This window comes from Mycobacteroides chelonae (assembly GCF_016767715.1).
In the GTDB taxonomy this organism is placed as follows: Bacteria; Actinomycetota; Actinomycetes; order Mycobacteriales; family Mycobacteriaceae; genus Mycobacterium; species Mycobacterium gwanakae.
The window spans coordinates 3,999,364-4,107,565 of record NZ_CP050145.1 but is presented as its reverse complement, the minus strand read 5'-3'; the positions used below and the strand labels follow the sequence as shown (position 1 = coordinate 4,107,565).

Here is a 108,202-nt window from a genome sequence, read left to right as displayed (position 1 = left end):
CTGGCCGCCGCCCCCGGCCCGCTGATCCTGCACGCCACCCCGACGCATGTACCGGACGCCGCTAAGGCGCTCATCGAGCACGGTTTGTCCGATCAGACTCTGGTCGCGGTGACGGCGCAGGGCACCACCTGCGCGCAGCGGACTGTGGAGACCACGCTGGCCTCGCTGATCGACGGTGTCCCGGTGGACGCCAATGATCCGCACGGGCCGATGACCGGCGCCCTGGTGTTGACGATCGGCCGTGTGGTTGCTGGTCGCTCCAAGCTGAACTGGTGGGAGAGCCGCGCGCTGTACGGCTGGACTGTGCTGGTGCCGCGCACCAAGGATCAGGCCGGCGAGATGAGCGAGAAGCTTGTCGGATACGGAGCCCTGCCGGTCGAGGTGCCCACCATCGCCGTCGAGCCCCCGCGTAGCCCCGCCCAGATGGAAAGGGCCGTGAAGGGTTTGGTCGACGGCCGCTACCAGTGGGTGGTCTTCACCTCTACCAACGCGGTCCGCGCGGTGTGGGAGAAGTTCGCCGAATTCGGCCTGGACGCTCGCGCCTTCTCGGGTGTGAAGATCGCATGCGTGGGTCAGGCCACCGCTGAGAAGGTGCGTGCCTTCGGTATCAACCCGGAGCTGGTACCCGCGGGTGAGCAGTCCTCGCTCGGTCTGCTCGACGAGTTCCCGCCCTATGACGACGTTTTCGATCCGGTGAACCGGGTGCTGCTGCCCCGCGCCGACATCGCCACCGAGACCCTCGCCGAGGGCCTGCGGGAGCGTGGCTGGGAAATCGACGACGTGACCGCCTACCGCACTGTGCGGGCGGCGCCGCCAGCGGCGCAGACGCGCGAGATGATCAAGACCGGCGGATTTGACGCCGTGTGCTTCACCTCGAGCTCGACGGTCCGCAACCTGGTGGGTATCGCCGGGAAGCCGCACGCACGCACCATCGTGGCCTGCATCGGACCGAAAACCGCTGAGACCGCCATCGAATTCGGGCTGCGCGTGGACGTGCAGCCGGAGACTGCCGCTGTCGGTCCACTGGTGGAGGCTCTTGCCGAGCACGCCGCCCGGTTGCGCACCGAGGGCGCACTGCCGCCGCCCCGTAAGAAGAGCCGACGGCGTTAAGCGGAGATTCAGCGGAAGGCCATTGCCGTGCCATTTCCATACCAGCGTCCGCGTCGGCTGAGAGCCACCCCGGCGATCCGCCGGCTGGTGGCCGAGACCACGCTGGCGCCGCGGCAGTTGGTGTTGCCGATGTTCGTGGCCGATGGTGTGGCCGAATCGCGCCCCATCGCGTCTATGCCGGGTGTGGTGCAACACAGCGTTGAATCCCTGCGTGGGGCCGCCGAGGACGCGGTAAAGGCCGGTGTCGGCGGGCTCATGCTGTTCGGGGTTCCCGAGGAGAAGGACAAGGACGCCTCCGGGAGTGCCGGGCTGGCTCCGGAAGGCATTCTGAACCGTGCGCTGTCGATCCTGTCGGCGGACCTGGGTGACTCCACGGTGCTGATGGCCGACACCTGTCTCGACGAATTCACCGATCACGGCCACTGCGGGGTGCTGGACGCCTCGGGCCGGGTGGATAACGATGCGACGCTGACGCAGTACGTGGACATGGCGGTGGCGCAGGCGAATTCGGGTGCTCGTGTGGTGGGTCCCAGCGGCATGATGGACGGCCAGGTGGCTGCCATTCGCGAGGGCCTGGATGCTGCCGGGCACACCGACGTGATCATCCTGGCGTATGCCGCCAAGTACGCCTCGGCCTTCTATGGGCCCTTCCGCGAGGCGGTGGGATCATCGCTGCGCGGAGATCGGCGCACCTACCAGCAGGACGTGGCGAACGGCCGGGAAGCTTTACGCGAGGCCGAGCTTGACGTTGACGAGGGCGCCGACATCCTGATGGTGAAACCGGCGATGGCCTACCTCGACGTGCTCCGGCAGGTGGCCGATGTCTCTCCGGTGCCGGTCGCGGCATACCAGGTGTCGGGTGAGTATTCGATGATCTGTGCTGCGGCGCAGAACAATTGGATCGATTTGCAGGCCATGGTGCTGGAGACGCTGACCTCGATCCGGCGTGCGGGGGCCGATATCGTGCTGACATATTGGGCCGCGGACGTCGCGGGCTGGCTGGAGTAGGCGGTTTGTCCCCTTCCACTACCGTGGTCGCGTGATGTATCCCGATCCGCACAATCAGAGTGGATTGGCTGGACAACCCTCGGCAGGTCCGGCCAAGCCGCGACCCGACGATATCGACACCGGTTGTTGGCTGTGGCTGGCTGCGCTCCCGCTGATGATCGTGAGCTACATGGCCGCGAACGTTGGTCAATGGCAGCAGGACCCGGAGGTGCGCAAGGCCGCCCCGCTGTGGACGGTGTATGCCTTCAACGGGTTCATCGTCGTCGTGGTGGGGGCCCTCGTCGTCACCGGGATCTTCCTGATGCGCGCGGGATACCGCCTGGCCCGCACCTTCCTGACCGGTGGCGCGGTGGGTTCGGTGGTGTTCACCGCGACGCGGTTGGTCGACCTGGAGGGGGTGCCCGCGATTGTGCAGGCGCTCTCGGGGATCACCGCGTCCGTCTTGATCTGCGGCGGGCTGTTCCTGTTGCATCGCGAGGACTCCACCGCGTACCTGACGAGGCAGCGCTAGTACCCCGATACGCTGCCGGAATGACGATAGGGGCCCGCATGACACCCGAACAACCGCGCCCGCGCATCGTCGACGTGGCCTTCTGGTTCTGGGTGGTCTCATCGGCCGCCCTGTTCCTCAACGGTCTGGCCGGGGTGACCCAGCGCTTCGACGCGGTGCGGGCCGCCGCGAAGCCCGAGCTGACCGACGCGGAGATAAGAAATCTCGTCACCTACTTCCGGGCCTGGGGCGTGTTATGCATCGTGCTGGCGGCCGGTATCGCATTTCTCGCCGGGCGGACGCGGCAGGGGGACAAGCGCTACCGCCGGGCCTTGATCGCTCTCTCGTTGGTCTCGGTGCTCGGGGCGATCGCGATGGCCAGCTCCGGTTCGGTGGGCCCGCTACTGCTCATCGCCGCGCTGTCGTTGATCGTGGCCAATGTGCTGATCATCAGGCCGACCGCGCAAAACTGGTTTGACGGGGGTGAGCATGGCTGACGTCTCGGATACCGAACCGCGTCTGTTCTATGAGCCCGGTGGCCGGTGGCGGTGGCTCCTGCTTGGTCCGCTCGCCGGGCTGATCATGTTAGGCCTGCAGATTTGGGGCCAGGGGGGCTTCAGTCCCGTCATGCCGTTGATCACGGCAGCCATCGTCGCCTTCTTCATCGCGCTGCAGATCTACGCGGCGCGGGTGCACGCCACCGTGGAGCTGACACCCACCGAGCTCCGCCAGGGCGGCGAGACACTGGAGATCAGCCAGATCAAGTGGCTGTACCCCGACGCCGACCGTCACATCTGGGAGGAGTCCCGTCCGCTCGGAGAGCTGAACGGGGTGCCCAAGGGACGTAAATCCGTCGGTCTGCGCCTGACCGGGGGGCGTCGCGCGCAGGCGTGGGCCAGGAGGCATGAGGAGCTGCGGACGGCGCTCACCGCGTTGGTGCCCGCGCCGCCGGCAGGCATGGATCTGGGCGACGACCCGGAGATCGATACCGAAAGTGAGCAGTGGTGAAGTTTGGTAAGCGAGTAGCGGTGGATCTGGCCATCGCAGTGGTGGCGATCGCGCTCGCCGGCTGGGCGGCAGTGGCTGCGCGCATACCCACGGAGGTCGCGCCCATTGCCAAGGGTGAGCCAACGTTGTACTTCACCGCGTTGGATGGCGCATGTGTAGCCCGGGCGCTCGCGCTCACCGCTCTGGCGGGGATATTCCTGGTCATGGCGGTATCGCGCGGTGTTCGTGATCGTCGCGATGCAGGGCGATCAATTCACAGCTAATTATTATGTCAAGATGGCTGACATGAACATACGCTGGGTTGATGACGAACACCGCTGATATCGACGTGATGCCGCGCGCTGGATTCGGTGCCTGCGTGATTGACCGCGCATTGCAGACGGGCCGACTCGAGTATCTGGACCGCGACGATGTTCCCGCAAAGAAACGGGCCGTCGTCGCGTCCCTTGACCTCATGGGCGAGAAGAAGGGTCTGCACAGGTGGAATGCGGAGCAGGCGGCCGGGTTTCTTGCCGGCATTGACAACCCTCGGGTGCTGGAGCTCGGTGCCGCCCACGGCGGTCTGTCTCGTGAACTGCTGAAGCTACGTCCTGATGCTTCGATCATGGTGACGGATATCGAGCCCACCTCTGTCGCGGGTATCGCGGCGTCCGATCTGGGTTCGGATTCCCGGGTCACGGTCCGGGCCATGGATGCCACGGCCATCGACGCAGGAGACGGATCATTCGATCTGGTGGTGTTCGCACTGTCGTTTCATCATCTGAAGCCGTCGCTTGCCGCCAAGGTCTTCGCCGAGGGCACCCGGGTGGGACGCGCGCTCTTGATCATCGACTTGCTGCGCCTGCCGGCACCGCTGCTGGCGCCGTCGTATCTCCTCGCGGCGGCCGCGGGATGGGTGCGCCCGGTCCTGCATGACGGTGCGATCAGCCAGCTGCGCGCCTATGGCCCGAGGGCGTTGCGTAGCCTGGCTGCACATGCGGATCCGTCGATCGTTGTCGAACTCCGTGCCAGAGTTCAGCTGCCGATGCCACTGCAGATCGTGGTGGCGCGGCGCGACTTGTAGTGCAGGTCACCCTATCGTTTGGTACCCCCTAGGGGTATGATTTAGGCATGGAGTTCACTGACACGGGCATGGAGACCACTGATCTGCGCCTTCAGGGCATGACGTGCGCCTCATGTGCGTCCCGTGTGGAGAGGGGACTCAACAAGCTCGAGGGCGTGACGGCGCGCGTAAACCTGGCGCTGGAAAGCGCCCGGGTCGAGCACGATGGTTCGATCTCCGATCAGGACTTGGTCAAGGCCGTCGAGTCGGTGGGCTACAAGGCCCAGGTGGTCGGCGGCTCACGGAACGGTGCTCCGCAGAGCGGCCATGAGCACGACGGTGCCGATCCGCACGACCACATGAATCACGACGTGCCCGACAATCAGCTCAAGACGCGGCTGCTCGGCTCGCTGCTCCTGGCCATCCCGGTGGTGGCCATCTCCATGGTGATGCCCTGGCATTTCTCCGGCTGGGAGATTGTGGTCGCGGCACTGACTACACCGATCCTGCTGTGGGGTGGCTACCCGTTCCACCGTGCCGCGTTCGTCAACGCACGCCACGGTGCCTCGACCATGGACACCCTGGTGTCACTGGGCACCATCGCGGCGTACGTGTGGTCGCTGTGGGTGTTGTTTGCGAGCGCCGGGCACACCCACGGGGATGTCCACGTCTACTTCGAGGTCGTTGCGGCGGTCACCGTGTTCTTGCTCGCGGGCAGGTTCGCCGAGTCGCGCGCCAAGCGCTCGGCAGGCTCGGCGCTACGGGCGCTGCTGTCCCTGGGGGCCAAGGATGTCGCGGTGTTGCGTGGCGGGCACGAGACGCGCATCCCCGTCGGGCAATTGGCGGTGGGCGACGAATTCGTCGTGCGGCCGGGGGAGCGTGTCGCGACAGACGGCGTAGTTGTCGACGGCCACTCGGCATTGGACACCGCCACCATGACGGGTGAGTCCGTACCTGTGGAGGTCGGCGCGGGAGACCTGGTGGTCGGCGGTTACGTCAACACGCACGGGCGGATTGTCGTACGCGCCAACACGGTGGGCGCCGATACACAGCTGGCCCGGATGGCGCGGCTGGTGTCGGAGGCGCAAACCGGTAAGGCGCAGGTGCAGCGGCTCGCCGATCGGGTGTCGTCGGTGTTCGTGCCCGTCGTACTCGGTATCGCCGCGTTGACGTTCGTCGGCTGGGTGGCGCAGGGCTACCCGCTGTCGTCGGCATTCACCGCGGCCGTCGCGGTGCTGATCATCGCGTGCCCATGCGCGCTCGGGTTGGCTACCCCCACAGCGATTCTGGTCGGCACCGGGCGTGGAGCTCAGCTGGGCGTGCTGATCAAGGGCCCGGAGGTGCTGGAGAACGTCAAGAGCATCGACACCGTTGTACTCGACAAGACAGGCACCGTGACCACGGGTGTGATGAGCGTTGTGGCTGTGCGCCGCAACATTGGGTCAGGTGTTTCCGACGCCGATGAGATCCTGCGTATCGCCGCCTCGGTGGAGTCCGCCTCCGAGCATCCGGTGGCCAGGGCCATCGTGGATTCGGCCCGGACGCGTGGGCTGACGCTGTCCCCGGTGACCAGATTCCGTAACGAACCCGGCATCGGTGTCACCGGTGTCGTTGACGGTCAAGAGGTTTCGATCGAGGCCATCGCGGGTCAGAACACCACCGCGGCGATCACCTGGGGTGGCCTGCGCCGGGGTGAGATCGAGGTGGCGGACACGGTAAAGCCGTCGAGCCGGCAGGCCATCGACGAACTGAGGGCCATGGGCATCACCCCGGTGCTGCTGACGGGCGACAACGCTGACGTGGCCGCACGTGTTGCCGAGGAAGTCGGTATCGCCGCGAGCGATGTCATCGCGGGAGTCAAACCCACCGAGAAGGCGGATGTCGTCAAGCGTCTGCAGGCCGAGGGCAAGAAGGTCGCGATGGTGGGCGACGGGGTCAACGACTCCGCCGCACTGGTCACGGCCGATATCGGGATGGCCATGGGCACCGGTACCGATGCCGCGATCGAGGCCAGCGATGTGACCCTAGTGCGCGGTGACCTGACCACGGTGCCGACGGCACTGCGGTTGTCGCGCAAGACTCTCGGCACCATCAAGGCCAACCTGTTCTGGGCCTTCGCCTACAACACCGCTGCCATTCCGCTCGCGGCTCTGGGCTTGCTCAACCCGATGATCGCGGGCGCGGCGATGGCGATGTCATCGGTCTTTGTGGTGCTGAACAGCCTGCGGCTGCGAACCTTCCGCTAGATTCCGCTGGCGCGCCGACACTCAGAAGAGCAGGCGCCACAGGCCGATCAGACCCACCGCCACGATGACCACACGCAAGGCGCCGGGCGACAGCTTGCGCCCCCAGCGTGCACCGGCCAGCCCGCCCACGAACGAGCCCGCCGCGATGATCCCGGCCGCCGTCCAGCTCACCCGGTCGAAGGCGACGATCGTGTATGCAAGAGCGGCAACGATATTGGTGATCATGGCCAGTACGTTCTTGGCCGCGTTCATCCGCTGCATGGACTCGGGCAGCAGTGCGCCCATCACCGCGATCTGCATGATCCCTTGGGCCGCAGTGAAGTACCCGCCATAAATCCCGACGAGGAAGTTGCCTCCGGTGAGCGCCGCCATCCGGCCCGGAGGGACATGATCGGCATCTAGGCCCTGTGCTTCGGAACGCCGGCGCGCCCAGGCCTGAATCTTGGGGCCGACTACCACGAGAACCAGCGCGAGGATGAGCAGCACCGGCACGATGGTGACGAATGTCTTCTCGGGCAAATGCAGCAGCAGGAACGATCCGATGAGCGCACCGACCAGCACCGCGGGTATCTGCCACTTGAGCCGCGGCCACTGTCCGGATAGTTCGCGGCGATAGCCCCATACGCCCGTCATGCTGCCGACGGTCAGTCCGACGGCGTTCGACATCGTCGCCACCACGGGCGGGTAGCCAAAGGCGATGAGGGTGGGGAAGGTGATGAGGGTGCCGGACCCGGCAACCACGTTGATCGCGCCAGCCCCGAACGCCGCAAGCGCGACGAGGATCATCTCCTGCACCGGCACCCGTGCCAGCCTACGACCGTTAGCCAGCCGAACCAATTCCTGCCCTCAGTGAAACCCGCCACAGCGTGAGGCTCGACGTAACGGTTCAGATGGGCAAAATGGTGGGCATGCCTCTGAGTCGATCCGCCGGTATGGCGGCGCTAGTGCTGGCCATGTCCATTTCCGGGTGTACCCGGGACCAGCCCACCGCCCCGGTGGCGTCGAATGTGCCCCTTCCAACGTTCGATAACGCGCAGCTGAGCATGCGTTTCGCCGCGTGCACCGATCTCAATGGGTTTGTGAATGCCAAATGGATTGAGCAGGCCACCATCCCTGCGGACAAGTCCAGCTATGGCAGCTTCGACATGTTGGCCGACCAGTCCCGTGACGTTCAGCACGAGATCGTCGACGGTGCGGTCTCCGGACTCGGAACCGCCGATCATGAGTCGGTCAACTACCAAGTCGGTCTCCTATACCGTGCCGCCACCGACGACGCGAAGCTCGACGCGGCCGGGTATGACCCCATTCGTCCAACGCTCGCCGCGATCGATCAGATCAACTCGCCCCAGGAGCTCGCGGCCTTTCTGGCTGCCGATGCCGCCACCGGGCAGCACCTGGTGTTCGGTTTCGAGGCCGGCGCCGACTACGCCAACGCCACCGAGCAGATCGGCTACGCCAGGGCCGACGCGCTGGGCATGCCGGCCAAGGACTACTACACCGACCCCAAGTACGCGTCGGTCTTCAACGCGTATCGCACCTACATCGCATCGACATTCGGATTGATCGGAGCGAACCAGGAGGTTGCCAAGGCCCGTACCGAACAGGTGGCCGCGCTCGAATCAGCGCTGGCCGCCTCGACGTTGAGTCCTGTGCAGCAACGTGATCCGGCCAACCAGTACAAGCTCGTGACCGTCGCTCAGGCAGACGCGGTGACACCACATTTCGAATGGGGTGCCTACTTGAAGGCGCACGGGGCCCCGCTCGCCAGGTCGTTTTCCCTTGCCGAGACCGAGTTCTTCACGACATTCGATCGGTTGCTCGCCACCACCGATCTGGACACCTGGAAGTCGTATCTGACCTTCCATGCGGTGCACAGGTCTGCCGACGCGTTATCGAAAGCCTTTCGCGACAATGCCTTTACATACGATTCGGCGCTTACCGGAACCACGGCGCAGAAGCAGCGCTGGGAGCAGGGCCTTGAGATCGTCAACACGCTGGTGGGCCCGGCGCTGGGACAGTTGTACGTCGACCGCATGTTCAGCGATCGCGCCAAGCGCTCGGCCACCGAGGTGGTGGGCAATGTCAAGGAGGCTCTCCGTAAGCGCATTGAGGCCGTCGACTGGATGAGCCCACAGACCAAACTCGCCGCAAAGGGCAAGTGGGACAAGCTGATCCTCAAGGTGGGCTTCCCCGACAAGAATCGGGATTTCTCCAAGCTGAAGTTGACCGGCGACAACTTCTACGCGGACAGGGCCGCCGCGTTGAAGTTCAATCACGACTTCGACATGGACAAGATCGGGCACCCCACCGATCGGTCGCTGTGGGGGATGACGCCGCAGACGGTCAACGCTCAGTACGACCCCACCGAGAACAGCATCACCATTCCCGCGGCAATCCTGCAGGCGCCGTTCTATGACCCCAAGGGTGATCCGGCGTTCAACTACGGCGGTATCGGTGCGGTGATCGGTCACGAATTCACCCATGCGTTCGACGATGAGGGCAGCCAGTTCGACGGTGAGGGCAACCGGGTCAATTGGTGGACTCCGAACGATCGCGAGGAGTTCGAGAAGCGCGCCAACCGGCTGGTGCAGCAGTTCAATGCCTATACGCCTATTCCGGGCCACCCCGAGCTACATGTCGACGGCAAGCTCACGTTGGGCGAGAACATCGCGGATCTCGGCGGCGTCAACACCGCCTATGACGCGCTGGTCGCGGAGTTGGCCAAGAAGAAAGATGGCGACAAGATCAGCGGCATTGTCGGGTTCAACGACACGCAGCGGTTCTTCCTGAACTACGCGCGGATCTGGCGAGACAAACAGCGCCCCGAGGCTGCGATTACCCAGCTGGCCAGCGATCCGCATTCGCCGCCGGCGTTGCGCATCAACGGCGTGGTGCCCAATGTTGCGCCGTATGCCGCCGAATTTGGTTGTCTGGCAGGCGATCCCATGGTGAACTCGCCGGAAAAGTTTGTGAAGATCTGGTAGGTGTGCCGCTACCCGCGAATTAATCGCTCAAGTTCGTCGCGTAGCTGCGGCCAGTCGAGACTTCCTGGCTCTTGACCATCGGGTGCGAAGGCGTGGTTGAACGCGTATCCACTGAGCAGGTGATGAACCATCACGATCCGCGGTAACAGGTTGGGGGTTTGGGCCAGGTCATCGTCGATGGCGTGTGCGTAGAGCTCTTGTAGCGATGTATTCAGCGCCCGCGTGCTGGTGGCCAGGTGTGTGCGCAGTTCAGGGTCGTCGGCCGCCGCAACCCACAGCTTCATTCCTGCGATGAAGCTCCGGCCCGTGTAGTCCTGCCACATGAGGTTCAGGAGGTGTCGCAGCCTGCCGTCGGCGCCCGTGGGCATCTGGTCCACGCTGGCGCGTGCGGCCGCCAGCCGATCGGCGCAGAGATAGTCGAGTGCGGCCATCACCATGTCGATCCGGCGCGGAAAGAAATGACTGCGCGCACCCAGGGAGACCCCAGCGCGTTCGGCCACGCCGCGCACGGTGGTGGCGGCGTAGCCGATATCGAGGATGGACTCGATGGTGGCTTCCAGCAGTTTCGCGGTGGTGCTCCGTCGCCGCTCAGCCTGCGACATATGGGTCACGTCACCCGCTTTCATCTGCGACTTCGCCTCCGGCTCTTGCGTGAACGGACTGTCGGGTAGAGCATATGTCAGTAAAACAGATCAACTGATCTGGTTTGTGGGCAATCGGCCCGAAAGGACAGGTCATGTCACACGTCACCGCATTGGAAACACCCGTCGGAAACCGGCGGCGGATGCCGTCCGAGCCGCTTATGGCGCTCTTGGATGCCGTCGGCGCGCGCCCCACGGAAGCTCAGCTGGCAACGTTCCGCAAGTACACCCTGATGGGTGATCCGTTGGCCGACCATCTGGTGGAGGCCATGTCACGCCTACCGAAGGGATTGGGCCGCAAGCAATTTGAAGATGCCCTGGAACACGGGCTCGTCAGTGTTGAGGATCCACTGCCCGAGCTGGTGGCCTTTATCGAGGATGCGGAAGCCACGCCGTATTGGGTGGACTTCCGCAAGATCCGGCGCGCCCAACGAATGCTGCGGAACACCCCGATCCGGCTGGCCTTCCTCGGTGCGCTGGCGGTGACCTTGCCGGCGAGCTTCCTCAACGAGCGTGGCGGTAACGAACTGCTGACCCGAGCGGGCGGCATCGAGGATGCCTCCGCCGGACGGTTGATAGAAGCGGCGAAGTGGATGTATTCGTCCGGGGAGCCCGGCGGAATGAACCGCTATGGCAACGGATTCAAGGCGACGGTGCGGGTGCGGCTCATCCACGCGTACGCCCGGTCCGGGGCACGCGCGATGGGCGGCTGGGACGAGGACAAGTTCGACTGTCCGGCCGGGCAGGCGCAGACCGCCGCGGGCTGGGTCCCCATCTTCGCCGGTTCGATCAGCCTGGTGGCGTTCGGCGCCATCGGCACCCCGGCCGATCTCAGGGCGATTCTGCATCTCTGGCGCTACCAGAGCCATCTCATGGGACTGGCCCCGGAGTTACAGATGGATACCTTGACCGGGCTCGGCAGACTCGCGTACCTAATCATGCTCACCGATGCGGGCAGTGACCAGCACACGCGCGCGCTCACCCAGGCCACCCTCGACGCCGTCACCGGCGTATACGGATTGCCCACCGGTGGACCCGTCGCCGCCGCCGTGCAATGGGCGGTTCGCCGGTTCCATGCCGAGATCGCCGGCATTGCCTATGGGCCGCAACGGAAGAAGTTCGGTCTGCCCGCGCCCAGCCCGCTGCTGTTGATCACGCCCGTCATCACGGTCTGCAATCTGACCTCGCGTGTGGCACGCATGATGAGCCCACGCCTGCGCACCAGGTTCGAGGGCCGCCAGCAGCGGATCCTCGAGGACGCGGTGAAACGGACCAGCCGCACCGTCAGCACGGCCCGCCGCGAGGTATCGCAACGGGCACCGGTACCGGCCGCTCAGGCGTAGGTCAGCAGCACGGCCTGTTCGAACGGCAGACGTCCGAAGGCGCGGCTCTTCACCAGTGCCGCTGCCTCGTCCCGGCTGACCACGCGCGGATTGACGACGTCGTGGGTCTTCCCCCTGCGCACGATCCTCCCGCCACCGGCCGCCTGCAGGTTCTTCAGCCAGTCCCGGTCCGGGCCGTAGGTCAGCAGGATGGCCACGCCGTCGGGTGTCTTGAATGCGGTGACGGGCGTCCGGAACTCCTTGCCCGACTTGCGGCCCTTGTGTTCGATGATGGCGAAGCTCGGGGCCCAGCCTGCCCACAGCCGCTGGACGGGGTTGGTGACGTACTTGTTGAAGCGCGCGACCGATTGCGGTATCTGCATACCACCATCAAACTGTGATCCATGGCATACCTCAAGCCCCCTTGGTTCGTGCGCAAGGTCTTCAACCGGGTAGCGATGGCCGCCAATATCGGCGAGACCCTCACGATCACCAAGCGGGTCAGCGGCGAGCCCCAGCAGATCCCGGTCGCGACCGTGGACGTCGATGGCGTCAAGTACCTGGTGTCCACCCGTGGCGAGAGTCAATGGGTCAAAAACATCAGGGCTAACCCGCAGGTGACACTCACCGTCAAGGGCGCCACCACGGCATACACGGCCACCGAGGTCCCGGTCGCCGATCGCGCGCCCATCATCGCCGCCTACAAGCCCAAGGCCGGGAAGGTCGTGGACGGCTACTTCGCCCAGCTGCCCGACGATGCCGATCACCCCACTTTTGCGTTGAGACCTGCCTGATCCACTACACCCTGTAGTGGACGATTTGGCGCCAGCTGAGACACTGGATGCCGTGCCTGACGAGACAGCCAAATCCGCACGTTTGTTCGCCGATGCCTCGGCCGTCATCCCAGGTGGAGTGAACTCGCCGGTGCGCGCCTTCGCGGCGGTCGGCGGTGTCCCGCGGTTCATCAAATCCGGCGCCGGATGCTGGCTCACCGATGTCGACGACAACCGCTACGTGGACCTGGTCTGCTCCTGGGGTCCGCTGATCCTCGGCCACGCACACCCCGCCGTGGTGGAGGCCGTGCAACGGGCCGCCAAGGATGGGCTGTCCTTCGGCGCGCCCGTCGAGGGGGAGATCGAGCTCGCACGCGAGCTCATCGATCGCGTGCAGCCAGTGGAAAAGGTGCGTCTGGTCAACTCCGGAACCGAAGCCACCATGAGTGCGGTGCGCCTGGCGCGCGGGTTCACCGGGCGGCCCAAGATCGTCAAGTTCGCCGGTTGCTACCACGGGCATGTGGACGCCCTGCTGGCCGATGCCGGTTCCGGCGTGGCCACCCTGGGCCTGCCTTCCTCGCCCGGTGTCACCGGCGCCTCCGCGGCCGACACCATCGTGTTGCCGTACAACGACATCGGTGCCGTGGCCCGCACCTTCGCCGAACAGGGCGATCAGATCGCCGCTGTCATCACCGAGGCCGCCGCAGGCAACATGGGCACCGTCGCGCCCGCACCGGATTTCAACACCGGGCTGCGGCGCATCACGGAAAACCATTGCGCGCTACTCATCATGGATGAGGTCATGACGGGTTTCCGGGTCAGCCGCTCGGGCTGGTTCGGCATTGACCAGGTGGCCGGAGATCTGGTCACGTTCGGCAAGGTGATGAGCGGCGGCATGCCCGCCGCCGCGTTCGGCGGTCGCGCCGACATCATGGAGCGCCTCGCGCCGTTGGGGCCGGTGTATCAGGCAGGCACGTTGTCCGGCAATCCGATCGCTGTTGCCGCAGGATTGGCCTCATTGCGTGCGGCAGATGCGAAAGCCTATGAGACGCTTGATCGTAACGCCGATGCGCTCATCGCACTGATCACCGCGGCTCTGGATGCCGAGGGGGTGGCGCACCAGATCGGCCGGGCCGGCAACATGTTCAGCCTCTTCTTCGGTGCTGAGCCGGTGCATGATTTCGAGAGCGCCAAGGCGACCGACACCTGGCGTTATCCCGCGTTTTTCCACGCGCTGCTGAGCCGCGACGTATACGCGCCGCCGAGCGCGTTCGAGACCTGGTTTGTTTCCACCGCCCTCGATGACGAGGCGTTCGACCGTATTGCCGACGCTTTGCCCGCCGCTGCCCGCGCCGCGGCCTCTGTCGAGGAGAGGTAAGGAATTTCATGACCCGCACCATCGTTCATTTGATGCGCCATGGAGAAGTACACAATCCCGAGGGCATTCTGTACGGCCGACTGCCAAATTTCCGGTTGTCGGACAAGGGGCAGGCGCAGGCGGTCAAGGTGGCAGAGTCGCTGCGGGGCAATGAGATTGCCGCGGTAGTGGCCTCACCGCTGTTGCGCGCCCAGCAGACTGCCACGCCCATCGCCGAGGCTCATGGCCTCACCATTATCTCTGACGATGACCTGATCGAGGCCGACAACTCTTTCGAGGGCATGAAGGTGTCGGTGGGTGACGGGGCCTTGCGCGACCCCCGGAACTGGTGGAAGCTGCGTGACCCGTTCACCCCGTCCTGGGGAGAGTCGTACCACGACATCGCATCCCGGATGACGTCGGCGATCGACCGGGCGCGCGGTCGTGCCGAGGGCTCCGAGGTGGTGTGCGTGAGTCATCAGCTGCCGGTGTGGACGGCGCGCCAGTACCTGCTGGGCAAGCGACTGTGGCACGACCCACGCAAACGCCAGTGCAACGTCGCCTCACTCACCTCGCTGGTATTCGACGGGGACGAGTTCGTCGACGTCGTGTACTCGGAACCGGCAGGGTAGCCAGTGCGACGTGTGGTCGCGGCGATGGCCGCGCTGGCTCTGCTCATCACCGGGTGCTCTACCGGTGATGACGCGGTGGCGCGCGGCGGGCAGTTCCAGTTCGTCTCACCCGGCGGCAAGACCGACATCTTCTACGATCCGCCCGAGGCCCGTCAGACCCCCGGTCTGATCGAGGGGCCCAACCTGCTGGACCCCACAAAAACACTGTCGCTCAACGATTTCACCGAGAAGGTCGTCGTCATCAACGTATGGGGGCAATGGTGCGGGCCCTGCCGCTCGGAGTTCTCGGCGCTGGAAGATGTCTACAAGGCCACCCACGCTCAAGGCGTCGAATTTCTCGGCATCAACGTCCGGGACAACGAGATCACCAAGGCGCAGGACTTTGTGGCCGACCGCAAGGTGCCGTACCCATCCATCTATGACCCGTCGATGCGCACGCTCATCGCGTTCGGCAGGAAATTCCCGACGGGGGCCATTCCCGCGACCCTGGTGCTGGACCGGCAGCATCGGGTGGCGGCGGTATTCCTGCGCGAGTTGTTGACCCAGGATCTGCAACCAGTGGTTGAGCGCGTCGCGCAAGAATCGACGAAAGAGCCTGCGGGAGTAAAGAAGTGATCCTCGCCGATGCCGGCTCCGCGTTCCAGGACGCCGCGACCAGCGGGCCGCTGCTGCTGGCCCTGGGTGCCTGTGCGCTGGCCGGGCTGGTGTCGTTCGCCTCGCCGTGTGTGATCCCACTCGTGCCCGGCTATCTGTCCTACCTCGCCGCCGTGGTGGGGGCCGATGGCCGCGATGATGACGGCGCCGGTGCCCGCGCGGCGCGGTTACGGGTCACCGGATCGGCCTTGCTGTTCGTCGCCGGGTTCACCGCGGTGTTCCTGTTGGGCACCGTGGCTGTGATGGGCATGACGACCACACTGATCACCAATCAGGTGCTGCTGCAACGCATCGGCGGAGTGATCACCATCGCGATGGGGCTGGTGTTCATCGGGCTGGTGCCGGCCCTGCAGCGCGATTTCCGGTTTACGCCACGCCGCGTTTCGACGGTGGCCGGAGCGCCGCTGCTCGGCGCGGTGTTCGCGCTCGGGTGGACGCCTTGTCTGGGGCCGACCCTCACCGGTGTGGTCGCGGTGGCATCGGCCACCGAGGGGGCCGACGTGGCTCGCGGGATCACGCTGGTGATCGCCTACTGCCTTGGGCTGGGAATCCCGTTCCTGCTGCTGGCCTTCGGTTCGGCGCGCGCGGTGCGGGGTATGGACTGGTTGCGACGGCACGGCCGGACCATCCAGGTCATCGGTGGTATCGCGCTATTGGCGGTGGGGGTCGCGCTGGTTACCGGCGTGTGGGCCGATTTTGTTGCCTGGGTTCGCGATTCATTCGTTTCGGACGCGAGGTTACCCATCTAGTGATGATCGCCAAGCGTCTCCTTGCTTACTCGCGCAACACCTGGCGCGGCCTGACGTCCATGGGCACCGCACTGGCGCTGCTGGTGCTGCTCGCGCTCGGCGCGATACCGGGCGCGATGCTGCCGCAGCGCGCGCTCAACCAGGCCAAGGTCGACGAGTACTTGGCCGAACATTCCACCATCGGTCCCTGGCTGGACCGGGTGCAGGCCTTCGACGTGTTCTCCAGCTTCTGGTTCACGGCGATCTACGTTCTGCTCTTCGTCTCGCTAGTGGGGTGCATCATTCCCCGGACCGTCGAGCATGCCAGGGCCCTTCGTGCGCAGCCGGTTCCGGTGCCCCGGAATCTGGCACGGTTGCCCAAACACCAGGAAAAGGTGGTGCGTGGCGATCAGGCCGATATCGCGTCGACCATCGAGGGGCAGCTGAAGGGCTGGCGCAGAACCACCCGCGAAAAGGACGAGATCACTGAGATTTCCGCGGAGAAGGGCTATCTGCGAGAGTTCGGGAACCTGGTCTTCCACCTTTCCCTCGTTGGTCTGTTGGTCGCGTTCGCGGTGGGCAAGCTCTTCGGGTACGAGGGCAATGTGATCGTCATCGCCAACAATGGCCCGGGATTCTGCTCGTCGTCGCCCGCCGCCTTCGACTCGTTCCGGGCCGGCAACACCGTCGATGGCACCAACCTGGACCCGATCTGCGTCAAGGTCCAGGATTTCAAGGCCACCTATCTTGCCTCGGGACAGGCGCATTCGTTCGAATCGAACATTGAGTACCAGGCGGGCGACGACCTCCAGAACAACATTTGGAGACCGGAGCGGCTGGCCATGAACCATCCGCTGCGTGTCAACGGCAACCGCGTGTATCTGCTCGGCTATGGATATGCCCCCACCTTCACGGTGACCTTCCCGGACGGGCGTCAGCGCAGCGAGACCATTCAGTGGCGACCGGACGACCCGACCACCCTGCTGTCTTCAGGGGCCGTGCGTATCGATCCTCCGGCCGGCAGTTATCCGGATCCCAATGTGCGTCGTAAGAATCAGATCGCCATCCAGGGTCTGTTCGCGCCCACCGAACAACTGCACGGCACTCTGCTCTCGTCGAGCTTCCCGGAGATGCGCAAGCCCGCGGTCGCCATCAACATCTACCGCGGAGACACCGGGCTGGACTCGGGTCGTGCCCAGTCGATCTTCGAGCTCGACCCCCGCATGATCGAGCAGAAGCGGCTCAATCAGGTGGCGCGCGCCAACCTGCTGCCCGGACAGTCGGTCAAGCTCAATGACGGCACCATCGTCAGGTTCGACAGCGCCGTCAACTTCGTCAATCTGCAGGTGTCACGCGACCCCGCCCAACTGTGGGTGCTCGTCTTCGCGCTGACCATGATGGCGGGCCTGGTGGTGTCGCTCGTCATCAAGCGCCGTCGAGTCTGGGCGCGGCTGACCCCGGGCGCGGCCGCAGGTACCGTAAACGTCGAGCTGGGAGGGCTGGCACGCACCGACAGCTCCGGCTGGGGCGATGAGTTCGAGCGGTTATGCGACCGATGCCTTGAGAATCTGCCCGTCGTAAGGGCCGGGAACGGCCACAAAGATGAGGATGCCGAATGAATTCGACCAATATCGATGTGAATCTGGCCAGGTTCTCCGACTACGCCTTCACCTCGGCGATTGTGGTGATGGTCGGTGCGCTGGTGCTCTTGGCCATCGAGCTGGCCTACCGGCAGAGCAACAAGACCGCCCAGCGAGAGCTCGTCAGCTCCGGTGGTGAGGTGGTGTCCGCCGGCGAGAATCAGCCGGGGCTGGTGGTGCCGCAAGGTAAGCGCCCCCTCGGCGAGCGGGTAGGTGGCGCCGGGTTGGCGCTTGTGTACCTGGGCATCGGACTGCTGTTGGCGTGCATCGTGCTGCGCGGTGTGGCCACCACCCGGGTGCCCTGGGGCAACATGTACGAGTTCATCAATCTGACGTGTGCCTGTGGTCTGGTCACTGCGGCCGTGGTGCTGCGCCCGCGCGCCAACAGCGCCGAGGGACGCCGGGCGCTCTGGGTCTTCGTGCTCATTCCCGTGTTGATCCTGCTGACGGTCTCCGGCCGGTACCTCTACACCTATGCGGCCCCGGTGATGCCGGCCCTGCAGTCCTACTGGTTGCCCATCCACGTGTCGGTGGTGAGTCTCGGGTCGGGCGTGTTCCTGGTGGCCGGAGTGGCCAGCATCCTGTTCCTGGTCAAGATGTACTTCCCGGACAACACCGTGGTGCAGCGCCTGCCCGATGCCCAGTCATTGGACCGGTTGGCGTACCGGACCACCATTTTCGGTTTCCCCATCTTCGGGTTCGGCGTGATCTTCGGTGCCATCTGGGCCGAGGAGGCATGGGGGCGGTTCTGGGCTTGGGATCCTAAGGAGACCGTTTCCTTTGTTGCCTGGGTTATCTATGCCGCCTACCTGCACGCACGATCCACTGCCGGGTGGCGGGACAAGAAGGCGGCGTGGATCAATGTGGCGGGATTCGTGGCCATGGTGTTCAACCTGTTCTTCGTCAATCTGGTGACGGTCGGTCTTCACTCGTACGCTGGGGTGAGCTAGGCGGGAGGTCTGGGGGAACTGTTCCGCCAGATCGGTTCATCACACCTGCGATAGGGTGCGATGCTGAGTCCTTCTGAACAGTCGTTCCGGGCTCTCCGTGTCCGAACTGCACATCCAACCAATGCATTGGGGGATCGATGTCTGACTATCCCGCGCACCGCGCGCCGGATGGACCGTCGCCGTACGCCGACGAGGCGCAGGGTGGACCAACGGCCCCTCCGTGGGCAGCACAGGAGCCAGCGCAGCCGGTGATGTATGGCCAGAGCGCGCCGCAGCAGCCCCACGAGATGACCCAACAGTTCCAAGCGATCCCGTTCCAGGACCCATTCGCGCCACAGCAGGACATCGCGGGCCTGGGTGGGCACGATCCCTCGGTGCCGTCGCTCAATACGCTCGGCGGCTCGTTCGCGCCGCTCGATTTCACGCCTTCCGGTGGGCAGGAGAGCACCGATCCCACCGCGATCGGTGCGGCCGGGTCATCCGGCAGCCAGGGCGGTCCGGGAGGTTTTAGGGCCGACAACCGATTCAGCGACTCGGCCGAGCGGCCCGCACAGTTGACGCCCTTCACGGCGGATCGCTGGGGCAACGACACCCCCGCCTCGGGCATTCCCCAACAGGCCCAGCAGCCTCCCGTCGGTGCCTCCCGGTACTACACGCCGGTCGGCGGTCAGCAAACCGGTATCGGATCCCAGATTCGACCCGAGCTGCCGCCCTCCTCGCGTGACCTGTCTACGTCGGCGTTGTTGCGCCCGCACAAGCCGGCACCGTCAGCGGGTTGGCGCAAGACCGTCTACCGTGCGTCGTTCGGGACGATCAACCTCGGCGAGGGCACCAAGAAGACGGAGGAAAACGACCTCGTCGCGCAGGTGAATCAGCCGTTGCAGGGTTGCTACAAGATCGCTCTGCTGAGCCTCAAGGGAGGCGTCGGCAAGACCACCGTCACCGCAACCCTCGGTGCGACGTTCGCGTCCATCCGCGGCGACCGGGTCATCGCGGTCGACGCCAACCCGGACCGCGGAACGCTGAGCCAGAAGGTTCCGCTGGAGACGCCGGCAACGGTCCGTCACCTGCTGCGCGACGCCAACTCGATTCAGCGTTATAGCGATGTCCGCAGCTACACCTCACAGGGGCCGAGCCGTCTGGAGGTGCTGGCTTCGGAAAGCGATCCGGCGGTGTCCGAGGCGTTCAGCGCCGAGGACTACTCGCGCACACTGGAGATTCTGGAGCGCTTCTACAGCGTGGTGCTCACGGACTGCGGTACCGGACTCATGCACTCGGCGATGTCGTCGGTGCTGGAGCAGGCCGACACCCTCGTGGTGATCAGCTCCGGTTCGGTGGACGGTGCGCGCAGTGCTTCCGCCACCCTCGACTGGCTCGATGCGCACGGGCATCGCGAGCTGGTGCGCCGCTCGGTTGCGGTCATCAACGCGGTGCGTCCGCGTTCGGGCAAGGTTGACATGCAAAAGGTCGTCGATCACTTTTCGCGCCGGTGCCGTGCGGTGCGTTTGGTGCCGTTCGATCCGCACCTCGAAGAGGGCGCCGAGATCAGCCTGGACCGGCTCCGGCCCGCGACGCGTCGCTCGCTCATCGAGCTGGCCGCCGTCGTGGCGCAGGGGTTCACCGGTACACAGCGTCAGCAGCAGCAGACGTTCCAGGGCTAGCCGTGGGTTGTGCGGCTGCTGGCCGCACAACCTTCAGTGTTCGGACGGATCGTCTCTACTGATGCGCCACAGGAATTCGGGGTCGTCGTCGGGGCCGGTCACGCGGGTCTGCGGACGGGTCGGGACCGACTGACTGATCCGCCATCCGGCGTAGACCAGCGCGCCGAGCACGACCGCGATGAGCACGTAGTACACAAGAGCCTCCTGAACAACTAACTGCAAATATACGCGCGGCCAAGGCTGCTGTTCGGCGCAGCGATAGGGTGGTGACGTGGCTGAACGGTCGCCGGGGAGCCGGCTCGCTATCGACATCGCGTTGTACACGCTGGCGCGGTTGGGTCTCGCGGTCGTCCTGACGCTCGTCATCTTCTGGGTGGCCCGGCTCATCGGGTACGAGGACTTTCCCTTGGCGATCGCGATTCTGTTCGCCTTGATCATCGCGCTGCCCTTGGGCATGGCGGTGTTCGCACCGTTGCGTCGCCGGGTGACCGCCAGCATCGCCGTCGTCGACGAGCGGCGCCGTGCGGAGCGTGCGGATCTGCAGGCGCGGTTGCGCGGCGAAAAGCCACAAGACTCCTAACCCGCTTCCCGCCGGCACGCCGCCTGGTGGCGGGTTCGTATCCCATGTTTTCGCCATAAGTGGGCGTGCCGACGCGCGCCCTCAGCTGTCAACGTTGATTGACAACTCATGGCTGTCAATCTATGTTGACAGTCATGAGCGATGGCCCGACGGCCGATCTGGACGACGCCGTGAGCAGTACCGATCCGGCCGTGGGGTTGCGGGCCGTGCAGGCGCTGCGCCGGCTGTGTGAACGATTGGAAGCGATCCACGTGGCCAACGCCCGCGGCCAGGGCTGGAGCTGGCAGGCCATCGCCGAAGCGCTCGAAGTCAGCCGTCAGGCAGTGCATCAGAAATACAACCGCGCGAGGAAGTGAGCAGCCATGTTCGAGAAGTTCCAGAAGTCGGCCAAGGTCGCTGTGGTGCTGTCGCAGGAAGAAGCCCGCGAGATGGACGAATCGCGGATCGGGGCCGAGCACGTTCTGGTTGGTGTCCTGGATAGTGCGAGCGGATCACTCGCGGAGCTGCTGGCCGGATACGGGCTGACCGCCGACACTGTGCGCGACCGGCTCCGTACCGGAACCCACGAGCCGCCGCTGGACGATGAGGACGCGCAGGCGCTCAAGGCCATTGGCATTGATCTGTCCCAGGTGCGGGACAGCGTGTCGAAAGTCTTTGGGCCACAGGCCTTTGACAAAGCCTTCGAAAAATCGGGGCGCCGTCAGGGCAGGATGCGCGGCTGGCGCCCGTTCGGGATGATCCCCTTCAATTCCTCGGCTAAGAAGTGCCTGGAACTGGCACTGCGTGAGGCCATCGCGCACAAGGACAATTGGATCGGGTGCGAGCACATGGTGTTGGGCATCCTGCGTGGCGGCGATCCGGTGGCGCTGGCCGTGATCACCGAGCGGGTGCCCGCCGAGGAACTGCGCCAGGCCGTGGTTGGTTTGCTCGATCGGGCCGCCTAGCGGCTTCGGCCGTCGGCTGGTGTGACGGCCTGAGGGCGCTCGACTCGCCTTCTATCACTCGGGCGCCACATGGTCAATGGCTCGTTGGCCGCGGTCCGCGCCGGATTCTGCGGATGGCAGCGAGCTTCCCGCGCCGCCGTCTTTTTGCTGCGGCTTTTGCCCAGGTAGTGGACGGTTGTAACCACATCGTGGCTCGCATACCCCCTCCGGGGTAAGGGTTTATCTATTTCTTAACTTCAGATTGAGCAAAAGTGAACGACAGGTGTACTGTTGGTGACATACAAGCGGCGCCTAGCGTTTTCGTTGTCAGTGGTTTCCCGGGGCCGCACCTGAATATGCGGACTTAACGGAGTCACTATGTATGCATTCACGAAGGCAAGAAACGTTCTTTGTTGTACGGCGCTGTTAGCTGTTCCCCTCTTTGGACTAGGGATGCAAGGCGTCGATGTTCTGCGAGAGCCGGCGGTTGGGCGGACATTGGCCGGCCCCATTGAGCCGCCGATACCCGGACCGGGCGTCGGAGATGGTTCGCGTCAGTCGTTCACCAATCAGCAGCCCGGCAGGGACGGCAATAGCGGCTGGGGAACGCTTCCTCAGGGCCAGGGGCACGCCTGCCAGAACAGCTGGATATTTTGCGACGCCACCGGTAACCCGAATCGGTCAGATCTTCCTCCGGGCTACAACCAGGGGGGCGGATGGGTGAGCGCACCGGACCACACCGGTGTTACGTGCCAAAACACGGGTGTCGTCTGTAAGAACTTCTCCTGAGCCCGTCGCGGCCCCGCGGGATTTAGCTCAACCAGGCCAGGGCTGAGGCGGTGAGAATCGCCCAGCCGAGCATGGCCAGTCCGGTATCGCGCAGCGTCGGGATCAACGCTGGCCCTTGCGCTTTGGTGACAACCGGGCGGGCAGCCTTGACCATCAACGGCAACATCACCAGCCCGAGCAGGCGCCACGGGTGCCCGAAGCCCAGTTCGAGACTGATCAGAACCGGAACCGTCAACAGCGCCGGAAACAGGATTCGGGTCCGCGCGTCGCCCAACCGCACGGCCAGTGTGATTTTGCCGGACTCTCGATCGGTGGGGATATCACGCAGATTGTTGGCGACCAGCACCGCGCTGGAGAAGCTGCCGATTGCCACCGCCAGCGCCAGGCCGACGGGACTGACCGTCAAGGTCTGCACATATTCAGTGCCCAGCACGGCCACCAGGCCGAAGAATATGAAGACGGCGATTTCACCAAAACCGCTGTATCCGTAGGGTTTCGACCCGCCGGTATAGAACCAGGCACCGGCGACGCATACCGCGCCGACCGCCACTAGCCACCAGGCGGTGGTGATGGCCAGTGTCAACCCCGCGGCCGCGCCCAGGGCCAGGAATGCGATGGCGACGGCCTTGACCGCCGCGGGTGATGCCAGACGGGAGCCGACCAGCCGCAGCGGTCCCACTCGGTCGTCATCGGTCCCGCGGATCCCGTCCGAATAGTCGTTGGCGAAGTTGACGCCGATGATCATGCTCACCGATACGGCCAGTGCTAGAAGTGCTTTCCACCAGACGGGGCTGCCGGCCGCGGCTGCGGCACCTGTGCCGGCGATCACCGGGGCGAGGGCGTTGGGCCAGGTGCGGGGGCGGGAACCTTCGATCCATTGCGCGATGCTGGCCATGTGGCCGATCCTGCCATGACCACGTCCGAACATTCGCTACGGGAAGATCAAGCCAGGCGTTTTCGATAGTGCCGAGGTAAAACGTGCCTGGACATCGGGCCAATTCACCACGTTCCAGAACGCCTTGACGTAGTCGGCCTTCACGTTCTTGTACTGCAGGTAGTACGCGTGCTCAAAGACGTCCACGCCGAGGAGCGGCACGATCCCGAACGGCACGTTGGACTGCTGGTCGTACATCTGGAAAGTCAGCAGTTTCTTGCCGAGGGTGTCGTACCCGAGCCATGCCCAGCCCGAGCCCTGAACACCGTTGGCTGCCGCGGAAAACTGCCCGCGGAATTTGTCGAAGCTCCCGAACTGCTCGTCGAGCGCGGCAGCCAGGTCGCCCTGGGGTTTGTCACCGCCATGGGGGGAGAGGTTCTTCCACCAGATCGAGTGGTTCACGTGGCCGCCCAGATTGAACGCGAGGTTCTTTTCCAGCAGCACGATCGTTGCGTTGTCACCCTTCGCCCGAGCTTCGGCGAGCTGCTCCACGGCGTCGTTGGCGCCTTTGACGTATGCGGCATGATGCTTGTCGTGGTGCAGCTGGTTGATCTCGCCGGAAATATGTGGCTCCAGGGCTGAGTAATCCCAGTCGAGATTCGGTAATTCGTACACGCCGGTCGTCTCCTTCGTGGGGTCCGCTTCTTCACCGGACCGATCGGCACATGACGCGAGTGCGAGGGCTCCGGCGGACGCCGCGGTAGCAATCAGGAAGTGTCTTCGATGTAGTTGAGGCCCAATCGAATTCATCTCTCTACCGTAACCCCGGCCCGGCGCGCGTCAAGGCCGGAGCACCGGCGGCATTGTCTCTGGGTGACTATGAATTTCCGTCAGCAATTTATGCACCTGCCGTGCGATAGCTCAGAGCGGGAGTGTCCGCTCCGCTATTCAGTTGCGGCAACTATGTGTGTATTGCTTCATGGAATTGAGAAAATTGCGGCCGAAATTTGTTGGGAACTATTGCAGGCATTCGGGCGACTAATTATCTGTACGGTGCGGCCGTACACCCCAACTGGTCGTAAGTCGAAGCGTTGAACGACAATACCGGCATGCTCGCGGTGATCGGTGGTAGCGGTTTCTACTCGTTCTTCGACAAACCGGTGCGGACCGTCACCCCGACGACGCCGTACGGTCAGCCCAGTGCACCCATCACGATAGGGCTGGTGGGGGAGCGCGAGGTGGCGTTTCTGCCACGGCATGGAAGTCGCCATGAGTTCTCGCCGCACACCGTGCCTTATCGCGCCAACATGTGGGCGCTCCGTGCGCTGGGTGTGCGCCGGGTCTTCGCGCCGTGCGCCGTGGGCAGCCTCACCGCTGATCTGGGCCCCGGAACCATCGTGGTACCCGATCAGCTGGTGGATCGCACCAGCGGGCGCGAGCAGACATTCTTCGACAGTGGCGGTATCCACGTGGAATTCGCCGACCCGTACTGCCCCGGGTTACGGGCCGTATCGCTGCAACCTGAGACCGTCGACGGTGGCACGATGGTGGTGGTGCAGGGTCCGCGGTTTTCGACGCGGGCCGAAAGCCGGTGGTACGCATCGCAGGGTTTCACTCTGGTCAACATGACCGGATACCCCGAGGCGGTACTGGCCCGCGAGCTTGAAATCTGCTACGCCGCAATCGCCTTGGTCACCGACCTGGATGCCGGAATCGAACACGGCCAGGGCGTCCGGGCGGTTGACGTGTTCGCCGAGTTCGAGCGGAATATCGGCGGATTCAAGGAGCTGGTGCGCACCGCTGTGACCGCGACCGAATCCGTCGACACCTGCGGACACTGCCGCGCACATGACGGCGTCACACTGCCTATCGAGCTTCCTTAGGGGGCGTATCGCGTCTGTCCGTGCGGATTCTTGGTAAAGGACAGCACCTTCGACGGCACCACCTTATATACGGCGGCGAACTGATCGCCCTCGCCGAATCCGCCCTCGCTCGGCGTGAATCTCCATTCCTCGCCATACTTTTGGATGTAGGCGTCCGCCAGGATGTGCAGGGCTGAGGGCTCGAGGACGCGTTCGGCTGTTCCTTCGACGACGACGTCGTGCCCGTCATTCCAGGTATTGACGCCGGTCGCGACGGCCACCGCGGCGTTCGCGTCGAGGTTGCGCGCCTTCTGCTCGGTAGGGCCGGTGCAGAACACGAATGATTCGTCCTGCCACAGGCCCACCAGCGGAGTCATGTGTGGGCTGCCGTCGGCGCGCACGGTGGTGATCCAGTACAGCTCGGCGGCGGCAAGCAGCGTCGATACGTCGCTCCATGCGGGTGCAGCCGCGCCGGGCTCGCTGAACCGCTGATCGAAATGGGAGGTAAGGGTCATGGTGATATAGACCCGGCCCGTCACCGAGATTAATCGCGGGTACCGTAACGCCATGCGTGATTCGGTCACCGTGCATATCGCGGCTCCTGCCGACAAGATTTGGGAACTGGTCAGCGATATCACCAACACCGGGAAGTTCAGTCCGGAGACGTTCGAGGCCGAATGGCTCGACGGCGCCAGCAGTCCCGCGGTGGGTGTGCGGTTCCGTGGTCATGTGAAGCGCAATCAGAAGGGGCCCGTCTACTGGACGGTGTGCCGGATCGTCGAATGCGACCGCGAACGTTCTTTCGCCTTTGCAGTGCTCTTGCCGAACGGCAAGACGGTCAATACCTGGCGATATCGCTTTGAGCCCGCGGGCGACGGCACCGACGTCACCGAATCCTTCGAGCTGACACCGTCACTGCCGGTTCGGATCTACTGGGCGCTGCTTGGCTGGGCGCGCGGACGCACCAACCGTAACGGCATGCGTGAGACCCTCAACCGGATCAAAGCGGTCGCCGAGTCTGGCTGATCAGCGGGCGTCCAGCGCCGACAGCCCTCGCCCCTCGGACCACACCGGACTCTCGATGAAGTGGTTGTCATAGCTTTCCTGCGCGGCCTGCAGCTCGCCGATATCGGCCTGGCCGTGCACGATTCGGTCCAGTAGCCGGAAGTAGTCGAAGCGCTGGACCCCGGGGGAGAGCACCGTGAAGAGGTTGGCATCGCTGTCCGGTGTGGCGCCGAACGCGTGCGGCATCAGCTGGGGAACCAACAGTGTGTCGCCCTTTTCCAGAATCTCGATACGATCACCCGCCAGGATTTCCAGCCGCCCCGACACCAGATAGAACAGTTCGGTGGATCGGGTGTGGAAGTGCGGGGCCGCGCCATTCGCGCCCTCGGGCAGGTAGATGCTCAGGACGCTGACCGCTCCGCCTGTCGCGTCGGAGTCCATCACCAATCCGGTCTCGTTCCCGGCCGCGGTGCTGACGATCTCGCGGTCGCCGTCCCGAACCAGCGGCGCGGAACCCGGCGCAAACTGTTCACGTGTCATGGGACCAACGCTATGAACTCAAGTGAGCTTGAGGTCAAGAGAAGCGTTTGACGAGGGCGCGGCGGTCGAGTTTCCCGATTCCGTGCCGCGGTAGTTCGTCGAGGAGATGCAGTTCACGTGGGGCGGCGGTGTCATCGAGTGTCGCGGTGACATGAGCCCGCAGATCCTCCAGCGTCGGGGTGCCCGCTGGGGACGGCACTACCGCGACGGCGACGCGCTGGCCAAGCCGGTCGTCGGGCACACCGAACACGGCGCATTCGGCGACCAGCGGGTGGGTGGCCAGGGCGGCCTCCACCACCTGCGGAACCACGGTGAGGCCGCCGGTGCCGATGGCCTCGTCCAGTCGACCCAGCACCCGCAGCCGGCCATCGTGCAGCTCGCCGAAATCATCGGTGTGGAACCATCCGGGCTCCGCAAATGCCTTGTGGTTCAGAATATTTCGGTAGCCCGATGCCACGGTGGCACCGCCGAGGCTGATCTGGCCCTCCGCTCCGATGCGCACCTGGACTCCGCTGAGTGCCACGCCGTCGTACACGCATCCCCCGCAGGTTTCGCTCATGCCGTAGGTCCGGATCACCGGGACGCGTGCCTGCGCCGCCCTGATGGCGACGGGCGCCGGTAGCGGACCACCGCCCAACAGGACCGCGTCAAAGGATGCGAGCACCTCGGACGCGACGGGGTCTTCCAAGGCCTTGACCAGCTGTATTGCCACCAGGGAGATGTATCGACGAGTTCCGGTCATCTCGGCGGCGGCGCGCACGAAGTCGGGTAGCGAAAAGCCCGTCGAGACGTCGAGGACCACCGGCTCGGTTCCGGCCTGAATGCTGCGCAGCAGCACCTGCATTCCGGCGATGTGATGGGGTGGCAGCGCCAGCAGCCATTGGCCGGTCCCGCCCAGGCGGGCGTGTGTTGCGGCCCCACTGGCGGTCAGCGCATCCCCGGTGAGCATGGCGCCCTTGGGTTTTCCGGTGGTGCCGGAGGTTGACACCACCACCGCGACATCCTCGGCGATCGGTTCGTCGGCGGCGAGTTCGGAGGCGAGGAAATGTGCCTGATCGGCGTCATCGGCGGGTACGGGCAGCACTGCGTCGCCGCGACCGTCCAGCAGTTCTGCCAGGCGCGGGAGCAGGCCGAGCATGGTTTGCCCGCTGGGTACGGGCAGGGCGCGCAGTAGCCGGGTCACGCCGGGTGGTCGGTGGCCTGACCGGAGCCCGGTTCGTCACGATGGTCCGCGGGCTCGCGCGGATCATCTAGAGGCCAGCCCTTTTTCGCCAGTCGCTCGCGGACGCGCTCGATGTCGTCGCTGGTCGGCAGCTCATCGGTGACCTGGGTGATGAGTACGGCGATATCGATGTTGTCGAAGTCGCCGCGGGCCATCAGTTCGCGGGCCACGGTCTTGACCTCGTCATTGCTCAACCTGCGGCCGAGCAGTGCCAACAGCGGGACATAGTCGGGCGGCGGGACACCTTCGGGGTATCCCGCCCGAAGCCAGGTGACGATCTTGCTCAGAAATGCGTTCACGGCCTCAAACTCCTGTACGGACGGGCGGCCGTCCTCTTCGTATCGACTTGGTACGGATCGTAGTGCTGTTGGTTGGTGTTGTCGCCAGGCAAAACTAGCCGCAATCAGCCAGGAGGCCCGCGCGCAGTTCGAACAGTCAGCACCCGGAAGGTTAACGGAATGTGAACTCCTTGCGGGAAATATCAAACTGGCCGGTCAGCGCACAAACTTGGTCGTCCATCAGCTGGTCAAAGTCAAGGCCTTTACCCCAGAATTAGCGCCATGGACGCAACCATGATCATTCTGGTGCTGTTGATCGCAACGGCACTGGCCTTCGACTTCACCAACGGGTTTCATGACACCGGTAACGCCATGGCGACGTCCATCGCAACGGGTGCGCTCAAGCCCAAGACCGCGGTTCTGCTTGCTGGCGTCCTGAACCTTGTCGGCGCCTTCCTCTCTGTCGAGGTCGCCGTCACGGTGACCACCTCGGTTATCAAGGTGCAAGACAGCAAGACAGGTCATCTGCTGCCCAACATCACCCCGTCCATGGGCCTGACGATCATCTTCGCGGGCCTCATCGGCGGCATCCTGTGGAACCTGCTGACCTGGCTCTTCGGTATTCCGTCCAGCTCGTCGCACGCACTCTTCGGCGGCCTTATCGGTGCCGCCCTCGCCGCCATCGGCCTCTCGGGCGTGAAGTGGGACGGCATCCTGCAGAAGGTCATCATCCCTGCGTTCGCCGCCCCCCTCATCGCGGGTCTGGTCGCGGCCGCCGGCACCTGGCTGGTCTACCGCATCACCCGCAACGTGGTGAAGAAGCGTCGTGAAGAGGGCTTCCGCTGGGGCCAGATCGCCACCGCCTCCCTGGTTGCGCTCTCGCACGGAACCAACGACGCACAGAAGACCATGGGTGTCATCGCGCTGGCGCTCATCACCACCGGCCACCTGAGCGGAAACGTCAAGGAGACCGGCCTGCCGTTCTGGATCATCGCCAGCTGCGCCATCGCGATCGGCCTCGGGACCTACCTCGGTGGATGGCGTGTCATCCGGACCCTGGGCAAGGGTCTCGTCGAGATCGAATCGCCTCAGGGTCTGGCTGCCGAAGCGTCCTCGGCCGCGATCATCCTGAGCTCCAGCGCCGCCGGTATGGCCCTGTCCACCACACACGTGGCCACCGGTTCCATCCTGGGTAGTGGTGTCGGCAAGCCCGGTGCCGAGGTGCGCTGGGCCGTAGCCGGCCGCATGGTGCTGGCCTGGCTGGTCACCTTGCCCGCCGCCGGTATCGTCGGCGCGCTGTCCTACTGGCTCTCCAAGGGCGTCGGCGATCTCACCACGCCGATGGTCGGCGACCTGATCATCTTCGCCCTGCTGGTCGGGCTCTCCGGTTACATGTGGTGGCGTGCCCAGCAGGAGAAGGTCGACTCGAGCAACGTCAACGCCGATTGGGACGACTCCACCAACTCGGTGGTGCCCGCCGATGTCCGCGAGGCCAAGACCGAAGCGTCCGGCGAGAGCAAGGATGCCTCGAAGAAGGACTCCGCCAACGACACGGCCTCGGTCTAACCCAACCCCAGCGAAAAGAAGGAATCCTCCATGAACTACTTGGAAGCCATCGGCAAGGTGCTCGTTGTTGGGTTGGTCCTCGGTGCGGGTCTGCCCGCGTTGTTCGCGGCAGGCCTGGTCGCCTACTCCTCGGGTGCCGGCGGCGCCAATGACGACGGCACGGTCACCGCACCCAACCCGGCCGTGAAGTTCCTGGGGCTGGCGCTCTTCACTTTGGTGGGAGCGGTTGTCGTGCTCGCGCTGTTGTGGATCACCCGGACGACGATCATCCACCACACGGGCATCGACTTCTTTCCGTTCGTCAAGAAGTAGCGAGACCAACCAAAGACACCCGGCGGAAGCTACCGCCGGGTGTCTTTGCGTAATGGGTGGTCCGGTGGGATCTGCACGAAGATCAGCGTGACACCGTCAGGTGCCGCCACATGCATTTCATGCAAACCCCACGGCTCTTGCTGTGCGGCACGGCTTATCGAGGCACCGCGGCTCTCCAGCTCGGTCTGCGTCGCATACACGTCGCGTACCTGGAGCCAGAGGGCACCCGGAAATGCGGTGAGGGGGCCGTCGGCGCGGCCGTGCCCGGCGATCTCGATGAGGGACTGTCCGGCGAAAAACACCATGCCGGCTCCGTAGTCGCGTGCGATGGCGAGCCCCAGGGTGTCCCGGTAGAACGCCAGCGTCGCGTCATAGTCCTTAGGCCGCAACAAAATTCGGCTGGACAATATCTCCATACCCGTGTGTATCACGGGCGCCGGGATATTAAAGGGTTTCGCGCCCCGACATTGCCACCTTTGTCACCAGGCTGGGCGCCACTGCGTTGGTGGCGGCCGACATCACCGAGATTCGCGGGGCGATACGCACCGGCCGGGTACGGGCCGCCAGCACCATCCACTCCGCGGCCTCAGCGGAGGTCAGTGCCGCTGCGTTGGTGTATGCCTCGGTCGGCGCGATCATCGGGGTACGCACCAAGGGGAAGTAGAGCGTGCTGGTGTGCACGTTGTACTTGCCGTATTCGGCATCCACGATGCGGCTCACCGTCGAGAGTGCGGCCTTGGAGGCGTTGTACACCGCGAACTGCGGCACCACGTCCGTGAGCACTCCCCAGGTCGCGACGTTGATGATGTGGCCGCTGCGACGTTCGACCATGCCGGGTGCGAACCCGCGGATCAGCCGCAGGGGCGAGAAGTAGTTGAGCTGCATGGTCCGCTCGGCGTCATGCCAGCGGTCCAGAGACTCGTAGGTTTTACGCCGGATGGAGCGACCGGCGTTGTTGACCAGGATGTCGACGCCGCCGTGGCGCTCGTTCACGGTCTGCACCAGCTTGTCGATGGCGTCCAGGTCGGACAGGTCGCATGCGATGGCATCCGCGGTGCCGCCGGCGGCGGTGATGCGCGCGGCGACCTCGTTCAGCAGGTCTTCGCGTCGCGCCACCACGATGACCTTCGCGCCGAGCTTGCCGAATTGGTATGCGGCCTCCTCGCCGATACCAGAGGACGCTCCGGTGATGAGGACGCGCTTGTCCTTGACCGAGACACCGTAGTTTGCGTCGAACTTCGCCCGAATGAGCGATGGGCTGGGGAAAGGCTGCATCAGGGCGCGCGCAAAGGCGATGTTCAGTCGCTTGCTCACCGAGTTCTTACTCACGAGTAAGAACTGTATGCCCCTCGCGATGAGTGCGAAATGCCGGGCCTGGGTGACTTAGGTCTCGAAGGTATGCCTTACCGGCGGTGTCCTACGCTGGCCTCACTCATCCCCTATGACGACAAGGACGTGGCTATGGGATCGCTGGCAGGTAAGACCATCATCATGTCGGGAGGCAGCCGCGGCATTGGGCTGGCGATCGCACTCCGGGCCGCGCGTGACGGTGCGAATGTCGCGATCATGGCGAAGACGGCCGAGCCGCATCCGAAGCTTCCCGGCACCATCTACACCGCCGCCGAAGAGATCGAGGCCGCCGGTGGTCAGGCGCTCGCGATTCTCGGCGATGTCCGTGACGACGAGGTGGTCGCCTCGGCAGTGGCCCAGACGGTCGAGCGGTTCGGCGGGATCGACATTGTGGTCAACAATGCCAGCGCCTTGAATCTGGCTCCCTCGGAATCGATTTCGATGAAGGCCTATGACCTGATGCAGGACATCAACGCGCGGGGCGCCTTCTCACTGTCCAAGTCGGCGATCGGCGCTCTCAAGGAGGCGGACAACCCACACATCCTGACCCTGTCACCGCCGATCACGCTGGAACCCAAGTGGTTCGATCAGACCACTACCGCGTACACCATCTCGAAGTTCTCCATGAGCTTGGTGGCCATCGGGCTGGCTCATGAACTGCGTGAGTACGGCATCGCGTCGAACTCGCTGTGGCCGCGCACCACGATCGACACCGCCGCAATCCGCAACATCCTCGGCGCAGAACTGGTGGCCCGCTGCCGCTCGGCCGAGATCATGGCCGACGCCGCGTACGAGATCCTGATCAAGCCCAGCCGTGAGGTAACCGGAAACAGCTTCATTGACGACGAGGTGCTCACCGAGGCAGGTGTCACCGACTTCTCGAAGTACCGCCAATGCGCCGAAGAGGACCTCGAACTCGACTTCTGGATGGAGCGCGCGGCGCGGTAACCGCCCGCACAATCGAGTAGTCGGTTACTCGCGCTTCTCCGCGACGCTGCGGCGACGATTGCCCCACTCAGTTCGCATAGAGGGGTGTTCGCGATGTGTAAGACCGAGCCTCGACGATGGACGGATCTGTTCCAGCCGCGCATCATGCTGCCCGTCGCTGTCGCGATCGCCGCGGTCGCCGCTGGGCCATTTGTCCACAGCCCTCTGCTGCTGGGTGTGCTCGGGTTTGTGGGGTTACTGGCGTTGACGCTGGCGCTGTTCCCTGCGATCAAACAGGTGGAATTCGGTCTGCCGTCCGGGTTACGGATAACTGCCGACCTCACCCGGCGGGAAGAAGAGCTGGCGCGGACATTTGAGATCCAGAAGCCGATCTTCGAAGAGTGCGCGAGCCTGCTGTGTGATGACCCAGACGTCGGCAAGCGATTGATGGAAACCGCCATCGCTCAGGCCACCCTGAAGTGGCGAGGGCCGGTGCATCAGTCGATCCAGATCTTCACGTTGTGCTGGTTTGTGCATGCGCTGATGGCGCATTCGCGGCTCACGCTGACCGGGCGGCCCGCCGCCGGGCCAAACCCGTTGTCCCAGTTGACGCAGGTTCAGCGGGTGGCCGCGGTGCTCAGCGCCTTCGCCGACGTCGGCATCGATGATCTCTCGGACATGCTCGGGTTGACGCCGTCGCAGGTGCAAGCAGAACTCCGGGTTGCCGACGGCGTTCTCGCACCGATTGCCTATGCCCGGGGGTTGGACCGATGAGTGATCCGGCCGTTCGCGGGCTGTTGCGCTCCGTCGCGCGTGATCGGCGAGCGGTACATGTCGACGTTCCCCGATCGGTGGCGACCGGAATCGGACAGCTGCGAGGCCAGATCTTGACGTGGTATCTGGTGGCCGGGGCGGTGGCCATCGTGATCGGCACTGGCGCGGTGGGTACCCGTGTCGCGCTCGCCCAGTCGGCGGGCGGGGGGAGTGATGTGCCTACGCCGGTAGTCAATTCGGTCTCCACCACACCAACGGCGGCACCGGTGACTGTCACCGCGACGGAAACCGGTACCTCGACCAGGACGGTGACGGAGACGGTGACCTCCCACTCGACGGCAACCGTAACGTCGACGTCGACCACGACCGTGACGGAGACATTGACCACCACCGAGACAACCACGGAAATCGTGCCGACCACGATCACCAGTACGACGACCGTCACCGTCCCCACGACGGTCACATCCACGACGACTGTCACGGTCGCCGCGCCGTCGTCGGGCGGTCGCTGCAGGCCCAATCCGTGCTGAGCGGGCGCTTGGGTCTTAGTAGTGCCAGGGGTAGGGCGACCAGTCCGGCTTGCGCTTCTCCAGGAATGAGTCACGGCCCTCGACGGCCTCATCGGTCATGTAGGCCAATCGTGTTGCCTCACCGGCGAACAGCTGCTGCCCGACCAGCCCGTCATCGGTGAGGTTGAAGGCGTACTTGAGCATTCGTTGTGCCTGGGGCGACTTCTCGTTGATGGCGGCGGTCCACTCCAGCGCGACCGTCTCCAGGTGTTCGTGGTCAACGACCTCGTTGACGGCGCCCATGTGATGCATCTGTTCGGCCGTGTAGGGGCGGCCCAGGAAGAAGATCTCACGGGCGAATTTCTGCCCGACCATCTTGGCCAGGTAGGCGCTGCCGTAGCCACCGTCGAAGCTGCCCACATCGGCGTCGGTCTGCTTGAAGCGCGCGTGTTCGCGGCTGGCCAAGGTCAGGTCGCACACCACGTGCAGGCTGTGTCCACCACCGGCGGCCCACCCATTCACCAAGGCGATCACCACCTTTGGCATAAAGCGGATGAGGCGCTGCACCTCCAGAATATGCAGGCGGCCCGCCCGGCCCGGGTCCACAGTCTCGGCGGTCTCGCCTCCGGCGTACTGGTAGCCGGTGCGGCCCCGGATGCGCTGATCGCCGCCGGAGCAGAATGCCCAGCCGCCGTCCTTGGGGCTGGGGCCGTTCCCGGTGAGAAGCACCGCCCCGACATCGGAGGTCATCCGGGCGTGGTCCAGGGTTCGGTAGAGCTCATCGACGGTGTGCGGCCGGAAGGCATTGCGCACCTCGGGCCGGTCGAACGCGATCCGGACGGTCCCTTGGCTGACGTGCCGGTGATAGGTGATGTCGGTCAGATCCTCGAATCCCGCCACCGGCTGCCAGCGAGTCGGGTCAAAGGGACTGGCGGTCTGCCCGTCGTCTTGGGTCATGGCTCCGACTCTAGAGGCCGCCCGATGTGCGGCCGGTCGACGCTACCCGTGAACGACTACGCCGACGACTGTGCCGACGTGGATGTCGTCCACTGGGTGAACAGGCCCGGCGGCGGCTGCTGGCACCAGGCCCACTTGCCACCCTCCTTGCGGAACTGGTTCGGCTTGGTCTGGGTTTGGGTAGCGGCACCGCCAAAGCTGTAGGTCGCGGTGATGTCTCCGGTGGCGCTGTCGCCGATGATCTTGATGTTGTCGATCGCGAACTTCTCGACGGTGGTGTTCTCGCGGATCACCTGCAGCACGGTCGCGGCATAAGCGAACTGGTCGCGGCCGACGATCGCCTTGACCAGGGTGGCGCGCTCGCTGCTTCCCGCACTCGGGAATCGTTGTGCCACACTGCTGGACAAGGTGGAAGTGTCGCCGTACATCAAGGCTTCCTCGGCGCCCTGCCACGAGTTGATCGAGGGCACGAGCTTCTCGTCCGCGGTGCGGCTGGACACCTGGTAGCGCGGGCAGGTCAGGGCATTACCGGCGTCCAGATCGAGGCTGCCGAGGGCCTTGCCGAGCTGGGCGGTGACTTGACGGATCTGGTCTTGATCGCTGACCTGTGAGGTCGCGGGCGGCGGCGGGGGAGTCTCCGAGGGTTTGGTGAGCGTCTTGTAGACAGTGCACCCGGACAGAGCGGTAGCCAGCGTCGCGGCGACCACTATCGCGCGCGCTGACTTGCGGAAACGTGTGGCACGCACCTGAGGCATCGTCGAATACCTTCCCCGTGAGATATGTCAATGGCCAGATCATTAGCCTGGCGTAAGAAATCTAACTCATGGTGGCTCGGTTGTATTCCCGCGCCAGGTGCCGGGGGTCAGCGCCGCGTGATCGGGTGGCGGCTCAGAATCGAGATCCGATTGAACGTGTTGATCATGATGGCCGACCAGACCAGCACTGATACCTGATCGTCGGAGAGATGCGCCCGCGCGGCGGCGTACTGCTCATCGGTGAGGTGGCCTGCGGTGACCTCCGTCACGGCTTCGGCGATCGTCAGGGCCGCGCGCTCGACATCGGTGAACAACTCGGCCTCCTGCCACACCGGCAGTACTGCGATCCGCTGAGCTGACTCACCTTCCTCGAGCGCGACCCGGGTGTGCAGATCGAGACAGAACAGGCAGCGATTGAGTTGGGATACGCGAATATTGACCAATTCCAGCGTTGTTCGCGAGAGCCCGGCCTCGGTGGCCTGGGCGCGGAGTTCGGCGGCGGCTTTGGTCAGCCCCTGGTAGACAGACGGAGTCTGCTTGTCGATGTAGACGCGCTTCGCGGTCATCCCTGGCGGGCCTCGACCGCGGCCAGTGCCTCCGGTGTCACCGGGTCGACGATGTCGTCGAACTCATGGTGCTTGCCGACGAATTTCCGGACGTACGGGCACACCGGCACGATCCTGCGCCCGGTGGACCGTGTGGATGTCAGGGCCGACTCAACGAGTGTCCCGGCGAGGCCGCGGCCGCCGAACTTCTCGTCGATCTCCGTGTGATAGAAAATCCGCACCTTCGTGCCGCTCAGCGCGGTATCCAGGTATTCGGTGAAGCCCGCGCGTTCGCCGTCTGCCGTTATCTCGAATCGGTGGTTATCGGGTGCGTCGGCGACCGTGGTGGTGGATTCGGATCCGTCCATGGTGACCAACTATGCCGCACGCACCGTGAGTTCGGCCGATGATGAGGACATGAGCAATACCGAGACAGCCCCGACGGAGACCCGCTGCGAGGGCGGGCCGTGCCCGCGGGATGGACGTGGCCGTCCGGTGGTCGAAATACTCACTCCCCGAGAGGTTCCTCTCGGGGGGCCACGTGCGATGACGGTGCTGCGGACCCTGCCTCAGGCCGGGAGATCGCTGATCGGCGCCTGGTGCTTCGCCGACCACTACGGACCCGACGACATCGCGCAGTCCGGCGGCATGGATGTGGCGCCCCATCCGCATACCGGACTGCAGACGGTCAGCTGGCTGTTCGCCGGAGAGATCGAGCATCGCGATAGCAACGGAGTGCACGCGATGGTGCGGCCGGGGGAGCTCAACCTGATGACGGGTGGGCACGGCATCTGCCACTCGGAGGTGTCGACGGCCCACACCACCACGCTGCACGGCGTACAGCTATGGGTCGCGTTGCCCGATGAATCCCGGGACGCGGCACGGGATTTTCAGCATTACGCGCCCGATGCGGTCGCCGTGGGTGGGGTCAGTCTGCGTGTGTTTTTGGGGACCCTGGCGGGGCAGGTATCGCCGGTGCGCACTGCCACGCCGTTGCTTGGTGCCGAGCTGACATTGCAACCGCGCAGCCTGGTGCGATTCGACGTCGATCCCGGTTTTGAGCACGGGCTGCTGGTGGACACCGAGGCGGTGGAGTTGTCCGGAACCAGGTTGTCGCGGGGCGAGCTCGGATACGTCGGTACCGGCGTCGATCAGCTCACCGTGCTCAACCCGACCGATGCGGTAGCGCGGGCGATCCTGTTGGGCGGCAGGCCGTTCGGTGAGCAGATCGTGATGTGGTGGAACTTCGTCGGCCGTGATCACGACGAGATCGCGGGGTTTCGCGAGGAGTGGCAGGCCGAGTCCGAGCGCTTCGGGCAGGTGCAGGGATATGAGGGTGCGGTGCCTCGTTTGCCTGCCCCGCCACTGCCGACCGTGCGGATGGTCCCGAGGCGCAACGCGCCGACCGCCAACCCGGGAATTTAGATGCCGCTGAACAGAATTGTCTCGTACGTCCGTGCCACCGCCTGGATGAGTTTTCTGCTCCAGTGGTGGACCGAGCCGGTCCCGACGGGCTGGCTGCGGGCCTTCCTGCGGGAACGCAAGCTCGACCGGACCGTTCGCAACCTCATCGGCGGGTATGCGTTGATCTTCGCCGCGATCTGCGTGGCGGTGCAGTTCAGCGACACCGGGCCCCGAAGCACGGTGGGTCGCGCCATCGTCGTGGTGTGCGCGCTCGGCGCGCTGGGGTGGGCGGTGCGCTGGGTTGTAGGGCCGTGGCCTTCTCTGCGTGAAGCGGTCGCGTTTGTCGCCTTCGCCGACGTCGGAATCGCGGTGGCCTGCTGGCAGGACTCCGACCCGCTGGCAGGTTTGGTGGGAACGGTGCTGTTCACGCCGGTCGGCGCGTACGTCAGCTTCTTCCTGGGTAACCGGCTGCTGCTGGCGCACGTGGCGTGGTGCGGCCCGGTGATCTTCGCGCTGTCGCTGCGTCTGCTTGCCGAGGGCACGGTGGGTGCGGCGATGACCGCGGTGGTGAAAGTGACCAGCATGCTGGTGGTCGTGGTGTTGATACCCATGGTCATCCAATTCGGGATCGCGGTGGTGCGCTTGGATGCGCTGGCGGCACAGCGGGATCCGCTCACCGGGCTGCTCAACCGGCGCGGCATCTACGGCGAGTGGCAGCGTCTGCACGGCGGGTTGATGCGTGAGCACGGGTTGGAAGGCGACCGAGTGGTCGCCGCCGCCATCGTCGATATCGATCGCTTCAAGTCGATCAACGATCAGTACGGCCACGGCACGGGTGACCGGGTGCTTGTCGACCTGGCCAACGCGTTCGTGGGCGAATCGATGCGGGGAAACACGGTGGGCCGCTCGGGCGGCGAGGAGTTCATTGTAGTGACAATCTGCCCTGCGCATGCCGTCATTGATTTCGCCACCCGGCTCCGGGAAGCGGTGACGGCGTCCAAGCCGGCAGGCATCGCGGTGACCGCGAGTGTGGGGGTGGCGGCGCAGCCGGTTTCCAGTGTGGCGTCGGCGGCATCACGAGAGGCCATCGATGTACTGACCGCCTGCGCCGATCGTGCGATGTATGAGGCGAAGCGCAATGGCGGTAACCAATCTCGGATCCTTCACCCGGGATTGGATTCCGGTGATCACTACGTGTGGCAGTCGGGCGCCTAGCCTTCCAGCGGATCAAACCGGAAGACGGCGGCAATCCCGGCGAGAGCTTCGAACTCATCGGGGGTGCCCTCTTTGACCAGTCCGGCGTTTCTGATGAAGCCGACTCCGGTGGGTACTTCGACCGGAAACGCGCGCAGCACAGGTCGGGAATCTTCGGGCGACAGCTCGATGATCCGGACCCGCTGGGTGCGGCGGCCTTGGGTCAGGGTGCCCTCTTTGGCCTTGCGTGCATTGGTAATCCATGACGATCCGGGAACTCCGCCGACGGCATAGCGGTGGCCGTCGAGTGTGAACGGGGTGATGGGAGTCGGCCGCGGCTTGCCCGACTTGGCGCCCGGCACGGTGAGGACCACCATCGGCAATTTGAGGCCTATCTTGTGCCCGCCGATGACGACCTTGTTGAAGTATCTGAGCCATTTGGGAACGGGCTTGATGTCAACTGGCATGACATTAGGGTACGCCCCTGGGGTCGCGCTGACTAGGGGGTTCTACCGTTCAAAATGTCGCCGAGGAGACGGTTCACCTGCTCTTCGGCCACCAGTGCGTTGAGGCCCAGATCGGAGAGCTTTCGGGAGATTTCCGTGTGGCCGGACAGGATTGCCAGCAGCAGGTGCTCGGTACCGATGTAGTTGTGGCCCAGCCGAAGTGCGGTGTGCAACGTGGCTTCCAGTGCCTCCTGCGCATCACCGTCGAATTCCGCGGTGGGCAGTTTCGGGGCGACGGTCTCGTAGTCGGGTAGCGCCCGCACGGGAATTCCTAGGGCTTCGGTGCTTATCCCGGACTGCGAAACGATAAGTGCGGCGAGTCCTTTCGGATCACTTACGGTTCCGGCCAGAAGGTGGTCGACGGTGATCGGTGTGCCATCGGTGAGTGCGAACCCTGCTGCTGCCACGACTGATCGCCGGGCCCGGTCGGTGAAGCGGGAGAACATCCGTACCGATGGCACGAAGCGCTTCTGCGCCGCCTGCTTGGAGACGCCCATGCTGGACCCGATTTCGCTCCAGGAGGCGCCAGAGCGTCGGGCCTGGTCTACGAAATGTCCGATCAGGGCATCGGCATGATCGGAGAGCCGTCCGGCCAGCAACATCGCATCGGACAGGCGGTCCAAGGCGGTGCCGTCGGGATGCATCCCGCGCACCGACTCGATCAAGTTGTCGAGAGAGAGGGAGAAGTCGGCCATGCGTCAACCTTAGGTTGACGATATCGCACTGTCAACTGAAAGTTGACCAGTTGGTGGCCTTAACTGGCGCGCGGGCCGAACCGCCGCCGTGCCGCGTGGACGGCTCCGATCGAGCGGCCCAAGCGAGCCGCGACTTGTGCCGCGGTGGTCGACGCGTCCAGGGCCTTGTCGATCTCCTCGGTGGTCCAGGGCTTCTGCCAGTTCAACGGATGATTCCCGGCGTCGGCGAAGTAGCGCTGGGTTCGCCGGGCGGCCCGCTGGTTGATCCGCTCCCAGCGTTCGCGTTCTGAGTCACCGATTCGCTGCAGTCGCTGCGACTCGGCCGTGGAACAGCCCGCGCACCGGCAGCCCGATTGAAATCCCGCGAGACCGTGAACCGTCAGCATCTGCTCTCCTTTGCCTATCCATCGATGCGAGCAGATTCGCACCCGGTTGCGGTGCGGCTCTAGAAGCCAAAGTCACTTTCAGGGCTTCTCGTCGGACGTTCTGAATTGCGTGCGACGATCGCAGGTGTGGAGTTGCCCGCGTTAGACGATGTGCTGGACCGGCTGCACGTGGTCGCGCTACCCATGCGGGTGCGATTCCGCGGCATCACCACCCGTGAGGTGGCGTTGGTCGACGGCCCTGCGGGCTGGGGTGAGTTTGGTGCCTTTCCCGAATATCAGCCGCCTGAGGCCTCAGCCTGGTTGGCCGCGGCGATCGAGGCCGCCTACTACGAGCTTCCGGAGCCGCGGCGCACCCGAATTCCGGTCAACGCCACCGTGCCCGCGGTGGCCGCCGCGGCGGTGCCCGAGGTGCTGGCTCGTTTCCCGGGCGCCCGCACCGCCAAGGTCAAGGTGGCCGAGCCCGGGCAGACCCTGGATGACGACATCGCGCGTGTCGAGGCGGTCCGCGCGCAGATCCCCACCGTACGGGTGGACGCCAACGCGGGATGGACCGTCGAGCAGGCCGTTGAGGCACTGAGGGCACTGACCCGCACGGGCGCTCTCGAGTACGCCGAACAACCCTGCGCCACGGTCGAGGAACTGGCGGAGGTGCGTCGGCGGCTCCCGGATGTGCCGATCGCGGCCGACGAGAGCATCAGGCGTGCAAGCGATCCGATGCGTGTTGCGCGGGCTTGCGCGGCCGATATCGCGGTGCTCAAGGTGGCCCCGCTCGGCGGGGTGGCCGCGCTGCTGGATATCGCCTCGCGGATCGGTATGCCCGCGGTGATTTCCAGCGCCCTGGACAGCGCGGTCGGTATCGGTATCGGTTTGCGTGCGGCCGCGGCACTGCCGGTGCTCGAGCATGCCTGCGGATTGGGGACCGGGGGATTCTTTGTCGAGGATGTGGCGCAGGCGCCGACGCCCGAGGACGGTTACCTGCCGGTGTCGTCGTTCACACCCGACCCGGATCGGCTGGCGACACTCGTCGCCGCCGCAGACCGCCGCGACTGGTGGCGGCGCCGTGTGGCCGACTGCTACCCGCTGCTGAACCGGTAGGTTCTCTCAACGTGCCTCTCGCGAACATCAACGGCATCCAGATCAGTTACGACGATCGTGGGCCCCTGGCGCTCGGCGCCTCCGGTGATCCCGTCGTCTTCATCTCGGGGCGCGGTGGTGCCGGGCGCAGCTGGCACCTGCACCAGGTACCGGCATTTCGTGCCGCGGGTTATCGCACCATCACCTATAACAACCGGGGGATACCGCCGACCACCGAGTGCGCCGACGGTTTCACCCTGCAGGACATGGTGGCCGACGCCGCGGCGCTCATCGAGAGCCTCGGCGCGGCTCCGGCCCGATTGGTCGGGTTTTCCATGGGCGCGCTCATCGCCCAGGAACTCGCGCTCACCCGTCCGGACCTGGTGACCGCAGCGGTGTTCATGGGAACGCGGGGGCGCGAGGACTCCACCCGATCGTTCTTCCGCAAGGCCGAGCTCGAACTGTCCGCATCGGGTGTGCAGGTGCCGGCGGCATATCAGGCGGCCATGCGTCTGCTGTTGAACTTCTCGCCGAAGACCCTCAACAACGATGCCGCGATCAAGGACTGGATCGACATGTTCACGCTGTGGCCGGAGCCGACCTCGGGTGGCATCGATCACCAGCGCAGTGCCATCCCTGCCCCCGATCGGCCCGGCGCGTACTCAGGCATCACGGTTCCGTCGCTGGTCATCGGATTCAGCGACGATATGACCCTGCCGCCATACCTCGGCCGGGAGGTGGCCGAGGCCATCCCCGGCGGCACCTACGTCGAGATCGCCGACGCCGGGCACCTGGGCTTCATCGAACGTCCCGACGAGGTCAACCGCGTAATCCTGGAGTTCTTTGCGAGCGCCTCACAGGCGGTATGACACCCTGATGGCATGAACCCGTCGACCGCACAGGCCCATGCCGTCGTCGACGAGCTGATCCGCGGCGGCGTCCGCGATGTCGTGCTGTGTCCGGGGTCGCGCAACGCACCCCTGGCCTTCGCATTGCACGATGCGGACAAGGCCGGCCGGTTGCGTCTGCATGTGCGCATCGACGAGCGCACCGCGGGCTTCCTGGCGGTCGGTCTGGCGGCGGCCGGCGGCGCTCCGGTGCCGGTGGCGATGACGTCCGGCACGGCAGTAGCCAATCTGGGGCCCGCGGTGGTGGAGGCCAATTACGCCCGCATTCCGCTGATCGTGCTGTCCGCCAACCGCCCCTACGAACTGCTCGGCACCGGTGCCAATCAGACAATGGAGCAGCTCGGCTACTTCGGCACCCAGGTTCGCGCCGCGATCAGCATCGGTCTGGCCGAGGAGGGCTCGGAGAAGCTTGAGGCGCAGAACCCGCACTGGCGTTCGGCGACTTGTCGAGTGTTGGCTGCCGCCAAGGGATCCCGCACTGCCAATGCCGGCCCGGTGCAGTTCGACATTCCGTTGCGCGAACCACTTGTGCCCGATCGCGACGGGGGCGCGATACCCGCGGGCCGCCCCGGCGGGATGCCGTGGACCTACACCCCGGACGTGACGTTCGACGAACCCGTCGAGATCGACCTGACCCCCGATACCGTGGTGATCGCGGGGCATGGCGCGGCCGCGCACCCCAACCTGTCGATGTTGCCCACGGTGGCCGAACCTACTGCGCCCCAACCCGACAACCCTGTGCATCCACTGGCGCTGACCCTGTTGCATCCGCAGCAGGTGATCATGCTGGGACGGCCGACCCTGCACCGTCAGGTGTCATCATTGTTGGCGGACAATAGAATTCCGGTATACGCGTTGACCACCGGCCCGCGCTGGCCCGACGTGTCCGGCAACTCCCAGGCCACCGGAACCCGGGCAGTCACGTCCGGAAATCCGGATGCCGCGTGGTTGCAACGGTGCGCGCACGCGCACCAGAAGGCGCTCGACGCGGTGCGCGTACAGCTGGGTACTCATCCGCTGACCACCGGTTTGCATGTGGCGGCCAAGGTATGTGGGTCATTGCGCGACGGCGACCAGCTGGTGCTCGGCGCCTCCAACCCGGTACGCGATGCCGCGCTGGTCCCGTGGGGTGCCCGAGATGTTCGGGTGCGTTCCAATCGTGGGGTCGCCGGTATCGATGGCACGGTGTCCACCGCGATCGGTGCGGCGTTGGCGCATAAGGGGGGTCGTACCGTGGCCCTGATCGGTGATCTCACCTTCGTGCACGACAGCTCGGGGCTGCTGATAGGCCCGACCGAGCCGCGCCCCGAGAACTTGACCATCGTGGTCTCAAATGACAACGGCGGCGGCATCTTCGAACTGCTGGAACAGGGCGATCCGAGATTCGGTGACGTGTCCTCCCGCATCTTCGGAACCCCGCACGATGTCGACATCGCGGCCCTGTGCCGGGCCTACCATGTCGATTCGCAATCCATCTCCGTGGAGGAGCTCGGCCCCGCACTGGACGAACCCGCCGGGGGCATCAGGGTTCTGGAGGTCAAGGCCGACCGCTCCACTCTGCGTGAACTGCACGCCGCCATCAGGGCTGCCCTGTGAACCGACGCTCCCGTGTCATCAGGAGGGTCAGGATCGGGGTGCTGATATTGGCGGGACTGATGACCCTGCAGTCACTGCTACTGGTCGCGGGCGCCTGGCGAAACGACAAGGCCATCGAACGAGATATGGGTGTCGCGCTGGCCGAGGTGCTCAGCGCCGGGCCGCGGCGATCCACCATCGAGTTCGTCACGCCCGAACGAGTCACGTACCGGCCGGAATTGGGCGTTCTCTACCCGTCCGAGCTCAGCCCGGGCATGCGCATATATGTCGAATACGACAAATCCGACCCGGATTTGGTTCGCGTACAAGGGCGTAACGCCTCATTGTCGATAGTTCCGGCCGGGTCCATCATCGTCGTGGTCTGGGCGGTCGCTGGAACGGTGCTGCTGGGGCTTGCATGGATACAGCGGCGAAGTGCGGCGCCCATTCACGCTTAAGTTTGCGTGACGTATGCCTGGGGGCAACCTAACTGCCAGGTGACGCTGACATGCTGTCTACGTGCGCATCGCGATCGTCGCCGAGTCGTTCTTGCCGAACGTCAACGGAGTTTCCAACTCGGTGCTGCGGGTGCTGGAGCACCTCCGCCGCACCGGGCATGAGGCCGTCGTCATCGCACCGGACACTCCCCGTGGACAGGCCCCCGCTGGTACCGAATACGACGGAGTGCCCGTGCACCGGGTGCCGGCCGTCATGTTTCCGAAGGTGAGCACCCTGCCGCTGGGCGTGCCGCAGCCACGCATGGTGCGGATCCTTCGTGATTTCGCGCCCGACGTGGTGCACCTGGCCTCACCCTTCGTCCTGGGATACGGCGGGTTGCGTGCCGCCCAGCATCTGGACATCCCCACCGTCGCGGTCTACCAGACCGATGTGGCGGGTTTCGCCGACAGCTATGGCGCCGGTTTCGCCGCTCGTGCCGCCTGGCGCTGGACCAAGCATCTGCACGGCCGTGCCGACCGCACCTTGGCCCCGTCTTCTTCTGCGATGGAAGACCTTGCCGCGCACGGAATACCACGAGTGTTTCGGTGGTCACGCGGTGTCGACATCGAACGCTTCGCGCCCTCGGCGCGTGATGAGGATCTGCGCCACTCCTGGTCGCCCGAGGGCAAGCCGATCATCGGGTTTGTCGGGCGTCTGGCTCCCGAGAAACATGTGGAACGCCTGGCGGTGCTGGCTCAGTGCGATGACCTGCAGCTCGTCATCGTGGGCGGGGGCGTGGAGCGAGACGCACTCGAAAAGCTGATGCCCACAGCAATTTTCACCGGAGAGCTGACTGGGTCGGCGCTGTCGCGGGCATACGCCAGCCTCGATGTCTTCATTCACCCGGGCGAGCACGAAACGTTCTGTCAGGCGGTGCAGGAGGCGCTGGCCAGCGGGGTCCCGGCCATCGCTCCGGATGCCGGTGGACCACGTGATCTGGTGATCCCGGGACGCAACGGAATGCTGCTGCCGGTGGCTGATTTCGAGGCGCGGCTGGGAATGGCCGTCGATCATCTGGTGCAGCCGGCGACCCGCAGCCGATTCTCGGCGGCCGCCCGCCGGGGGGTGCTGTCACGCACCTGGCCCGCCATCTGCGACGAGCTGCTTGAGCACTACGCCGCCGCGGCGGGCACCACGCTGGGCCGCGGCATCATGACGGCCTAGTGCGCTGTACCGTCACGGTATGAACCGCGCCACCCTGGAAAAGGACCCGCACGAGGTCGCGTCCATGTTCGATGCGGTGGCCAAGCGATACGACATCACCAACACCGTGCTGTCCTTCGGTCGTGACCGCGCCTGGCGCCGTGCCACCCGCGAATCGCTGAAACTGAAGCCAGGGGACAAGGTGCTCGACATCGCCGCGGGCACCGCGGTCTCGACGGCAGAGCTCACCCAGTCCGGCGCCTGGTGTGTGGCGGCGGATTTCTCGGTCGGCATGCTCAAGGCCGGTGCGCATCGCACTGTGCCCAAGGTGGCCGGAGATGCGACGCGGCTACCGTTCGCGGATCACTCGTTCGACGCGGTCACCATCAGCTTCGGTCTGCGCAACGTCGTCGATCACGTCGAGGGACTGCGGGAGATGGCGCGCGTCACCAAACCTGGTGGCCGCCTTGCGGTGTGTGAATTCTCGACTCCGGTCAACCGGCCTTTCCGCACGCTGTACATGGAGTACCTGATGAAGACGCTGCCCTCGGTGGCGCGCGCCGTCAGCAGTAATCCGGACGCGTACGTGTATCTGGCCGAATCGATCCGGGCATGGCCCGATCAGGAGGCGCTGGCGCAGCAGATCATCTCGGCCGGATGGTCGAATGTGCGGTGGCGCAACCTCACTGGCGGCATTGTCGCCCTGCATGTGGCCACGCTCTGACCACAGGCTCCCATCAGCTGAACGGCGGGCGTGAATCGATGCGGCGTGAGCCGCCACCGGCCACTCGCCAGGCGCGCGCTACCGCGTCATGGTCTTCGTCGGTCACCAGATTTCCCATGAGCCGCACCGCGACCCGCATCAGCACCTGAGAGCGCATGCCGACCGGACCCATGACGGGCAGGAAGCGCGGCAGGGTCAGCAACGCCGCGAGCCGTCGCGCGATCGAGAACGACCGGCCATACCGGTCGCGGAGCAGCTCCGGCCACAACTGTGCGTAGTCGTGGGCGTCGAGCACCTCGGCGGCCAGATGACCGGTCTCCAGACCGTAATCGATGCCCTCGCCGTTGAGCGGGTTGACGCACGCGGCGGCGTCGCCGATGAGCATCCAGTTGGGGCCCGCGACGCCGGACACCGCACCGCCCATCGGCAGCAGTGCCGAGGCGATGGAGTGCAGGCGGCCACTGAGCCCGAAGTCTTCGCGCCGCAGCTCGGTGTAGTACTCGATGAGCGGACGCAGCGCGGCATCAGCGGGGCGCTTGGAGGTGGCGAGTGCGCCGACGCCTATGTTGATCTGCCCGCCGCCCAGCGGGAAGATCCAGCCGTACCCGGGGAGCACCTGGCCCTCGGGTGAACGCAGCTCCAGATGCGAGGTCATCCATTCCTCGTCGCCGCGTGCCGACTCGATGTACGCGCGACCGGCGACGGCATACACGGTGTCCTTGTGCCACTCGCGCCCGAGGACCTTGCCCAGAGGGGAGCGCACACCGTCGGCGACGATGACGGCCTTGCAGGCTATCTCGCCCGGGCCGCTGTCGTCGAGCACCCGTACCGAGGTGACCCGGCCCGCCGAGTCGCGTTCGACGTCAACCGCCTTGGTGGATTGGGCCATCTTGGCCCCGGAATCCACCGCCACCTGCCGGATCTTGTCGTCCAATTCGGTGCGGCGCACCGCGCTGCCGGTGCCGCCGAAAGATGGCCCGGGCCAGGGCACTTCGATGTCGCCGCCAAATCCATGCAGCCGCAGACCCTGGTACCGGATGTGCTCGTCGAGCCATGGTTTCAGCCCCAGCAGCTCCAGCTGTTCGACGGCGCGCGGGGTCAGCCCGTCACCGCAGGTCTTGTCTCGGGGGAACACCGCCGAATCGACCAGGACCACCTCACGCCCGGAGCGTGCCGCCCACGCCGCGGCCGCCGATCCGGCTGGTCCGGCACCGACGACGACCAGGTCCGCTGACGTCTGCACCTTCACAGTATGTTGGACCGGTGAGTAACTCGACCACGGTGGCCGGAGTTGACCTCGGTGATCCCGTATTCGCCGCGAAGGTGCGCGACCATTTGGCCGCGATCGAAACCCTCATCGTGACCGAGCTTGGGCAGTCGGACCCGCTGTTGACGGAGTCGGTGCTGCACCTTTTCCACGCAGGCGGTAAGCGCTTCCGCCCGCTGTTCACGGTGCTCGCCGCCCAGACCGGACCCGATCCGGACAACGACGAGGTGATCCTCGCCGGCGCGGTGTGCGAGCTCATTCACCTGGCCACGCTGTACCACGACGACGTCATGGACGAGGCGCAGAAGCGTCGCGGCGTGCCCAGCGCCAATGCTCGCTGGGGTAACAACGTCGCGATCCTCGCCGGGGACTATCTGCTGGCCACGGCCTCGCGGCTGGTGTCCCGGCTGGGGCCCACCGCGGTGCGGATCGTCGCGGAGACCTTGGCCGAACTGGTGACGGGCCAGATGCGGGAGACCGCCGGGGTGCCGCAGGGCGGTGACGAGACCGAGCACTACCTCAAGGTGATCCACGAGAAGACCGGGTCGCTGATCGCGGCGACCGGACGCTTCGGCGGCATGACCTCCCGGTGCGATGACGAGCAGATCGAGCGGCTGAGCCGTCTAGGTGCCATCGTCGGGACCGCGTTCCAGATCTCCGACGACATCATCGATATCGAGAGCCTCACCGACGAGTCCGGTAAGACACCTGGCACCGACCTGCGCGAGGGGGTGCACACGCTGCCGATGCTGTACGCCCTGCGCGATACCGGGCCGGAGGCCGATCGGCTGCGTGTCCTGCTGGCCGCGCCGATCACCGACGATGCCGAGGTGGAAGAGGCTTTGACGCTACTGCGGGGATCGAACGGGCTGGTTCAGGCGAAGTCGGTGGTACTGGACTACGCCGATCGCGCCAAGGCCGAGCTGGTCGAGCTGCCCGCGGGTGCCGCCCGCGACGCGTTGGGCGTGCTCATCGAATACACCGTCCGTCGTCACGGCTGAGCGCGCGGAACCCGAGCGCGCCCTGCTTCGTTAGCTTGGGTGAACCGAGTAAACGGAAGGGAAGCTCATGTCGACGGCAGGACCGAGCCACGCCAACGGACTGAAGACAGTGCTCCTGCTGGGCGGCATGTCGGCGATGATCGTGTTCATCGGCTCGCTGTTCCACAGCAAGAGCATCCTGCTGCTGGCCGTTCTGTTTGCCGTGGGCATGAATGCGTACGTGTACTTCAAGAGCGACACCTTGGCGTTGCGTGCCATGCACGCCCAGCCGGTGACGGAACTGCAGCAGCCCGCGATGTACCGGATCGTGCGGGAGCTGGCGACCGTGGCACGCCAGCCGATGCCCAGGCTGTACATCAGTGACACCAATGCGCCCAATGCCTTTGCGACGGGCCGCAATCCGCGTAATGCCGCGGTCTGCTGCACAACGGGCATCATCGATCTGCTCTCTGAGCGTGAGTTGCGTGCCGTGCTGGGCCACGAACTCTCGCATGTCTACAACCGCGACATCCTGATCTCGAGTGTGGCGGGTGCGCTTGCGGCCGTCATCTCGGGGCTGGCCAATATGGCGATGTTCATGAACTTCTTCGGTGGTGGCGGCGACGATCGCCCGAATCCCTTTGCCCTTTTCCTGGTTTCGATGCTGGGGCCGGTGGCTGCCACGGTGGTGAAAATGGCGGTGTCCCGTTCACGTGAGTATCAGGCCGACCAGTCGGGCGCCGAACTGACCGGAGATCCGCTGGCCCTGGCCTCGGCCCTGCGCAAGATCTCCGGCGGGGTGCAGGCCGCACCGTTGCCGCCGGAGCCGCAGCTGGCCAGCCAGTCGCACCTGATGATCGCCAACCCGTTCCGGGCCGGCGACCGGGTGGCATCGCTGTTCTCGACACATCCACCGATGGCCGATCGTATTGCGCGCCTTGAGGATATGGCCCGCTTCTAACGGCTCGACGGCAACCGGACCGTGCGTCCGGTCTGCGCGGCCAGCCGGTCGAGTACGGGCGCATCCGGGGCGACGGGCTGTGGGGTACCGAACTTCCCCGACCGTGCGAATGCTCCGGCACGCTGCTCAACTAGGCCCAGCGCATTCTCGACGAGGTCGGCGGGCAGGTCCGCGGGAACGCCGGTGGACTGTGCCAGGTCCCAGCCGTGGGTCAACAGGTCGGCCATCCGGATCCGAAGCTGGTTGTCTCCGGTCGTGTGGGCGAATGGGCCGGGATAGGTCTGCTCGAGCACCCCGGGGCGTGTCAGCGTCTCGCTCAATGCCAAGACCGACTGCTGATACGCCGCGGCGGGATCATCGTCGGCGCCGCCACCGGGCCCGCCGAAGCGCTCGGACAGCGAGTAGTTCACGTCGATCAGATGGTTGACCAGCTGGCGCAGAGTCCACTCGGCGCACGGCGTCGGCTCGTCCCACTGCTCCGGGAGTATTGCGGTGACGAGTTTTCCGACGGCCGACGAGGCCCGCAGAAAGTCCTCGGTGGCACTCATCAGCGATACACCATCACCGTGGTGGTCCCGTGTGCCACCAGCCGGCCCTGGGAGTCGACAACCTTGCCCTCGGCGGTCGCGACCCTGCGCCCTGGGTGCAAGACCGTGCCCGTCGCGATCAGCTTCTCGCCGTCGGTGGCGACGGTACGGACATAGTTGACCTTGAGTTCGAGTGTCCCGTAACCGATTCCAGCCTCCAGCGTGGAGTGCACGGCGCAACCCATGACGGAGTCGAGCAGCGTCGCGCAGATTCCGCCGTGCAGGGTGCCGAGGGGATTGGCGAACTCGGGCCGGGTGACCACGCTGAATGCGACGGAACCGAAGCTGATTTCTTCCAGCTGCATCCCGAGTAGCCGGGAAATGGGTGGCGTCGCCTCTGGCGTTCCTCCCATGCTCTTCAGCAGTTCGAGTCCGGACAGGTTCTCGATTTCGATGGTCATACCGCACCTTCCGCGTAGACTGATTGGTCCATATCGACGGTAGCAGGGCATGGACCGATCGGTCCATTTGGATGAGGAGGCTGAGGTGACACCGGGTCCACGGCAGCGGCTGATCGATAGCGCGATCGCGATGATGCGCGAACGCGGGGTGCATGGCACCGGCCTCGCTGATCTGCTTAAACGCAGCGGCGCGGCCCGGAACTCCATTTATCAGCACTTCCCGGAGGGCAAGGGTGAGCTCATCGCCGAGGCCGAAAGGGAGGCCTCGGCGCAGGCCAACGCGTTCCTTGGCGCGCTAAGGGAGCGTGGCGATACCGAGTACGTCCTCGCCAAATTCATCAAGTGGTGGACAAACCAGCTGCAGACCCACGACTTCGACACCGGATGCCCTCATGCGGCGGCTGCGCTCGCGGGTCCGGGGGAGGAGCAGATCCGGACCGCGGCCCACGACGCCTTCCTGGGGATGCGGACTCAGCTGGAGGGTTCGTTGCGGGACTCGGGCCTGGTCGACGGCGCAGACGGCGTGGCGTCGCTGATTGTCAGCGCGATCGAGGGGGCGCTGCTGCAAGCGCGGGCGGCGCGCTCGGTGCAGCCACTGCGCGAGGTTGAGCGCGAACTCGTGGCGCTGATTCGCGCTCGACGGCAGTAGGGGCGAAAACCCTTATTCCGGTTCGACTTCCGAGAGATCGGTAGCGACGTGGAAGGGCGGAGTGCTCTTCCCGATCACCCGATACCGATTCCACGGGTCGGGGTCGCCGATGAAGGCATCCCGCGCGCTGTGGGTGGTGCGGATCGTGGCATGCACGCGTGCCTCGTCGCCGACGATCGCGGTCAGTTGTTCGTTCGGCCTGATGCGTCCGATCCATCGGTAAATGCCGTCGATCGGCTCGCTGTACCCCTTGAGCTCCAGCTGGACCGGTACCTCGACACCGCGAACGGTCACCGTCGCCTCGCCGATGTAGTCCGAATCATCATGCGGGCTATGGCTGAAGACGCTGTTGGTGTCGTCCTGTCGGGGAAGGGTCATGACTCTCCTCTTGACAACCGGGATACCGCCCCGGCAAGCTCGCTGGCATATACGTAACAAAGAGTACCCGATACTATTTAATACGGGTACTAAACCTTGGGTGATCAGAGGGCAGCGACGTGACGTCCAGTAGTTACAAAGACATCAACTACACCGACTACGAGTTCAGTCAGGCCACCACGGTGGACGGTGGCGTTCCTACGCGTCGTCGCCGGGTGGGTGATCGGCTCAAGACGGCGCGCCGATTGCTCTTCGAAGCCACAGAGCTCAGCTACGACCCCGAACTGGACATCGACTGGGATGCGCCGCTGAGCTCCGGGATGCATTGGCTGGCGTCCCATCGGGTGTCGCTCTACGGCACCCCCGAGTGGGGTGCGCTGTCGGTGGAGCAGCGTGACGAACTGGCGCGCCAGGAGCTGGTCAGTCTGCTGAGTTTCGTCGTGGATGCGCAGGGTGCGCTGGCGTCACTGATGTTCCGGGATGTCATCGAGGGCAACACGCTCGCCGATGACTACACCCGCTTTCTGTTGGCCAGCGTTCGCGATATCAGCCGCAACGCGACCATGGTCGGCCGGCTGATCAACAAGACGGGGTTGGAGCTTGCGCCCGCGCCTATGGCCGTGCAGCGACTGCAGCGGTTCTTCGTGCCACTCATTCCGCATGGTCCTCTCGGTCGCGGATTCATCCTCTTGCTGCACAGGCTGATTCATCAGCTGATGAGTGAGCTCGAGGCCGACGAGCAGGCGCAGCCTGTGGTCCGGCAGGTCGCAAAGATCTGCGTGCTGGTCGGCCGCCGTCAGCTCGAGTTCGCCGAGGACGAGCTGTACCGCGCGGTGGATGCCCGGCGGTATCTGCCCGCTGCCCCGGCTGATATCTCGGTTGCGCTGTTGACGGTCTTGGCGACCTCGCTGATCGTGCGTCCGCAGGTGTACCGCAGCGTGGGCCTGACCGAGCGGGCCGGCCGCAGGGCGGCGGCGCGGAGCGAGAACAGTCGCCACCGCAATCAGGTGTTGTTGCGGCGATACCTCGATATCGCCCAGGACGCAGGAATGTTCACGACCAGCGCCGCGCGGTCGATTCTCGGAGGTCGCGGCCTTTTATGACCCCATTCGGGGATTGACAAACCAGGGTGCAACGTTAAGACTCAAAGTAACGGGTACTGAAAGTAATGTATAAAATTGGAGGGTGGGATCAATGACGACCATCGACCAACCAACGGCTCTTCACGAGGCCGGCGCTTCGTCGGTGCGGGGCAAGTCCGTGGGCGATCGGCAGAAGACGGCGCAGCGACTGCTGCGTTCGGCCGCGGAACGTGCCTACGACGGTGAGGTCGACATCGACTGGGACGCCCCCGTGGTTCCTGGGTTGTACTGGACAACTCCGCAGCGGACGTCGCTGTATGGCACCAAACTGTGGGACAAGCTGACTCAGGAACAGCGCATCGAACTGACGCGTCATGAGCTCGGCTCGGTACTCAGCTTCGGCATCTATGTGGAGACCGGTCTCAGCGCCATGCTGTGGCGGCAGGTTGTCGAGCAGAACGGGGGAGCGACCGATCACGGCCGTTACGCGCTGACCGAGGTCAGCGAGGAAGCGCGGCACTCCACCATGTTCGGTCGTCTCGTGAACAAGCTCGGCGTCGAGCCGTACACCTATCCCAAGTTCGCGACGCGCGTCATCCGGCTTCTGGGACTGGCGCCGCTGGGCCCGTCGGGCCTGGGCGGGCTTTTGCTGGTCGAAGAGGTGTTGGACCGCGCGCAGCGCGAATCGATGATGGATGAGACGGTGCAGCCGCATGCGCGTCAGCTGATGAAGATCCATGTGCTCGAAGAGGCGCGGCATATCACCTATGCGCGTGAGGAATTGGTGCGTCAGATCGCTGAACGAGGCCCGGTGTCCAACGCATTCCATCGCGGGGTTTTCGCCCTTGCGGTAATCGGTATCTACCCGGTGCTCTTCAACCCGAAGGCATACCGGTCGGTGGGGATTCATCCGCTGCGCGGCCTGTACGCCTTCTTGACGTCACCGAACTACCGCGAGAACGCGACATGGGTTTCGGAGCCGCTGATGCGCTTCATGCACGAGATCGGTTTCCTGGACGGCAAATTCACCGGGCGACTGTTGCGGATGTCGCGGGCGATGCCAGACGACATCCTGGCCGAGATCAAGTCGCGATAAGCGCGAGAGCAGAACTGGCTCGTTGCCGGTGGCAATGAGCCAGTTCTGCCGTGCCAAGGGTCCACCTTCGAAAACAGAAAGCGATTGCGCCACATGACTGTCACCGACACACCGTCCGAAGAACAGCAGCCCGACACTGTGATCGACAGCGGCTCCGCCGATCCCATCCGGGTCCGGGCGCTGATAGTCGGCACCGGCTTCTCGGGCATCGGTGCCGCGATCGCGCTGCAGAAGATGGGGGTGCCGTTCCGCATCCTTGAAAAGGCTGGCGAAATGGGTGGCACCTGGCGCGACAACACCTATCCCGGTGCGGCATGCGATGTGCCGACGCACCTCTACTCGTTCTCGTTCGAGCCGCGGTCGAACTGGGATCAACTCTTTTCCAGGCAGCCCGAGATCTTCGACTATCTCAAGGAAGTCGCCGCCAAGTACGGCTTGTACCGGCATGTCACCTTCAACACACGCGTCACTCGCGGGTACTGGGATGAGAGTGAGTACCGCTGGCATGTGTTCACCGAGAGTGGGCAGGAGTACATCTGCCAGTTCCTCATCTCGGGGGTCGGCGCCCTGCACATTCCGAGCATCCCGGAGATCGATGGCCTCGAGGGTTTCGAGGGGCCGGTCTTTCATTCCGCGCAGTGGAACCACGACTTCGACCTCACCGGCAAGAAGGTCGCCGTCATCGGTACGGGTGCCAGCGCCATTCAGTTCGTCCCCGAGATCGTCGGCAAGGTCGGCGAGCTGAAACTCTTCCAGCGCACGCCGCCGTGGGTATTGCCGCGCAGCAATGTCGAATTCGGGCCGGCGGCCAAGCGGGCGTTCGCGAGCATCCCGGGGCTGCGGGCGTTGTTCCGCAGCGGCATGTATTTCGGCGCCGAGGCGGGCGCATACGCGATGAACCGGCGCCCGGCCCTGCTGAAAGGCGTTGAGCTGCTGGGCCGTGCGTACATCAAGAGCCAGATCTCGGATCCGGACGTGCGCCGGAAGGTGACACCGGATTACCGGGCCGGCTGCAAACGCCTGCTGGGCTCGGCCACGTACTACAAGGCGATCGAGAACCCGAAGACGGAATTGGTCACCGAGTCCATCACGCGGGTGACCGCGGACGGTGTGGTCACCAGCGACGGAATCGAACGCAAGGTCGACGCCATCATCTTCGGCACCGGCTTCCACGTCACCGACTCGTACAAGTACCTGGATCTGAAGGGCCAGAACGGCGAGGATCTTGGCGACCGTTGGTCGGCAGAGGGTGTCACCGCTCATCGCGGCATCACGATCGCCGGCATGCCCAACCTGTTCTTCCTCCTGGGCCCCAACACCGGCCTGGGCCACAACTCGATCGTGTTCATGATCGAGTCGCAGATCCACTACGTCACCGAGGCCATCAAACACGTTGATGAGGCCTACGCCCAGGCGATTGTGCCTACCCGCGAGGCCCAGGACCGGTTCAACGCCGAGGTTCAGCGCAAGCTGCAGGGCTCAGTCTGGAACAACGGCGGTTGCCAGAGCTGGTACCTGGACGAGCATGGCAAGAACCGGACGTTGTGGTCCGGATTCACCTTCGAATACTGGTCGCAGACAAGAAAAGTCGATCCCACCGAGTATGAGTTCGAAGGTGTGGTGCGCCCGGCTGTGCGCAAGACCATTCCCCTCGCGGACGGTCCCCGGCAGACCTCGCCAAGTCTGTCCGCACGCTAGGCCGCCACTTCCGCCCAACAGAAGCGAGAAACCATGAAGAACTTCGACAACAAGGTCGCCGTCATCACCGGTGCCGGTTCGGGTATCGGCCGCAGCCTGGCCTTGAATCTGGCCCAGCGCGGCGCGCGGTTGGCGCTCTCGGATATCGACACCGCGGGCGTGGCCGATACCGCCGGGCGTTGCGAGAAGGCCGGCGCGACCGCCATCCCCTTTGAACTCGACGTCGCCGACCGGGCCGCCGTGTACGCCCATGCGGCCGACGTCAAGAACGAGTTCGGTCAGGTCAACCTGGTGTTCAACAATGCCGGGGTCGCACTGTCCGCCGACGTCAAAGACATGGAATGGGATGACTTCGACTGGTTGATGAACATCAATTTCTGGGGTGTCGCGCACGGCACCAAGGCCTTTCTGCCGCATCTCATCGAATCGGGCGATGGCCACATCGTCAATGTGTCGTCGGTGTTTGGATTCATGGGCATCCCGTCTCAGAGTGCCTATAACGCAGCAAAATTCGCTGTTCGTGGCTTCACCGAGGCGCTGCGTCAGGAGATCCGGGCGGCCAAGTACCCCGTCGGAGTCACCTGTGTGCACCCCGGCGGGATCAAGACCAACATCGCCTCAAGTGCGCGCGGTATCCCGGAGGGAGTCGACCGGGAAACCGTCCGAAAGGGCTTCCAGCTCGCGGCGATCACCCGGCCGGACTCGGCGGCGCGGATCATTCTGCGGGGTGTCGAGAAGAATCGGCCCCGGGTGTTGATCGGTCCCGATGCCCGGGTGTTCGACGCCATACCGCGCATCATCGGACCGCGTTACGGGGATCTGATGGCGCCGTTCTACGGACTCGGCAAGTACGGGCCGGGCAAGAAGATCGCGGCGCGTTTCGGTATCGAGCTCTAGGCGCCGTCGATGACAGACACCGTCACACCGGATGCCCCTAAGGTGACTGGCAATCCCCACGTACATTCACTGGAGGTCGTCGAGATCATCAGGGAGACAGGGGATGCGGTTTCCCTGGTGTTCGAAGTGCCCGATGCCCTCGTCGATGCCTTCCGGTATCGACCGGGTCAATTCCTCACGCTGAAAATCCCCAGTGAACAAACGGGATCGGTGGCCCGCTGCTACTCGCTGTCCAGCTCACCGCATCTCGATGACGACCTCGTCGTCACCATCAAACGTACGGACGGCGGTTACGCGTCGAACTGGCTGTGCGACAACGTCGTCGTGGGTGATCACCTCACCGTGCTTACCCCGTCCGGGGTTTTCGTGCCGCGGTCGCTGGACGGCGACTTCTTGCTGATCGCGGCCGGTAGCGGCATCACCCCCATGCTGTCCATCGCCAAGTCGGTGCTGCTGGGTGGTGCCGGAACGGTCTACTTGTTCTATGCGAACAGGGATGAGCAGAGCGTCATCTTCGGTGCCGAGATCGACGACATCATGGTGGAGTTCCCGGACCGGCTGCGGGTTGTGCACTGGCTCGAATCCGAGCGCGGATTGCCCACCCGTGACGCCATGGCCGAGTTGTTCAAGGCCTACACCCGGTACGGCACCTACATCTGTGGCCCGGCGCCGTTCATGGACGGGGCGCGCGCCGCGTTGTCGGCCGTCGGGATGCCGGCCAGCCACATTCACGTCGAGCTCTACCAGTCGCTGACCGGCGACCCGTTCGCCGATATCGTGGTCCCGCAGGGTGGCGGGGACACCGCGGAGGCGACGGTGGAACTCGACGGCACACAGGTCACCGTCGAGTGGCCCAGGAACACCCCGCTGCTCGACGTGCTGCTCGCCCAGGGCTTCGATGCGCCGTACTCATGCCGCGAGGGTGCCTGCAGCGCGTGTGCCTGCACGGTGCGCCGCGGCGAGGTGCGGATGCTCCGCAACGACACCCTGGTCGATGCCGACCTGGCGATGGGGCTGACGCTGGCCTGTCAGGCCGTTCCGGTCACCGACAGTGTCGATATCGTCTTTGACCAGTAGACGCGAGATTGTGCGCGATCTTGGATATGGTCACGGGATGCGTACCCTGCCGATCCTTGGCGCTGTGACCAGCGCGATTGCCGCCGTCGTGCTGGCGGGCGTGGCGTCCGCCGACCCGGACACCCCGAATCCTCTTGACCCGTCCGGGCTTCCGAACGTCAACGGCCTCACTCCGGTGTCACCGCTGGAGTACAGCGTCTTGGCGGACACGGCATACGGCTTCACTATTCCCGGTGGGATCTCCTGCATGATCAAGCGCGCCGATGCCAGCTATGGCTGCAGCGGCCCGCTGCCCGGGGCGCCCAATGGAGCGAACCTCGTCAGCGGCAGTAACGCCCCCGGTTTCGCCAGCACCGACCGGCCGATCTACGGCCTCGGCGGCGATGTCTTCAAGCCCCTGGCGCCGGGGCATCGCCTGAGCTACCGCGAGGTCAGCTGCGGCCTGGACGGTGGCGGCACCTTGACCTGTGTCAACAACCGCTGGCAGAACGGCTTCGTGGTGGGTCCGGGCGGCAGCTACACCACCTAGCCGCTGGTTAGATTGGTCGCATGCGTCTTGGGAACCTGCTGATCGCCGTCCTGTGCGGCATCGTCCTTGTCGGCTGCGATAGGGGAGAAGCACCCACGGACGCCCCCGCGCAGGAATCCACCAGTGCGTCGGCCTCCGCCGCGGCAACCCCCACCGCGGCCGTTGACCCCGCCGGCGAGCCCGCCTGCCCCAAACACGGCGGTCGCTGGGATGCCGCTCAGGGCTGCGTCATCGACGAGGTCACCCCGCAGGCCACCCAGCACCTGCTCATCCCCGTCCAGTGGGATTCGTCCTTCCCCGAGCTGCAGAAGGCGACCGACGAGCTGGTGGCGGATATCCGCGCTAATTTCCGCAAGTCCGTCGAGCGTGCGGGAGCCCCACCCGAAGGCAAGCCGTGGGCGCTGCAGGTCAGCTTCGAGGCGTATCAGGGCAAGGGTGTGCATCCCTCCGACAGCGTGCGGTTCTCTATCAGCGAGTCACTCGGCGGCTATCACCCGGGATTCGCTTTTCGCACCCTGGCCTTCGACCGCGTCACCAAACAGCCCATCACCATCGGGTCGCTGGTGATCGACCCGGCGACGGCTCTGCCCAAGATCGCCGCGCTGGTCCGCGCCGATCTGCGCGCGCAGCTCGGCGGTGTGGGAACCGAATTCGTCGATACCGGAACAGTTCCGGAGCCAGGCAATTTCACAGAACTTTCGCTGGACGGCGACGCGCTGCTGTTCTCCTTCGAGCCATACCGCGTGGCCGCGTACGCCGAGGGGCCGATGCAGAGCCGGGTGGCGCTATCCGAGCTGCGCGATGTGGTGAAGCCCGAGTACCTGCCCGCCTGATCAGAACCCGGTGCCGTGCACCTCGTGGCCGGGTGTGGCCGCCATGAGTCCGCGGTAGGCCTGCTCCACCGTGGAGCCGTGGTTGATCACCCCGTCGACCTCACGGGCGATCGGCATCTGGATGCCGTACTCGTCGGCAAGGGTCATCACCACGGAGGACGCCTTCACGCCCTCGGCCACCTGATTCATCGATTCGATGATCTCGTCGATGGTCTTGCCCTTGCCGATCTCCTCGCCCACGTGCCGGTTGCGGCTGCTGGCACTCGTGCAGGTGACGATGAGGTCGCCCAGGCCCGCCAGGCCGGGAAACGTCTCGGGGTTACCGCCCATGGCCACACCGAGTTTGGTCATTTCCCGCAGTGCCCGCGCGATCACCATGGCGCGGGTGTTCTCGCCGATGCCGATCGCATACCCCATGCCGCTGGCGATGGCGAAGACGTTCTTGAGTGCACCCGCCATCTCCACACCCACCACATCGTTGGTGCTGTACACGCGGAAGCGCGACGTGCGGAACAGCTCGCCCAGGCGCGCTGCCTGGTGCTGATCGGGCATCGCGACCACACCAGCGGCCGCATACCCGCGAGCCACCTCCTTGGCGATGTTGGGCCCGGCCAGGATGCCCGCCGGGTGTCCTGGCAGCACTTCCTCGATGATCTGTGACATCCGCATTCGGGAGCCCTGCTCAAGACCCTTGACCAGCGACACGATCGGCACCCACGGACGTAAGGATTGCCCGATCTCGGTCAGTACCTCGCGGAAGCTGTGTGAGGGAACGCCCATGATCACCACGTCGGCCTGCTCGATGGCCTCGTGCAGATCCGAGGTGGCGCGCAGGCTCTCGGTCAGCTCGACCTCGTCGCTCAGATAGCGTGAATTGCGGTGCCGTTCATTGATATCCGCGACGGTTTCCGGCGAACGGGCCCACTGCAGGGTGGGGCTGCGGCGCGCCACAATCGAGGCCACCGTGGTGCCCCAGGATCCGCCCCCGAGGACGACGACTTGTGGTTCACGAAGTGCTGCCATGCCCGCCAGGGTATGGGCCCGATGCGCCACGAATATGGACTTCGGCAATATGAGTGCGGTGTTGATCGATGTGACGCTCACGACCGGGCTGACCACCATGGCCGCCGATGCCGCCGAAGCCGAGGGGGCCGGCTACGCGGGTATCTGGACATTCGAGGGCGCGCACGACCCGTTTCTGCCGCTGCTGCTGGCCGCCGAGCACACCAGGGATGTCACCCTGGGGACCTCCATCGCGGTCGCCTTCGCGCGAAATCCGATGCTGTTGGCCAACATTGGCTGGGATCTGCAGGCCTACTCGGGCGGGCGATTCATCCTCGGGCTCGGCACGCAGATCAAACCGCACATCACCCGTAGGTTCGGCATGCCGTGGAGCAGTCCCGCGGCGCGGATGCGTGACATGGTGCTGGCGGTGCGCGCCATCTGGCAGTCGTGGCAGGAAGGCGGGCGTCTGGACTATCGCGGCGAGTTCTATCAGAACACCCTCATGACGCCGATGTTCATGCCTGATCCCGCCGAGGTGAGCGCCTTTGGCCCGCCACCGATCTGGCTGGCCGGTGTCGGTAGCGGGATGACCGAGGTTGCGGGCGAGGTGGCCGACGGATTTCTGTCGCACCCGTTCTGTACACCCGACTACCTCGCGCAGATCACCGTGCCGACGCTGGCACGTGGCGCGCAGAAGTCCGGAAAGACACTCGCCGACATTCAGATCCACCACTCGCCGATGATCATCATCGGGCGCGACGACACCGAGCTGGCGGGTGCGCGGGCGGCGGTGCGCAAGCAGCTCGCCTTCTATGGGTCCACGCCCGCCTACTGGCCGATCCTGGAGCTGCACGGGCGCTCAGAGGTTGGCCCGAAACTCAAAGAGCTGTCCAAACAGGGCGAATGGGATGCGATGACCAATCTGATCGACGACGAGTTCGTCGATAACGCGGCGATCACCGTGACCGACCCCGCGCAGGGCGCGCGCCAATTGCGGGACCGCTACGGCGATCTGGTGCACCGGTTGGGTTTCAACACCCCGTACCGGCCCGATCGTGCACTGCTGGCAGCGCTGCTGACCGCCTGCGCAGAGGCTCGCTAGGCGTGGGTACCTGAGATCGCCACCCCGGCCCCCAGGCCGACAATCATGAAGCCGCCCGCACCGCCCATGGTCTCCAGGCGCTTGGGTGAACGGGCGAACCAATTGCGCGCGGTGCTGGCCAGCAGTGCCCACAGGCTGTCCGAGACAAGAGCTATCGCGATGAACACGATGCCGAACAGGAAGATCTGGGTCGGCACCGAGCCCGCGGCAGGATCGGCGAACTGCGGCAGCACCGCGGCGAAGAACAGCGCCGTCTTCGGATTGGTCAGGCCGACAATGAAGCCCTGCCGGAAGACGTGTCGTTGTCCTGCCGCAGGCCGGTCTGCGTTCAATGCCTCGTTGAGTGACTTGCGGTTCCGAATCGCCTGTACGCCAAGGTAGATCAGATAGGCCGCGCCAACCAGCTTCACCGCCGTCAGCGCCCAGGAGGAGGCGGTCAGCAGGGCGCCCAGTCCGGCTGTCGCAGGCGCCACGAACACCGCAGTACCCGCCGTATTGCCCAGCACGCTCAGCAGGCCCGCGCGGCGGCCCACGCTGAGCGAACGGCCAACGGAAAACAGCACGCTCGGTCCCGGAATCACGATGAGGGCGTACGCGACGAGCGCGAAGCCGATCAGGTGTGACGGCGAGACAGCGGGGATCATCGACCGATCCTGCTACCGGTAGTTCACGAACTGCAAGGCAATATCCAGGTCCGAGCCCTTCAGCAGTGCCTGGACGGCCTGCAGATCATCACGCTTCTTGCTCGACACCCGGATCTCTTCGCCCTGCACCTGCGACTTGACACCCTTGGGGCCCTCGTCGCGGATGATCTTGTTGATCTTCTTGGCGTTCTCGGTGTCGATGCCCTGCTTGAGGGTCCCGGTGAGCCGGTAGGTCTTGCCGCTGGGCTGCGGGTCGCCCGCATCGAAGGCCTTCATGCTGATATCCCGGCGGATCAGCTTTTCCTTGAAGACGTCCACGGCTGCCTTCAGGCGCTCCTCGGTGGAGCTGATCAGCTCGATGGTCTCGTCACCTTTCCAGGCGATAGTGGTGTCGGTCCCACGGAAGTCGAATCGTGTGGTCAGCTCCTTGGCCGCCTGATTGAGCGCATTGTCGACCTCCTGACGGTCGATCTTGCTCACGATGTCGAACGATGAATCCGCCATGACTGCTCCTCTTTCTGGTCTTCGTATGTTCCGTATCCAGTCGGTTTGCGTTGGCACGACCCTATCGTTGTATCCTGCATCGTCTGATAAGGCGGGTTGCCCGAGCGGCCAATGGGAGCGGACTGTAAATCCGTCGGCTTACGCCTACGCAGGTTCGAATCCTGCACCCGCCACAGCACTCAGGCCCCCTTTCGAGGGGGCCTGAGGTGTTTTTCAGGGGGATGCGCAGATTGTGCCCGGTGTATCGGCTCAGCGCAGATGGCCGGCCAGCTGTCCCTGCTCGCCGAAGAGTTCGGTGTTCCAGCGTTCCACGAGGTCGGTGTTGTCGAACTCATCCGGATGGAAACCGGGCCGGTTGTAGGCCCTGACGCGGGCGAGCACGTCCCGGGTTACGAAGGGTGAATGCCGCAGTTCGGCAATGCTTCTGAACAACCTGACGGGGTTGTACGTCGCCCGGTCGAGAAGCAGCGACATCAGGGTGTCCAGGAGCGTCCCGCACAGGAACACCGTCGTGATCAGCCGCATCGCCCACGCGCGCATGCGCTCGGTGCCCCCGACCGTTCGATAGACGTCGAAGGCCACGGCGCGATGTTCGGACTCCTCCAGCGCGTGCCAGAGGAGCATCGAGCGGACCTCGCCCTCGCCCAGCAGATCTTGCGCGCGCTGATCGGTCAGCAGGGTCTCGGCGAGCGTCGCGGTGTAATGCTCCAGGGCCGCCGTCATGGCGAGGTTGAATCGAGGCGGCAGGTACCGCGTGTAGAGACTCATCCCTCGCTTGGTCAGCCGGTCGACGATGCCCGTCGGATAACCCATCTGCTGCAGTCGCTCGTTGAGTTCGCGGTGCTCGCGCCCATGTGTCACCTCCTGACCGATGAACCCGGCCACCTGCTTTTTCAGCACGGGGTCGGTGATCTGGTCAGAGAAGTGTTTGACGGACCGGATGAAGTAGTCCTCTCCCTCCGGGAACACTGCCGACAGCATCGCGATGATGTGGCTCATCACCAGATCGCCCTGCACGTAGTGGCGATTCAATGAACCGGTCGGATACCGGAACGTGATACGCCTTGTCTTGATGGGCCGGGCGGCTTCGTCAACAGGGGTGTTCATAGCGGCTCCTGGGTGGGTGTTTCACGGGTGGCTCGATTGACGCCCTCGGCAGGCCAGGGCTCTGGGTCGGTGTCGGGATGATGACGCCAGATGGAGCTGGCGACGACGTAGTGGGCGATGAGGGCGATTCCCCAGCCCAAGAGGGGATAGATGAACCACGGGTATGCCGTGCCATGGTCGAACTGCCAGGTAAGCGCCCAGATCGCCACGAGCAGGACCTGCACAGCGGCGTAGGTGCTGGCGTGGATCCGGAAGGCAGTTCGATTCATCTGCCCGATCCATGCCCGGCGTTTTCGATCGATCCGTCGCTGTTCCTCGTCGGCCCGGCGTTCGGCACGTTCCACTGCTCGTTCAAAGGCGTCATCGCTCACTGCTTGGCTCCTCTCCTGCGATCGTCAACTCGGGCAAGGCCAGTAATCTCCAGGGCGGCCTGATCGAGGATCTTCTCCACTGCGGTGGGATCCACCCGGCCTGCCGACGGCATGATCCGCGCGGAGAACCGGGCGAGGATCTTCTCGAATGAGTCGCCGCGGCCGAACCGTGCGCCGGTGCGCAGCTCCACGCCTGCCAGCACGTCAGCTCTGCTGGTCAGTGCCCGCTGGCCCTCGGCTGACGCGCGGTAGACCGTCCGGCCCTCGCGTGTCTGGCCGGTCAGGAGGCCTTCGGCGGCCAGTGCTTCGACTGCGGGATACACGGTGCCGGGCGATGGTTGGTAGCCACCGGCACCGAACAGCCGTGATAGTTCGGACATCAGTTCATAACCGTGCATGGGCCGCTGCGCCAGCAGCGCCAGGAGCACGAGGGGCAGCTCGCCATGACGGAAGAAACGTGCCATGACCGTGCCTCCTCTCCGCGCCTACGAAACTATTACGAAAGTAATATCGAAACTATTACGAAGTCAATGGCTCGGTGAGTGGTTCGCCAGGGAGGCACTACATCTGTTGTGGTTCATTTCCGGATCAGCCCCGTGCCAGCGCGAAGAGTGGGGAAATTGGTGCGACCATGCCCGCATGGCTGAAGACGCGGCGGTGGCACAGGCTCGGGTCCTGCTGCGGTCGCTGTATGAGCATGTGGACTATGTGTCGCAACAGATCGACAAGGCCGAGCGGCAGATCGACCGCCACGCGAATCTTGCTGCCCCACGCCATCATCGGCGCTTGCGTGCCATGCGCAAGGAACTTGACGAGGCGCATCGCCTTATCAGCGGCCTGCACGGTTGTTACCCGGCCACGCGTGCGACATCGCGCGAGACGTCGTACTGATCGGCGCCGGGACGGTCTAGCCAGCGGTCACCGTGAGCTGATCTTGTCCCTCGGCGATATGGGCCGTGGCATGAAAGGTCTTCCCGGTGTGCGACACAAGAAATCGATAGTCACCGGCCACCGGTGCGGAGATGACCACCTCGCCCCAATCGTCGGCCACCATGGCAATATCGTGGACCTCGCCGGGCGCCGAGTCGATGCTGATCACAGCACCGGCCATCGGGCGCCCGGCGGAGTCTCGAAACGAGATGCCGACCACGTATCCTCCTGTGTCCGGATTCTCTGATTACCTGAAAAGCCTTGTCACATACCGCCACTCTTCCACGTCGACATGTTGTTGAAGACGGCGCTGTTGATCCGGGTGGCGGAGTTGCCCGAGTTGGCGCCGTTGGTGTGAATGCCGACGCCGTAACGGTTGCCGTTCTGCAACACCCACACCGGTGAACCGCTCTGACCGCCCGTGGTGTCGATGTCGTAGGTGATGACGCGGTCGGAGACCGACTTGGTGCGTTGCGCCATGAACCACTGCTCGCCGTTCTTCTCGCCGGGATACCCGGACAGGTTCAGTGCGGCGGCCTTCAGGAAATCGTCATTGCGAGTGGCGAAACCGAAGTACCCCGTCTGATCGCCCGGACGTGACGACGCCGGCAGGATGATCGCGCCATAGTCGTTGTCGCGATTCTGGTTCTGGGTCCAGCCGGTGACGCTGCGGAAGGCGGTACCCACGTGCGTGCCGAACGGTCGGACACCGGCATTGCGCCCGGGGATCACCTGGATCGAGCGCACCCAGCCGCCATCGGCATGCATGTAGACGCAGTGCCCGGCCGTCATCACGGTGCGGGGAGCGATCAGCCAGCCCGTTCCGACATAGGTGCGGTTGTTGGCGGAGGTGATGATCAGGTGGCAGATTGCGCGCCAGGGGAACGTGGTGGTGTTGCCGACCCGAACGCGATCATCGGTACCGATGATGACCTCGGCGCTGTTGGCCAACTCGGGGTAACTACCCAGAATGGCGTCCAGTGGTGCGAGTTCCGACTCGTCGGTGCTCAGCCCGTCGACGGAACCCAGTTCACTGACTGTGGATTCACCGTGTGCTTGTGTTGCGGCGTTGGTGGTTTCGGTGTCGGCGTTGCTCGCTTGTGCCGACGGTAATTCGTGTTCGGTAACAGCGGCCGCACCGGCGGCCCCTGAAATTTCGTACTCGGTCTCGGACGGCTTGTGATTCGTTGACTTGACTGCGGTGGCCATTTTTGTCTCCCTGCATAGGGTGTGAGTTCGAGCTAGGACGTATTCATCCTGTTCGGTACCGGAGATTGATTCATGCGTAGTGCGGTACTCGATCTCACACTGCGGGAGCAGTTTTCGTGTTCAGTTCTGGGTGGCGCGGGCGGCGGAGACGATAGCCCACGCCACCTCGGGGTGCTTGATATCGCTGTGCGCACCGCTGAACTGGGATTGGCTGGCGTCGTCGATGACCTTGTTGGCGTCAAGCCGGTAGAAATGCCCGCGCTGGAAGTCGTACGGCTTTCCGGCCACGGCAAGCTCGAGTGCCGTGGCGGCCGGGTCCTGCTGGTATCCGTCGTGACCCATTGCGCCCCAGCGGAACCAGGGGTCCTGTCCGGCTTGGCTGTCCTGTCGCGCAAGCATGCTGGCCGCCGGATACCACCAGCCGACCGCGCGATCGGCGGCGGTGTATGTCGACAGCAGCGGCCCGTCCACACGCTCTTCGAGCCCGGCCAGGCCGCCGGGACCTCGTCCCGGATCGAAGAGCAGCTTGCGGTTGAAGGTGAAGTGGGAGAAGGCGCCCTGGATCAGGGTGAGCGACTTGACGGGGCTCGTGCCGGTTGTCGGAAGCCCTGCCAGCGCGTAGGAGACCAGTCGCGCCCCGAAACTGTGTCCGATGAGGTGAATACGGGGCGGGCCGTCGGGGCCCGACAGTGAAGCCAGCAGCGGACCGAGGCCGCGCTGGCCGATGACTCCGGCCCGATTCTTCATCTCGTAATAGCTCATCGTGCGCAGGATCTCGCGAGCACCCGACCACAGCGCGGCGAAGGGATTGCCAAGTCCTTGTGCGGCACTCGTCGACTTCGGCGCCATGGCGGAGGCTTGCCCGAACACCGCGAGCGGATCACCCTTCACGATGTCGGACTCGCCGCTGTCTTCCTGCGACTGGGCGGGGGTGGTCACCAGTCCGGCGGCCAAGGTGTGGAACTCGATGAGCTTGGCGGACTGCTGCGGTTTCTCGTCGAGCAGCTCGCCCATCTTTTTCAGTTGCGCGGCCTGGCCGGGGAAGCGTGGCGTGAGCGCCGCGGCGAGCTCCGCGCCCGTGGAAGGTACGGGCAGCGCGCTGTCCGGGCTGTCGTCGGGCAGCAGCACCGACGGCCAGTTGATTCCTGCGACGGCCACACCGGCGGTATCGCCGCCGAGCTGATCGGCGATCAACGAGAACATCGCGGTGTAGAGCTGGCGGGCGGAGGTCACACTGTTGTTCCATCCGTGTGACATCAGGAACAGATCGGTGATCCCCCCGGCCGCGACTGCGGCCGGCAGACCGCCGTCGCCGTCACCGGTGGCGTCGTTGAGTGAGCCATCGGCATTGAAATCCGGTTCGTAGTACGGCAATCCTTTGATCGTGATCATGGTGTACTCGCTCGTCTCTAGGTGTTGGATAGTGCACGCATCAGGTCGACAAGCCCCGCGCCCTGAAAGAACTCGTGACGCCCCAAGTCGACGGCCGACTTCAGGAAGATGTCCTTGACCTCTTGTGGTTTACCCACGAACTCCGTGCGAGCCGACAAAAATGCGGCGATCGCACCCGACACATGTGCGGCGGCCATCGAGGTCCCGCTGTCTTCGATGTAGTTGGCGGCCCCCTCGGTGCCGTCGTCCTTCAACAGGTCAATGCCCTTGGCCATGAGACCGGTTGCCGCAGAGGTGATCCGCTCACCAGGGGCCACCAGGTCGGGTTTGCGTCGGCCATCGAGGGTCGGCCCCTTGGAGGAGTCGAACGTGACACCACTGGTATGCGGCCGGTACCGGTGGACCGAGCCGACGGTGATGGCGGTGGCAGCATTGCCGGGATCGGTGATGGTGGAGAGCTGGCCGTAGACATCGGCCGTCGTGCCCAAGATCGCGGCGCCCACACCGGCCGCAGCAGTGCCGGCCCCGAGGTTTCCGGCACTCACGACGCAGACCACCCCTGACCCGGTGAGCAGATCGAGCTCGCGGCACAGCGGGCTTTGGCCCGCCGCGTAATCCCTTGGCATCCATCCGCATCCCAGCGACAGATTCACGCCGTGGATCTGTAGATCGTTACCGTAGCTGTTGATCTCGCGCACATAGTTGAGGGCGTCGATGAGCACACTGGACAGGGTCTTGCCATCGTCGTCGAGGACCTTCAGGCTCACCAGGTTGGCGTGCGGCGCCACCCCGGACAGCCGCGACCCCTGCGCCAACACTCGCGGAACCCATTCCGGCAACCCCTCGGCGGTCGGTTGAGTGGACGCGATCCGGATGAGTTTCGGGTCGGTGGGGGATTCGCCCGCGATGATGCCGGCCACATGGGTGCCGTGTCCGTAGACGTCGACGAGCGGCCCCTTCGAGGCCTCCGGGGACAGCGTGAAATCTTTGTGCAGCGGCATCACCGAATCCGCGGTGAGGGTGCCGTTAGCGGCGAAATGGGGATGCTCGGCATCGATTCCCGAATCCAGCACGGCCCAAACGACTCCGGTCCCGCCGGAGCCATAGGTACGGATCGCCGCATCGGCCTTGATCGTGGTGAGTGAGCGGTCCAGATGCGCCTCCACCACCAGATCCGGCCACACCCGCCGGATCAGCTGCAGCGCTTGTTGTGCGCTTTTGGCGGTAGGGGACTTGGCGCCGCCACGGACCAGACGCTGGATTTCATCGGGGGTGAGCATGCACCGTACATAGTGGCGGCCGACGGGCGTTGGTGTGGGCGGCTCGTCGCGCAGTACCCGATGGAACATGTGCAGGAATTGGTCGCGCACATCGTCGGGGTCGACGCCCGCGCCGACGAGAAGCTCGATCAGCACCATCCTGCGATCGTCATCGTCGGTGACCAAGGCGTTGGCCTCGGCCGGCAGTGCCGTCTGCGGATCGGCCAGGACCATCGGGCTGATGACCGATGGCCGTTTGGGCCCGCGTGGCACGGGGCTGCTCATCGCACACCGAAGGGCATGAATCCGGTGGAACTCATCTGACGATTGTGAACCCAAACGTCCTTGTCGGTCATGAGTATTCGCCTACTCGGTCGATCCGCTGGCCCACACGGGCGTCCACGGTGCGAAAGGATTCGCAACACCGTCCAGGGCGGCGTCCAGGGACGGGAAGTGCCGGAGCAGCACCGAACGCATCGAGTTGTCCTTGACCCACGCGATGCCTTCCGGCGTGTAGATCTCGGGCCGGAAGTCGGTTGTGAAGAATCTGTCGCTCTCCAGCCGGCGGGACGCCATCAGCACGAAGATTCGAAAAGCGGTGTCGCTGAACCCAAATCCCTTCGGTTTGGGCTCCGCGTACAGCCCGACCATCAGATCCACTCGCTCGACATCGCCGTATATGGCCGCGAGCTCCTTGGCCACCACGGGGTCGTCGGTGAGCTCGCCGAACGAAGACACTGGCCGCAGACGCAGCATCCGCCGGAACTCGTTGTAACGGGGCACGCCCCGTTCACGGACCCGAAGAACGTCGATGGCGGCGAGGTCCAAAATGGATCCGTCCGGCCGCTCCAGACGTTGCAGATGACGCGGGAAGTTATGCAGAGTCAGCGCACCCGGATTGGCACGGCCGAACGAATAAATGATGTTCTCTATCGACGTCTCGCTGAAGCGGGTTCGCACATGTTGTACGGCCAGATCCGGTAATTCGTGTTCGGCGATCACGGAATCATCGGAGGCCGACCGCAGCACAAAACGATCGGGAATTAGCGGGTGCATGCGGTACACCGCGACAAATTCTTCTGTCAGCGAATATGGCACGTTATGCAGACTTGTGGGGGAGCCGGGTATACCGCGCAGCAGAGCGTTATGCGGCTGGCGCCGAAATAGGTAGCCTAGGCGCTCGCCCAGAATGCCGGACCAGTTGGAGTTCATCGCGAATACCGTGGTGGGGTGCCCGATTATGGCGGGAGTCCAGTCGATCGTGTGGATTTTCGCCATCAGCGCGGTGTTGACTAGGCGGGCCTTGTCGTACAGCTCCTGGTCGGACATTTCCGGATGACAGGCAGCCAGATGCTCGCAGATCGCGTTGTGTTCCCGCATGAACAGCGAATGCAGGATGGCCAGGCCGACCCAGAAGTTCACGGCCGTCTCTGATGTGCTGGCCAGCGCCTCGACATCAGCAGGCGGCAGGCCTTGTCCGTCCAGCCGTAGCGTGCCCCCGGACCCAGTGCGCAGCGCATCGGCGATGACGCGGGTGCCGCCGTAGACCTGCGATCCGTCCCACCAATGGGTGTCCTGCGTGACGAACGTCGGGGGACCGGACGCATCGGGGCATGGGTCGGGTGCGGTGCGGCGTATCTGCATCGGCCGTTGTGGCCACGGATCGTTCCCGTCGAGCGGAACCGTCCATGGCTCGGCTTCGACGGTGTTATGGCTGAACCAGTCGTGGACCTCGAATTGGATCCATGCCGCGGCCAGCACGTTCAGCGTTGTCGCCGGAATGAACTCGTCGCGGGTCAGCAGCCTGCGGCTGATCAGCCGCGGGTTCGGGTCCAGGAGTTGTTCGGAGGACTCGGGGAAGGTCTGGGCAAGGGGCGCGTTACGCCCGAACCGGCTGCCGACCGACCCCATCAGCGGATGTTCGAGGTTGTTGTAGGTGCCGTCCAACGTCCGGGCACTGCGGTAGGCGGCGTCCTCCGGCGGCGGTGATCCACCCGGCGCCCGCCCCGTATCGAACAGATTGTCGGCTCGCAGCGCGTTACGGAGCCCGATGAGCACTGCGATGCCGAATGCCGTGGGCAGGCGTGACCACCCGACCGACCGATCAATTCGTGTTGCAAGCCACGAGGCCAATGTGGTGGCTGATGTGGCGGGTCCACTCTTTTTCGCCATACCGTAATGCTGACAAATTCTGACGCGTCAGAACGTGAGTATTGCGCTACTCGATACCCACGAAATCGGATTTCCGATCGCACCGGGAATACCTCGTCAATTCACGCACATGGGCGCTGGCCGCAGCGCAGGATTGAGTAGTCGTGTACTCATGCGCGGCACCTCCGGCATTCACGACACTGAGAACGTCACCGTGTCCGATGGATATCGACCGTCCCGGACCACTAATACGGGAGGACCGGACCGCGATGGGCGCCACCGATGAATCGATCGAAGCGACGCGTACCTACCTTCGGTACAACGAGAACATGGACGCGGCACCTCCCGGCGAGGAGGAAGCCATCGACAAGATCGTCAAGGTGCTGCACAGGAACAATCAGCGGGCCTTCCGGAAGTATCGGCATGCCGTTCGTGATGCGCACGCGAAGAGCCACGGCATCTTGCGCGGGGAGCTGACGGTCTATCCGGACCTGCCACCGCACCTACGCCAGGGCATGTTCGCAACGCCCGGTAGTTATCCGATCATCTCCAGGTTGTCCACCACGTCTGGCCTGCTGCGCAGCGACCGGATCCGGGGCGTGCGGGGCCTGGGCATCAAGGTCCTGGGTGTGGCGGGCCCGCGGACGCTCCCCGATGACGAGGCCACCACCCAGGATTTCGTGTTGGTCACCCACCGCGAGTTCCTCTTCGCCGACGCGAAAGCATATCTACGGCGGGGGATGCCCACGGCCTGGTTGCTGGCACGGCTGCCGGACACCGCGCTGAGACTGGGTAGCAACCTTCTCGGCGGGGTGGCGAAACTGCTTCCACGCGTGGGACTCTCACTGCCAGAATCGGTGGCCGTGTTCGTTCGTCCCAACACCCACATCCTCGGTGACACGTTCTATTCCTCGGCGCCGCTGCGGTACGGAGAGTATGTGGCCAAGCTCAGTTACGTACCGCTCTCGAAGTCCGTGCGGGACCTCGAAGGGGTACTTCTGCCGGACGACATCGCCGACGACGAGTTCCGCCACCTGGTATCAGAGTTCTTCCGGCACAACAGTGCTGAGTACGAACTGAGGGCGCAACTGTGCACCGACGAGAAGACCATGCCCCTGGAAGATGCCACCGTCGCGTGGCCGGAAGGGGACTCCCCGCATCGGGGAATCGCCAAAATCGTCTTCCCCGTGCAAGATTCATATGGTGACAAGAGGCGGGTGTTCGGCGACGACGTACTGTCCTTCAATTCATGGCGCGCCCTGGCCGCGCATCGGCCATTGGGGTCGATCAACAGGTTGAAACTTCGGGTTTACGAGGCCTCCAGCAACTTTCGGCATGAGAAGAACGGTGTGTCGCGGATGGAGCCGGCCGGGGTTCAGGATCTACCGGACTGAGATGGTTGCGATGACACGTGCGATCACCAAACCAGCCGCGCCGGAGAAACCGGCCCCCGGACTGGCCCACGCAAACCGCCGTCGCGATCTAAACTCTTTTTCCATGTCGGGGAGCTGGCAGTTGCTCGACCGCCCAAACGAATTCGAGGCTGTCCGCGCGACGCTGTCGGACAGCCTGTCGTGCGGTGTGGTGCTGGTCGGCTCGGCGGGAGTGGGCAAGACCACCCTCGCGCGCACGGTCACCGACTCACTGGAATGCCAGGTTCGCTGGGTGGCGTGTACCGAGTCGTCGCGGAACATTCCGCTGGGCGTGTTCGCACACTGGATACAGACAACCGGATCGCGTGACCCGGCTGCGCTCATCGCTGCGGCGCGGGAATCCATTGTCGCGACGCCACATCCGATCATCGGGATCGACGATGCTCATCTGCTGGATGATCTGTCGGCGACTCTGCTGCATCAGATCGCGGTCGGCCATGCGGGCCGGCTGGTGGCCACCGTGCGTAGCGGCGAGCCCGTTCCCGATGCGGTCACCGCATTATGGAAGGACGATTACCTGCGCCGGTTCGAACTCGAGGCGTTCACCAAGCAGCAGAGTGTCGCCCTCGTGGAATCGGTGCTCGGCGGAGCCCTCGAAGGCCTGAGCGCCGACGTGATGTGGGAGTCATCCGGTGGAAATCCGCTGTTCCTGCGACATCTGGTGGAAGGGGCCGTCGAGGCCGGATCCCTCACCGCCGTCAACGGCGTGTGGCAACTGCGCGGTAACACGGTTGTCCCCTCGGGGCTGGCCGCGCTGCTCGGAGATCGCCTCGAACAGTTGGACGGCGACGTACTCAACGTGCTGAAACTGCTGTCCTTGTGTGAACCGCTCAATCTCGACACATTGTGCGAGATCGCCGGTGGCGATGCTCTGGACGGTGCCGAGCTCAGCGGCTTCGTCCGTGTCGAAGCCGACGGCCGGCGGATGAATGTGCGGTTCAGCCATCCGATGCTGGGCGAGGTGATCCGGCGCAGAGTGGGCACCGCATCGGCCCGGCGTCTGCGCGGTCAGCTGGTGCGGGCACTCCGCGAGCGTGACATCGACTCGGCTGCCAAGCGCATCCGGCTCGCGCAGCTGTCGGTCGGCAGCGACGAGGCCACGGACCCGGCCCTCCTGGTCTCCGCCGCGAAGGACGCGGTGTATCTGTCCAACCTGCCGGTGGGTGAGCATCTGGCGCGCTGCGCGGTGGAACGTGACGGAGGCCTGCGCGCGGCCGAGGTGCTCTCGCGCGCTCTGCTGTGGCAGGGCCGGCCCGAGGAAGCCGAGCAGGTGCTCGCCGAGTTCGATCCGGACCAGCTCGATGAACTCTCGCTGGTCCTGTGGGGCCTTCCGCTGGTGTCCATCGCGTTCTGGTCGATGGGCGATGTGCGGCGTGCACACGAGCTGATGGCACTGCTGCGTGAAAGGGTGCAACATCCCGCCCTGAAACTGGTCGTCGACGCGACGGGGGCGGCGTTGGCCGTGCACGAGAACCAGTTCGACGAGGGGCTGGCGGCGGCGACGCTGGTGCTGTCGGATCCGGAGGCTCCCCGGCAGGCGGTGGAATTCGCGGCGTTCGGTATCGGGCTCGCGCTGCCCGTCGCTGGCCGCGGCGACGAGTTCGAGCCGATCGCCGCGAGGTGCCGTGCGCAGAAAAGATCCACCGACGGCATGATCGCGGTGATGGTGCGTTACTGCGATGTGCTGGCACTTGTCTACACGGGGCAGCTCCGGCTGGCCGACCGCCGGGTCACGGAATACACCGAATTCTCCTCGGCCGGGCAGTTTCTGGCGTGGGCGATAGCGCGCATCATGGCCGGTTTGGTTGCCGTGCACCGTGGCGCCTTCCCGACGGCGATATCGTCGATCGAACAGGCGCTGGCCGCGCTCAATGCCGAGAAGCCACTGCCTTGGCAGCTGCCCGCACGGCTATTGCTGGCCCGCGCCTACGCCGCACTCGGCAAGGTCGAAGATGCCGAGCGCGTGCTGACTGAATCCGGAGAACACTCAGGACAGTTCGTCGCATTGCACGACCCCCAGCTGTTGATCGCGAAATCCTGGCTTGCGGCCGCGCGCGGTGCAGACCGGTCGGCGGTCGATATCGCCCGGCGCGCGGCCGACGCCGCACACACCGCGGGCCAATACGCGGTGGAGGCCGAGGCCCTGCACCATGCGGCGCGGTTCGGTGACCGGACCGTGGGTCGCCGCATCGGGTCGCTCGTCCCGCGCGTGCATGGTCCGCTGGTGCAGCTGTATGCGCGGCATGCGGTCGCCGTCGGTGCCTCCGATGCCGCGGCGCTGGATGTGGTGAGTGGTGAGTTCGAGAACGCGGGCCTGCTGCTCTCAGCCGCGGATGCCGCAGCGCAGGCGGTGGCGTTACGCGGTCGCGATGGAGACCGGAGCAAGAGCGCCGAATCCGCTGCGCGTGCACTGCGGATCGCAGGTCAATGCGGTGGTGCCGCTACGCCCGCGATCCGGGCCGCCGCGCGCCCGCTGCCGGTCACCGCACGTGAACGTGAGATCGCGGCGCTCATCGGGGAGGGGTTGTGCAATCGCGAGATCGCCGAGCGCCTCACGCTGTCGGTGCGGACCATCGAGGGCCACATCTACCGGGCGTGCATCAAACTCGATGTCGCAGACCGTGATCAGCTTGCCAAGATCGTGTGGAGCGACCTGGCGAACCCGCAGGAATAGGCGTACCGCCCGTTGCCCGCGGCGGTTCATTCGTCGGCGGCGTTCTCCGCATCCGGTGGCTGCAGAACGGTGCGTTCGTGCACCAAGTACCCGGATGCGACGGAGAAGAGGACGGTGATGGCCGAGCCGACGTCTCCGGGTATCTCGACATTGAACTTGCCGAGGACGAAGACCAGCACGACCGAGATCGCGCCGGCGGTGCCACTGGCCGCAACCTTGGTCGTGGGTATCGGTGACGGCTGCCGGATTGCTTGTCGTTCAAGCGTTGTCATGATCGGCTCCCTTGGGTGATGGGTCTGCTGAAACGGTAGGTCTCGCGGGCCGGTACCCGCACGAGTAGCGGGCTACTTCGTTCCTGGCGGGCGATGAGATGACGCGCTGCGGCCTCGCCGGGGCGGCACCGACCGCGCCCAAATGCAGGTAGTGGATCACTCGTTCGAAATCGCGCGACGCTGCCGACCATTGCTGGTAGCCGAGCTAGTGCGTCTATCTCCCGTTGGGCGTCTACGGCTTCCCATCACGTACGTCAGGAAAGGACGGACCTGGAAATGACTAACACCGACTCGCAGATCTACACAGGAAGACAAGTGGTTGTCTTCGCACCGGCAACGGCGCGCGGAAACAACGTCACCACGCTTGCAGGTATCGCGGGGATCTCGAACATCGTACACAGCAGCGATTTTGAGAATCAAGCGATGGATATCAGCGCCGTCGTCGACGCCGATGCCACGGTGTTCGACGAGCTCGGTCTGGCCGTCGTGGATTCCGACCCGGAGCAGACCATGGCACTTCAGGCCGCGGCGTCGGCCGGCGGCACGGTGTTATCCGTGGAACCGGAGCTGATCCATCACGCACTCACGGTCACCTCCGCCGAATATCTCAGCGGCTACCAGCATGGTGTCTCCGACCTCTTCGCGCGGTTGCAGGCCGACACCGCGACCGTCGAAGAACTCGCCGCTGCCTATGCCGATAACGACTCGTCGACGTGGGGCCTGCAGGCCACGAGAACAGACACGAGTTCAAAGACCGGCCGCGGGGTTCGGGTGGCGGTGCTGGACACGGGCTTCGACGCCGCACATCCGGACTTCAAGAAGCGTCACGTGACCATGCAGTCGTTCATCGACGGCGAGAGCGCCGACGATGGGCATGGGCACGGCACACACTGCATCGGTACCTCGTGCGGACCGCGATCCCCGCGGGGGAGTCGTCGTTACGGAGCGGCGACCGAGGCCGAGATCTTCGCGGGCAAGGTGCTGAGTAACGCCGGGTCGGGGGCCGACGGCGGTATTCTCGCGGGCATCAACTGGGCGGTGGCCAACAACTGCGCCGTCATCTCGATGTCGTTGGGCGCCAACGTCGATAAGACGTCCCTCGCCTATGAGGCGGTGGGTCAGCGTGCGCTGGACCGTGGTTCGCTGATTATCGCCGCGGCGGGGAACAACGCCAACCGCAGGATCGGAAACTACGGCTTCGTCGGCGTGCCCGCGAACAGCCGGTCGATCATGGCCATCGCCGCGGTGGATTCGTCCTTGAACCCGGGCTGGTTCTCGGCGCGTTCGAGCACCAAGACGAAGGCTGCCGGCCGCATCGACCTTGCCGGACCGGGTGTCGATGTGTACTCCGCGTGGCCGATGCCGAAGCGCTACAACTCGATCAGCGGAACCAGCATGGCCACGCCCCATGTGTCCGGTATCGCGGCGCTCTGGTGCGAGGCCACGGGGCTCACCGGCCGGCAGCTCTGGGCGGTGCTGTTGCAGCACGCGGCACCGCTCAACGTTCCGGCCGTGGATGTGGGTGCCGGGCTAGTACAGGCCCCACAGTGACGGCGCAGCGGGTCACCGTGACGATCGAAGAGCGTGATTTCGACGGCACGGTGGCCGCGTTGCGGGCCGCCGGCATGGCCGGTATGCAGGTGCACCGCGAGATCGGCGTGGTATCCGGTGATATCGCGAATGCCGCTGCGCTGGTGGATATCCCCGGAGTAATGGTGGTGGAACCCGAGGGGCGGACGCATATCGCCCCGCCCAATGCGGGTATCCAGTAACGGGTCACCTAAGCCGGTGGGGGCGGTGCGACAGCGCACCGCCCCCACCGGGTGTCTACTAGCCGGCCAGCCGGCGCGCGCCCAGCGCACCGACACCGCGGTGGGTGACACGGCGGATCAGTGCCCGGCGCTGGGCACCGATCGATACCGGGATGGCACTGACGGTGGCAGGCCCCGGGCGGGCGTCGTCACATTCCAGATAGGTCGCAGCAACACCGGGAAGGGCCCGCAGATGTTCGGCGAGCCGCTCGAACTCGGGGCAGGCAGGCGCGGTGACCACGAAGATGGACCGTAGCTCGGGCGGTACACCCGCGGCATTGGCGTGAAGGGGTGCGACCGTGTGCCCGGCCACCCGAATAGCCTCGAAAATCGGGGTGGCCGAATTGATTGCACCGGGATGCTCACGAAGGTCATGTGCGGGGCCGGCCTCGACCAGGATGAGCAGGCTGACGTCCGGCGAGACGCTGTACGGGGCAGTTCGCGTAATCATTTCGACTCCTCCCGGCACGGGATGTGTGGCTCGGTTTCGTTGTGTAAAAGCGGTACACAACGATCCTGATCCGACACGGTCCCGATGACGCGAGTAGCGAGGTACCCCATACGAAGGCATCACGCGTGGTGGGCATCACCCCGATGGTGCTGTCTACAGCAGCCGTTGACGCGCGGCAACGAGCACCGAACAGTGCGTGCGACCCAGCACGCCGCATCCGTTGGGGCCGACCAACTCCTGCACGTGTGCCGCATCGCCGGCTCCGAGAACCACCAGCTGTACGGAATGCCCGTGGCGTACCAGGTAATCCAGCGTGCCGCCCACCGGATCGAGTACACGGATGTCCAGGTCGGAGTGCCGCACCCGTATCGGCGCCAGGCGTCGCTCCAGCAGGACGGACGCCACCTGACGGTCGCCGCGTGCCAAGGTGGCGACCCGATGCCCGAAGAGAGGCATCGGGCGATGGCGCAGCAGGACGCGCATCGGTGCGCGGCGCAGCCGTGCCTCGTGCGCCGCGAGTTCCAACGAGGCCACCGACTCGTGGGTCTCGTCGACCTCCACCACCACTGAGGGCTCCGCACCGGCCGGTACCTGGCCATCACGGATCACCGCGACCGGGCAGCGCACCGACCGGAGAACTTCCGCAGCAGTGGATCCGACTTTCCTGCTGTCGGAACCGCTGATGCCGATTGCGCCCACGCACAACATGAGGGCGTTGCGTGAGGCGTCCAGCAGCACGTCCGCTACCCGTCCGTGCCGGATATCGACGTGAACCTTCACTGGCTTTCGCGTCGACCCGATCTCGCGGACGGCATGCCGTAGTGCCATCCCGGCGGTGCTTGGCTCGTTGTCGAACTCCGGGAACTCCGGCTGGGGAGCCACGTGGACCAGACGCAGCGGTACGTCACGGTGCAGTGCCTCATCGACCGCCCATAACGCGGCCCGAACCGCGGATCGTGAACCATCGATGCCGACGACCACCGCGGACTGGGAGGTGGGGATCTCGCTCATGGCACTGCCCTAGCCGCGGATCTCGAACACATCGGCAAGCGATCGCCGGGGCGTCGGGGGCGGGACGCGACCGAAGGTCGGAGCCAGGCCAACCCGGATCAATGCCTGCGGGTGCGCTCGCCCGATGGTGGCGCCGACGACCTCGCGACTGGCGGTCAGTTCCAGCATGTGCGTGATGGTGCAGGTCGCCATCCCGGCCAGGGTCGCTTCCAGCAGCACCTCGGACAGCAGCTCGCCGCAGCGCAGCAGGTGTTTTGGGGTGTCCCTGGCGGTGGAAAGCGCCAGGACCTTGGCCCGATCTTCCTGCAGGCCGGGCCGTGTGGTCCGTTCTGAGACGACCGGGAAGGTGCGGCCGATGTCGACGTGATCGCTCTCGCCGGCCGACACCAGCGCACTGCGCGGAATACCTTCTCTCAGCGTGAACGATGCTGTCCACCAATCGAGTTCGTTTTGGTAGGCCGAATCGTAGATACGCAGGGCATCGCTGAGTGCCGACGCCTCGGCCAGTCTCGGCCGCATCGCATCGTCGATCACATCCAGGATCACCGCCCGATCGGAGATCACCGAGTTCAACATCCGGGCGAACTGCGACCAGTTCGGCGGCGACTCGAACGGAAGGCGATCGGTGCGGCGCTGCAGGATCGCGTCCGCACGTCGACGATCACCCACCACCACGACGGATCTGGGCAAGAACGTGATGGCCGCGAGATGGTCGGGGTTGTCGGGGTCGGGGATCCGTTCCACCCGCGCCATCCAGCCCGCCGAGGCCATCGCTACCCGGAAATGGTCCAGAGCCGCACCGCAGCTGATGATCGCTTCGCGGCCCCTGTCGTCAGTTCTGTTCACGCAGCGCGAGCGGTCCAGGTATAGGTGCAAATCACCAGCCCCGGAGCCTGGGTCGACGATCCAGCGCCATGGCTGAGTGTTGTGCAAAGACGGTGCACGGCACGCAAGTTGGATCGCAGTCCGGACTACGTCGATGTGAACCATCGTCTTGGGCATGTCGGGCTCCGCTCACTGGTGGTGATATCGACTCTCGGTGACACATCTGGGCGCGGACAGGGCATTTGGTCACCGGCCACGGACCCGAAGTCCCCGGGTATGTGGCCCGGGAAACGCGGAGAGGGCCCTGGTGGGCGAGAACTGGTGACTTCCGACCCACAGATCAGGGGCACATGGCCGGATATCCGCGTCCCGCGCCCGGCAACGATGAAGTCATGCGCGCAATGCGATCGACCGCCAGCCCCACGTACGTCGGTGCAGAGATCCGTGAAACACACACGGGTATCGTCATTTTGGCTGGAGGGCGGGCATACAAACTCAAAAAACCCGTGGTCACCAACCTCCTCGACTTCAGCACCCTGGAGCTTCGCGAAAGGGCTTGTGCCCGCGAGGTGGCACTCAACAGCCGCATCTCAAGTGACAGCTACATCGGTGTCTCGCACCTCACCGATCCCGAGGGCGGGCCGGGCGAACCGGTCGTGGTGATGCGGCGCTACCCGGATGCCGCGCGATTGTCGGCGATGGCCAAGGCGGGCCGGGTCACCAAGTCGCATCTGGATGCGGTCGCGGAGGTGCTGGCGGCATTCCACAAGCGGGCCGATCGCAGCCCGTCGATCGACGAGGCCGGAGCGCTTGACGCTGTCGTCGACCGTTGGGAGGACACGCTGACCTCGTTGGAGAAGTACATCGGAACGGTGCTCGCCGCGGACGACGTGCGCATGGTCCGGACACTTGCGACACAGTTCATCTCCGGGCGGGCGGTGCTGTTCGCACAGCGCATCGCCGATCACAGGATCATCGACGGGCACGGTGATCTGATGGCCAGCGACGTCTTCTGCCTGCCCGATGGTCCGGTGATGCTCGATTGTCTGGAATTCGAGGACCGGCTGCGGCACGCGGACAGCCTCGACGATGCCGCATTCCTGGCCATGGATCTGGAATTCCTGGGACGGCGGGACCTGGGCGAGTACTTCATGAATCGCTACGTGGAACTATCCGCCGATCCCGCGCCGGAGCCGTTGCGACACTTCTACATCGCCTATCGATCTTTGGTCCGGGCCAAGGTTGATTGCACCCGGTTCGCCCAGGGGCAGCGCGCGGCCCTGGCCCGGGCCACCAAGCATGTGTCGATGGCGCTGAGCCACCTGAGTGCGGCAACGGTTCGGCTTGTGCTGGTCGGCGGTGGACCAGGCACGGGTAAGAGCACCTTGGCGCGCCGGATATCGGAAAATGTTGGTGCTCAGATTATCTCCACCGATGAGGTGCGCCATCAGTTGCATCGTCTGGGCGTGATATCCGGCGGAAAGGGGGTGCTCGACGCGGGGCTCTATTCCCCTGAGAACGTGGCCGCCGTGTACGACGCTGTGCTCCGCAGAGCGCGGGTATGCCTGGCCGGAGGACACACCGTCATCCTCGACGCGACCTGGCGCAATCCGCGACATCGGTTGCGGGCGCATCAGCTCGCATACGAAGCCGGAGCGCCGATGGTGGAGTTCTTGTGCATGGCGCCGCTGGTCACCGCCCAACATCGGGTGGCCGCCCGTCACGACGGAGTGTCGGACGCCAGCGGTGATATCGCGGCGGCGTTGAGTTCTGAGTTCGTCGGTGTGGACAACGGGTGGGGCGAGGCGCACGTGATCGATACCCGGTTACCGCTGGACCGGTCGACCGCCGAGGCCGAGGAACTGTGCCGGCAGGCGTTGTATGCCCCCGTGCCATGCCACCCCCGGTAGCGCACGCGAGCCGTCACTGATCTCGGTCATCGTCTGGCGCTGGCGGCAGCGACGTTGTCCACGATGGCCCGACAGAACGCCGGCAGGTCCTCCGGGGAGCGACTGGTGATGAGGTTGTGGTCGATGACCAGCTCCTCATCGAGGACATGGGCCCCGGCATTGCGCAGGTCCGTGCGGATACTGCGGTACGAGGTGACCGTTCTTCCTTGCAGTACACCTGCCTCGGCAAGGGTCCACGGCCCATGGCAGATCGCGGCCACGGGCTTGCCGGATCGCACAAACGCACGCACGAAATCCACCGCATCCGCATCGGCGCGCAGTTTGTCGGGATTGACGGTGCCCCCGGGAAGCACCAGCGCGTCGTAGTCGTCCACGGATGCCGTGCCGACCTCGCGGTCGACGTGCAGCGTCCCAGCCGGCGACAGATCGTGGTCACGCGCGGCAATCTCACCTGATCTGATCGAGAGCACTATTACGGTGCCACCGGCAGCCACGACCGAGTTACGTGGCTCCTCCAGCTCGACACGTTCGACTCCGTCGGCGGCCAGTATCGCGATCGTCCGATCCTGAAGAACAGCGGACATCGTCGTGTTCCTTTCGTTGGGCATCACATTCGTGTACCCGGTTTGCGCCTGTTCATGCATGGACTGGGGATTTCGCTGTGCCGGCAGCCGGATAGCGCCTGCATGCATAAACCGCGTCAGAACGGGTACCCCGCCGGGGAGACGGTCGGAGGGGTGAGGCCCGGGGCTGGTCTTGTCGATCCAGCCTATGAGGAGAAGTAATGTCGACCATCGCATTTCAGGACCGGCTGTGTCGGTGACCGTTCCACTGAGTCATTCGGGTCGGGGCGAACGGCCGCGTCGCGCTGCGGCATACGAGCGGGCGGTCGTGGTGGTGCCCGCGCACAATGAAGTCGACAATCTGCCGAGCTGCCTGAGCGCCGTGGTCACTGCAGCGGCGTGTTTCCCGGCGCCGACCCTGACGGTCGTCGTTCTGGACGACTGCGATGACCAAAGCATACGTTTGGCGGGGAAGTACGGATCCGATGTGCATTTCATTGAGGTCCAGGCCCGTAATGTCGGGGCGGCCAGAGCGGCAGGCTTCGAGTATGCGCGGACGGTGTGCGCAGTAGCGGCTTCGGCGCAGCATCGGGTGTGGTACGCCACCACCGATGCCGACAGCCGGGTTGATGCCGATTGGCTTGTGCGCCAGACGAATTCGGGCGCGGACATGGTGCTCGGCGTTGTTCGCGTCGAGAACTGGCGGCAGACACCGGCGGGTGTGGTGCGCCGCTATCTGAATGCGTACCGCGCGAAGCGCAAGCCGGACGGCCATGGACATGTACACGGTGCGAACATGGGTTTTCGCGCCGACAAGTATTGGAAAGAAGGCGGATTCGCGCCGATCGGCAGCGGGGAGGATGTCGATCTTGCCCGGCGATTCGAACTGAGGAACTACCGGATACACCGTGATGAGGCGCTATCGGTCGAGACTTCAGCCCGTCGCGCGGGAAGAGCTCCCGAGGGATTCGCGGCGTACCTGCGGTCCTTCTCACGCCGCGAAGGCGCGGGATGACGGCCGATCTCGTGCGCCGGTGGCTGCGCGCCGGTGAGCTGGCACTCCCGATGCCGGGAGCCGGACATACCGCCGCGCGGTGGTGGAAGCTTGCCGCGCTGACTCAACACGACGTGACCGCGGGACGGCTTGCCGAAGCGCACTGCGATGCCACGGCGATCCTGTGTGAGCTCGACGGCCCTGTTCCCGGCCCGGAACAGCTGTGGGGCGTGTGGGCGGCCGAGGCGCCGAACACGATGGTCACCGTCGCACAGCGGGACGGTGACTGCGTGCTGGATGGAACGAAGACTTGGTGTTCGGGTGCTGGTTCATGCACCCACGCCCTCATCACCGCCCGGCGAGAGGACAACGCGCGGGGACTCTATGCCGTTGACATGAGCCAGCCGGAGGCGACCGTGCTGCCGCAGATTTGGCAGAACGCGGGCATGCGCGAAAGCGATACGCGTTCAGTGCAACTGAGTGGCGCAATCGGCATACCCGTGGGAAGGCCTGGCCAGTATCTGGACCGGCCGGGCTTCTGGCACGGAGCCATGGGTGTGGCGGCCTGCTGGCTCGGCGGGGCACGCGGTGTGGCCGCACCCCTCTACCGGGCCGTGGCTGAGGCGCATCGCGGGTCTTCTGGTGATCCCCATGCACAAGCTCACCTCGGTGCGGTGGATGCCGCGCTCGCCGCGGCAGAGGCCATTCTCATGACGGCCGCCGCCTACGTCGACGCCGAACCTCACAGTGAACGTACCGAACTCATCGCACGCCGCGTCAGGGCTGTTGTGGAGCATGCTGTGGACCAGGCGATCGTGCGCACCGGCCGTGCGTTGGGGCCCGGGCCATTGGCGCTCGATGCCAGGCATGCCCAGCACGTTGCCGATCTCACCATGTACGTCCGGCAGAGCCATGCCGAGCGGGATCTCGCGGCCCTGGGCAGGGCGGTGTCCAGATGAGTGTCGCCAACGCCGGTAACTGCGAGCGGCTTGCCGAACGGCCGATTTCGGCCGGCGGTACGTCCCTTGCGGAGTGGCTCGCGTGGCCGCGTGAGTTTCCGATCCTGGATCTGGACGAGTGCCCGTTCCTGGTCTTGGTCGCGCCGCACCCCGACGACGAGACCTTGGGATTCGGCTGCACGGCAGCCATGTTGCGCGCACGGGGAGTCGACGTCGTCGTGGTGTCGGTGAGCGATGGCGGCGGCGCGTATCCGGATCTATCGCCCACCGAACGCTGTTGGCTGGAACGGGATCGCCATGCCGAATTACTTTGCGCTACAAATATTCTTGGTCTTGATCCTCCGGTGAGGCTCGGTCTGGCCGATGGTGCGATTTCCGAGAGGGAAGAGGAAATGGGCGGCCTCCTCGCCGAGATTCTCGATGCCGCGCCGCCTGGGGCCTGGTGTGCTGCTACGTGGCGTGGCGATGGTCATCCGGACCACGAGGCCGTCGGGCGCGCGTCTGCCACCGCCGCGGGCCGCACCGGTGCGCTACTGCTGGAGTACCCGGTCTGGATGTGGCATTGGGCCGTGCCGGGTGATAACGCGGTGCCATGGCACCGAATGTGCACGACACCTCGTGACCGTGCAGCATGCGGCTTAAAGCGGCAGGCTGCCAATGTTTTCCAGACACAGCTGCGTCCTCGGTGGCCGGGTGCGGAGGCGATACTGCCGTCGCACGTCGTCGATCGGCTCCTCACCCTTGGTGAGGCGGTGTTCCGCTGATGGGGCGGGTACCGGACACCTTCTTCGACGAGATGTACGCCATATCCGACGACCCGTGGCAGCTCGCACAGCGTTGGTATGAACAGAGGAAGTACGCGATCACCATGGCGATGCTGCCCCGGCTGCGCTATCGCCATGTCTTCGAACCCGGATGCTCCGTGGGGGTGCTCACCGAGCAGTTGGCGGCACGTTGCGAACGGGTCACCGCGATTGACCTAGTGGATTCGGCGCTCGAATCCGCGCGTGCGCGTATCACTCGGTGTGGGCTGTCGGATCGGGTGAGCTTTCATCGGCAGTCGTTGGATTCAAGTTGGCCTGCAGAAGATTTCGATCTAGTGGTTTTGTCAGAGGTTGCCTACTACCTCGATGCTGCCCTGTTGCGTGACGTGCTGGACCGTGAGCTAGGGCAGATGCCGGAAGGAACGACGGTTCTGGCCGCGCATTGGCGACATGCGGTGACCGAGTATCCGTTGACGGGCGACGAGGCAAATCGGCTGATCGGTGCAACGGCCGGGCTGTACCAGGGCGCCGGTTACCGTGACGACGATGTCGCCATCGACGTGTTCGTAGTTGGCCAGGGGCCGTCGGTCGCGGCCGCGACCGGGGTGCCCGGAGCGGGCTCGTAGTTGCTATTGATGCTGTTGCGCCGGATCGCGGTTCTCGGCGAGAAAGATCGGGAGAGGGGCCTGTTTGGTTCTGGCATCCGGTGGGTAGTCCTGTTCTGACGCCACATAGCGAAGGAGCTGAATATGACCACGTTCACCATCCCTGGGCTTTCCGATGCGCAGGGTAGGAAGATCGCCGATCTGCTGCAAACACAGCTCAGCACCTACAACGACCTGCATCTCACGCTGAAACATGTGCACTGGAATGTAGTGGGCCCCAACTTCATCGGGGTACACGAGATGCTGGATCCGCAGGTCGAGCTGGTGCGTGGCTACGCCGATGAAGTCGCCGAGCGTATCGCCGCGTTGGGCCGGTCCCCGCAAGGCACGCCCGGCGCCATCCTGAAAGACCGTACCTGGGACGACTATTCGGTCGGCCGCGACACAGTGCAGGCTCATTTGGCGGCGCTGAACTTGGTATACGACGGCGTGATCGCGGACATCCGCACCGCAATCAAGACGCTCGACGATCTGGACCTCGTGTCGCAGGATCTGCTGATTGGCCACGCCGGCGAACTCGAGAAGTTCCAGTGGTTCGTGCGGGCGCACCTGGAGAACTCCGGTGGTCAGTTAGCCGGTGGAGACGCGAGCACCGAGAAGAAGGCTGCGGCTCAGGCCAAGAAGAAGGCGCCGGTCAAGTGACGGGCGCGGCCCGTATGGCCCGCATGTGGTGAAGGTTACTTCCCTTGTGGTTTAAGGGCACTGGATATGGGAAGCCCGCAAGTAGGGGTGGTGAGTACCGACTGCCGCGTGCCTACGTGGTGACAAGAGGAAAGGAAATGTATGTCTGACAAGAGTGGTCCCGAAGAAGGTATCGAGGGCGTCGTTGAGGGCGCAAAGGGCAAGATCAAGGAAGTCGCCGGTGCGGTAACGGGCCGCGACGACCTCAAGCGGGAAGGCCAGGCGCAGCAGGACAAGGCTGATTCCCAGCGTGAGGCCGCGAAGAAGGAAGCGGAGGCCGAAGCCGCGCGTAAAGCCGCGGACGCAAATGAGGCGCGCGAAAAGGCCCAGCGGTAGCTACCGATCGACAGCGGCCCGTCCCCAGTGCGGGGGACGGGCCGCTGACTGGTTTACGTTCCCGGGCGCAGGTTTAGGACTTCTGGTGAGGGGGAATCGCCTACCGGACATGGTTCTACTACGGAGGTGAATGTTGTGCCGAACTCGTCGATCAAGAACGAGAAAATGTACAAGGAACTACGGAAACAAGGTGATTCCAAGGAAAAGTCGGCAAGGATCTCCAATTCGGCCGCTGCCCGTGGAAGCTCCGCGGTAGGGCGCAAGGGCGGTAAGTCGGGTTCCTACGATGACTGGACCGTGGTCGAGCTTCGCAAGCGCGCCAAGGAACTTGGATTGTCGGGCTATTCGCGGCTGGCCAAGAGCGAACTGATTGGCAAGCTGCGCAACCATTGAGCCGCGGGCGGTGAAATCACCGGGCGGCCGTGGGTGCGGGCCTACCCTCGGCGATGAGTTGTCTGCCGAGTTCGTAATCATCGTCAGCGTTATAGGTAAGCACCGCGACCGTCGCAGCGTTGGCTTCGTACCAAACGGTGAATCCCTCGGTGCTACTGATCATCCGGCTATCTTCGTAGCCGTCGCCCCAGGCGTGGTACTTCACCGTGGCCTCGCCAATGGTGGTCCAAAACCCCCGTACCGCATCCCAGATAGCCTCATGGCCCGCAGCGGAGGCTCCCGCAACCGAGCCCTGGTCGATCGCGTCCTGCCAGTGTTCCACTGTCAGATATCGCCCGGCGATGGCGTTCCATGCACGGGCGACATCTCCGGCGGCGTAGACTCCGCTCGCGGACGTGCGCATGTCGGCGCCGACGACGATTCGCGAATCCTCCACCCGTATACCGGCTTTAGCGGCGAGGCGGCTTTGTGGTGTGACACCCGTGGCGGCAAGAGTGAGATCGCCAGCGACGGTGACACCAGTGTTGAGCCTTACGCCCTTCCCGGTGATTTCCTCGACCTCCACCCCGCCGATGTAATGCACCCCTGCCGCGGTCACCAGGTCGCGCAGGCGCTCGCCGGCCTCTCTGCCAAGCCGCGTTTCTTGAGGAAGGGATTCGGGTGCAACCAAAGTCACCGACACACCGCGTAGCGACAGGGATGCCGCGGCTTCGCAGCCGATGAACCCGGCGCCGACAACGACCGCGGCGTCAGCGGTGTCCGCTACGTCCCGCAGCACGGTGGCGTCGGTCAATGAGCGCAGCAGCAGAGCGTGGTGCCCACCCGGTACGGACAAGGGGGAGGGTGCCGCGCCGGGCGCAAGGATGAGGCTGCGGAAGTCATAGCGCTGCTCGCCCGCGTACACAGCACGGTCATCGACGTCGATGCGGTCTATCGCTGTACTGCTGATGAGTTCGATTGCGCGCTCGTCGTACCAAGACGGGGGATGCAGGATGACGTCATCTGTCTGTCTCCGCAGATACTGCTTGCTCAGCGGCGGACGTTCATAGGGGGAGTCGGGGTCTGCGGTGAGTATCTGCACCGGTGCGCTCGCGTTGTGCTCGCGGAATGACTCCGCTGCCGCGACGCCTGCCGGGCCACTACCGGCGATGATCAGGCCTGGTTCACTCATGGCCCCCGGATACCCGCATTGGTGTCTCTCACACGGGTGATGCGCGACCGAAAGTAGACGGGTCTGTGCCCCGGTAGAGCCGTTTTGGTTCCGCCGACGTCAACGGGTACCCTCGTGAGGGCTTTATGCCCCCTTAGCTCAGTCGGTAGAGCGTTTCCATGGTAAGGAAAAGGTCAACGGTTCGATTCCGTTAGGGGGCTCGGTAGACGGCAGGCGGAAACGCCGGCTCTGTCTGCGGGGCGGTGTAGCTCAGCTGGTTAGAGCGCACGACTCATAATCGTGAGGTCGGGAGATCGAGCCTCCCCACCGCTACCACCCGAACATAGAGACAACGAACGAAAGAGGGCAACTGCAGTGGCCTCCAGCACAGACGTCCGGCCCAAGGTCACCTTGGCATGTGAGACGTGCAAGCACCGTAACTACATCACCAAGAAGAACCGGCGTAACGACCCTGACCGGCTGGAACTGAAGAAGTTCTGCCCGAACTGCGGATCGCACCAGCCTCACAAAGAGTCGCGCTAGCCGGTGGTTCTCGTGTCGCTGAAACGCGACACGAATAGGCAAGCCTTACTTGGTATCGATCAACATCAGTAGGTAGGTTCCGCCCCGTGGCTTTATCGCAAGATCTTGTCGGAACTCACTACCGATACCCCGATCACTATGTGGTCGAGCGGGAGAAGATTCGCGAGCACGCCGACGCGGTGAAGAGCGACCACCCCGCTCATCACGAAGAGGCCGCCGCTGCGGCTCTTGGCTACGGCTCGTTGGTCGCTACGCCGACCTTCCTCTGCATCTTCGGATATACCGCTCAGGCGGCCTTCTTCGAGCATGCGAACATCGGGATCAGGGACGAGAAGATCGTCCAGGTCGACCAGGAGCTCAGAATCCTGCGCCCGATCACTGCCGGAGACAAGCTGTCTTGCGACGTGTACCTCGACTCGATCCGGCGCTCGTTCGGTGCCGACATCATCGTCACCAAGAGCCTCATCACCAATGACAAGGGTGAGCTGGTGCAGGAGCTGATCACGACTCTTGCCGGGCGCACTGCAGAAGACGGAGAAGAAGGCGGGTTCAACTGATGGCATTGCGTGAATTCAGTTCGGTCAGCGTGGGAGATCAGCTGCCGGAGAAGATGATTCCGCTGACCCGGCAGGATCTTGTGAACTACGCCGGTGTTTCCGGCGACCTCAACCCCATCCACTGGGACGACGAGACCGCCAAGCTGGTGGGACTCGAGGACGGCGCCATCGCGCACGGCATGCTGACCATGGGCCTGGGTGGCGGTTACGTCACCGAGTGGATCGGCGACCCGGCGGCGGTGACCGAGTACAACGTGCGTTTCACCAGCTTTGTCACTGTTCCTAATGACGGTGTGGGCGCGGAGATCGTCTTCAACGGTCGGGTGAAGTCGGTCGACGAGGACACCAAGTCGGTCACCATCGCGCTGACCGCCACCACCAACGGCAAGAAGATCTTCGGGCGCGCTATCGCGACTGCGACGCTGGCGTAGTCATGGCGCTCCAACTCGATATCGTCGGAATGACGCATAAGTACTCCAGGACCTACGTGGTGGGGCGGGAGAAGATCCGCGAGTTCGCACAGTCGGTCAAGGCTGTGGATCCGGCCAGCCTCGACCCGAGCGCGGCGGCCGAGCTCGGACATGACGGCCTCATCGCGCCCCTGGCCTTCCCGGCGGTGATGGCGCTGCTGGTGCAGAAGGAATTCTTCCGCACCTATGACGTCGGCATGGACACCATGCAGATCGTGCATTCGGAGCAGAAGTTCGTGTATCACAAGCCCATCACCGAGGGTGATGAGTTGTCGTGCGACTTCCAGGTCGACTCCCACAAGGAGGCCTTCGGCGTGGACATCGTGACCACCCGCAACATCGTGCGCGATCAGAATGGCGAGCTGGTCATGGAGGCCTTCACCACCCTGATGGGCCGTGACTCGGACCGGATGGCCGATATCAAGCTCCTCTGAGAAAGGGCCCCACCCGTCTGCGCGCAGATCGGTGGGCAATTTCAGTCTGGGGATGGCCTCGGGGTACACTCGAGATTCGGGGTTTTCCCACCACAACGCGCCTGTCGGGTACTCGGGAGGCGCGTGTGTTGTGTGAGGCCCTGGCCACCAGGTTGGCATGCCAGCCATAGGGGTGTAGCTCAACTGGCAGAGCAGCGGTCTCCAAAACCGCAGGTTGCAGGTTCAAGTCCTGTCACCCCTGCAACACCCTGGAGTAAGCACTAGGGAAACAGAGAGGTACGGAAGGGCATGAGCGACGAGCTAGACGAGTCCGGAGTCGACAGCGACCGGGCCGTCACCTCGACCAAGCCGCTTCGCCCGACGGGTAAGCGGACCCGCCGTGCTGACGTCTCGACCGCGGCTACGGAGCTCACCGAATCCGGTGGCTCCGAGACCGGTGAGGTCAAGAAGAAGGCTGCGAAGAACAGTCGGAAACCGGCCGCCAAGAAGGACAAGACGGGACCTTCGCGCAATCCGCTCGTCCAGCTTTGGGTGTTCCTCAAGCAGGTTGTGGCCGAGCTGCGCAAGGTCATCTGGCCGAACCGCAAGCAGATGGTCAGCTACACCTCGGTGGTGCTGGTCTTCCTGGTGTTCATGGTCACCCTGATCGGTGTGATCGACCTGGGCCTGGCCCGGCTGGTCATGCTGGTGTTCGGGTAGTAGAGAGACGAGAGAGGACAAACGGTGACGACCTTCGATGGCGACGCTGCGAGCGAGCCAGAAGACACCGCTGATACCGCCGTATCGGTCGACGTGGTCGACGAGAGCACCGAGACCGAGGCGACGGCTCAGGAGCCGACCGAGTCGTCTTCGGATGCGCCGGTTGCCGAGGCTGAGGCCGATGAGGACGCTGACCCGGCCGTCACGTTGAAGGCTCAGCTGCGCCGCGAGCCGGGCGAATGGTACGTCGTTCACTCGTACGCCGGTTACGAGAACAAGGTCAAGGCGAACCTGCAGACCCGTGTGCAGAACCTGGACGTCGGCGACTACATCTTCCAGATCGAGGTGCCCACCGAAGAGGTCACCGAGATCAAGAACGGCCAGCGTAAGCAGGTCAACCGCAAGGTGCTGCCCGGCTACATCCTGGTCCGGATGGAACTGAACGACGAATCTTGGGGTGCTGTCCGCAACACCCCGGGTGTCACCGGTTTTGTCGGCGCCACCTCGCGTCCGTCGCCGCTGGCCCTCGATGACGTGGTGAAGTTCCTGCTGCCGCAGACTCCCGCCAAGAAGCCTGCCAAGGGCTCGGCGACCGAGACCGCAGCCGCTGCCGCCGAGACCGGTGGCCTGGAGCGTCCGGTCATCGAGGTCGACTTCGAGGTCGGCGAGTCGGTCACCGTCACCGACGGCCCGTTCGCGACGCTGCCCGCCAGCATCAGCGAGGTCAACGCCGAACAGCAGCGTCTCAAGGTGCTGGTGTCCATCTTCGGCCGCGAGACCCCGGTCGAGCTCAACTTCACCCAGGTGGAGAAGCTCTAAAAAGACTTCGGACCGCATGCCGGTTCGCAGAGCCCGTACGAAAACGTGCGGGTACGGAAGGAAAGTAGGAAGACCCCAATGGCCCCGAAGAAAAAGGTCGTCGGGCTGATCAAGCTGCAGATCAAGGCCGGCGAAGCCAACCCCGCGCCTCCGGTCGGTCCCGCGCTCGGTCAGCACGGCGTCAACATCATGGAGTTCTGCAAGGCGTACAACGCCGCGACGGATTCGCAGCGCGGAAACGTCATCCCCGTGGAGATCAGTGTCTACGAGGATCGCAGCTTCACCTTCGCACTCAAGACCCCTCCCGCCGCCAAGCTGCTGTTGAAGGCCGCCGGTGTGCCCAAGGGTTCCGGTGAGCCGCACAAGACCAAGGTCGCCAAGGTGACGTGGGATCAGGTGCGCGAGATCGCCGAGACGAAGAAGGAAGACCTCAACGCCAACGACATCGACGCCGCCGCCAAGATCATTGCCGGCACCGCGCGCTCGATGGGCATCACCGTCGAATAGCACCGAACCACCAGTGGTAAGGCCCGCTTCGGCCTGCACGACCACGACCAACAATTGATTGGATACCAATGAGCAAGAACAGCAAGGCATATCGCGAGGCCGCCGAGAAGGTGGACCGCGAGAAGCTGTACAGCCCTCTGGAAGCCGCAAAGCTGGCCAAGGAGACCTCGTCCAAGAAGTACGACGCCACTGTTGAGGTCGCGATGCGCCTCGGCGTCGACCCCCGCAAGGCTGACCAGATGGTCCGCGGCACCGTGAACCTTCCGCACGGTACCGGTAAGACCGCTCGCGTCATCGTCTTCGCGGTGGGCGACAAGGCCGAAGCGGCTGCCGCCGCCGGCGCCGACGTTGTCGGTAGCGACGACCTGATCGAGCGGATTCAGGGCGGCTGGGTGGATTTCGACGCCGCCATCGCCACCCCGGACCAGATGGCCAAGGTCGGCCGCATCGCTCGTGTCCTGGGCCCGCGCGGTTTGATGCCGAACCCCAAGACCGGCACCGTGACCCCGGACGTAGCCAAGGCCGTCACCGACATCAAGGGCGGAAAGATCAACTTCCGCGTCGACAAGCACTCCAACCTTCACCTGATCATCGGCAAGGCCTCGTTCGATGCCGAGAAGCTGGCGGAGAACTACGGTGCGGTGCTGGATGAGATCCTGCGTGCCAAGCCGTCGTCGGCCAAGGGTCGCTACCTGAAGAAGGTTGTGGTCACCACCACGACGGGCCCCGGCATCCAGGTCGATCCGAGCGTGACCCGGAACTTCCTCGAGGTCCAGTAGCCTCCCACGCGCATTAGCTGCACAAAACCCCCGTTTCCCCTTCGTGCCGAGGGAGGAAACGGGGGTTTTGTCGTGAGTAGGGACCAAAGACCGTAGCGGTCCAGATCCTTGGCGTCCTACCGTGAAACAACGGGTACGACGGGAAGGAATGCCATGTCGGTGCGCTCTATCCCACTTCAGGACAGCGCGAGCGTCGGGACGCTGGTGTCGGCCCGTCATCTGCTGGACGCGATATCGCACAGCGACAAGAACATCGGCGATCTCTACGTGGGTGGACTGCGATGATGCCGCTGCTGGATTCCGTCGCCGGTGCCACACTGGGTGCAGCGGGTGGAAGGGAAACGGACATGATCACGGTGTTCCTGGTCGACGACCATGAGGTGGTACGCCGCGGTCTGGCTGACCTGCTCGAAGAGGAAGAGGACTTCTCGGTAATCGGGCAGGCGTCTTCGGTGGCCGAGGCGATGGCACGCATCCCGGCACTTCAACCAGACATCGCAGTGCTGGACATTCGCCTTCCCGACGGCAACGGCGTCGAGCTGTGTCGCGAGTTGCGTTCCAAGCTGCCGAATCTCAACTGTCTGATGCTGACCTCATTCACCGACGAACACGCCATGCTCGACGCGATCATGGCGGGCGCCGGCGGCTACGTCATCAAGGACATCAAGGGGATGGAGTTGATCTCCGCGGTCCGCACCGTGGGCGCGGGGCGCTCGCTGCTGGACAACCGGGCCGCCGCCGCGTTGATGAACAAGCTGCGGGCGGCGGCGGACAACCCGTCGCCGTTGGCCGGGCTCACCGCGCAGGAGCGCACGTTGTTGGAACTGATCGGGGAGGGGCTCACGAACCGTCAGATCGCGGAACGAATGTTCTTGGCGGAGAAGACGGTCAAGAATTACGTCTCACGTCTGCTCACCAAACTGGACCTTGAACGCCGCACGCAGGTTGCCGTGCTGGCCACCAAGCTCGCACGTGACAACCAGGGCCTGCACGGCTGACGGGTTCGTGTTCACCGGGGAGCAAGGTGTGCGAGAGTTGAACTGTGGTCGAGGATGTTGGTGCGCAACCCAATCGGGTGACGGCCGAGCTTGCCCACTTGCAGCTGCGTGAATTGCTCGCTGAAGTGCAGGGGCGAATCGAGCAGATAGTCGATGGCACGCGTGGGCGCATGGATGCCCTCCTCGATGCCGTCATGGCCGTCAGCTCGGGGCTGGAGCTGGACGCGACCCTGCGGGAAATCGTCTGCGCGGCATCGGAGCTCGTCAGTGCCCGGTACGGTGCCCTCGGCGTGGTGGGATCGGACGAGAAACTTGCCGAGTTCGTCTACGAGGGCATCGACGAGGCGACCCGCGAGCTGATCGGACCGCTGCCCACCGGTCACGGTGTGCTCGGCGTGGTGATCGACGAGGCCAAGCCGCTGCGCCTGCGGGATATCGCGGCGCACCCGGCCTCGGTCGGGTTCCCGGCGAACCATCCGCCCATGAGGACCTTTCTGGGTGTGCCCGTGCAGGTGCGCGGTGAGATATTCGGTCGGCTCTACCTCACCGAGAAGCTCGACGGGCAGGAGTTCACCGAGGATGACGAGGTGGTGGTGCGCGCGCTCGCCGGGGCGGCGGGGATCGCCATCGAGAACGCCCGCCTCTATCAGCACGCGCGCCGCCGTGAGCAATGGCAGCGCGCCACCGCCCACATCACCGCCGAGCTGCTCGGCGGTGCGGAACCGGGCAAGGCGCTGCACCTGGTGGCCGCCAATGCCGCTCTGCTCGCCGAGGCAGACTTCGCGTTCATCGCACTCCCCGTCGGCGCGAGTGACGACGTCGTCGAGCTGGTGGTGTCGGTGTGTATCGGGGAGGGTGCAGAGGTGCTGTGCGAGAAGGTGATCCCTATCGACGGTTCGACCTCGGGCAGCACCTTCGTTGATCACGAGCCAAGGAATGTAGGCCGGCTCGCGGTTGACCTCACCGAAGGTACCGACCTGGCGTTTGGGCCGGCGCTGGTCCTGCCCCTCGGCGGCGGGGAGTCGACGGCGGGTGTGTTGATTCTGCTGCGCACCGTCAGCTCGGTGGCCTTTGACGAGGAGCAGCTCGACATGGCGGCCTCCTTCGCAGGGCAGGCTGCGCTGGCGCTGGAACAAGCCGAGGTCCGCCTGGCCAAACACGAACTCGATGTGCTGGCCGACCGCGATCGTATTGCCCGTGACCTGCACGACCACGTCATTCAGCGGTTGTTCGCCGTCGGACTGGCGATGCAGAGCACGCATCGGCGATCTGCGGATCCGGCGGTAGCGGCTCGTCTGGCCGACCATATCGACCAGCTGCACGAGGTGATTCAGGAGATCCGGACCGCGATCTTCGATCTGCACACCAATGACGAATCCTTGCGTGCCACATTGCGTTCCACCATCAACGAGCTCACGGCCGATTCCGGCTTGCGCGTATCGGTGCGCATGAGTGGGCCCCTGGACGTCGTGCCCGCGAGTACCTCGGGAGATGCCGAGGCGGTGGTGCGTGAGGCGGTGAGCAATGTGGTCCGGCATGCGCGCGCTAAGGAGTTGTCGGTGACGGTTTCGGTGGACGATGAGTTGGTTGTGCAGGTGGTGGATGACGGCATCGGGATCCCGGAGGTGGTTGCCCGCAGCGGCCTGAGCGGGCTTGCCAATCGGGCCGCGGAATCGGGTGGCACGTTCAGCGTCTCGGCGATGGACACCGGCGGTACCCGCTTGGTGTGGTCGGCTCCGCTGCCCTAGCCTTCGCACTCGGCTATCCGCCGGCGCAGGAATGCACGTCCTGGGTCGGAACCATTGGTGGACAACGCTGTTCGGTACCACTGTGCGGCGTCGGAGTTTCGTCCGGCGCGCCGAAGTAGGTCGGCGCGGACGGTGGCCGCCAGATTCGATCGCGCCAATCGCGGATCGTGGGCTACCTTCTCCAGCGCGGCCAGTCCTGCGTCGGGGGTATCGCGCAGACCGATGGCCAACGCCCGGTTCACCAGCACCACTGGTGAGCCCGTCATCTGGGCGAGCCGGTCGTAGGCCTGGCAGATGGTGTGCCAGTCGGTTTCCTCCCAGGAGGGCGCGGTGGCGTGCAGGGCGGCGATCACCGCCTGCGGTAGATAGGGGCCGGTCGAGCCGGCGGCCTGCCGTAACTGGCTCAATCCACGGGCGATGCGCTCGTTATCCCATCGGGTCCGGTCTTGTTCGTCCAGGGGCACCAGCGCGCCGTCACGATCCATGCGTACCAGTCGTCGTGAATCATGAAGCAGTACCAGTGCGGCCAGTGCATTGGCCTCTCGTTCCTGCGGCATGAGCTTGCTCAGCTCACCGGCCAGCCGTACCCCCTCGTCGCAGAGCTCGTCGCGAATCGCCGACGGCCCGCCCGTGGACCAGTAGCCCTCGGTGAAGACCGAATAGATGCAGCTGAGTACATGCGGGGTGCGTTCGGGCAGGAGCTCGGCAGGCGGCACCCGCAGGGGAATGTTCGCCGTGCGAATCTTGGCCTTGGCACGGGTGATTCGCTGACCAATCGCGGCCTCACTGTGCAGGAGTGCCCGGGCGATCTCGGCGACCGTCAGCCCCGATACCAGCCGCAGCGTGAGGGCCAACTGGGAGACTCGCTCGAGCGCGGGATGGGCACAGGTGAACATCATCCGCAGCTCATCATCGTGCACATACTGGGGATCGGAGACGTCGGTGCGGGCGGTGATGTCGTCGACCACGGCGGCCAATTCCTTTCCCGGACGCAGCGTCTCGCGTCGCAACCGGTCGCGCGCCCTATTCCGTGCGGCTGTGAGCAACCACCCGCCCGGATTGTCGGGTATTCCGTCGCGTGGCCAGGTGCGCACAGCATCAGTGCACGCTTCCTGAACGGCGTCCTCGGCGACGGTGAGGTCTCCCGACCACCGTGCGAGGGCGGCGACCGTTGGCCCCCACTCCCGCCGAAAGACGCCGTCTAGGTTGGTCATCCGGTGTTAGAAACCCGAGACGCCGGTGAGCTGCCGCAACTGCACCGCCGATGCCGGCAGCTGCGAGGCCAGCTGGATGGCTTGGTCGCGGTCATCGGTGGTGAGCACGTAGAAACCGTTCGCGATTTCACTTCCCTCGACGTACGGGCCGTCGGTGAGCACAGTCTCTCCGTCGCGGACCCGGACCGTGGTGGCCGTGGACGGGGGATGCAGCGGTCCCGCGATCTTGATGTGCCCACTTGCCTTCTCACCGAACACCCCGTGCTTGGCCGCCACGGCCTCCCATTCGGGGCTGCCCGGTACATGTGCGTGTTCTCCGGGCTCCAACAGCAGTGCGAGCCAGCTTGTGGATCCCTGTCCTCCGAATTCCTGGGAGCAGTGGACCAGTGGCCACACTTCGACCGCGCCGCGCTTGGCCTCCGGGATGTCCCGGGCCAAGGCAAGGGCGTCATCGAGATTGTCCGCCTCCAATACGTAGTAGCCGTTCGCGACGTCGGCGCCCTCGGCGAACGGACCGTCGGTGATGACGGGGGCATCGGGTCCGCCGGTGATCCGGACGCTGTCGGTTTCGGGATACAGCGCGTCGCCAGCGCGGATGACTGACGCTGCCTTGGCCTGGAAGTTCAAGTAATCCGTCAGTTCCTGCGCAGCCTCGTCGGGGGTGCGTTCCTGCTGGGGACCTATGAGTAGCGCGAGGTAATGCATGGTGGAGCCCTCCGTCGGTATCAGTGAGCGGAACTCTGCGATCCACTCTCTACCTGTCTGACGAACCGCGCATCACCGTTCAGACACCTCGCGGGAAAAAAATTTTCCGGATCCGGCGCAACGGTCAGGCGAAGACGGTCAGGGCTCCGGGAACGACATCGATATCGATCGGCAGGGGCGCCACCGGATCGCCGTCGGCATAGGCGGTGATATCGGCGGCGGACAGCCGGACACGCCGCGACCGGAAGGTGCTGACCTCGGGCAGATCGACATGGGTGCCCTTGTAGACCGTGGGGGAGAGCCGCAGCAGGCGCAGCCGTCCGCCTGCGGCCACCACGGTCACATCCAGCAACCCGTCGTCCAGAATGGCATTGGGGCAGATGCGCATTCCGCCGCCATACGAGGTTCCGTTTCCGACCGCGACCAGGGTGACATCGGTCTCGATCACCTGGTCATCCAATTCGATGCGGAACAGTAGCGGCCGCAGCTTCGCCGCTTCCAACGCCATGGCGATGTCATACCGGCGCCGGCCACGGGGCCAGCTCATCCGGTTGGCCCGATCATTGACCAACGAGTCGAATCCCGATGCCACCACGGTGGCAAACCAAGTTGTGTGTCCGTTGTATTGCACGCGCCCGCAGTCGATCACCCGGGTGTTTCCGGACGCGATCACGTCGGCGGCGGCAACCGGGTCGCCGAGCGGGATGTCCAGCATGCGGGCGCAATCATTTCCGGTACCGATGGGGATGACGCCCAGCGCTACCGGGGTGGACGCGACCGCCTGCAGCGCGATGCTCACCAGACCGTCTCCGCCCGCGGCGACGATCCCGCGGGCGCCCGTGCGGGCGGCTTCCTGGGCCAGTGCGTGCGATTCCGACGCCGATGACGCGGCGTGATGCGTCACCGTCAGCCCACGCGCTCGCAGATGCGCGATGGCAGCCTCGGCTGCCTGCGCTGCGCCGTGACCGGCTGCCGGATTCGTCAGGACGGTGAGGTGGGTCATCGGCATTACTCGCTGACAGGAATTAGCTTGCCGGGGTTGAGAATTCCCCGCGGATCGACGGTTCGCTTCACCGCCTGCAGTATCTCGATGCCGAGCTCGCCGACCTCATCGACAAGCCACGGCTGATGATCGCGCCCTACCGCGTGATGGTGGGTGATGGTGCCACCCGCGGCGACGATGGCGTCACCCGCGGCCTTCTTCGCCTTGCCCCATTGGGTCATCGGATCCTCGGCGGCCGCGCACACCACGGTGAAGTAGAGCGAGGCACCGGTGCGATAGGTGTGCGAGATATGGCACAACACCAATGGCGGGGTGCCTTGGGCGCCCAGTGTTTCAGAGAGTGCAGTGGTGACCGCCATACGCAGGGTGGCGAGGTTGCGCCATGAGGTCGCGGTCTCCAACGTCTCCACCACCGCGCCGGCGTCGATGAGGGCATCGCGCAGGTACGGTGCATCGAAACGGCCGTGATCCCAAGCCTTGCCGGGCTCGTCGCCGAGGGCGGTGCCACCGGCGGCGCTGAGAACGGCCGCCACTTCGGCCGAGCGGGCGGCGACATGCCCCGGGGTGCCCTCGACCGTGGTGATCGCCAGCACTCCGGCGGCAGGGTTCTTCCCGCCGATGTCTTTGGCCAGTGCGAGATTGAGTCCGCTTTCGGCTTCATCGGACAGCCGCAGCACGGTGGGTGCGGCATCGGACTGGACCAGTGTGCGCAGCGCCTGGGCCCCGGCATCGAAGGAGGGGAAGGACCAGCCCTGGTACCAGGTTTCCTCGGGGAGCCGGTGCACGCGCACCGTCACCTCGGTGATGATGCCGAGGGCTCCTTCCGATCCCAGGAAGAGCTGCCGTAGGTCGGGTCCGGCTGCCGACGCGGGCGCCCTGCCCAGCTCCAGATCTCCGCGCGGGGTGGCGATCCGGACCGCATCCACCATCGCGTCGAAGCGCCCGTATCCGCTGGAGGCCTGCCCGGAGGAGCGGGTGGCGGCAAAACCGCCGATGCTCGCGAACCGGAAGCTCTGCGGAAAGTGTCCGAGCGAAAAGCCTTTGGCGCCAAGGAGTTCTTCGGCCTTGGGCCCGGTCGTTCCGGGCAGTAGCACGGCCGTTCCGGATTCCTCGTCAAGGGAGACCAGGCCGGACATCCGCCCAAGGTCCACCGCGATGACTGCGGTGAATTCGCCGCGCTCGGGGTCCAGCCCGCCGACGACGCTGGTGCCGCCGCCGAACGGTACGACCGCGATGGCCTGCTCACCGCACAGCGTGAGGAGTGCGGACACCTCGTCATGCGATGCCGGGTAGACGATGGCGTCGGGCGCCTCCTGGACGCCGGTGGAGCGCCGGCGCAGCAGGTCCGGGGTGCTCTTGCCGCCCGAGTGTCGCAGCCGGGCACCGTGATCGGTGCGCACATGCTCAGTGCCGAGCAGATCCGACAGGGCGGTCAACTGCTCGTGGGTGAGAGAGCCGGGGGACAGGGTGACGGTCGATTCGTCGCGACTGACCGGATCCCGTTCGGGAATGCCCAGCGCAGACGCCAAGAGCGTCTTCACCTGAGGTGAGAGAGTCTGTCGTTTTTCGGCCACGCCCCAGGCGTCCCACTCCATCATGCGTTACAGTATTACATACGATGACAAGTTGTAACGCAGATTTCTGGTGAAGGTTGAGGTGACATGACGGTCGAGACGACAGACATCGCCGGGGTCGCGGAGGTCCCGGCGGATCCCGTCACTGAACGCATCCTCGATGCCGCGCTGTCCTGCGTCACCGAGTTCGGGGTGCGTCGGACCACACTGGTGGAGGTCGCCAAGCGTGCCGGTGTCAGCCGTCCGTCGGTGTATCGGCGCTGGCCCGATGTGCGCTCCCTGGTCGCCGAACTGCTGACGCGGGAAATGGCCTCGATCCTGCCCGCGACCGGACAGGGGCATGCGCGCGATCGCCTGGTCCAGTCGGTGGCAGGTCTGGTCACCCAGGTGCGTGAGCACTCGATTTTCGCGGCAATCCTGCGGTCCGATCCCGAACTCCTGCTGACCTACATCGTGCGGCGGTTGGGCACCAGCCAGCGCGCACTCATCGGCTGGACCGCGCTGCTCATCGCCGAGGGTCAGGCGGACGGATCGATTCGCACCGGTGGCCCTGAGCAGATGGCGGCGATGGTGCTGCTGATCGGCCAATCGGTTCTCCAGTCGGCGCGCATCGTCGCCGACATTCTCTCGCCGGATGAGCTGGTGAATGAATTGGCCGCTGCCATCGACGGATATCTCACGGCTTGATCCGCCCCTTAGGAGAGTTCATGACAACCCAGCTCAACAGCACACGACGCAGTGCCGATCTCGCCGCGCTGGCCGGTGGCGCTCCGGTTGACGTCCTCGTCATCGGCGGTGGTATCACCGGTGTCGGGGTGGCACTCGACGCGGCGAGTCGCGGCCTGCGTGTCACGCTGGTCGAGAAGCACGACCTTGCCTTCGGCACAAGCAGATTCAGTTCCAAGCTGGTGCACGGCGGATTGCGCTATCTTGCTTCGGGTCAGGTGGGTATTGCCAGGGAAAGCGCGATCGAGCGGCACATCCTCATGACGCGTACCGCCCCGCACCTCATTCACCCGCTCGCGCAGGTGGTTCCGCTGCACCCGGCGGTGAGCATGTTCAGCCGGACCCTGGTGCGGGTGGGATTCGTCGCGGGGGATGGGTTGCGCAAGCTCGCGCACACCTCGGCCGACGTGCTGCCCCGCTCGCGCGCGATCGACGCGGGTGAAGTCATCCGCCGGGCCCCGACCGTGCGGCGCAACGGACTTCGCGGTGGATTGATGGCCTTCGACGGGCAGCTCGTCGACGATGCACGGTTGGTGGTGTCCATCGCACGCACGGCGGCGGGTCTGGGTGCCCGCATCCTCACCAGAGTGTCCGCCGAGCAGGTCACCGGCGACGGCGCGATGCTTCGCGACGAGCTGACCGGCAATACCATTGCGGTACAGGCGGGTTTGGTCATCAACGCCGCCGGGGTATGGGCCGGCCAAGTCGATCATGACATTAAGCTGCGTCCTAGCCGTGGGACACACCTGGTGTTCCGCGCGGCGAGCTTCGGCGGACTTGCCGCCGCCCTGACTGTTCCGGTGCCCGGCACGATCAACCGTTTCGTGTTCGCCCTGCCCGCCATCCACGATCGGGTATACCTCGGGCTCACCGACGAGCCGGCGCCCGGTCCGGTACCGGATGTGGCCGAACCCTCTGCGGCGGAGGAGCAGTTCCTCCTCGACACCGTGAATACGGTGCTGCAGACCTCACTGTCCGAATCGGATGTGGCGGGACGCTTCGCGGGGCTGCGACCACTTCTCGACGGTGATGACTCCGCGACCGCGGACCTGTCCCGTAAGCACGCGGTCCGGGTATCTGAGTCGGGTGTCGTCAGCGTGGTGGGCGGCAAGCTGACTACCTATCGCAAGATGGCCGAGGACGCCCTCGACGCGGGTCTGGAACGCCGGCCGCTGGCGGCCTCGGAGTGTGTGACGCAGAACCTGACCGTGGTGGACGACTGGCCGGGTGCCGTGGGTACCCGGGTGGTCGACGATGTCGATATCACCTGTGAACAAGTCGAATTCGCGCTCACTCATGAGGGTGCGCTCGACACCGATGATGTCCTCGATCGTCGTACCCGTATCGGGCTCGTGCCCGCCGACAAGGAACTGGCTGTCGGCGCGGTTCAGGGCCTCGTCGACTCCTACTTCTCGCAGGTGAACTGAACTACGTCGATCCAGCCCTCCCGGAAGGCATCGGCGCAACCTGTCAGGTACTTGATGTACCTGTCGTAAACCTCTTGGGATTGAAGGGAAATCGCTTCGTCCTTGTGTGCGACCAGGTTCTCGGCCCAGCAGTCCAGGGTGCGCGCATAGTGGAGTTGCAGCGCTTGGTGGCGGGTAATGCGGAAGCCCGCCTGCGCGGCATGCTGGTCCACCATCGGTACGGAAGGCAAACGGCCACCAGGGAATATCTCGGTGAGCATAAAGTGCATGAATCGAACCCGCGACATCAGTAGCGGAACTCCCCTGCGCTTCAATTCCTCCGGGTGAAAGCTGACAATGGTGTGCAGCAACATCTTTCCATCGTCAGGAAGTATCCGGTGGGCCATCTCGAAGAAGCTGGCGTACCGTTCGTGGCCGAAATGCTCGAAGGCGCCGATGCTGACGATTCGGTCGACGGTGCCGTCGAATTCCTCCCACCCGGCCAACCGAACCTCGTGCGTGCGCGAACTTTCAGTGGAGTCGAGAAGCTTGGTGACGTGCGTGAATTGGTTTTTGCTGAGGGTCAGGCCGATGACATTGACGTCGTAGTGCTCGAGGGCGCGTTTCAGGGTGGAACCCCAACCGCAGCCGACATCCAGCAGGGTCATCCCGGGCTCTAGACCCAGTTTTCCGAGCGCGAGGTCGATCTTGGCCTGCTGTGCCTGCGCGAGTGTCAGGCTCTCGGGCTCGAAGTATGCGCAGCTGTAGGTCCTACTGGGGTCGAGAAACAGCGCGAAGAAGTCGTCAGACAGGTCGTAATGTGCTTGTACATCAGAGAACTTAGGGGTCAATCTGGACATGCGAAGGCCTCTCGCGAGAGATGGCGCTGTGCCCCGAACGGCGCGCGTGCGATTGATCGGATCTAGGGGTGGCTGTTACCCCGTGCCGAGGTTAAAGCATGACCGCAGCAGGTACAAGGATTCGGCGCAGAATTAACAGCCAGCTTGATCCCGGCGAAATCGTTCCCTACGGGACCTAATTAGCGGTCCGCGGCCTCGGATTCCGTTGCGTCCTCTGCGGGCTCTGATCGGGCGAAGTTCTCGGTGAGCTTGGCAATGACCCGGTTCCACAGCGGTTCGGGCAGATCGTGGCCCATTCCGTCGATCAGTGCCAACCGTGCGCCGGGGGTGGCGCGAGCGATGGCGCGCGCTCCCGAAGGACGCATCAGCTTGTCGGCCCTGCCGTGCAAAACCAGTGCGGGCGAGGTGATTCGGTTGTTGAATGGCACCAGGCTACCGGTCCCCATGATCGCGGCGAATTGCCGGGCGAAACCCTTGGGGTAGTAGCTACGGTCGTAGTACTCGGCAGCGTGTAGATATGACTTCGCCTCGGACTGGCGGTATTTCGGACTGCCGATGGTCCGGCCCACCTGCACGCTATTGGCGATGATCTGCTCACGGGTGGCGCCGGCGGGCGGAGGCGTCAACAGCGCCATCAGCTGACGTGGTCCGGGCGGTGGCAGGAACGGCTGGTTGTTGCTCGACATGATGATGCTGACCGTCTCGGTCCGATCAGGATGCTCGGCGGCGAAAACCTGCGCGATCATGCCACCCATCGAAGCGCCCACGATATGTGCCTGCTCGATGCCGAGATGATCGAGTAGACCGGCCGCGTCGGCCGCCATGTCCACCAGGGTGTACGCGGTGCCGGCAATTTTCACTCCGGCAAGGAATTTCGCCATCGTGGGAAGGAGCGATCCGCCCCCGGCGCGCACCCCGTCCAGCTTGGTCGACAGGCCACAGTCCCGGTTGTCGAAGCGGATGACACGGTAGCCCTGGCCGGCGAGCTGCTGGCAGAACTCGGTGCGCCAGAACACCATCTGCGCGCCAATGCCCATGATGAGTAGCAGCGCGGGGTCGGCTGGGTTGCCGAACTCCTCGTAGCACAGCTCGATATCGCCGACCTTGGCGGTGCTGGCCGTCATCTCAGATGTCTCCCTCGCGGTTGTGCTCACGGCTGATGTCGACAATGAAGTTGCCGAAGTAGCCTGTGAGTTCGGGGTCTTCCATCATCTGCCAGCGCGGCGCCAGCAGCTTCATGTACCGCTCGACGTACAGGAATTGCTTGCCGATGAGTACCAGCTCACGCGGAAGCTTGACGTCGTATTGTTCAGCGAGTGCGGACAGCTGCTTGCCGATCTCCGAATATGACATGTCCCCAAGGGATTTCATGGTCAGTGGAGTGGCGAAGGCCCGCATGTCCTGGGTGCCCTTATCGGCGTCGCCGGGATTGCCGACGGCGCCCAGCAGAACCACGATTTTGCCCGCGGCGCGATGGTCCTTCTTGACCAGTAGCGCGTGAATCAGCTCGCGCAACAGCCAGCGGGTCCGTGGGTCGATGAATCCGACGATGCCGAAGTCCAGGAATACGATCCGGCCCTCGTGGTCCACGAGAAGATTTCCCGCATGCAGGTCGCCGTGGAACAAGCCTTGACGCAGACCGGATTCGAACACCGAGAACAACAACGACTTCACCAGCTCGGTGCCGTCGAAGCCCGCCTTGCGGATGGCCGGCGCGTCGTCGATCCGGATGCCGTGCACCCGCTCCATGGTGAGCACCTTGGATGTCGTGTAGTGCCAGTGCACGTCCGGTACCCGGATGTTCTTGCCGAGCGACGAGGTGTGCAGGTGCTCCACCCAGGTCTGCATGGCCTGGCCTTCGGCGAGGAAATCCAGTTCCTCGGAAAGGTTTCCGGAGAAATCGTCCACCACGTCGCGGGCGGAGAGCATCCGGCCCACCTTGCCTAGTTCCAGTAGCGCCGCTCCGCGCTTCATGATCTGCAGGTCGGCCGCGACCCGGCGGCGGATCCCCGGACGTTGGATCTTGACTACCACGTCCTCGCCGGAATGCAGTGTCGCGTAATGAACCTGGGCGATCGACGCGGATGCGAACGGCTCGGAGTCAAAGCTGGCGAAGAGCTTTTCGGGTTCATCGCCGAGCTCGGAGATGATGAGTTCTCGAACCTGGGCTGAATCGGCGGGCGGGACGCGGTCGAGCAGCCCCCGGAATTCACGGGACAGCGGCTCGCCGAACGCGCCCGGACTGGACGCGATGATCTGGCCGAGCTTGACGTACGTGGGGCCCAGATCGGAGAAGGTCTGGGGAAGCTCGGCGATGACCTTCTGCTCGAAGCTGCCCTTCTTGGTGATCTTGCCCAGCACTCGGCCTGCGGTGCGGGCGACCTGCCAGCCTGTGGTGCCCAGCCGCGCGGCCTCGGAGAGCAACGCCACGCGCCCGAGCGGTGCAACCTGACGTCCACGGCCTTCACCTACGCTCCGGCCGGAACGTTCTTGGGCAGTCATGAAATGCAAGTGTGCCGCATCATGGCCGTGCGGCCCTAGTCAGTCCTGCACACAGAGCCCCGCGAGCGGGCGGTGCCCCTGTCGAAAGTTGCCAACAACTCCGTGGTCACGGGCTCCCACACGGGCTCGGGCAGATCGTGGCCCATGCCTTCGATGAGCGCGAACCGCGAGTTCCGGATGTTCTTGGCCACCACCCGCCCGTTCTGATACGGCACCAGCGGGTCATTGCGGCCGTGGATCACGACCGTCGGGGCGGTGATGGCGCGGGTGAAGCGCAGCAGGCTGCCGGTGCCGAGGATGGCATCGAATTGGCGCACGGTACCCACCTTGTAGTCGCTGCGGGCCCGGTGTTCCAGGATGCGCTGTCGCAGTGCCTCGCGGGAGGGCAGGTTGTCGGGCCCGTTGTAGACGATGCCGGTGTTCACCTCGAACTCGAGCCATTCCTCGGGCGTCGCGTTCTTACCGGGGGCCGTCATGGCGGTCTTGATAAGTGCCCAGGACGGCAACCGTGAGAATGGGCGGCCAGTCGCCGAGTAGATGATGCCGACGGAGTTGACGCGCTCGGGGTGGGTGCCCGCGAAGACCTGCACGATCATCCCACCCATCGAGGCACCCGCTATATGCACGGTGTCCAGGTCAAGGTGGTCGATGAGGGTACGGACGTCCTCGGCCATGTCGAGGAGCGTGTACGGGACCTCACTGCCCACGCCGAACGCGTAGCGGACCACCCGGCGCCGGACCGATCCCGGCGCCTTGTGTCCGTCCAGCTTCGTCGACAGCCCGCAATCGCGGTTATCGAAGCGGATCACGCGATAGCCTCGGTCGAGGAGTCGCTGGCAGAACCCGTCCGGCCACATCGGGAGCTGCGCCGCTACACCCATGACGAGGATGACCGCGGGATCGCCCGGGTTGCCGAGGTCTTCGTAGAAGAGCTCGATATCGCCGTTACGTGCGATGCCTGATCGGGTGGGAACTTCGGAGGACAACGGCACCATTCCTGGATACCACGCCGTTTTGGATGATCGCCCCCATCTGCGGTAATCTCTCAGAGCTCCACCGAAGACCGTCGGTCACCTCTCGCGAGGTTGAAGGTTCAGGACACGTCCTGGCGGCCCACGCAGGAGGACGAGGTTTAGACTCGCGGACCAAAAGTCCGCGGATTTTCACGCCCCGACCTGTCTGCGTCGGGGCGTTCGTCATTTCAGACTCCTTCTCGATCTCAGGCCGTCATGTCCCAGGTGCAGCGACCGAAACGAGATGAGGAGGCAATACATGGCCAAGACTGAAAAGGTCACCGCCGTTGCCGAGATCACCGAGCAGTTCAAGGATTCAACTGCGACCGTGATCACCGAGTACCGCGGCCTGTCGGTGTCCGCTCTGGGCACCCTGCGTCGCTCCCTCGGAGCTTCCGCCACCTACTCCGTCGCCAAGAACACGCTGGTCAAGCGTGCGGCTGCGGAAGCCGGTGTGGAGGGCCTGGACGAACTGTTCAGCGGCCCAACGGCAATCGCGTTCATCAAGGGTGAGCCCGTGGACGCTGCGAAGGCCATCAAGACCTTCGCGAAAGAAAACAAGGCTCTGATCATCAAGGGCGGCTACATGGATGGCCGCGCCCTGTCAGTTGCCGAGGTTGAGCGCATCGCCGATCTGGAATCGCGCGAGGTGCTGCTGGCCAAGCTGGCCGGCGCAATGAAGGGCAACCTGGCCAAGGCCGCCGGGCTGTTCAACGCCCCGGCGTCCCAGGTTGCACGCCTGGCCGCCGCCCTGCAGGAAAAGAAGGCCAGCGAAGAGGCTGCGTAGAAGCGCCCCTTCGATCCGCCAGTACCAACCAAACCTGTTGTAAATCAAGGAAGGAACCAACATCATGGCAAAGCTGAGCACCGAGGAACTGATCGATGCTTTCAAGGAGCTGACGCTGCTTGAGCTGTCCGAGTTCGTCAAGACCTTCGAAGAGGTCTTCGAGGTCACCGCCGCCGCTCCGGTCGCCGTCGCCGCTGCCGGTGGCGCTGCCCCGGCCGCCGAGGCTGCCGAGGAGCAGAGCGAGTTCGACGTCATCCTGGAGAGCGCCGGCGACAAGAAGATCGGCGTGATCAAGGTTGTGCGCGAGATCGTCTCCGGCCTGGGTCTGAAGGAAGCCAAGGACCTGGTCGACGCAGCCCCCAAGCCGCTGCTGGAGAAGGTCGCCAAGGAGGCCGCCGAGGACGCCAAGGCCAAGCTCGAGGCTGCCGGCGCGACGATCACCGTCAAGTAGTTCGCAGTACGTTTCGAAACCTGGCCCCTGGGAGTCTTCGGACTTCCGGGGGCCGGTTTCGTTTTCACCCCGCACACTCGATTCCGTGATCGTCTCTCTGCTCATCGGCGTGAGCTGCTTCCTGCTGCTCCTCGCGGTGCTTCGCGCCCGGCGTCGTCGCACGCCCGAGGCGGTCGCACCCACACCGCGAACGCGGACGTCCACCGATGACGAGCTGCGCAGGCAACTGCTAACGCGTCTTGCCCGGGATATGCGAGCTCCCACCGCGACAGCGGTCCGTGCGGTGGCGGCCCTGCGGGATACCGCGGTGTCGGCACCGGCACCGACCACCGTGCCGATTAGCCACGAAGATCCCGACGAATTGTCCTGGGCGCCGCTCTAGATCGGCGCTAGGCCAGCGCGGCGATTCGGGCTGCGGCGTTGGCGGCCGAGCTGCTGAGCTGTTCGGGCGTATCGCCCAGTGCGATCAGCAGATCCGTGGTCATGGAGCCCAGTACCGGGCCGACCGCAGCGCCGTCTTCGCCCCAGAATCCGGCCAGTTCCAGCATGACAAACCCGTGCATGATGGTCCAGAACTTGGCGGCGGTCGCGGCGACCTTCGCGGCGTCGTCGGGTGAGCCGTCGATCCGGCCCGCGGCCATGGCGCGCTGCACGCTGCGATAGAGCTGTGTGGCGCTGGAGTGCTGGGGTGTCAGGTGCACGGTGTTGAACATGTTGCGGCTGGGGGCGTTGATGCCGTGCGCGCTCGTGACGCCGAACATCAGTCGGTACATGTGCGGGTGGTCGATGGCGAACTGGCGATAGACCATGCCCGTCACCATGAAATCGGCGATGGGGTCGCCGGTCTGGGGCACGTCGGACTGTGCTGCGGCGAACTGGCGCAGGCCTTCCTCGGCTACCTCGGCGATGAGCTCGCTCATGCCACCGAAATAGGTGTAGACCGCCATGGTGGAGGTGCCGGCGGCAGCGGCGATCTTCCGCGTCTGCAGTGCATCGGGGCCCTGCTCGTTCAGCAGCTGCACTGCCGCGGATACCAGGTCGACCCGGGGATTGCGTGCGCCGGCCCGGTCGTTTCCCTGACTGTTTCGCGGTATGGATGAGCTCATGGTCTTGCCATGTTCGCACAACGGGAGTAGATTCACCATAACGGCGTAATAACGATGTTATGCCAGCCAGTCAGCCCTGGAGGACACGATGACCGCCACAGTCCAGCCCACCGCCGTGGAGAGCTTGTATCTGACCGGAGTCTGGGAGCCGGTTCAGCAGGAAGTGACAAGTACCGACC

At 64.8% G+C, this 108,202-nt stretch carries 125 protein-coding genes, 4 tRNA genes and 2 pseudogenes (2 of these 131 running past the window's edge); 82 read left to right on the top strand and 49 right to left on the bottom strand.

The genetic code is table 11. The annotated features are described in order from the left end of the window. The 8 genes in view from HBA99_RS20345 to HBA99_RS20310 are tightly spaced (at most 47 nt apart) and all read left to right on the top strand, a layout consistent with a single transcriptional unit that may run on beyond the window. Window positions 1–1,110 carry the 3' portion of a bifunctional uroporphyrinogen-III C-methyltransferase/uroporphyrinogen-III synthase gene (locus HBA99_RS20345; protein ID WP_070952028.1) on the top strand. It extends 540 nt beyond the left edge of the window, so the window shows 1,110 of its 1,650 coding nt (coding positions 541–1,650); its start codon lies off the left edge, out of view; it ends in the stop codon at window positions 1,108–1,110. Window positions 1,111–1,137: 27 nt separating this feature from the next. After that, a complete protein-coding gene (gene hemB, locus HBA99_RS20340) occupies window positions 1,138–2,118 on the top strand; it encodes a porphobilinogen synthase (RefSeq protein WP_070952029.1) in 981 nt (326 codons plus the stop codon). A gap of 34 nt (window positions 2,119–2,152) precedes the next feature. Continuing rightward, complete coding sequence (locus HBA99_RS20335) at window positions 2,153–2,629, top strand: hypothetical protein (protein WP_070952030.1); 477 nt, start codon at window positions 2,153–2,155, stop codon at window positions 2,627–2,629. 38 nt (window positions 2,630–2,667) lie between these two features. After that, on the top strand, window positions 2,668–3,105 hold the full coding sequence (locus tag HBA99_RS20330; RefSeq protein ID WP_070952031.1) for a hypothetical protein: 438 nt from the start codon (window positions 2,668–2,670) through the stop codon (window positions 3,103–3,105). Then, complete coding sequence (locus HBA99_RS20325; protein ID WP_070952032.1) at window positions 3,098–3,616, top strand: hypothetical protein; 519 nt, start codon at window positions 3,098–3,100, stop codon at window positions 3,614–3,616. Before HBA99_RS20330 ends, HBA99_RS20325 begins: the two co-directional genes overlap by 8 nt. A gap of 20 nt (window positions 3,617–3,636) precedes the next feature. Next, window positions 3,637–3,879 (top strand): hypothetical protein, encoded by a 243-nt coding sequence (locus HBA99_RS20320; RefSeq protein WP_070952435.1) that lies wholly within the window; start codon window positions 3,637–3,639, stop codon window positions 3,877–3,879. Between the two features lie 41 nt (window positions 3,880–3,920). Continuing rightward, the gene (locus HBA99_RS20315; protein ID WP_070952033.1) at window positions 3,921–4,679 is read left to right on the top strand and encodes a class I SAM-dependent methyltransferase; all 759 of its coding nucleotides are present in this window, start codon (window positions 3,921–3,923) and stop codon (window positions 4,677–4,679) included. A 47-nt stretch (window positions 4,680–4,726) separates the two neighbouring features. Beyond that, complete coding sequence (locus HBA99_RS20310; RefSeq protein ID WP_070952034.1) at window positions 4,727–6,904, top strand: heavy metal translocating P-type ATPase; 2,178 nt, start codon at window positions 4,727–4,729, stop codon at window positions 6,902–6,904. 21 nt (window positions 6,905–6,925) lie between these two features. Here HBA99_RS20310 and HBA99_RS20305 read toward each other — a convergent pair whose 3' ends face one another. Beyond that, window positions 6,926–7,705: a sulfite exporter TauE/SafE family protein gene (locus tag HBA99_RS20305; RefSeq protein WP_109494259.1), complete on the bottom strand. Its 780-nt coding sequence runs from the start codon at window positions 7,703–7,705 to the stop codon at window positions 6,926–6,928. Window positions 7,706–7,803: 98 nt separating this feature from the next. On the opposite strand from HBA99_RS20305, the gene HBA99_RS20300 reads away from it, so the two are divergent. Next, window positions 7,804–9,888 carry a M13 family metallopeptidase gene (locus tag HBA99_RS20300; RefSeq protein WP_070952437.1) on the top strand — a complete coding sequence of 695 codons (2,085 nt, stop codon included), beginning with the start codon at window positions 7,804–7,806 and terminating at the stop codon, window positions 9,886–9,888. A gap of 8 nt (window positions 9,889–9,896) precedes the next feature. Here the strand turns inward: HBA99_RS20300 and HBA99_RS20295 are convergent, their stop codons facing one another. Continuing rightward, window positions 9,897–10,490 (bottom strand): TetR/AcrR family transcriptional regulator, encoded by a 594-nt coding sequence (locus HBA99_RS20295; RefSeq protein ID WP_202692837.1) that lies wholly within the window; start codon window positions 10,488–10,490, stop codon window positions 9,897–9,899. Between the two features lie 134 nt (window positions 10,491–10,624). On the opposite strand from HBA99_RS20295, the gene HBA99_RS20290 reads away from it, so the two are divergent. Then, entirely contained in the window at window positions 10,625–11,872 is a 1,248-nt protein-coding gene (locus tag HBA99_RS20290) for an oxygenase MpaB family protein (RefSeq protein WP_070952036.1), read from the top strand. Here HBA99_RS20290 and HBA99_RS20285 read toward each other — a convergent pair. Then, window positions 11,863–12,234: a nitroreductase family deazaflavin-dependent oxidoreductase gene (locus HBA99_RS20285; RefSeq protein ID WP_070952037.1), complete on the bottom strand. Its 372-nt coding sequence runs from the start codon at window positions 12,232–12,234 to the stop codon at window positions 11,863–11,865. The two genes, HBA99_RS20290 and HBA99_RS20285, sit on opposite strands and share 10 nt — an antisense overlap. A 21-nt stretch (window positions 12,235–12,255) precedes the next feature. Here HBA99_RS20285 and HBA99_RS20280 point away from each other — a divergent pair, with 21 nt between their 5' ends. The 8 genes from HBA99_RS20280 (at window position 12,256) to HBA99_RS20245 (ending at window position 20,246) form a co-directional block, all read left to right on the top strand. Then, entirely contained in the window at window positions 12,256–12,645 is a 390-nt protein-coding gene (locus HBA99_RS20280; protein WP_070952038.1) for a nitroreductase family deazaflavin-dependent oxidoreductase, read from the top strand. Between the two features lie 52 nt (window positions 12,646–12,697). After that, entirely contained in the window at window positions 12,698–14,002 is a 1,305-nt protein-coding gene (hemL, locus tag HBA99_RS20275; protein ID WP_070952438.1) for a glutamate-1-semialdehyde 2,1-aminomutase, read from the top strand. Window positions 14,003–14,010: 8 nt separating this feature from the next. Then, a complete protein-coding gene (locus HBA99_RS20270) occupies window positions 14,011–14,613 on the top strand; it encodes a histidine phosphatase family protein (RefSeq protein ID WP_070952039.1) in 603 nt (200 codons plus the stop codon). Between the two features lie 3 nt (window positions 14,614–14,616). Continuing rightward, entirely contained in the window at window positions 14,617–15,228 is a 612-nt protein-coding gene (locus HBA99_RS20265; RefSeq protein ID WP_070952040.1) for a TlpA disulfide reductase family protein, read from the top strand. Continuing rightward, complete coding sequence (locus tag HBA99_RS20260; RefSeq protein ID WP_070952041.1) at window positions 15,225–16,016, top strand: cytochrome c biogenesis CcdA family protein; 792 nt, start codon at window positions 15,225–15,227, stop codon at window positions 16,014–16,016. Before HBA99_RS20265 ends, HBA99_RS20260 begins: the two co-directional genes overlap by 4 nt. 2 nt (window positions 16,017–16,018) lie before the next feature. Next, window positions 16,019–17,614: a cytochrome c biogenesis protein ResB gene (gene resB, locus HBA99_RS20255; protein WP_070952042.1), complete on the top strand. Its 1,596-nt coding sequence runs from the start codon at window positions 16,019–16,021 to the stop codon at window positions 17,612–17,614. Next, window positions 17,611–18,585: a c-type cytochrome biogenesis protein CcsB gene (gene ccsB, locus HBA99_RS20250; RefSeq protein ID WP_070952043.1), complete on the top strand. Its 975-nt coding sequence runs from the start codon at window positions 17,611–17,613 to the stop codon at window positions 18,583–18,585. Before resB ends, ccsB begins: the two co-directional genes overlap by 4 nt. Window positions 18,586–18,836: 251 nt before the next feature. Further along, the gene (locus HBA99_RS20245; RefSeq protein WP_070952439.1) at window positions 18,837–20,246 is read left to right on the top strand and encodes a MinD/ParA family ATP-binding protein; all 1,410 of its coding nucleotides are present in this window, start codon (window positions 18,837–18,839) and stop codon (window positions 20,244–20,246) included. Between the two features lie 33 nt (window positions 20,247–20,279). On the opposite strand, the gene HBA99_RS20240 is transcribed toward HBA99_RS20245, so the two are convergent. After that, window positions 20,280–20,441 (bottom strand): hypothetical protein, encoded by a 162-nt coding sequence (locus tag HBA99_RS20240; RefSeq protein ID WP_099051365.1) that lies wholly within the window; start codon window positions 20,439–20,441, stop codon window positions 20,280–20,282. 76 nt (window positions 20,442–20,517) lie between these two features. Here HBA99_RS20240 and HBA99_RS20235 point away from each other — a divergent pair, with 76 nt between their 5' ends. From HBA99_RS20235 to HBA99_RS20225, 3 genes are all read left to right on the top strand, one after another. Continuing rightward, window positions 20,518–20,826 carry a DUF4229 domain-containing protein gene (locus HBA99_RS20235; protein WP_070952044.1) on the top strand — a complete coding sequence of 103 codons (309 nt, stop codon included), beginning with the start codon at window positions 20,518–20,520 and terminating at the stop codon, window positions 20,824–20,826. Between the two features lie 134 nt (window positions 20,827–20,960). Next, on the top strand, window positions 20,961–21,182 hold the full coding sequence (locus HBA99_RS20230) for a sigma-70 RNA polymerase sigma factor region 4 domain-containing protein (RefSeq protein ID WP_070952045.1): 222 nt from the start codon (window positions 20,961–20,963) through the stop codon (window positions 21,180–21,182). Window positions 21,183–21,188: 6 nt separating this feature from the next. Beyond that, on the top strand, window positions 21,189–21,770 hold the full coding sequence (locus HBA99_RS20225) for a Clp protease N-terminal domain-containing protein (RefSeq protein ID WP_070952046.1): 582 nt from the start codon (window positions 21,189–21,191) through the stop codon (window positions 21,768–21,770). A gap of 790 nt (window positions 21,771–22,560) precedes the next feature. Here the strand turns inward: HBA99_RS20225 and HBA99_RS20220 are convergent. After that, on the bottom strand, window positions 22,561–23,433 hold the full coding sequence (locus HBA99_RS20220) for a 1,4-dihydroxy-2-naphthoate polyprenyltransferase (RefSeq protein WP_070952440.1): 873 nt from the start codon (window positions 23,431–23,433) through the stop codon (window positions 22,561–22,563). 36 nt (window positions 23,434–23,469) lie between these two features. Continuing rightward, window positions 23,470–24,087, bottom strand: coding sequence for a superoxide dismutase (locus HBA99_RS20215; protein ID WP_070952441.1), 618 nt, complete (start codon window positions 24,085–24,087; stop codon window positions 23,470–23,472). 434 nt (window positions 24,088–24,521) lie between these two features. Here HBA99_RS20215 and HBA99_RS20210 point away from each other — a divergent pair, with 434 nt between their 5' ends. Continuing rightward, window positions 24,522–25,295: an S-methyl-5'-thioadenosine phosphorylase gene (locus HBA99_RS20210; protein ID WP_070952047.1), complete on the top strand. Its 774-nt coding sequence runs from the start codon at window positions 24,522–24,524 to the stop codon at window positions 25,293–25,295. Here HBA99_RS20210 and HBA99_RS20205 read toward each other — a convergent pair. Next, the gene (locus HBA99_RS20205) at window positions 25,292–25,789 is read right to left on the bottom strand and encodes a pyridoxamine 5'-phosphate oxidase family protein (protein WP_070952442.1); all 498 of its coding nucleotides are present in this window, start codon (window positions 25,787–25,789) and stop codon (window positions 25,292–25,294) included. The two genes, HBA99_RS20210 and HBA99_RS20205, sit on opposite strands and share 4 nt — an antisense overlap. A 52-nt stretch (window positions 25,790–25,841) precedes the next feature. On the opposite strand from HBA99_RS20205, the gene HBA99_RS20200 reads away from it, so the two are divergent. After that, on the top strand, window positions 25,842–26,300 hold the full coding sequence (locus HBA99_RS20200; RefSeq protein ID WP_070952048.1) for an SRPBCC family protein: 459 nt from the start codon (window positions 25,842–25,844) through the stop codon (window positions 26,298–26,300). Here HBA99_RS20200 and HBA99_RS20195 read toward each other — a convergent pair whose 3' ends face one another. The 3 genes from HBA99_RS20195 to HBA99_RS20185 are packed head-to-tail and all read right to left on the bottom strand — an operon-like array spanning window position 26,301 to window position 28,340. Further along, window positions 26,301–26,819, bottom strand: a complete 519-nt coding sequence (locus tag HBA99_RS20195) for a cupin domain-containing protein (RefSeq protein WP_070952049.1) — start codon at window positions 26,817–26,819, stop codon at window positions 26,301–26,303. Between the two features lie 34 nt (window positions 26,820–26,853). Next, window positions 26,854–28,002, bottom strand: coding sequence for an o-succinylbenzoate--CoA ligase (menE, locus tag HBA99_RS20190; RefSeq protein WP_081347682.1), 1,149 nt, complete (start codon window positions 28,000–28,002; stop codon window positions 26,854–26,856). Beyond that, the gene (locus tag HBA99_RS20185) at window positions 27,999–28,340 is read right to left on the bottom strand and encodes a DUF3349 domain-containing protein (RefSeq protein WP_030096546.1); all 342 of its coding nucleotides are present in this window, start codon (window positions 28,338–28,340) and stop codon (window positions 27,999–28,001) included. The genes menE and HBA99_RS20185 overlap by 4 nt, the downstream gene beginning before the upstream one ends. Before the next feature lie 62 nt (window positions 28,341–28,402). Between HBA99_RS20185 and HBA99_RS24885 the strand changes: the two are divergent. From HBA99_RS24885 to HBA99_RS20175, 3 genes and pseudogenes are all read left to right on the top strand, one after another. Beyond that, window positions 28,403–28,617 (top strand): annotated as a pseudogene (locus HBA99_RS24885) (hypothetical protein). After that, window positions 28,602–29,885: an inorganic phosphate transporter gene (locus HBA99_RS20180; RefSeq protein WP_030096547.1), complete on the top strand. Its 1,284-nt coding sequence runs from the start codon at window positions 28,602–28,604 to the stop codon at window positions 29,883–29,885. Before HBA99_RS24885 ends, HBA99_RS20180 begins: the two are co-directional and overlap by 16 nt. A 30-nt stretch (window positions 29,886–29,915) precedes the next feature. Next, window positions 29,916–30,197, top strand: a complete 282-nt coding sequence (locus HBA99_RS20175; protein ID WP_030096548.1) for a hypothetical protein — start codon at window positions 29,916–29,918, stop codon at window positions 30,195–30,197. A gap of 29 nt (window positions 30,198–30,226) precedes the next feature. Here the strand turns inward: HBA99_RS20175 and HBA99_RS20170 are convergent, their stop codons facing one another. Together HBA99_RS20170 and HBA99_RS20165 are read right to left on the bottom strand one after the other, a co-directional pair. Continuing rightward, complete coding sequence (locus HBA99_RS20170; protein WP_046254760.1) at window positions 30,227–30,613, bottom strand: VOC family protein; 387 nt, start codon at window positions 30,611–30,613, stop codon at window positions 30,227–30,229. Between the two features lie 28 nt (window positions 30,614–30,641). After that, the gene (locus HBA99_RS20165; RefSeq protein WP_057967863.1) at window positions 30,642–31,526 is read right to left on the bottom strand and encodes an SDR family oxidoreductase; all 885 of its coding nucleotides are present in this window, start codon (window positions 31,524–31,526) and stop codon (window positions 30,642–30,644) included. 132 nt (window positions 31,527–31,658) lie between these two features. Here HBA99_RS20165 and HBA99_RS20160 point away from each other — a divergent pair, with 132 nt between their 5' ends. From HBA99_RS20160 to HBA99_RS20150, 3 genes are all read left to right on the top strand, one after another. Continuing rightward, on the top strand, window positions 31,659–32,495 hold the full coding sequence (locus tag HBA99_RS20160) for an SDR family oxidoreductase (protein ID WP_057967864.1): 837 nt from the start codon (window positions 31,659–31,661) through the stop codon (window positions 32,493–32,495). Window positions 32,496–32,588: 93 nt separating this feature from the next. Beyond that, window positions 32,589–33,248: a hypothetical protein gene (locus HBA99_RS20155; RefSeq protein ID WP_131727354.1), complete on the top strand. Its 660-nt coding sequence runs from the start codon at window positions 32,589–32,591 to the stop codon at window positions 33,246–33,248. Continuing rightward, window positions 33,245–33,778: a hypothetical protein gene (locus HBA99_RS20150; RefSeq protein WP_057967866.1), complete on the top strand. Its 534-nt coding sequence runs from the start codon at window positions 33,245–33,247 to the stop codon at window positions 33,776–33,778. Before HBA99_RS20155 ends, HBA99_RS20150 begins: the two co-directional genes overlap by 4 nt. A 15-nt stretch (window positions 33,779–33,793) precedes the next feature. Here the strand turns inward: HBA99_RS20150 and HBA99_RS20145 are convergent, their stop codons facing one another. The 4 genes from HBA99_RS20145 to HBA99_RS20130 all read right to left on the bottom strand — a co-directional run bounded on the left by HBA99_RS20145 (window position 33,794) and on the right by HBA99_RS20130 (window position 36,382). After that, the gene (locus HBA99_RS20145; protein WP_057967867.1) at window positions 33,794–34,714 is read right to left on the bottom strand and encodes a 1,4-dihydroxy-2-naphthoyl-CoA synthase; all 921 of its coding nucleotides are present in this window, start codon (window positions 34,712–34,714) and stop codon (window positions 33,794–33,796) included. A 56-nt stretch (window positions 34,715–34,770) separates the two neighbouring features. Then, on the bottom strand, window positions 34,771–35,469 hold the full coding sequence (locus HBA99_RS20140) for a hypothetical protein (RefSeq protein ID WP_101312784.1): 699 nt from the start codon (window positions 35,467–35,469) through the stop codon (window positions 34,771–34,773). A gap of 107 nt (window positions 35,470–35,576) precedes the next feature. Further along, a complete protein-coding gene (locus HBA99_RS20135; RefSeq protein ID WP_057967868.1) occupies window positions 35,577–36,035 on the bottom strand; it encodes a carboxymuconolactone decarboxylase family protein in 459 nt (152 codons plus the stop codon). Then, window positions 36,032–36,382, bottom strand: coding sequence for a GNAT family N-acetyltransferase (locus HBA99_RS20130; RefSeq protein WP_057967869.1), 351 nt, complete (start codon window positions 36,380–36,382; stop codon window positions 36,032–36,034). Before HBA99_RS20130 ends, HBA99_RS20135 begins: the two co-directional genes overlap by 4 nt. Window positions 36,383–36,431: 49 nt before the next feature. On the opposite strand from HBA99_RS20130, the gene HBA99_RS20125 reads away from it, so the two are divergent. Both HBA99_RS20125 and HBA99_RS20120 read left to right on the top strand, forming a co-directional pair. Next, window positions 36,432–37,439, top strand: a complete 1,008-nt coding sequence (locus tag HBA99_RS20125; protein ID WP_057964925.1) for a pirin family protein — start codon at window positions 36,432–36,434, stop codon at window positions 37,437–37,439. Beyond that, window positions 37,440–38,633, top strand: a complete 1,194-nt coding sequence (locus HBA99_RS20120; protein WP_057967870.1) for a GGDEF domain-containing protein — start codon at window positions 37,440–37,442, stop codon at window positions 38,631–38,633. Here HBA99_RS20120 and HBA99_RS20115 read toward each other — a convergent pair. Genes HBA99_RS20115 through HBA99_RS20105 form a run of 3 tightly spaced genes read right to left on the bottom strand, consistent with a single transcriptional unit; the run spans window position 38,630 to window position 40,199 of the window. Beyond that, window positions 38,630–39,079, bottom strand: coding sequence for a nitroreductase/quinone reductase family protein (locus tag HBA99_RS20115; protein ID WP_057967871.1), 450 nt, complete (start codon window positions 39,077–39,079; stop codon window positions 38,630–38,632). The two genes, HBA99_RS20120 and HBA99_RS20115, sit on opposite strands and share 4 nt — an antisense overlap. Before the next feature lie 32 nt (window positions 39,080–39,111). Next, window positions 39,112–39,813: a Clp protease N-terminal domain-containing protein gene (locus HBA99_RS20110; protein WP_057967872.1), complete on the bottom strand. Its 702-nt coding sequence runs from the start codon at window positions 39,811–39,813 to the stop codon at window positions 39,112–39,114. Between the two features lie 59 nt (window positions 39,814–39,872). Continuing rightward, window positions 39,873–40,199 (bottom strand): hypothetical protein, encoded by a 327-nt coding sequence (locus HBA99_RS20105; RefSeq protein WP_057967873.1) that lies wholly within the window; start codon window positions 40,197–40,199, stop codon window positions 39,873–39,875. 126 nt (window positions 40,200–40,325) lie between these two features. Between HBA99_RS20105 and HBA99_RS20100 the strand changes: the two genes are divergently transcribed. The 6 genes and pseudogenes from HBA99_RS20100 (at window position 40,326) to HBA99_RS20075 (ending at window position 46,121) form a co-directional block, all read left to right on the top strand. Continuing rightward, the gene (locus HBA99_RS20100; protein WP_057967874.1) at window positions 40,326–41,294 is read left to right on the top strand and encodes an o-succinylbenzoate synthase; all 969 of its coding nucleotides are present in this window, start codon (window positions 40,326–40,328) and stop codon (window positions 41,292–41,294) included. An 11-nt stretch (window positions 41,295–41,305) separates the two neighbouring features. Then, complete coding sequence (locus HBA99_RS20095; RefSeq protein ID WP_057967875.1) at window positions 41,306–42,142, top strand: alpha/beta fold hydrolase; 837 nt, start codon at window positions 41,306–41,308, stop codon at window positions 42,140–42,142. A gap of 12 nt (window positions 42,143–42,154) precedes the next feature. Then, a complete protein-coding gene (gene menD / locus HBA99_RS20090) occupies window positions 42,155–43,777 on the top strand; it encodes a 2-succinyl-5-enolpyruvyl-6-hydroxy-3-cyclohexene-1-carboxylic-acid synthase (protein ID WP_057967876.1) in 1,623 nt (540 codons plus the stop codon). Window positions 43,778–43,779: 2 nt separating this feature from the next. Next, window positions 43,780–44,214, top strand: a pseudogene (locus tag HBA99_RS20085) (DUF3592 domain-containing protein); the annotation flags it as partial. Between the two features lie 61 nt (window positions 44,215–44,275). Next, a complete protein-coding gene (locus HBA99_RS20080; RefSeq protein WP_057967877.1) occupies window positions 44,276–45,418 on the top strand; it encodes a glycosyltransferase family 4 protein in 1,143 nt (380 codons plus the stop codon). 19 nt (window positions 45,419–45,437) lie between these two features. Continuing rightward, window positions 45,438–46,121 carry a demethylmenaquinone methyltransferase gene (locus tag HBA99_RS20075; protein ID WP_030096568.1) on the top strand — a complete coding sequence of 228 codons (684 nt, stop codon included), beginning with the start codon at window positions 45,438–45,440 and terminating at the stop codon, window positions 46,119–46,121. Between the two features lie 13 nt (window positions 46,122–46,134). On the opposite strand, the gene menJ is transcribed toward HBA99_RS20075, so the two are convergent. Then, window positions 46,135–47,364, bottom strand: coding sequence for a menaquinone reductase (menJ, locus tag HBA99_RS20070; RefSeq protein ID WP_057967907.1), 1,230 nt, complete (start codon window positions 47,362–47,364; stop codon window positions 46,135–46,137). A gap of 38 nt (window positions 47,365–47,402) precedes the next feature. On the opposite strand from menJ, the gene HBA99_RS20065 reads away from it, so the two are divergent. Together HBA99_RS20065 and htpX are read left to right on the top strand one after the other, a co-directional pair. Further along, window positions 47,403–48,389, top strand: coding sequence for a polyprenyl synthetase family protein (locus HBA99_RS20065; protein WP_070952444.1), 987 nt, complete (start codon window positions 47,403–47,405; stop codon window positions 48,387–48,389). 67 nt (window positions 48,390–48,456) lie between these two features. Then, window positions 48,457–49,329 carry a zinc metalloprotease HtpX gene (gene htpX / locus HBA99_RS20060; RefSeq protein ID WP_030096571.1) on the top strand — a complete coding sequence of 291 codons (873 nt, stop codon included), beginning with the start codon at window positions 48,457–48,459 and terminating at the stop codon, window positions 49,327–49,329. On the opposite strand, the gene HBA99_RS20055 is transcribed toward htpX, so the two are convergent. Both HBA99_RS20055 and HBA99_RS20050 read right to left on the bottom strand, forming a co-directional pair. Beyond that, window positions 49,326–49,877: a TIGR03086 family metal-binding protein gene (locus HBA99_RS20055; RefSeq protein ID WP_057967878.1), complete on the bottom strand. Its 552-nt coding sequence runs from the start codon at window positions 49,875–49,877 to the stop codon at window positions 49,326–49,328. The genes htpX and HBA99_RS20055 overlap by 4 nt on opposite strands. Further along, entirely contained in the window at window positions 49,877–50,317 is a 441-nt protein-coding gene (locus tag HBA99_RS20050) for a PaaI family thioesterase (RefSeq protein ID WP_057964825.1), read from the bottom strand. Before HBA99_RS20050 ends, HBA99_RS20055 begins: the two co-directional genes overlap by 1 nt. A 49-nt stretch (window positions 50,318–50,366) precedes the next feature. Here HBA99_RS20050 and HBA99_RS20045 point away from each other — a divergent pair, with 49 nt between their 5' ends. Then, a complete protein-coding gene (locus tag HBA99_RS20045; protein WP_057967879.1) occupies window positions 50,367–50,966 on the top strand; it encodes a TetR/AcrR family transcriptional regulator in 600 nt (199 codons plus the stop codon). A gap of 12 nt (window positions 50,967–50,978) precedes the next feature. Here the strand turns inward: HBA99_RS20045 and HBA99_RS20040 are convergent, their stop codons facing one another. Then, on the bottom strand, window positions 50,979–51,344 hold the full coding sequence (locus tag HBA99_RS20040) for a DUF4873 domain-containing protein (RefSeq protein ID WP_030096575.1): 366 nt from the start codon (window positions 51,342–51,344) through the stop codon (window positions 50,979–50,981). Window positions 51,345–51,463: 119 nt separating this feature from the next. On the opposite strand from HBA99_RS20040, the gene HBA99_RS20035 reads away from it, so the two are divergent. The 7 genes from HBA99_RS20035 (at window position 51,464) to HBA99_RS20005 (ending at window position 58,556) form a co-directional block, all read left to right on the top strand. Further along, window positions 51,464–52,447, top strand: coding sequence for a diiron oxygenase (locus HBA99_RS20035; protein ID WP_046254740.1), 984 nt, complete (start codon window positions 51,464–51,466; stop codon window positions 52,445–52,447). A gap of 91 nt (window positions 52,448–52,538) precedes the next feature. Then, window positions 52,539–53,522, top strand: coding sequence for an AurF N-oxygenase family protein (locus HBA99_RS20030; RefSeq protein ID WP_030096577.1), 984 nt, complete (start codon window positions 52,539–52,541; stop codon window positions 53,520–53,522). A gap of 93 nt (window positions 53,523–53,615) precedes the next feature. Then, the gene (locus tag HBA99_RS20025) at window positions 53,616–55,220 is read left to right on the top strand and encodes a flavin-containing monooxygenase (RefSeq protein ID WP_057967880.1); all 1,605 of its coding nucleotides are present in this window, start codon (window positions 53,616–53,618) and stop codon (window positions 55,218–55,220) included. A gap of 33 nt (window positions 55,221–55,253) precedes the next feature. Then, on the top strand, window positions 55,254–56,117 hold the full coding sequence (locus tag HBA99_RS20020; RefSeq protein ID WP_030096579.1) for an SDR family NAD(P)-dependent oxidoreductase: 864 nt from the start codon (window positions 55,254–55,256) through the stop codon (window positions 56,115–56,117). A gap of 9 nt (window positions 56,118–56,126) precedes the next feature. Then, complete coding sequence (locus HBA99_RS20015) at window positions 56,127–57,194, top strand: ferredoxin--NADP reductase (protein WP_057967881.1); 1,068 nt, start codon at window positions 56,127–56,129, stop codon at window positions 57,192–57,194. Between the two features lie 37 nt (window positions 57,195–57,231). Further along, window positions 57,232–57,723, top strand: a complete 492-nt coding sequence (locus HBA99_RS20010; RefSeq protein ID WP_057967909.1) for a hypothetical protein — start codon at window positions 57,232–57,234, stop codon at window positions 57,721–57,723. 20 nt (window positions 57,724–57,743) lie between these two features. Then, window positions 57,744–58,556 carry an RsiV family protein gene (locus HBA99_RS20005; RefSeq protein ID WP_057967882.1) on the top strand — a complete coding sequence of 271 codons (813 nt, stop codon included), beginning with the start codon at window positions 57,744–57,746 and terminating at the stop codon, window positions 58,554–58,556. On the opposite strand, the gene HBA99_RS20000 is transcribed toward HBA99_RS20005, so the two are convergent. Next, window positions 58,557–59,579, bottom strand: coding sequence for an NAD(P)H-dependent glycerol-3-phosphate dehydrogenase (locus tag HBA99_RS20000; protein ID WP_030096583.1), 1,023 nt, complete (start codon window positions 59,577–59,579; stop codon window positions 58,557–58,559). 34 nt (window positions 59,580–59,613) lie between these two features. Here HBA99_RS20000 and HBA99_RS19995 point away from each other — a divergent pair, with 34 nt between their 5' ends. Continuing rightward, window positions 59,614–60,663, top strand: coding sequence for a TIGR03617 family F420-dependent LLM class oxidoreductase (locus tag HBA99_RS19995; protein WP_057967883.1), 1,050 nt, complete (start codon window positions 59,614–59,616; stop codon window positions 60,661–60,663). On the opposite strand, the gene HBA99_RS19990 is transcribed toward HBA99_RS19995, so the two are convergent. Both HBA99_RS19990 and HBA99_RS19985 read right to left on the bottom strand, forming a co-directional pair. Further along, window positions 60,660–61,307 carry a LysE family translocator gene (locus tag HBA99_RS19990; protein ID WP_057967884.1) on the bottom strand — a complete coding sequence of 216 codons (648 nt, stop codon included), beginning with the start codon at window positions 61,305–61,307 and terminating at the stop codon, window positions 60,660–60,662. The two genes, HBA99_RS19995 and HBA99_RS19990, sit on opposite strands and share 4 nt — an antisense overlap. 12 nt (window positions 61,308–61,319) lie before the next feature. Continuing rightward, window positions 61,320–61,811: a YajQ family cyclic di-GMP-binding protein gene (locus HBA99_RS19985; protein ID WP_030096586.1), complete on the bottom strand. Its 492-nt coding sequence runs from the start codon at window positions 61,809–61,811 to the stop codon at window positions 61,320–61,322. Between the two features lie 90 nt (window positions 61,812–61,901). On the opposite strand from HBA99_RS19985, the gene HBA99_RS19980 reads away from it, so the two are divergent. After that, window positions 61,902–61,984: transfer RNA gene (locus HBA99_RS19980), tRNA-Tyr, on the top strand. A gap of 76 nt (window positions 61,985–62,060) precedes the next feature. Here the strand turns inward: HBA99_RS19980 and HBA99_RS19975 are convergent. Genes HBA99_RS19975 through HBA99_RS19965 form a run of 3 tightly spaced genes read right to left on the bottom strand, consistent with a single transcriptional unit; the run spans window position 62,061 to window position 63,753 of the window. Further along, complete coding sequence (locus HBA99_RS19975) at window positions 62,061–62,918, bottom strand: metal-dependent hydrolase (RefSeq protein ID WP_057967407.1); 858 nt, start codon at window positions 62,916–62,918, stop codon at window positions 62,061–62,063. Continuing rightward, window positions 62,915–63,289: a 2TM domain-containing protein gene (locus HBA99_RS19970; protein ID WP_057967408.1), complete on the bottom strand. Its 375-nt coding sequence runs from the start codon at window positions 63,287–63,289 to the stop codon at window positions 62,915–62,917. The genes HBA99_RS19975 and HBA99_RS19970 overlap by 4 nt, the downstream gene beginning before the upstream one ends. Continuing rightward, window positions 63,286–63,753 carry a PadR family transcriptional regulator gene (locus HBA99_RS19965; protein WP_057967409.1) on the bottom strand — a complete coding sequence of 156 codons (468 nt, stop codon included), beginning with the start codon at window positions 63,751–63,753 and terminating at the stop codon, window positions 63,286–63,288. The genes HBA99_RS19970 and HBA99_RS19965 overlap by 4 nt, the downstream gene beginning before the upstream one ends. Before the next feature lie 175 nt (window positions 63,754–63,928). Here HBA99_RS19965 and HBA99_RS19960 point away from each other — a divergent pair, with 175 nt between their 5' ends. Next, window positions 63,929–64,180 carry a hypothetical protein gene (locus HBA99_RS19960; RefSeq protein WP_199347551.1) on the top strand — a complete coding sequence of 84 codons (252 nt, stop codon included), beginning with the start codon at window positions 63,929–63,931 and terminating at the stop codon, window positions 64,178–64,180. Between the two features lie 16 nt (window positions 64,181–64,196). Here HBA99_RS19960 and HBA99_RS19955 read toward each other — a convergent pair whose 3' ends face one another. From HBA99_RS19955 to HBA99_RS19935, 5 genes are all read right to left on the bottom strand, one after another. Further along, complete coding sequence (locus tag HBA99_RS19955; RefSeq protein ID WP_057964819.1) at window positions 64,197–64,439, bottom strand: hypothetical protein; 243 nt, start codon at window positions 64,437–64,439, stop codon at window positions 64,197–64,199. A 44-nt stretch (window positions 64,440–64,483) separates the two neighbouring features. Then, window positions 64,484–65,428, bottom strand: a complete 945-nt coding sequence (locus HBA99_RS19950) for a trypsin-like serine peptidase (RefSeq protein WP_052399536.1) — start codon at window positions 65,426–65,428, stop codon at window positions 64,484–64,486. A gap of 120 nt (window positions 65,429–65,548) precedes the next feature. Then, window positions 65,549–66,820, bottom strand: a complete 1,272-nt coding sequence (locus HBA99_RS19945) for an alpha/beta hydrolase family protein (protein ID WP_070952050.1) — start codon at window positions 66,818–66,820, stop codon at window positions 65,549–65,551. A gap of 17 nt (window positions 66,821–66,837) precedes the next feature. After that, complete coding sequence (locus HBA99_RS19940) at window positions 66,838–68,364, bottom strand: S8 family peptidase (protein WP_064409553.1); 1,527 nt, start codon at window positions 68,362–68,364, stop codon at window positions 66,838–66,840. An 81-nt stretch (window positions 68,365–68,445) separates the two neighbouring features. Continuing rightward, window positions 68,446–70,251 (bottom strand): peroxidase family protein, encoded by a 1,806-nt coding sequence (locus HBA99_RS19935; protein WP_070952051.1) that lies wholly within the window; start codon window positions 70,249–70,251, stop codon window positions 68,446–68,448. A gap of 248 nt (window positions 70,252–70,499) precedes the next feature. Between HBA99_RS19935 and HBA99_RS19930 the strand changes: the two genes are divergently transcribed. Both HBA99_RS19930 and HBA99_RS19925 read left to right on the top strand, forming a co-directional pair. Beyond that, window positions 70,500–71,624, top strand: coding sequence for a catalase family protein (locus HBA99_RS19930; protein WP_057967414.1), 1,125 nt, complete (start codon window positions 70,500–70,502; stop codon window positions 71,622–71,624). A gap of 103 nt (window positions 71,625–71,727) precedes the next feature. Beyond that, a complete protein-coding gene (locus HBA99_RS19925; protein ID WP_057967506.1) occupies window positions 71,728–74,337 on the top strand; it encodes a LuxR C-terminal-related transcriptional regulator in 2,610 nt (869 codons plus the stop codon). A 26-nt stretch (window positions 74,338–74,363) separates the two neighbouring features. Here HBA99_RS19925 and HBA99_RS19920 read toward each other — a convergent pair whose 3' ends face one another. Further along, window positions 74,364–74,609, bottom strand: coding sequence for a hypothetical protein (locus HBA99_RS19920; RefSeq protein ID WP_057967415.1), 246 nt, complete (start codon window positions 74,607–74,609; stop codon window positions 74,364–74,366). Window positions 74,610–74,885: 276 nt separating this feature from the next. Here HBA99_RS19920 and HBA99_RS19915 point away from each other — a divergent pair, with 276 nt between their 5' ends. Continuing rightward, window positions 74,886–76,160 (top strand): S8 family serine peptidase, encoded by a 1,275-nt coding sequence (locus tag HBA99_RS19915; protein WP_070952052.1) that lies wholly within the window; start codon window positions 74,886–74,888, stop codon window positions 76,158–76,160. Then, window positions 76,157–76,381, top strand: coding sequence for a hypothetical protein (locus HBA99_RS19910; RefSeq protein ID WP_044105109.1), 225 nt, complete (start codon window positions 76,157–76,159; stop codon window positions 76,379–76,381). Before HBA99_RS19915 ends, HBA99_RS19910 begins: the two co-directional genes overlap by 4 nt. A gap of 58 nt (window positions 76,382–76,439) precedes the next feature. On the opposite strand, the gene HBA99_RS19905 is transcribed toward HBA99_RS19910, so the two are convergent. From HBA99_RS19905 to HBA99_RS19895, 3 genes are all read right to left on the bottom strand, one after another. Beyond that, complete coding sequence (locus tag HBA99_RS19905; RefSeq protein ID WP_064393537.1) at window positions 76,440–76,871, bottom strand: hypothetical protein; 432 nt, start codon at window positions 76,869–76,871, stop codon at window positions 76,440–76,442. A 153-nt stretch (window positions 76,872–77,024) separates the two neighbouring features. Then, window positions 77,025–77,882 carry a universal stress protein gene (locus tag HBA99_RS19900; RefSeq protein WP_070952053.1) on the bottom strand — a complete coding sequence of 286 codons (858 nt, stop codon included), beginning with the start codon at window positions 77,880–77,882 and terminating at the stop codon, window positions 77,025–77,027. 9 nt (window positions 77,883–77,891) lie between these two features. Then, window positions 77,892–78,884, bottom strand: a complete 993-nt coding sequence (locus HBA99_RS19895) for an Acg family FMN-binding oxidoreductase (RefSeq protein ID WP_070932902.1) — start codon at window positions 78,882–78,884, stop codon at window positions 77,892–77,894. 173 nt (window positions 78,885–79,057) lie between these two features. On the opposite strand from HBA99_RS19895, the gene HBA99_RS19890 reads away from it, so the two are divergent. Next, window positions 79,058–80,617 carry a bifunctional aminoglycoside phosphotransferase/ATP-binding protein gene (locus HBA99_RS19890; RefSeq protein WP_057967419.1) on the top strand — a complete coding sequence of 520 codons (1,560 nt, stop codon included), beginning with the start codon at window positions 79,058–79,060 and terminating at the stop codon, window positions 80,615–80,617. Between the two features lie 26 nt (window positions 80,618–80,643). Here HBA99_RS19890 and HBA99_RS19885 read toward each other — a convergent pair whose 3' ends face one another. Then, the gene (locus HBA99_RS19885) at window positions 80,644–81,201 is read right to left on the bottom strand and encodes a type 1 glutamine amidotransferase domain-containing protein (protein WP_030096603.1); all 558 of its coding nucleotides are present in this window, start codon (window positions 81,199–81,201) and stop codon (window positions 80,644–80,646) included. 310 nt (window positions 81,202–81,511) lie between these two features. Here HBA99_RS19885 and HBA99_RS19880 point away from each other — a divergent pair, with 310 nt between their 5' ends. The 7 genes from HBA99_RS19880 to HBA99_RS19850 all read left to right on the top strand — a co-directional run bounded on the left by HBA99_RS19880 (window position 81,512) and on the right by HBA99_RS19850 (window position 85,972). Further along, on the top strand, window positions 81,512–82,195 hold the full coding sequence (locus HBA99_RS19880) for a glycosyltransferase family 2 protein (protein WP_234798102.1): 684 nt from the start codon (window positions 81,512–81,514) through the stop codon (window positions 82,193–82,195). Beyond that, window positions 82,192–83,133 (top strand): acyl-CoA dehydrogenase family protein, encoded by a 942-nt coding sequence (locus HBA99_RS19875; protein WP_070952054.1) that lies wholly within the window; start codon window positions 82,192–82,194, stop codon window positions 83,131–83,133. The genes HBA99_RS19880 and HBA99_RS19875 overlap by 4 nt, the downstream gene beginning before the upstream one ends. Next, window positions 83,130–83,897, top strand: a complete 768-nt coding sequence (locus HBA99_RS19870) for a PIG-L deacetylase family protein (protein ID WP_057967421.1) — start codon at window positions 83,130–83,132, stop codon at window positions 83,895–83,897. The genes HBA99_RS19875 and HBA99_RS19870 overlap by 4 nt, the downstream gene beginning before the upstream one ends. After that, on the top strand, window positions 83,894–84,523 hold the full coding sequence (locus HBA99_RS19865; RefSeq protein WP_420063330.1) for an SAM-dependent methyltransferase: 630 nt from the start codon (window positions 83,894–83,896) through the stop codon (window positions 84,521–84,523). The genes HBA99_RS19870 and HBA99_RS19865 overlap by 4 nt, the downstream gene beginning before the upstream one ends. A 123-nt stretch (window positions 84,524–84,646) precedes the next feature. Beyond that, complete coding sequence (locus HBA99_RS19860) at window positions 84,647–85,204, top strand: Dps family protein (RefSeq protein ID WP_057967423.1); 558 nt, start codon at window positions 84,647–84,649, stop codon at window positions 85,202–85,204. 141 nt (window positions 85,205–85,345) lie between these two features. After that, entirely contained in the window at window positions 85,346–85,579 is a 234-nt protein-coding gene (gene mbp1 / locus HBA99_RS19855; RefSeq protein ID WP_057967424.1) for a microaggregate-binding protein 1, read from the top strand. A gap of 135 nt (window positions 85,580–85,714) precedes the next feature. Further along, window positions 85,715–85,972, top strand: coding sequence for a DUF7218 family protein (locus HBA99_RS19850; protein WP_057967509.1), 258 nt, complete (start codon window positions 85,715–85,717; stop codon window positions 85,970–85,972). Window positions 85,973–85,988: 16 nt separating this feature from the next. On the opposite strand, the gene HBA99_RS19845 is transcribed toward HBA99_RS19850, so the two are convergent. Next, window positions 85,989–87,143, bottom strand: a complete 1,155-nt coding sequence (locus HBA99_RS19845; protein WP_070952055.1) for an NAD(P)/FAD-dependent oxidoreductase — start codon at window positions 87,141–87,143, stop codon at window positions 85,989–85,991. 127 nt (window positions 87,144–87,270) lie between these two features. Between HBA99_RS19845 and HBA99_RS19840 the strand changes: the two genes are divergently transcribed. From HBA99_RS19840 to HBA99_RS19780, 14 genes are all read left to right on the top strand, one after another. After that, window positions 87,271–87,343 (top strand) — tRNA-Thr (locus HBA99_RS19840). Window positions 87,344–87,381: 38 nt separating this feature from the next. Beyond that, window positions 87,382–87,458: transfer RNA gene (locus HBA99_RS19835), tRNA-Met, on the top strand. A gap of 39 nt (window positions 87,459–87,497) precedes the next feature. Continuing rightward, window positions 87,498–87,665 (top strand): 50S ribosomal protein L33, encoded by a 168-nt coding sequence (rpmG, locus tag HBA99_RS19830; protein ID WP_030096611.1) that lies wholly within the window; start codon window positions 87,498–87,500, stop codon window positions 87,663–87,665. An 86-nt stretch (window positions 87,666–87,751) separates the two neighbouring features. Further along, the gene (hadA, locus tag HBA99_RS19825; RefSeq protein WP_057967426.1) at window positions 87,752–88,222 is read left to right on the top strand and encodes a (3R)-hydroxyacyl-ACP dehydratase subunit HadA; all 471 of its coding nucleotides are present in this window, start codon (window positions 87,752–87,754) and stop codon (window positions 88,220–88,222) included. After that, window positions 88,222–88,653, top strand: a complete 432-nt coding sequence (gene hadB / locus HBA99_RS19820) for a (3R)-hydroxyacyl-ACP dehydratase subunit HadB (RefSeq protein WP_030096613.1) — start codon at window positions 88,222–88,224, stop codon at window positions 88,651–88,653. Before hadA ends, hadB begins: the two co-directional genes overlap by 1 nt. 2 nt (window positions 88,654–88,655) lie before the next feature. Then, window positions 88,656–89,126, top strand: coding sequence for an FAS1-like dehydratase domain-containing protein (locus HBA99_RS19815; RefSeq protein WP_030096614.1), 471 nt, complete (start codon window positions 88,656–88,658; stop codon window positions 89,124–89,126). A gap of 168 nt (window positions 89,127–89,294) precedes the next feature. Beyond that, a tRNA-Trp gene (locus HBA99_RS19810) sits at window positions 89,295–89,367 on the top strand. A gap of 47 nt (window positions 89,368–89,414) precedes the next feature. Continuing rightward, window positions 89,415–89,825 (top strand): preprotein translocase subunit SecE, encoded by a 411-nt coding sequence (gene secE / locus HBA99_RS19805; protein ID WP_046254710.1) that lies wholly within the window; start codon window positions 89,415–89,417, stop codon window positions 89,823–89,825. A 24-nt stretch (window positions 89,826–89,849) separates the two neighbouring features. Further along, window positions 89,850–90,644 carry a transcription termination/antitermination protein NusG gene (gene nusG / locus HBA99_RS19800; RefSeq protein ID WP_070952056.1) on the top strand — a complete coding sequence of 265 codons (795 nt, stop codon included), beginning with the start codon at window positions 89,850–89,852 and terminating at the stop codon, window positions 90,642–90,644. Window positions 90,645–90,722: 78 nt separating this feature from the next. Beyond that, window positions 90,723–91,151: a 50S ribosomal protein L11 gene (rplK, locus tag HBA99_RS19795; protein ID WP_030096617.1), complete on the top strand. Its 429-nt coding sequence runs from the start codon at window positions 90,723–90,725 to the stop codon at window positions 91,149–91,151. A gap of 68 nt (window positions 91,152–91,219) precedes the next feature. Next, complete coding sequence (gene rplA / locus HBA99_RS19790) at window positions 91,220–91,930, top strand: 50S ribosomal protein L1 (protein WP_030096618.1); 711 nt, start codon at window positions 91,220–91,222, stop codon at window positions 91,928–91,930. A 153-nt stretch (window positions 91,931–92,083) separates the two neighbouring features. Further along, window positions 92,084–92,215, top strand: a complete 132-nt coding sequence (locus HBA99_RS24960) for a hypothetical protein (RefSeq protein WP_256364541.1) — start codon at window positions 92,084–92,086, stop codon at window positions 92,213–92,215. A 62-nt stretch (window positions 92,216–92,277) separates the two neighbouring features. Then, complete coding sequence (locus HBA99_RS19785; RefSeq protein ID WP_030096619.1) at window positions 92,278–92,928, top strand: response regulator transcription factor; 651 nt, start codon at window positions 92,278–92,280, stop codon at window positions 92,926–92,928. A 44-nt stretch (window positions 92,929–92,972) separates the two neighbouring features. Next, window positions 92,973–94,676, top strand: a complete 1,704-nt coding sequence (locus tag HBA99_RS19780; RefSeq protein WP_057967428.1) for a sensor histidine kinase — start codon at window positions 92,973–92,975, stop codon at window positions 94,674–94,676. Here the strand turns inward: HBA99_RS19780 and HBA99_RS19775 are convergent. The 4 genes from HBA99_RS19775 to HBA99_RS19760 form a co-directional block, all read right to left on the bottom strand. Continuing rightward, window positions 94,673–95,890: an RNA polymerase sigma factor gene (locus tag HBA99_RS19775; protein ID WP_070952057.1), complete on the bottom strand. Its 1,218-nt coding sequence runs from the start codon at window positions 95,888–95,890 to the stop codon at window positions 94,673–94,675. The two genes, HBA99_RS19780 and HBA99_RS19775, sit on opposite strands and share 4 nt — an antisense overlap. Before the next feature lie 6 nt (window positions 95,891–95,896). Beyond that, on the bottom strand, window positions 95,897–96,595 hold the full coding sequence (locus HBA99_RS19770; protein ID WP_070952058.1) for a YciI family protein: 699 nt from the start codon (window positions 96,593–96,595) through the stop codon (window positions 95,897–95,899). A gap of 124 nt (window positions 96,596–96,719) precedes the next feature. Next, window positions 96,720–97,598 (bottom strand): diacylglycerol kinase, encoded by an 879-nt coding sequence (locus HBA99_RS19765; RefSeq protein WP_070952446.1) that lies wholly within the window; start codon window positions 97,596–97,598, stop codon window positions 96,720–96,722. A 5-nt stretch (window positions 97,599–97,603) separates the two neighbouring features. Beyond that, a complete protein-coding gene (locus tag HBA99_RS19760) occupies window positions 97,604–99,196 on the bottom strand; it encodes an FAD-binding oxidoreductase (RefSeq protein WP_070952059.1) in 1,593 nt (530 codons plus the stop codon). 63 nt (window positions 99,197–99,259) lie between these two features. Here HBA99_RS19760 and HBA99_RS19755 point away from each other — a divergent pair, with 63 nt between their 5' ends. Both HBA99_RS19755 and HBA99_RS19750 read left to right on the top strand, forming a co-directional pair. Further along, window positions 99,260–99,859, top strand: a complete 600-nt coding sequence (locus HBA99_RS19755) for a TetR/AcrR family transcriptional regulator (RefSeq protein WP_070952060.1) — start codon at window positions 99,260–99,262, stop codon at window positions 99,857–99,859. A 20-nt stretch (window positions 99,860–99,879) separates the two neighbouring features. Further along, a complete protein-coding gene (locus HBA99_RS19750) occupies window positions 99,880–101,325 on the top strand; it encodes a glycerol-3-phosphate dehydrogenase/oxidase (protein ID WP_070952061.1) in 1,446 nt (481 codons plus the stop codon). Here the strand turns inward: HBA99_RS19750 and HBA99_RS19745 are convergent. From HBA99_RS19745 to HBA99_RS19730, 4 genes are all read right to left on the bottom strand, one after another. Next, the gene (locus tag HBA99_RS19745) at window positions 101,304–102,164 is read right to left on the bottom strand and encodes a cyclopropane mycolic acid synthase family methyltransferase (protein WP_070952062.1); all 861 of its coding nucleotides are present in this window, start codon (window positions 102,162–102,164) and stop codon (window positions 101,304–101,306) included. The two genes, HBA99_RS19750 and HBA99_RS19745, sit on opposite strands and share 22 nt — an antisense overlap. A 179-nt stretch (window positions 102,165–102,343) precedes the next feature. Beyond that, window positions 102,344–103,288, bottom strand: a complete 945-nt coding sequence (locus HBA99_RS19740; RefSeq protein ID WP_070952063.1) for an alpha/beta fold hydrolase — start codon at window positions 103,286–103,288, stop codon at window positions 102,344–102,346. 1 nt (window position 103,289) lies between these two features. Next, on the bottom strand, window positions 103,290–104,594 hold the full coding sequence (locus tag HBA99_RS19735) for an ABC1 kinase family protein (RefSeq protein ID WP_070952064.1): 1,305 nt from the start codon (window positions 104,592–104,594) through the stop codon (window positions 103,290–103,292). Window positions 104,595–104,701: 107 nt separating this feature from the next. Beyond that, window positions 104,702–105,661, bottom strand: coding sequence for an alpha/beta fold hydrolase (locus HBA99_RS19730; protein WP_070952065.1), 960 nt, complete (start codon window positions 105,659–105,661; stop codon window positions 104,702–104,704). Between the two features lie 277 nt (window positions 105,662–105,938). Between HBA99_RS19730 and rplJ the strand changes: the two genes are divergently transcribed. The 3 genes from rplJ (at window position 105,939) to HBA99_RS19715 (ending at window position 107,299) form a co-directional block, all read left to right on the top strand. Further along, window positions 105,939–106,466 (top strand): 50S ribosomal protein L10, encoded by a 528-nt coding sequence (gene rplJ / locus HBA99_RS19725; RefSeq protein WP_070952066.1) that lies wholly within the window; start codon window positions 105,939–105,941, stop codon window positions 106,464–106,466. A 64-nt stretch (window positions 106,467–106,530) separates the two neighbouring features. Further along, window positions 106,531–106,917, top strand: a complete 387-nt coding sequence (rplL, locus tag HBA99_RS19720; protein ID WP_070952067.1) for a 50S ribosomal protein L7/L12 — start codon at window positions 106,531–106,533, stop codon at window positions 106,915–106,917. Between the two features lie 85 nt (window positions 106,918–107,002). Next, window positions 107,003–107,299 (top strand): hypothetical protein, encoded by a 297-nt coding sequence (locus HBA99_RS19715; protein ID WP_070952068.1) that lies wholly within the window; start codon window positions 107,003–107,005, stop codon window positions 107,297–107,299. A 7-nt stretch (window positions 107,300–107,306) separates the two neighbouring features. Here the strand turns inward: HBA99_RS19715 and HBA99_RS19710 are convergent, their stop codons facing one another. Continuing rightward, complete coding sequence (locus HBA99_RS19710; protein ID WP_081347684.1) at window positions 107,307–108,062, bottom strand: TetR/AcrR family transcriptional regulator; 756 nt, start codon at window positions 108,060–108,062, stop codon at window positions 107,307–107,309. 49 nt (window positions 108,063–108,111) lie between these two features. On the opposite strand from HBA99_RS19710, the gene HBA99_RS19705 reads away from it, so the two are divergent. Continuing rightward, window positions 108,112–108,202, top strand: the 5' end (the start) of a protein-coding gene (locus HBA99_RS19705) for a carotenoid oxygenase family protein (RefSeq protein ID WP_070952069.1). Its footprint extends 1,403 nt past the window's final position; only the first 91 of its 1,494 coding nucleotides appear in the window; the start codon lies at window positions 108,112–108,114; the stop codon falls past the right edge of the window.

Excerpts from the sequence above, each read along its gene's own strand:
- HBA99_RS19965 (WP_057967409.1), bottom strand. The coding sequence starts at position 63,753 with ATGGCACGTTTCTTCCGTCATGGCGAGCTGCCCCTCGTGCTCCTGGCG.
- HBA99_RS19870 (WP_057967421.1), top strand. The coding sequence starts at position 83,130 with ATGAGTGTCGCCAACGCCGGTAACTGCGAGCGGCTTGCCGAACGGCCG.
- HBA99_RS20300 (WP_070952437.1), top strand. The coding sequence starts at position 7,804 with ATGGTGGGCATGCCTCTGAGTCGATCCGCCGGTATGGCGGCGCTAGTG.
- HBA99_RS20125 (WP_057964925.1), top strand. The coding sequence starts at position 36,432 with ATGAGCAATACCGAGACAGCCCCGACGGAGACCCGCTGCGAGGGCGGG.
- HBA99_RS19710 (WP_081347684.1), bottom strand. The coding sequence starts at position 108,062 with ATGGTGAATCTACTCCCGTTGTGCGAACATGGCAAGACCATGAGCTCA.
- HBA99_RS19915 (WP_070952052.1), top strand. The coding sequence starts at position 74,886 with ATGACTAACACCGACTCGCAGATCTACACAGGAAGACAAGTGGTTGTC.
- rplL (WP_070952067.1), top strand. The coding sequence starts at position 106,531 with ATGGCAAAGCTGAGCACCGAGGAACTGATCGATGCTTTCAAGGAGCTG.
- HBA99_RS20120 (WP_057967870.1), top strand. The coding sequence starts at position 37,440 with ATGCCGCTGAACAGAATTGTCTCGTACGTCCGTGCCACCGCCTGGATG.
- HBA99_RS20290 (WP_070952036.1), top strand. The coding sequence starts at position 10,625 with ATGTCACACGTCACCGCATTGGAAACACCCGTCGGAAACCGGCGGCGG.
- HBA99_RS20225 (WP_070952046.1), top strand. The coding sequence starts at position 21,189 with ATGTTCGAGAAGTTCCAGAAGTCGGCCAAGGTCGCTGTGGTGCTGTCG.
- secE (WP_046254710.1), top strand. The coding sequence starts at position 89,415 with ATGAGCGACGAGCTAGACGAGTCCGGAGTCGACAGCGACCGGGCCGTC.
- HBA99_RS20030 (WP_030096577.1), top strand. The coding sequence starts at position 52,539 with ATGACGACCATCGACCAACCAACGGCTCTTCACGAGGCCGGCGCTTCG.
- HBA99_RS20270 (WP_070952039.1), top strand. The coding sequence starts at position 14,011 with ATGACCCGCACCATCGTTCATTTGATGCGCCATGGAGAAGTACACAAT.
- HBA99_RS20210 (WP_070952047.1), top strand. The coding sequence starts at position 24,522 with ATGCTCGCGGTGATCGGTGGTAGCGGTTTCTACTCGTTCTTCGACAAA.
- menD (WP_057967876.1), top strand. The coding sequence starts at position 42,155 with ATGAACCCGTCGACCGCACAGGCCCATGCCGTCGTCGACGAGCTGATC.
- HBA99_RS20000 (WP_030096583.1), bottom strand. The coding sequence starts at position 59,579 with ATGGCAGCACTTCGTGAACCACAAGTCGTCGTCCTCGGGGGCGGATCC.
- HBA99_RS20285 (WP_070952037.1), bottom strand. The coding sequence starts at position 12,234 with ATGCAGATACCGCAATCGGTCGCGCGCTTCAACAAGTACGTCACCAAC.
- resB (WP_070952042.1), top strand. The coding sequence starts at position 16,019 with ATGATCGCCAAGCGTCTCCTTGCTTACTCGCGCAACACCTGGCGCGGC.
- HBA99_RS19900 (WP_070952053.1), bottom strand. The coding sequence starts at position 77,882 with ATGAGCGAGATCCCCACCTCCCAGTCCGCGGTGGTCGTCGGCATCGAT.
- HBA99_RS19995 (WP_057967883.1), top strand. The coding sequence starts at position 59,614 with ATGGACTTCGGCAATATGAGTGCGGTGTTGATCGATGTGACGCTCACG.
- ccsB (WP_070952043.1), top strand. The coding sequence starts at position 17,611 with ATGAATTCGACCAATATCGATGTGAATCTGGCCAGGTTCTCCGACTAC.
- HBA99_RS19950 (WP_052399536.1), bottom strand. The coding sequence starts at position 65,428 with ATGGCCACCGCAGTCAAGTCAACGAATCACAAGCCGTCCGAGACCGAG.
- HBA99_RS20055 (WP_057967878.1), bottom strand. The coding sequence starts at position 49,877 with ATGAGTGCCACCGAGGACTTTCTGCGGGCCTCGTCGGCCGTCGGAAAA.
- HBA99_RS19730 (WP_070952065.1), bottom strand. The coding sequence starts at position 105,661 with ATGGTGCCGTTGTCCTCCGAAGTTCCCACCCGATCAGGCATCGCACGT.
- HBA99_RS19945 (WP_070952050.1), bottom strand. The coding sequence starts at position 66,820 with ATGATCACGATCAAAGGATTGCCGTACTACGAACCGGATTTCAATGCC.
- HBA99_RS19760 (WP_070952059.1), bottom strand. The coding sequence starts at position 99,196 with ATGATGGAGTGGGACGCCTGGGGCGTGGCCGAAAAACGACAGACTCTC.
- HBA99_RS20135 (WP_057967868.1), bottom strand. The coding sequence starts at position 36,035 with ATGACCGCGAAGCGCGTCTACATCGACAAGCAGACTCCGTCTGTCTAC.
- HBA99_RS19960 (WP_199347551.1), top strand. The coding sequence starts at position 63,929 with ATGGCTGAAGACGCGGCGGTGGCACAGGCTCGGGTCCTGCTGCGGTCG.
- HBA99_RS19925 (WP_057967506.1), top strand. The coding sequence starts at position 71,728 with ATGTCGGGGAGCTGGCAGTTGCTCGACCGCCCAAACGAATTCGAGGCT.
- mbp1 (WP_057967424.1), top strand. The coding sequence starts at position 85,346 with ATGTCTGACAAGAGTGGTCCCGAAGAAGGTATCGAGGGCGTCGTTGAG.
- HBA99_RS20005 (WP_057967882.1), top strand. The coding sequence starts at position 57,744 with ATGCGTCTTGGGAACCTGCTGATCGCCGTCCTGTGCGGCATCGTCCTT.
- HBA99_RS20105 (WP_057967873.1), bottom strand. The coding sequence starts at position 40,199 with ATGCTGACGGTTCACGGTCTCGCGGGATTTCAATCGGGCTGCCGGTGC.
- HBA99_RS20280 (WP_070952038.1), top strand. The coding sequence starts at position 12,256 with ATGGCATACCTCAAGCCCCCTTGGTTCGTGCGCAAGGTCTTCAACCGG.
- HBA99_RS20335 (WP_070952030.1), top strand. The coding sequence starts at position 2,153 with ATGTATCCCGATCCGCACAATCAGAGTGGATTGGCTGGACAACCCTCG.
- rplJ (WP_070952066.1), top strand. The coding sequence starts at position 105,939 with ATGGCCAAGACTGAAAAGGTCACCGCCGTTGCCGAGATCACCGAGCAG.
- HBA99_RS20010 (WP_057967909.1), top strand. The coding sequence starts at position 57,232 with ATGCGTACCCTGCCGATCCTTGGCGCTGTGACCAGCGCGATTGCCGCC.
- HBA99_RS19770 (WP_070952058.1), bottom strand. The coding sequence starts at position 96,595 with ATGCATTACCTCGCGCTACTCATAGGTCCCCAGCAGGAACGCACCCCC.
- HBA99_RS19750 (WP_070952061.1), top strand. The coding sequence starts at position 99,880 with ATGACAACCCAGCTCAACAGCACACGACGCAGTGCCGATCTCGCCGCG.
- HBA99_RS20130 (WP_057967869.1), bottom strand. The coding sequence starts at position 36,382 with ATGGACGGATCCGAATCCACCACCACGGTCGCCGACGCACCCGATAAC.
- HBA99_RS19815 (WP_030096614.1), top strand. The coding sequence starts at position 88,656 with ATGGCGCTCCAACTCGATATCGTCGGAATGACGCATAAGTACTCCAGG.
- HBA99_RS19920 (WP_057967415.1), bottom strand. The coding sequence starts at position 74,609 with ATGACAACGCTTGAACGACAAGCAATCCGGCAGCCGTCACCGATACCC.
- HBA99_RS19985 (WP_030096586.1), bottom strand. The coding sequence starts at position 61,811 with ATGGCGGATTCATCGTTCGACATCGTGAGCAAGATCGACCGTCAGGAG.
- HBA99_RS20050 (WP_057964825.1), bottom strand. The coding sequence starts at position 50,317 with ATGACCATCGAAATCGAGAACCTGTCCGGACTCGAACTGCTGAAGAGC.
- HBA99_RS19745 (WP_070952062.1), bottom strand. The coding sequence starts at position 102,164 with ATGTCCAGATTGACCCCTAAGTTCTCTGATGTACAAGCACATTACGAC.
- rplA (WP_030096618.1), top strand. The coding sequence starts at position 91,220 with ATGAGCAAGAACAGCAAGGCATATCGCGAGGCCGCCGAGAAGGTGGAC.
- HBA99_RS20245 (WP_070952439.1), top strand. The coding sequence starts at position 18,837 with ATGTATGGCCAGAGCGCGCCGCAGCAGCCCCACGAGATGACCCAACAG.
- HBA99_RS20150 (WP_057967866.1), top strand. The coding sequence starts at position 33,245 with ATGAGTGATCCGGCCGTTCGCGGGCTGTTGCGCTCCGTCGCGCGTGAT.
- HBA99_RS19755 (WP_070952060.1), top strand. The coding sequence starts at position 99,260 with ATGACGGTCGAGACGACAGACATCGCCGGGGTCGCGGAGGTCCCGGCG.
- HBA99_RS20025 (WP_057967880.1), top strand. The coding sequence starts at position 53,616 with ATGACTGTCACCGACACACCGTCCGAAGAACAGCAGCCCGACACTGTG.
- HBA99_RS19775 (WP_070952057.1), bottom strand. The coding sequence starts at position 95,890 with ATGACCAACCTAGACGGCGTCTTTCGGCGGGAGTGGGGGCCAACGGTC.
- HBA99_RS20205 (WP_070952442.1), bottom strand. The coding sequence starts at position 25,789 with ATGACCCTTACCTCCCATTTCGATCAGCGGTTCAGCGAGCCCGGCGCG.
- HBA99_RS19740 (WP_070952063.1), bottom strand. The coding sequence starts at position 103,288 with ATGACGGCCAGCACCGCCAAGGTCGGCGATATCGAGCTGTGCTACGAG.
- HBA99_RS19765 (WP_070952446.1), bottom strand. The coding sequence starts at position 97,598 with ATGACCCACCTCACCGTCCTGACGAATCCGGCAGCCGGTCACGGCGCA.
- HBA99_RS20170 (WP_046254760.1), bottom strand. The coding sequence starts at position 30,613 with ATGGAGATATTGTCCAGCCGAATTTTGTTGCGGCCTAAGGACTATGAC.
- HBA99_RS19860 (WP_057967423.1), top strand. The coding sequence starts at position 84,647 with ATGACCACGTTCACCATCCCTGGGCTTTCCGATGCGCAGGGTAGGAAG.
- HBA99_RS20140 (WP_101312784.1), bottom strand. The coding sequence starts at position 35,469 with ATGCCTCAGGTGCGTGCCACACGTTTCCGCAAGTCAGCGCGCGCGATA.
- hadB (WP_030096613.1), top strand. The coding sequence starts at position 88,222 with ATGGCATTGCGTGAATTCAGTTCGGTCAGCGTGGGAGATCAGCTGCCG.
- HBA99_RS20115 (WP_057967871.1), bottom strand. The coding sequence starts at position 39,079 with ATGCCAGTTGACATCAAGCCCGTTCCCAAATGGCTCAGATACTTCAAC.
- HBA99_RS19875 (WP_070952054.1), top strand. The coding sequence starts at position 82,192 with ATGACGGCCGATCTCGTGCGCCGGTGGCTGCGCGCCGGTGAGCTGGCA.
- HBA99_RS20195 (WP_070952049.1), bottom strand. The coding sequence starts at position 26,819 with ATGACACGTGAACAGTTTGCGCCGGGTTCCGCGCCGCTGGTTCGGGAC.
- HBA99_RS20310 (WP_070952034.1), top strand. The coding sequence starts at position 4,727 with ATGGAGTTCACTGACACGGGCATGGAGACCACTGATCTGCGCCTTCAG.
- HBA99_RS20045 (WP_057967879.1), top strand. The coding sequence starts at position 50,367 with ATGGACCGATCGGTCCATTTGGATGAGGAGGCTGAGGTGACACCGGGT.
- HBA99_RS19890 (WP_057967419.1), top strand. The coding sequence starts at position 79,058 with ATGGCCGGATATCCGCGTCCCGCGCCCGGCAACGATGAAGTCATGCGC.
- HBA99_RS19935 (WP_070952051.1), bottom strand. The coding sequence starts at position 70,251 with ATGGCGAAAAAGAGTGGACCCGCCACATCAGCCACCACATTGGCCTCG.
- HBA99_RS20200 (WP_070952048.1), top strand. The coding sequence starts at position 25,842 with ATGCGTGATTCGGTCACCGTGCATATCGCGGCTCCTGCCGACAAGATT.
- HBA99_RS20040 (WP_030096575.1), bottom strand. The coding sequence starts at position 51,344 with ATGACCCTTCCCCGACAGGACGACACCAACAGCGTCTTCAGCCATAGC.
- htpX (WP_030096571.1), top strand. The coding sequence starts at position 48,457 with ATGTCGACGGCAGGACCGAGCCACGCCAACGGACTGAAGACAGTGCTC.
- HBA99_RS20315 (WP_070952033.1), top strand. The coding sequence starts at position 3,921 with ATGACGAACACCGCTGATATCGACGTGATGCCGCGCGCTGGATTCGGT.
- HBA99_RS19845 (WP_070952055.1), bottom strand. The coding sequence starts at position 87,143 with ATGAGTGAACCAGGCCTGATCATCGCCGGTAGTGGCCCGGCAGGCGTC.
- HBA99_RS20330 (WP_070952031.1), top strand. The coding sequence starts at position 2,668 with ATGACACCCGAACAACCGCGCCCGCGCATCGTCGACGTGGCCTTCTGG.
- HBA99_RS20180 (WP_030096547.1), top strand. The coding sequence starts at position 28,602 with ATGGACGCAACCATGATCATTCTGGTGCTGTTGATCGCAACGGCACTG.
- HBA99_RS19885 (WP_030096603.1), bottom strand. The coding sequence starts at position 81,201 with ATGTCCGCTGTTCTTCAGGATCGGACGATCGCGATACTGGCCGCCGAC.
- HBA99_RS20020 (WP_030096579.1), top strand. The coding sequence starts at position 55,254 with ATGAAGAACTTCGACAACAAGGTCGCCGTCATCACCGGTGCCGGTTCG.
- HBA99_RS19905 (WP_064393537.1), bottom strand. The coding sequence starts at position 76,871 with ATGATTACGCGAACTGCCCCGTACAGCGTCTCGCCGGACGTCAGCCTG.
- HBA99_RS20075 (WP_030096568.1), top strand. The coding sequence starts at position 45,438 with ATGAACCGCGCCACCCTGGAAAAGGACCCGCACGAGGTCGCGTCCATG.
- HBA99_RS20175 (WP_030096548.1), top strand. The coding sequence starts at position 29,916 with ATGAACTACTTGGAAGCCATCGGCAAGGTGCTCGTTGTTGGGTTGGTC.
- HBA99_RS20160 (WP_057967864.1), top strand. The coding sequence starts at position 31,659 with ATGGGATCGCTGGCAGGTAAGACCATCATCATGTCGGGAGGCAGCCGC.
- HBA99_RS19785 (WP_030096619.1), top strand. The coding sequence starts at position 92,278 with ATGATCACGGTGTTCCTGGTCGACGACCATGAGGTGGTACGCCGCGGT.
- HBA99_RS20110 (WP_057967872.1), bottom strand. The coding sequence starts at position 39,813 with ATGGCCGACTTCTCCCTCTCTCTCGACAACTTGATCGAGTCGGTGCGC.
- HBA99_RS20155 (WP_131727354.1), top strand. The coding sequence starts at position 32,589 with ATGTGTAAGACCGAGCCTCGACGATGGACGGATCTGTTCCAGCCGCGC.
- HBA99_RS19975 (WP_057967407.1), bottom strand. The coding sequence starts at position 62,918 with ATGAACACCCCTGTTGACGAAGCCGCCCGGCCCATCAAGACAAGGCGT.
- HBA99_RS20295 (WP_202692837.1), bottom strand. The coding sequence starts at position 10,490 with ATGTCGCAGGCTGAGCGGCGACGGAGCACCACCGCGAAACTGCTGGAA.
- HBA99_RS20015 (WP_057967881.1), top strand. The coding sequence starts at position 56,127 with ATGACAGACACCGTCACACCGGATGCCCCTAAGGTGACTGGCAATCCC.
- HBA99_RS24960 (WP_256364541.1), top strand. The coding sequence starts at position 92,084 with ATGTCGGTGCGCTCTATCCCACTTCAGGACAGCGCGAGCGTCGGGACG.
- HBA99_RS19895 (WP_070932902.1), bottom strand. The coding sequence starts at position 78,884 with ATGCCCAAGACGATGGTTCACATCGACGTAGTCCGGACTGCGATCCAA.
- HBA99_RS19990 (WP_057967884.1), bottom strand. The coding sequence starts at position 61,307 with ATGATCCCCGCTGTCTCGCCGTCACACCTGATCGGCTTCGCGCTCGTC.
- HBA99_RS20220 (WP_070952440.1), bottom strand. The coding sequence starts at position 23,433 with ATGGCCAGCATCGCGCAATGGATCGAAGGTTCCCGCCCCCGCACCTGG.
- HBA99_RS20325 (WP_070952032.1), top strand. The coding sequence starts at position 3,098 with ATGGCTGACGTCTCGGATACCGAACCGCGTCTGTTCTATGAGCCCGGT.
- HBA99_RS19940 (WP_064409553.1), bottom strand. The coding sequence starts at position 68,364 with ATGAGCAGCCCCGTGCCACGCGGGCCCAAACGGCCATCGGTCATCAGC.
- HBA99_RS20230 (WP_070952045.1), top strand. The coding sequence starts at position 20,961 with ATGAGCGATGGCCCGACGGCCGATCTGGACGACGCCGTGAGCAGTACC.
- HBA99_RS19930 (WP_057967414.1), top strand. The coding sequence starts at position 70,500 with ATGGGCGCCACCGATGAATCGATCGAAGCGACGCGTACCTACCTTCGG.
- rplK (WP_030096617.1), top strand. The coding sequence starts at position 90,723 with ATGGCCCCGAAGAAAAAGGTCGTCGGGCTGATCAAGCTGCAGATCAAG.
- HBA99_RS20145 (WP_057967867.1), bottom strand. The coding sequence starts at position 34,714 with ATGACCCAAGACGACGGGCAGACCGCCAGTCCCTTTGACCCGACTCGC.